Below are 114,571 nucleotides of genomic sequence, written 5' to 3' on the forward strand. Positions count from 1 at the left end.
GCTCGACAGCCTCCGCGACTGTAAGGCGACCAACGTGGCACGCCACCTCGCCGTAGACACCCTGCAAGAGCTTGTCTCAGTTTGACCGACGGGGTGGTCGGGTCTGGGGAGTCGGCCTCCGACTCGGCTCATGGCAGGAGCGCGCAGCGCGGGCGGGGAAACCAGCAGCGTGCCCCACATCGACGTGGTGCAGGGCGCACTATGTCGTGGGTCAGGAGGGAATGATGTTCTCGGCCTGAAGGCCCCTCTGGCCCTGGACGACGTCGAAGCTGACCTTCTGGCCTTCCCTGAGCTCGCGGTAGCCCTGGGCAGCAATGTTGCTGAAGTGAGCGAAGACGTCGTCACCGCCGCCGTCTTGCTCGATGAACCCGAAGCCCTTGTCTGCGTTGAACCACTTCACCGTGCCAGTCGCCATTGCTGTCTCCTTCTCGGGTGCACTCGCAGCCACCTCGTTCGTCGTAGCGGCCATCGGCCATCGGCGGGCTACTGGGCACGGTGGCGGCCTGGGGCCGGGCCCGAGTAGCCCCCGTGACGAAAGGTATGAAACGAGATACCCGGTGCGGTACGTACATCGCCGCGAGCCACCCAAACGGGGTGGCTTGTGCGGTCAGATCAAGCGTGCCCGGACTGGGAACCCATCGCAACGTGGGCGCCCGCGAGCCCGCAGCGGCCGACCGGCCCGCTGACCCCACTCCGCGCATTCCGTCACTCTGCGAGTGGCATTTCGTCGGTTCGCCGTTGTGGCGGGCCGTGTCAGAGTGCTTCCGCGAAGTCGTCCTCTTGGATCACGAGCCGTTCGCGTACGTCCTTCGGAATCAGGAGACGCAGGTGAACCTTCGGGGCTCGCACCTTCGGCACTTTCGTGCGGGTGACCTGGCACCGAATGCCGACTCGGTACAGGTCTGCGGTCATGGCTTCCATGCCGCCTTCCTGCCAGTGTTCGCGGAAGGTCTTACCACCGTCGACGTTGACCCATCGGTCCTTCGCCGTCTCGGGGTCGATGGCCTCCAGCTCGCCGATGAGTTTGTCCAGCGTCGTCTCTGCCTGCTCCTTCGTGAACCGGGTCTTCGTGTACCGGCCTCCCGGTTCGAGCTCCTTCATGTAGAGGGCGATGGACTCTTGAAGGCGCTTGATCTCGCGCCGGACCTCGGCGCCCTCGGCGTACTGGCGAACCTGGACCGGGAAGTCCCCGAGGACTTTGAGTACGTCTTCCACAAGGCGTTCGTAGACCTGCTGGGGGTTGGGTGCGCCGAGTCCGCCGCTCTTGCAGTTGCGGCACCGCAGGTAGTGGTAGGTCCCGCACTTGTTGTTCGTGATGTGCACGGTCATGTTCGTCTTGCAGTCGGCGCACAAGAGGGCACCAAGGAACTGAGTTGCTCCGCCGACACGGCGTGGAGGCTGGTTCTTCTTGCGTTTGTCGAGTGCGGCGCCGAGGGTCTCGAACTCTTCGTCGGTGAAGATCGGGGGAGCAACCGCGGATGTCGAAGGCCATGGACAAGTAGCCGGTGCCGTGTGAACCCAGGGGTCTGAAGAGGGTGGCCGTGGCACTGGCAACCGACACGGTGCCACGGCGGGCGCCTTCCACGGTGATCAGTGTCCCGGCATCGCCGACAACAACGGTGGCGCTCCCGAAGGTGAAATACTCCCGGGCCGCCGTGCCACCGCAGAGCGCGTACGCCCACTCGTCGTCCACGAGTGACATGGGAGATATCCCATGAGAATGATCAACCATGTGCAACATCTTCCTCGACGATCCAACGCCGTTGGCCCACATGCCGGATGTCGCCTGACAGCGGCGCCCCAAGAGGTTTGTGAACACGGCTTGACATGTGTCGTCAAGCCGCGTCTACAGACCCGTCAGTGTGCGAACCCTGTCAACCGGCCTGGAAGATCCGGTTCAGGTGACGATTCAGGATGGCGGCTGCGGTCTCGGGGCTGCGCTGGCCGACGAGGACGCTGGTGCCGAGTCCGGCTGACATGGCAAGGAGGCCTGCCGCTTCGTCTCTCGCATCGGTTCCGGGCCCGGTGAGACCGGCCTCTTGTGCCTGCCGGAGGAGCCCGGTGAGGGTGTCCTCGGCGGCATCGGGGTTCGCGATGAAGGGCTGCGCGGCAAGGGCCTCGTCGGTCACGGCCAGGACGGCGTACGAGGTGTAGAGGAAGTGGAACGTGCGGCTTTCGTCATCGGTCGGCAGTGCCGCCATCAGAAGCGCCTCGATCACGGCGCGTGGGCCCGGACTGCTACCGGCTGCTCGAACCCGGGCGGCGACCCGTTCTCCGAACCTCTCCGTCAGATGGTGCAGCCCGAAGAGCAGCAGCTTCTCCTTGGTCTCGAAGTAGTACTGGACCAGCCGCAGTGACACGCCGGCCTCCGCTGCCACGTCGCGCATCCCCACGGCGTGCAGCCCGCGCCGCCCCGCGACCCTGACGAGTGCCTCGGCGATCTCGGTTCGTCGTTGTGCGTGGTCCACGCGTTTCGGCATCGGTTGCGCCTCTCGTCCGTCAGCGTCGGTTGCTCGGCCGGTTTCATGATACGGCTGTATCAATTTAATGATACGGTCGTACCACGATCGAGTTGTTGCCTCTGGAGGTGGCCTTCCGTGCCCGAGACCACGACCCGCGAACGCGTCCGCCCCGACGTAGGGCGGTATGTGAACGACGCCCTTCGCGAGCGCTACTTCTCCGCGTGCGACGCCGTCTACGCCATGGGCGCGCCGGCCGTCGCGCAGGAGGACGTGGAGACCAGCTTCGGAACGACGCACGTCTACCGGTACGGCCCCGACGACCCGGCCGGCGCCTCCCGCACCCCGGTGGTCCTGGTGCATGGCGCGGGCAGCTGCTCCGCGATGTGGTACCCGAACACCCCGGATCTCAGCACCGAGCGCCCCGTCTACGCGATCGACACACCCGGCGACCCCGGCCGCAGTGTTCACCGTGAACCCGTTCACCAGCCCGAACGTGCCGCCCAGTGGCTGGACGAGACACTCGCCGGACTCGGCCTCGACCGCGTCCACCTGGTTGGTTCCTCCTATGGAGGATGGCTCGTCCTGAATCAGGCACACCGCAGGCCCGCACGCCTGGCCTCGGCCACCCTGCTCGACCCAGGCGGCCTTGAGAAGGTCGGCTTGCGTTTCTTCGTCTGGATTTTCATCAGCCTCTTCGCGACCTTCGCGCCCCAGAGGCTGCGCCCTCGGCTGGCGGCCTGGCTGGAGCAGCCGGTCCTCGTCGTGCCACAGTTGCGCGCGATGATCAGAACAAGCGTCCGCGCCTACCGCATTCGCCGCCCGGCTCCACTGCCCCTGTCCGAAGAGGAACTGTCCACCATCCGCACCCCGCTCTATCTGGTGCTCGGCAAGCGAAGCCTCCTTGTGCATCCGACGCGGCAAGTGGAGCGCGTTCCGCGGCTGATACGAGGCGCCCGGGCCGAGATCGTCTCGAACACCGGTCACGGACCGCAGATCGACCACGCGGACGAGGTCAACCGCCGGATGTTGGATTTCATGGACTCGATCGACTGACGGGTGCGGACCCGGGCGGGGCTCAGCCGCGATCTCCGGTCCAGCGACCGTCTCCCGCCAAAGGGTTGCGAACACCGCTTGACCTGGATCAAGCCGTCGTTCCTATGGATGATGTACCGCTGCGGCTGGGGCACGAAGCCGGGGCAGGAGACCGTCCTTGCCGTCGAGATCACCCGCGACGGCTTCGAGTGGGCGCTGCGCAACGCGTGCCTGTCGAGCCATGTACGCGGGCTGCATCCGGACCGCAGTGCCTGGCAACGCGAGTTGAAGAGTGCGCCGACCCGCGTTCAGTGGGACCCCGAGCGCGATCTGCACCTTCAACCCGTGCCGTGTCGCTCGCTGCAACTCGGGCTGTACGGCGAGGCCGTACGCCGCTACGCCGACGAGTGGACGGTCTCCAGCCCACATCGGCCCGACGGGCAAGAAGCTGCTGCCGCTGACGGTGAAGAACGCGGGTCCGGCGCCGGCTTCGAGCGGGCACGTGCACTGACTCTTCCCTGATGGGGAGGGGGCTCGTCGGCATAGTCGGGTGCGGCTTCCGTCCGGGGGGCGTTCCTGTTCGTCTCCGTCCGGGTTCCGGCTCATCAGGAGATGCGGATACCGATGCCTCTCCGAGCAGCTTCGGTCCGAGGACGAAGAACAGGACCGCCATGGCAGCGACGCCGTGCTGAGCTGCGAACTTTGTCCGTGATCGCCCCCGGGTGGGGGCGGAGTGGCTGCCGAGTCGGGCGACGTCCTCCGGGAGCGGGTGCCCCGACCGTCTGAACGCGGGGCCGGGAGATGCGAGACGAGTCGTATGCGGCCACGATGAACAGGTGAGGGCGATGGCGCCTCATGTCCGGACGCTGGGCGACCCTCGCACGCATCGCGGCAGGAGGACGTCACGATGACTGCGAACACAGGCGCAACCCAGTCGGCTCACCCCGAGCGCCCGGGCAGGTCGGACGGGGTCTGCAGTGAGTTCACCGTCTTCACCAAGATCAAGCCGGGCCATGCAGACGCGCTGCGTGAGGATCTCGCGAGGATTGCCGAGGGGGAGAACCGTGCTGCGCTGCGCGAGATCGGCACCCTGCACGACGCACGCCACGTGCTGTTCGACAATGACACCCAGTTCATGTTCGCGAGCGTCTTCGACGGCTCCTGGGACACCTACATCGACGACTTCGGCAAGACGGTGGTCGGGGCGAACTTCGACAGGATCTTCTCGCACAGCGAAGGGTTCCCTGGCGTCGGCGATCCAGGGGTGAAGGACTGGTTCGTCGCCCATCAGGAGCCCGCGGGCGTCTTCGTCAGCTCGTACCCCGATCTGACCGTCCAGCAGATCTGGAAGGACCACCGCGTGGACGACGCGTTCCAGGAAGTGCTGGACACCCCCGAGTTCCGAGCGGCGCTGGAGAACCCGGCCAACGCGGAGCTGGTGGCCACGCCTGCCTTCCAGAAGCTGTTGGAGGAAGCCTCGACGTAGACCCCGGACACAGCCGACCCTCGGATTCCACCCACCCTCGGTGGACCGCGTCGGCCGGTGCAAGTCGGCCGTTGCAGGGCTGTCCAGGCAGAGACCGATATGGAGGCACAGGCGACCATGAACACAGCGGACAGCAGCGCGGCCGGCGTGAGCGTCGAGATCGACGACGTCCAGAGCGGAGCACTGCGTCCACGGCCCGTGCCCTACGAGGGAAAGTTCGTCTTCCTGCGCGTCGATGACCGCCGTGCCGGGCGCGCCCTGCTGCGTCGGCTGCTCCCGGTGACGTCGGGCGGTCTGCCCGACGTGGACCGGAGCCAGGACGCCTGGGTCGCTGTGGCGATCACCTTTCAGGGGCTGCGGGCCCTGGGGGTGCCTCAGGAGTCGCTGGACAGCTTTCCGCAGGCGTTTCGCGAGGGCATGGCCGCCCGGGCGGAGCTGATCGGGGACGTGGGCGAGAGTGCGCCGGCCCACTGGGAGGCGCCGTTCGGAACAGGTGACGTCCACATCGCGTTGAGCGCCCTCTCCTCCGATACGGGACAGCTCGACAAGGAGCTGGAGCGGGCCCGGGTCGCCTACGAGGACACCCCCGGTGTCCAGGTGATCTGGCAGCAGGACGTCCACCAGCTCCCGACCGGGCGTACCACCTTCGGTTTCCGTGACGGCATCAGCCATCCGAACATCGAGGGTGTCGGGCTGCCGGGCTCCAATCCGCAGGAGGCCCCCATCAAGGCCGGTGAGTTCATCCTCGGCTACCCCGACGAAACCGGCAGCCTGCCGCCCATGCCCACCCCCGATGTGCTGGGACGCAACGGCACCTATGCGGCCGTTCGCAAGATTCACACCAACGTGGCGGCCTGGCGCCGGTACCTGCGCGCGAACAGCTCGGGCGCCGAGGAGGAGGCGCTGCTGGCCGCGAAGATGGTCGGGCGCTGGCCGAGCGGGGCGCCGCTGACGCTGACGCCGGAGCACGACGATCCGGAGCTCGCGGCCGATCCGCACCGCGTCAACAACTTCCTGTACCGGGAGAACGACGACCGGGGCTACCGGTGCCCCGCCGGTGCCCACATCCGGCGCATCAACCCCCGCGATTCCACCATCATCGGCGACGCGCGGATGCACCGCCTCATCCGCCGTGGCACCACCTACGGCCCGCCGCTGCCGGAGGGCGTGCTGGAGGACGACGGCGCCGACCGCGGCCTGGTCGGAGTCTTCCTCGGGGCCCACCTGGAACGCCAGTTCGAGTTCATCAAGTCCGAATGGGTCAACGACGGCAACTTCATCGGCTACCCCGGCGAGAAGGACCCGGTGGCCGGGCACCACGGCGGAACCGGCAGCGTCACCATCCCGGAGAAGCCCGTCCGGCGTCGTCTGCAGAACCTGCCCAGCTTCGTGGTCACCCGCGGCGGTGAGTACTGCTTCGTACCGGGTCTGCGCGCCTTGCGCTGGCTCGCCGAACTTGAGGACTGAGGACGAATTCAAGCCCCTGAGGTGCGATCACGGTCTCCCGGAGGAGAGGTCGAAGTCATGGCAGCACAGTTCGTCCGCTACACACCGGACGTCGAAGACGACGACCCGGACTTCGACCGCAACGTGCAGACGGTGATCGAGAAGACCGAGAGCTACATCGGCGAGTCGGTCACGGCCGGCGGCACCGGACGGGCCCTTCGCGACGCCCATGCCAAGGGCTACGGGCTGGTCCGAGGGGAAGTGGAGATCCTGGCCGGGCTGCCCCCCGAGTACGCCCAGGGAATCTACGCGACTCCGGGAACCCACGACGCCCTCATCCGCTTCTCCAACGGCTCGCCCCACGCCGGGGCCGACGCGACACTGGGTGCGGCCACCGGGCTGGCGCTGAAGATGTTCGGCATCCCCGGCCCGACCCTGCTGGAAGACGAACCGGACACGGGCACGTTCGACTACGCCAACATCAACGGACCGGTCTTCTTCTGCAACACGGTCGAGCACTACCTGTTCATCCAGGAGCTGTTCCTGAACGCGCCGGCCTACTTCTCCCAGGGCCGCCCCGGTGCACATCGTTTCTTCACCGAATTCGTGACCGGAAAGGGAACGCTGGACCAGGACAACTGGGCGTGGGACGAGTTCCTCGCCTTCCTGCGCCTGTCGAAGACGCCTCCGGCGAACCTGTTGCTGTCGAGCTACTGGACGATGGGTGCGGTCCGGCACGGGGACTACATCGCCAAGGTGCGCATCACTCCCGACCCGACGTCCGCCGCCGGGGTGGTCCGGCGCACCCTCGACCCGACCTCGGCGGCGGAGGTCTTCCGGCCGGCCCTGCAAGCAGAGTTGCAGGAGGGGCCCTACGTCTTCGACATCCAGATCCAGCTCTGCACCGACCTGGAGCGCATGCCGGTGGAGGACACCACCGTGGAGTGGCCCGAGCAGCTCTCGCCGTCCTTCACCGTGGCGAAGCTGCGGCTGCCGCAGCAGGACATCTCCGGCCCGGAGAACCTGGAGAAGATGGACGCGCTGTCCTTCACGCCCTGGCGGGTCACCGCCGAGCACGCGCCCCTGGGCAACATCATGCGGGCCCGCAAGGAGGTCTACCGGCGATCCTCCATCGCCCGCCACAACCTCAACCGGCAACCGCGTACAGAGCCCCGCAGCGCCGACGAGGTACTCGGCCGGGCCTGATGACCGGCCGGCCCGATGAAGCGGCTCGGCGGGTGACAGCCCGGGGCAGGAGGTCGGCCAGGGCTGGTGGGGCCGGATGGCGGGGGCGGGGTGTGCCGGCGGGTCCGGATGCCGTTCCGCCGGGTGGGTGACAGACTGAGGTTCCGGACTCGGCTGGCCGTGGCGGAGAGTTCGGGGCGGACCCGACCGTCCCCGCTCCGTGCGGCGCCGCAGCGATCGACCCGTTCGCCGGCGGGTTCCCGCTCAACGGCATGCGGGCCCGTTCCTGCGTCGACACCGCCGCACGCCTCGGGCAGGAGTTCGGCTGCCACGTGGTCCTCGTCCGCGACGCCATCGGCTCCTTCACCTGGGTTTCCTCACCTGGGCTCTTTCAACTGCGAGGAGATGACAGCGACGTTCGACCTCGACGCGCCCCCGTACGCCCACGCCGTGCTCAGCACCGACGAGTTCGTCGGCCCCGTGGACGGTGGGCACGGAGGGGGTTCCCGGTAACGGCCGGCAGGGCCTGCGAAGTGGACGGTGCCGGCGGACGTGGAGGCGGTCATGGCTGGTGGGTCGAACGGAGCGCCCGGAGAACTGGCCGGGCAGACGGTCGTCGTGGTGGGCGGCAGCGCCGGCATCGGTCTGGAGACGGCGCGCCAGGTGCGGGCGGCCGGCGGCGACCTGGTGCTGGTGGCGCGCAACGCCGAGCGCCTGCGGCGGGCCGCGGACGAACTGCACCCGCTGAGCACGGCCGTGCTCGACGCCCAGGACACCGCACACCTGGAGCGCTTCCTCGGGGAGCTGCCCGGACGGGTCGACCACGTGCTGGTGACGGCGGGCAGCCCGTCGTACACCCCGCTCGGCGAACTCGATCCGGCCGACGCCGCCCGGGACTTCGGCGCGCGGATGGCCATGGTGCTGGCGGTGGCGCGGGCGGCCCGGGAGAAGGTCAGGGCCGGGGGAACGCTGCTGTTCATCGGCGGCACCGGCGGCCGGCGGCCCGCGCCCGGGATGGCCGTCGTGGGCGCGGTCACCGCGGCGCTGCCGGCGCTCACCGCCAACCTGGCCCTGGAGGTCGCCCCGGTCCGGGTCAACCTCATCGCCGCCGGGTTCGTGGACACCCCGCTGTCCGCAGCCCTCCTCGGCGACCAACTGGAGGCGCGGCGCGAGGAGTTGCGCAAGACGCTGCCCATCGGCCGGGTGGTCGGCCCGGCGGACGTGGCCGCTCTCGCCGTGCACATCATGGTCAACGACGCTCTCACCGGCGCCACTTACGACATCGACGGCGGTCAGCAACTGCTCGCCCACTGACCGCCCGCCCTCGCCGGCATCCCCCTACGCCCCTACCGGACGGGAGGCGCGAGCCATGGACATGAAACTGGAGGTCGTCGTCGTGCCGGTCACCGACGTCGACCGGGCCAAGGACTTCTACACCACCCTGGGCTGGCGGCTCGACGCGGACGTCGCCGGCGACGGGGACTTCCGGGTGGTGCAGGTCACCCCGCCGGGCTCCCCGGCGTCGGTCATCTTCGGGTCCTCGGTCACCGACCAGGCTCCGGGCTCGGCCCAGGGCCTGCACCTGATCGTCGACGACATCAGGACCGCCCACGACGAGCTGGCCCGGCACGGCGCCCACCCGAGCGACGTGTTCCACGACGCCGGCGGCGTCTTCCACCACGCCGGCGCCGACGCCCGGGTGGCGGGCCCCGACGGCAGCTACGGCTCCTTCCTGTCGTTCAGCGACCCGGACGGCAACGGCTGGCTCCTCCAGGAGGTCACCACCCGGCTCCCGGGACGGCTCGACCCCGCCGCCACCACCTTTTCCTCCGCCGGCGACCTGGCGGACGCCCTGCGCCGGGCCGCGGCCGCACACGGTGAGCACGAGGCACGCACCGGCGGCGAGGACCCTGACTGGCCGGACTGGTACGCGCGGTACCTGGTGAGCGAGCAGGCCGGGACCGAACCGCCCTCCTGAGCCGGCAGCGGCCGTCCCATCCCCTCCGACCTGCTGTGAGGTGCCCCACGGGCCCTTGTCGTCACCCGGAGGGCTTACCTAAATTCGGTTATATGTCCGACAAAGATGCCTCCCGTCCCACCGAGCCGGTCGAGTTCTCCGTCGACCTCACCGGTCACGAGCTGACCCGCCGCGCCCATGTCATGGCGGCGCTCGGCGACGACTGGGACCCCGTCGAGACGGTGCGGGGCGAGGAGGAGGCGTACGACATGCTGTACTCCGGCCTCGACCCGGAACAGCAGCGGCTGTACGACACCCTCCTCGCGGCCGGTGTCCTTCCGCGCCGCGGGGACGGCGGACGTCCCGGCGGCGACGACACCGCCGCCTGATCCGCGCGCCCGGGCACACGGGTGCCGGCTTCCCGCCGTACCCCGCGTTACGGCGCGAACCACCCGCGAGGGGTGAGGACGTCCCCGGCGGCCGGCGCAAGCATGGTCGGTCCGGAAGGGCGGGTGGGCCATGGGTGACGACAGAGCTGACAGAGTCGGCAGTGCCGACCGCATCGCGGAGTTCATCGAGCCGCTGCGCGTGGAGCCCGGCAGCAAGGTACGGCTGGCCGAGGACTTCGACCCCGGTTTCAGAGCCGGCATCAGCAAGAAGAAGGACGGCGTCGAACTGCTCCGCAGCGGTATCGAGCAGCTGGCCGACTACCAGCGGCGGCTGGCCGCCCAGGACACCTACGGGGTGCTGCTGTGCCTGCAGGCCCTGGACGCCGGCGGCAAGGACGGCACGATCCGCCATGTCATGAGCGGAGTGAATCCGCAGGGCGTGCGTGTGGTCGGCTTCAAGGTTCCCTCGAACGAGGAACTCGACCACGACTATCTGTGGCGTTACTCCCGGAACCTGCCGGGCCGCGGTGAGATCGGCATCTTCAACCGCTCCCACTACGAGGAAGTGCTCGTGGTGCGGGTGCACCCGGACAACCTGCGCCGCCAGAAACTGCCTGACGCGGCCCGCGGCCCGGACGTGTGGGAGCGGCGCTACCGCGAGATCAACGACTGGGAGCGCTACCTGACCGACAACGGCTTCAGGATCGTGAAGATCTTCCTGAACCTGTCGAAGGAAGAACAGCGCACCCGTTTTCTCAAACGCATCGACGTACCCGAGCGGAACTGGAAGTTCTCGTCGGCAGACGTGCGTGAGCGGGCCTACTGGGACGACTATCAGCGGGCGTTTTCACAGATGTTGTCCGCCACCAGTACGCAATGGGCGCCCTGGTACGTCGTTCCCGCCGACCACAAGTGGTTCGCCCGGGTGTGCGCAGCCGCCGTCCTGGTGCACACCCTGATGGACATCGACCCGCAGTACCCGCAGGTCAGCGACCAGAAACGGCGCGAACTCGCCGAGGTCAGGGAGGAACTGGAGGCGGAGGCACCCGCGGGCGCCGCCCCGGACCCGTACGAGGCGGGAGAGAAGAGAAACAACGGGAAGAAGACGAAGAACAACAAGACGAAAAACAAGAACAAGACGAAAAACAAGACCAAGAGCAAGAAGGCGCCTTCATGACCGCGCCGTCACTGGCGCCGCCATCGCCGCCATCGTCGGGCAGCTCGGCATCGAGGGTGAGGCGATGCCGGGCGCGGACTTCGCCGCCCTGCCGGAGAGCGAACGGCTCGCCCGGATCGACGGCATCGGCGTCGTCGGCCGGGTCGCACCCGAGCACAAGGTGCTGCTCGCCGAGACGCTGAAGAAGAAGGGCGGCGCCGTCGCCATGACCGGCGACGGCGTCAACGACGCGCCCGCGATCAAGGCGGCCGACGTCGGCATCCCTGTTCGACCCTGACGCGCCATGGACCGGGTCTCCCGGGCGCCGACGAAACCGTGACACGACCGCCATGGAAGCCGTACCGAACCGGCCGCACAATCAGGAAAACCGAACACGAGTGTGCAGTCGAACACCGACGGACGGCGGGGGAGCTGGCGGACATGGAACTGGAACTGGGATACGACCTGCTGGGCGGCCGACTCCGCAGCATCGGGGAGGTCGAACTCACCTACGGCCGGTGGGGCGGCCGGCCCCGCACGCTAGGGCCGCATCCGCTGGAGTACGACCTGCTCGGCAGCAGGCTGCGCCGGATCGGCGACGTCGAGATCGGCTACGGCCGCCTGGGCAGCGTCCCCAGGACGTTCGGGACCTGGGACGTCGACTGCGCCGCCTGGTCCGGGATCCCGCGGCGGATCGGGCCGTACCCGATCGACCACCCCAGGCTCAGCGGCCGGGTGCGCGGGATCGGCCCGCTCTCCGTGGAGTACGACCTGCTGGGCGGGCGGCCCCGCCGCGTCGTCCTGCCCGCCGGCCTGCACGCCCTCCCCGACGACCTCCTGCGCGTGCTCTTCCTGGTCCTGCACCTGCAGACCGAACGCAACAAGAGCTCGTCCTCCGCCGCGTAGCGGAAACCGGCGAGGGCCCGCCGGACGGTTCCGGCGGGCCCTCGGGGTGACGGCGGGTCAGACGGCGGCCGCGTACTTCGGGTTGACGCCGTACTGGTTCTCCTCCGGCTTGCCGTCGGAGGCGAGCCAGACGAGCACGAAGATCCAGCCGACCAGCGGGATGATGCCGACCAGGATCGCCCAGCCCGAGCGGCCGGTGTCGTGCAGCCGGCGGACCGCGACACCGAGGCTCGGCAGCAGGACCGCGAGGTCGTAGATCGCGGCGAGGGCGCTGAAGTGGATGGCCGCGCCGACGGCGATGAGCACGATCGCGATGATCGTGTTGATCAGCGTGAACATCCAGTATTCCTGCCGACGCGCGCGTCCGCTGAACACCACGTACTTCTTCAGTACGTCCACGTACCAGTTCATTACTCGTCCCCCCGGGGATCAAGGCTTGATTGGTTCCACAGCAAATCAAGCCGACGTGGCCGGTTCCAATCAGATTGGCGTGCGCGGGTCAACCGTTATCGTCTCGCCGCCGATCGGTGATCAAGGCCGGCCGATCGCATCCGCGCGGTGCGCGATAACGTCTCTCCGGCCATGGACATGCAGAAACGGCCCCAGCGGCCGCCACAACCACAGCCGCAGCACCCCGAGGGATGCCTGGTCGTCGCGATCAGAATCCCCGTGCGGATCTTCGTCTTCCTGGTCGTGCTGCCGGTACGCCTGCTCTGGGACGCGTTCGCCGCAACCGCACGGTTCCTGTGGCGGTACGTCCTCGCCCCGGTGGGACGCGCGATCGGCCGGATTCTCCACGGGCTCCTCGTCGTACCCCTGATCTGGCTGTACCGCCACCTGCTCACCCCCCTCGGCCACGCCCTCCTGTGGCTCTGCGCGCGGGTGTTCCCTCCGGTCGGCCATGCGCTCGTGTGGTTCTACGCGCGCGTGCTCACCCCGATCGGTCACGCGGTCGTCCGGCTTCTCACGCCCGCCGTGAAGGCCGTGGCCCGGGTGTTCGACATGCTCGGCACCGCCCTGTACTGGACCGCGCGCGTGCTCCTGGTCCTGCCCGCCCTCGCCCTGTGGCGCTGGATCCTCGCCCCGGCCGGCCGTGTCCTCGGCATCGTCCTCAGGGAGATCGGAGAGGCCCTCGGCCACGCCTGGCGGGCCGCCGGGTACGTCGCACATGCCGTCGGACGGGTGCTCGGCACCCTCTTCCGGTGGATCTTCCTGGAGCCCGCGCGGTGGGTGTACCGGACCGTCCTCACCCCGGTCGGACACGTCGTCCGCGACCTTGTCCTGCGCCCCGCTGCCCAGGCCGCTCGCGCGATCGGCCGTGCCGTCCGCCAGGCCCGCGCCGACCTCCGCCGCGCCCTCTTCGGCGAGCCGCAGCGGCCCGCGCCCGTGGACCGCCGGGAACCCAGGGGCCGCGACACACGTACTCTTGATGGATAGCAGCACACAGCCGTACGGCCCACAGCGGTACGGCCCTCGCACAAGAACGCACAAGAACCACGAAGGACTGACGACACTGGGCAAGCGACAGCCCGAAGGCCCGCCGCCCGCACCCGCGGTGCAGCGCATCCGACTGCGCTACACCAAGCGCGGCCGCCTCCGGTTCACCAGCCACCGTGACTTCCAGCGCGCCTTCGAGCGTGCGCTGCGCCGCGCCGAGGTACCGATGGCGTACTCGGCGGGGTTCACACCGCACCCGAAGGTGTCGTACGCCAATGCCGCACCCACCGGCACGGGCAGCGAGGCCGAGTACCTGGAGATCGCGCTCACCGCACACCGCGACCCGGAGCGGCTGCGCGCCCTCCTCGACGAGTCCCTGCCCGCCGGGCTCGACATCGTCGACGCGGTCGAGGCACACACGTCCGGACTGGCCGACCGGCTCACCGCCTCCGTGTGGGAGCTGCGGCTGGCCGGCCAGGACCCGGCGGAGGCCGAGAACGCCGTCGCGGCGTTCAACGCCACCGAGTCCGTCGAGGTCCAACGCACCACCAAGAACGGCGTGCGCACCTTCGACGCCCGCCCCGCCGTCGTGCAACTTGAAACACAGAGTGAAACGGCTGATAGGCCGACCGACCAGCCCTGTGCGATACTGCGGCTGGTTGTTCGGCACGTGACGCCTGCCGTACGACCCGACGACGTCCTGTCCGGTCTCCGCGCCGTGGCCGACCTGGCGCCGCCGGTCCCCGCAGCGGTGACCAGGCTGGCGCAGGGGCTGCTCGATGAAGAGACCGGCACGGTGACCGACCCGCTCGCGCCCGACCGCGAGGCAGCCGAGGCCCTCTCGAAGGCCGAACCGACTGCCGCCGCGACGGTGCCGGCGTAAGGAAGGTCCCGCGAAGGACGGACGTCGTAGCGCCGCCCTCGTACTCGGGAGCCACCTGGGTCGGGCAGCGCACCGACCAGCAGACTTTCGCCAGGCCGTCCGCGACAAGGCGTACGGAACCGGCGAGACAGGACACAGAGAGCTCCTGTGCGGCGCCCGCGCCCCACACGGCGGCACCGCGCATCGCGCGAGCCGTGGACGTCACCGGCGGTCGCTCGAACCGATCGACGCCGGACCAGGCGCGGCGCCCGGGAGCCTGACGGGAGAAACGCCCGCATGCTCGAACCGACCGAGCCCACCGAGGGCTCCGAACTGAACACCCCCAGCGACACCCTGCCGCCGCGCAGGCGTCGCCGTGCCGCGTCCCGCCCCGCGGGACCGCCCGCCGGGACCGAGGCCGTGGCCGAGACCACGGCGCCGGCCATACCGGCCGCCGAGACCTTCGAATCCGCCGCCGAAGCGACGGAAGAGGTCACGGAAGAGATTGCCGAGGCCCCTGAGACGGCCGAGGCCGTCGAGACCCTGGGAGCCGTTGAGGAGGCCGCGCCCGCTCCGCGGACGCGTCGCCGGGCGACCCGCCGGGTGTCCGCACCCGCCGAGGCCGCCGAGGCGGCGGAGACCGTTGTACCTGCCGCCGTCGCAGCAGCAGCCGGGTCCGGTGCTGCCGGTGCCGTGACCGAGCCCGCCGAGAGCACGGCCGCGGCCGAGGCCGCCGCCGACAGTGACGAGGAGGCCGCCCCGCGTCGTACGCGTCGTCGTGCGACCCGCCGCGTCTCCGCGCCGGCCGCGGTGGAGGAGCCGTCCGCCGTGGCGGGGACGGAGCAGGCACAGCAGCCGGAGACCGCCGAGGCGGCCGAGGCCCCTGAGACGGTCGAGGCCACCGACGCCGTCGAGCCCGTGGGAGCCGTTGAGGAGGCCGCGCCCGCTCCGCGGACGCGTCGCCGGGCGACCCGCCGGGTGTCCGCACCCGCCGGTGCCCCGGAGGCCGCCGAGGCGGCCGAAGAGGCCGCGGCCGTCGCAGCCGAGGCCGGTACGGAGACCGCCGCGTCTGCCGAGGCGGTCGAGGCGACTGAGCCCGTCGAGGCGACTGAGCCCGTCGAGGCGACTGAGCCCGCCGAGGCTCCTGAAGAGACCGCGTCCGTTCCCCGTACCCGTCGCCGCGCCACCCGCCGGGTGTCCGCGCCCGCCGGTGCGCCCGAGGCCGCTGCCGCCGGGACGGCCACCGCCGAGGAGCCGCAGGCGGCGGTCGCCGAGACCCCGGCCGCCGAGCCGGCCGAGTCCGCCGAGCAGGCCGAGGCGCCGCGCCGCAGGCGTCGCGTCGTGCGGCAGGCCGCCACCGGGTTCTCCGCGCCCGCCGCCCGGACCGGCGCCGAGGAGGAGGAGCCGCAGCGCCGCCCGGCCCGCCCCGCCGTCGCCGTCTTCCAGGCGCCCGTGTTCACCGAGCCGAAGTTCCAGACCCCGCAGCGCGCCGCCGCCGAGGCGGCCGCGTCGGCGGCAGGCGCCGAGGAACCGGAGGAGTTCGCGGCGGTCACCGCTGCCCCCGTCACCTCTGCCACCTCTGCTTCTTCTCCTGCCACGGCGTTCGCCGCCGAGCCGGCCGAGCAGGCCGAGGCCGGTTCGCGCCGCCGGCGCCGCCGCCGGGGCGCCGCGGAGGAGGCCCCGGTCACCGAGGCCACCGCCGAGGACGAGACCGACGAGCCGGAGGAGTCCGCCGAGGACCTCGCCGACGGCGAGGACGAGGCCGAGGAGTCCGGCTCCCGCCGACGCCGCCGTCGCGGTGGCCGGCGCCGCCGTCGCGGTGACGCCGCCGACGGCGAGGGTGGCGACGACGGCACCGACGAGCTCGCCGCCGAGCAGGCCGAGCAGGACGCCGAGGACACCGCCGAGCAGGAGGAAGAGGACGACGAGGAGGCCCACGACGAGGCCGGCATGTCGTCCTCCAGCAGCCGCCGTCGCCGGCGCCGCCGCCGTCGGGCCGGGGACACCCCCGACAACGAGCCCGGCGAGGGCGACCCGGAGCGCACGGTCGTCAAGGTCCGTGAACCCCGCAAGCCCTCCGAGCCGTCCGACGAGGTCCAGTCCATCAAGGGCTCGACCCGCCTGGAGGCCAAGAAGCAGCGCCGCCGCGAGGGCCGCGAGCAGGGTCGCCGACGCGTCCCGATCATCACCGAGGCCGAGTTCCTCGCCCGCCGCGAGGCCGTCGAACGCGTGATGGTCGTACGCCAGCACGGCGACCGCACCCAGATCGGCGTCCTGGAGGACGGCGTGCTCGTCGAGCACTACGTCAACAAGGAGCAGGCCACCTCGTACGTCGGCAACGTCTACCTGGGCAAGGTCCAGAACGTGCTGCCGTCGATGGAGGCCGCCTTCATCGACATCGGCAAGGGCCGCAACGCCGTCCTCTACGCCGGCGAGGTCAACTTCGAGGCACTCGGCATGGCCAACGGGCCGCGCCGTATCGAGGCCGCCCTCAAGTCCGGCCAGTCCGTGCTCGTCCAGGTGACGAAGGACCCGATCGGCCACAAGGGCGCCCGTCTGACCAGCCAGGTCTCCCTGCCCGGCCGTTACCTCGTGTACGTCCCCGAGGGCTCGATGACCGGCATCAGCCGCAAGCTGCCCGACACCGAGCGCGCACGCCTGAAGACCATCCTCAAGAAGATCGTCCCCGAGGACGCGGGCGTCATCGTGCGCACCGCCGCCGAGGGCGCCAGCGAGGACGAACTGCACCGCGACGTCGAACGGCTCCAGGCGCAGTGGGAGGACATCCAGAAGAAGTCGAAGAACGGCAACGCCCCGACGCTGCTGTACGGCGAGCCCGACATGACCGTCCGGGTCGTCCGCGACATCTTCAACGAGGACTTCTCCAAGGTCGTCGTCAGCGGTGACGAGGCCTGGGAGACCGTCCACGGCTACGTCTCGCACGTCGCGCCCGACCTCGCGGGACGGCTGTCGAAGTGGACCTCCGAGGTCGACGTCTTCGCCACCTACCGGATCGACGAGCAGCTGTCCAAGGCACTGGACCGCAAGGTCTGGCTGCCGAGCGGCGGTTCGCTGGTCATCGACCGGACCGAGGCGATGGTCGTCGTCGACGTCAACACCGGCAAGTTCACCGGCCAGGGCGGCAACCTCGAAGAGACCGTCACCCGCAACAACCTGGAGGCGGCCGAGGAGATCGTCCGCCAGCTGCGGCTGCGCGACCTCGGCGGCATCATCGTCATCGACTTCATCGACATGGTCCTGGAGTCCAACCGGGACCTGGTGCTGCGGCGCCTGCTCGAATGCCTCGGGCGGGACCGTACGAAGCACCAGGTGGCCGAGGTGACCTCGCTGGGGCTCGTCCAGATGACCCGCAAGCGCGTCGGACAGGGCCTCCTGGAGTCCTTCTCCGAGACCTGCGTGCACTGCAACGGCCGTGGCGTCATCGTCCACATGGAGCAGCCCAGCTCCGGTGGCGGCGGTGGCGGCGGCAAGCGCAAGAAGCGCGGGCGCGGCGGCGACGGACACGAGCACGACCACGACGTGCACGAGACGCACGAGGTCGTGGCCGACGGGGCCGTCGAGCACGCCGAGGCCGTCCACGCGGTCGAGACGGCGGCGGAGGTCGCGGCCGAGGCCGCCGGGCCCGTCGCACTGCCCGCGCCCGACTTCGCGCCGGACGAGGAGCTGTACAGCAGCGTCGCCGAGGCGGAGGCCGCGGCCGGCCGCGGCCGTACCCGCCGCCGGGCGAGCCGCCGGGCCTCGGCTCCGGCCGGCGCGCCCAAGGGCCGTACGGCACGCACCGAGACCGCGCAGGACGTACCGGCCGCCGTCGAGGCGGAGCGTCCGGTGCTGCCGGAGCCGGCCGCCACGGCGCACGCCGAGCCGGTCGCCGCGGAGGACCTGGTCGTCGAGGCCGCTCAGGCCCCGGCCGCCGAGGAGACCGCTCCCAAGGGCCGTACGCGTCGGCGCGCCACCCGGAAGGTGTCGGCGCCCGCCGGCTCCCCGGCCGGTGCCGAGGCGACCGTGGTGACGGTCGTCGCCGAGAGCGCCCCGGTGACGGAGACCGTCGCGGAGGCGGTGACGGAGACGGTCGCCGAGACGGCGCCGGAACCGGTCGCGGAGCCCGAGGCGGCCGCGGCCGCCGAGAGCGCCGCTCCGGCCCGCCCGCGCCGCCGTGCGGTGCGCAAGGCCACCGCGCCGACCGCGTCCGAGGAAGCGGCCGTCGTGGTCGTACCGTCGGCGGAGACGCCGGCGGCGGCCGAGGAGGCTCCCACCGAGGCTGCCGAGGAGGGCGTCGAGGAGGCCGTGCCGGCCAAGAAGACGGCCCGCAAGACGGCCGCCAAGAAGACCGCGGCGAAGAAGACGGCCGCGAAGAAGACGACGGCCAAGAAGACGGCGGCGAAGAAGACGACGGCCAAGAAGGCGGCCAAGACCGCCAAGACGGCCGCCGCCAAGTCGACGGCGAAGAAGACCACCACGGTCGCCACCGCCTCCGACGAGGACTGACGGCCCCCGTCCCACGCCCCAGCCATCGGCTCCCGGTCCCACGACCGGGAGCCGATCGCATGTGCGCCGGGTCGACGCCGGATCGACGGACCGCTCCAGCGCCTGCGCCAGCGCCTGCTCCAGCGCCCCGTGCCCCTCGTGGCCGACGAGTCCGTCGGCACCACCGCGGCCGATCAGCGCAGTACCAGCGCGGCCGATCACCGCGGCACCCGCGTGCGGCGGCCCAAGCTCGCCCCCCCACCCGCCGTCGGGCGCACAGGGAACGCTCGGTAAATTGAGGGGAAAGGTTACGCGCACGCTTGTCAACGAGTAACTTCGCCGGGAACCCGAACAGCGGAATTACGACGAAAGGCCGCTCCAGTGAACCGTCATGAACTGCTGCGTGGACTGCACCGTGTCTACCGCCCGCGCAACTATCTGGAGATCGGCGTCAATGACGGCCGCAGTCTGGCGCTCTCGCGCGTGGCGTCCGTGGCGATCGACCCGGCCTTCAAGGTGGTGACGTCGATCAGCTGCGATGTTCACCTGGTCCAGTCGACCAGTGACGACTTCTTCGCCCGCAAGGACCCGCTGGTGCACCTGCGGCGAGGCCGCAACCCCTTCCGCGCCCTCGCCCGCCGCGACCCGCTCGGGGTGCTCGGAGGCGATCCCACGCTGGAATTGTCGTTCATCGACGGCATGCACCTCTTCGAGTACGCGTTGCGCGACTTCATGAACGTCGAACGCCACTCACGCTGGTCGAGCGTGATCGTCCTCGACGACATGCTGCCCCGCGACGTGGACGAGGCGGCGCGCGACCGGCACACCAAGTACTGGACCGGCGACGTCTACAAACTCGTGACGGTCCTGCGCAGGTACCGCCCCGACCTGGTCGTCCTCGAGGTCGACACCGCCCCGACCGGTGTCGCCGTGGTCTTCGGGGCCGATCCGCAGAACACGGTGCTCAAGGAGGCGTACGACGACATCCTCAAGGAGTACGTCACCCCGGATCCGCAGGCGGTCCCCGACGAGGTGCTGGTGCGCAAGCACGCCGCGCGGCCGGAGGCGCTGCTGGCGGCGGACTTCTGGCCCGCCCTGATCAGGGCCCGGAACCTGCGTCGTCCGCGCGCGGGCTTCGAGCGGCTGCGGGGGCAGATCGCGGCGCTGGGCGGCTGAGCCGCAGGAGGACAAGGACGAGGGGGCCCCGCGGAAGATCCGCGAGGCCCCCTCGTCATACCGGTCTCAGGCGCGCAGCTCCGCCAGGTAGGCCTGGCAGGCCTCGTAGGACGGCAGCAGGCCCTGGGCTTCGGCCTCGGCCAGGGACGGCGCCGCGGCGTCCTTCTCGGACAGCACCGGGGTCAGCCCCGACGGCCACTCGATGCCCAGCGCGGGGTCGAGCGGGTGGATGCCGTGCTCGCGCTGCGGGGCGTACCCCTCGGAGCACAGGTACACCACGGTGGCGTCGTCGGTCAGCGCCATGAAGGCGTGCCCGAGCCCCTCGGAAAGGTAGACCGAGTGGTGGTCCACGTCGTCCAGCCGCACGGCTTCCCACTGCCTGTACGTGGGTGAGCCCGTACGGATGTCGACGATGACGTCCAGCACGGCGCCACGTACGCACTTGACGTACTTGGCCTGGCTGGGCGGTACGTCGGCGAAGTGGATGCCGCGCAGGGTGCCGCGGCTGGAGACCGAACAGTTGGCCTGTGCCAGATTCAGGTGATGGCCCGTGGCCCCGGCGAAGTCCGATCCCTTGAACCACTCGTGGAAGCTCCCGCGGGCGTCCGGAAAGACCTTCGGTTCGTGGATCCAGGCGCCGGCGATGCCGAGCTCCCGCATGTCGTTCACATCCTTCTCGTGGTGCGTGTCCGTGGTGGGTCCGGCGGATCAGCCGGTCAGCCGCGCCGCCAGGCCGCGCAGCTTCTTGCGGGCCGGCGCGGGCAGCCTGCGCACGACCGGACCGCCGACGGCGCGCAGCCGCCGCCGCAGGGCCGCCTTGCGGCGCTTGGACACCGTCGTGCGGACGAGCTCGGCATCCACCACGGGCAGGGCCTCGTCGAGCCGCAGCCGCCCGTTGCTCCTGACGGTCACGGTGCACAGCGGCAGGGCCGCGTCCTTCTCGCCGTCCAGCCGGGCCGCCAGGCTCCAGCGGCCGGCGGGAACCGACGCCGCGCGCGCGGGAACGGCGATGTGGGCGCGGCCGGCCACGTTGCGGATCTCGGCGGACACCACGTGCGTACCGCCGCCGTCCCCGGAGCTGAGGACCAGCTCGGTCTTGGCCGGCGCGGTCTTCGGACGGGTGAACACGTCCAGCCGCAGCTCCGGACGGTTGCCCGGCATCCGCTGCACGGGGCGGTTCTCCAGGTACGGCGCCAGCCTCTTGCTGCGGCGGGCGACGTCCAGGGTGAGGTTGCCGTGCGGGTCGGTGAAGTACGGGATGACCGGACGGGCGGGGGAGCCGAGCAGCGCGGGACGCAGCTCCGTCTCCACACCGGCGACGCGGTCGGCGCCGAGCCGGGCCTTGCGGACCAGACCGAGGCCCCGGACGCTGACCCAGATGTCCCAGAAGCCCTTGGAGACCGGGCCGCGCCCCTTCACGCCCTGGGGGCTGACCACGCCGCTGCCGCGCAGGACGACCTCGCAGACGCCGTCGCCGAGGTCCTCGACCTGCGAGGTGAACTCGGCCGCGCACGGCCACTCGACGGCCGTCTCGCGGTTGCGCAGCGACATCTCGGCCTTGAACTGGTCCATCTCGTCCGTGACGTCGACCAGCTCGTCGGCCCCCAGCACGTCCTGGACCAGCTCGGGGTGCAGGTAGAAGCGGCCGTCGCGGCGCAGCAGGCGGACCGGTTCGGCGTCGTCGCCGTGCACCAGCCGGGCGCTGAGGGTGACGGCAAGCTTGCCGTCGGGCCGCCACTCGGCCTCCTCCAGCCGGGTCGCGCCCTTGACGGAGAGCCCGAAGCGGGCGAACCGCAACAGGCCGTCGCCGTCGTCACGGCGCAGCAGCGTCGAGCGGACCCGGGTGAGGGCGCCGAGCCCGTCGCGCACGCCCTCGCCCATGAACTCCTCGGCCAGCGGCCGCACGGCCTCCAGCATCTCGCCGAGGTAGGCCTCGTCGTACTTGAGGACGTTCGGCTCGCTGAGCCGGCCGAGCATCTCCACCCGGTAGAAACGGCGCAGCAGCAGGTCGCGGAAGTCGCCGGGCTCGGTGTTCGCCATGACGACGTCGAGCACCTCACGGAGATTCCCGTAGTAACCCGACGGGACGATGCGCGCGGAACCCGCGTTCTTGCCGTCGTCGCGCTTCGAGTAGTAGTAGCAGGTGTAGCTGCCGAGGATGGAGACGACCTTGGCGGGGAAGTACGCCTCCATCATGTACAGCTGGTCCTCCAGGCGCCGCTTGCCCTCGGGATAGGCGATCTTGTTCTCGCGCAGGAACTCCGTGCGGAACATCTTGTGCGGCGTGAGGCTGTCGTACAGCGGCGCGTCGTGGATGGTGCACTTCTCCCGGTCCGCCTTGAAGACGCCGTGCGGTACGCCCCGGAAGTTGCTGGCCACCTTGCCGATGACGATGTCGGATCCGTTGCGGTGCCCCATCTCGTACAGTCGGCGCAGAGCGTCGGAGGCCAGGTAGTCGTCCTGGTCGACGAACTGGACGTACTCGCCCTTCGCCTCGCCCACGCCGATGTTCCTCGGCTTGCCGGGCCAGCCGGAGTTCGGTATGTGAATCACCCGGAAATGCGGGTGCTTCTCGGCGAGGGCGTCCAGTTCCGCGGGACTCTCGTCGGTCGAACCGTCGTCGACGAACAGGACCTCGAACTCGTTTGCGGGAAGCGTCTGCCTCAACAGGGAGTCGATGCAGGGTTGGATGTACTTTCCCGGGTTGTAGACCGGGATGATGACGCTCACCTTGATCGACATCTCTGTTACCTGGCTCCAGTTTTGGGATGCTGACTGCGACATTAATGATCCGTGTACAGCCGGTGGCCAACTGATGCACGAGTGGAGGTCACAGGGTAACCGCAGCCGCTTCTCAGGAGCGACCGGGTCGGCGGTGGCGTCGGTGGTGGAGATCGGCACGGGCCCGGTTTGACCGCCTCCGCGCGGCCCCGTAACCTTGACCGTCGGCGTGTCCATGGATATGAGGACGTGCCACATCCCCGTAAACCTCTTCCTCCGGAGCGCACCCTGTTCCGGAGAGGCCGCCCGCGTTCGCCGGGCGGCTGGACTGCGGGGGTGCCGTTCCCGAGCGAGAGAGTGAGATCCGCGTGTACGCCATCGTGCGCAGCGGTGGTCGCCAGCACAAGGTTGCTGTCGGCGACATCGTTGAGGTTGACAAGATTTCCACCGCCAAGGTTGGCGACACGGTCGAGCTCTCGACCCTGCTCGTTGTCGACGGCGACGCTGTGACCAGCGACCCGTGGGTCCTGGCCGGCATCAAGGTCCAGGCCGAGGTCGTGGACCACCACAAGGGCGTCAAGATCGACATCCTTCGCTACAAGAACAAGACCGGCTACCGCCGTCGTCAGGGCCACCGCCAGCAGTACACGGCGATCAAGGTCACTGAGATCCCCGCGGCTGCGAAGTAAGGGACTGAGGAGAGATGGCACACAAGAAGGGCGCATCGTCCACCCGTAACGGTCGTGACTCCAACGCTCAGCGCCTCGGCGTGAAGCGCTTCGGCGGTCAGGTCGTCAACGCGGGCGAGATCCTGGTCCGCCAGCGTGGCACCCACTTCCACCCGGGTGCGGGCGTCGGCCGTGGCGGCGACGACACGCTGTTCGCGCTGCAGGCCGGTTCGGTGCAGTTCGGCACCCACCGTGGCCGCAAGGTCGTGAACATCGTCCCGGTCGCCTGAGCCTGATTTCAGGGCCCAGACCGAACGTTTCGCGAGGCGGACCTCACTTCCCGATCGGGAAGGCGGGTCCGCCTTTCGCGTGTTGACATAGGTATTACCCCGTAAGTATCTGGAGGCACTGCACCATGACCACCTTCGTGGACCGCGTCGAGCTGCACATCGCCGCGGGTAACGGAGGCCACGGCTGCGCCTCCGTACACCGGGAGAAGTTCAAGCCGCTCGGCGGCCCCGACGGCGGCAACGGCGGCCGCGGCGGCGACGTCATCCTGACCGTCGACCAGTCCGTGACGACTCTTCTCGACTACCACCACTCCCCGCACCGCAAGGCCACCAACGGCAAGCCCGGCGAGGGCGGCAACCGGGCCGGCAAGGACGGCCAGGACCTGATCCTGCCCGTGCCCGACGGCACGGTGGTGCTGGACGAGGCCGGCAACGTCCTCGCCGACCTCGTCGGCCACGGCACCTCCTACGTCGCCGCCCAGGGCGGCCGCGGCGGCCTCGGCAACGCGGCCCTCGCCAGCGCTCGCCGCAAGGCGCCCGGCTTCGCGCTGCTCGGCGTGCCCGGGGACCTCGGGGACATCGTCCTGGAGCTGAAGACCGTCGCGGACGTGGCCCTGGTCGGCTACCCGAGCGCCGGCAAGTCCTCGCTGATCTCCGTCCTCTCGGCCGCCAAGCCGAAGATCGCCGACTACCCGTTCACCACCCTGGTCCCCAACCTCGGTGTGGTGACCGCCGGTTCCACCGTCTACACCATCGCCGACGTGCCGGGACTCATCCCCGGCGCCAGCCAGGGCCGGGGCCTCGGCCTGGAGTTCCTGCGCCATGTCGAGCGGTGCAGCGTCCTCGTCCACGTCCTCGACACCGCGACCCTGGAGTCCGAGCGCGACCCCGTCTCCGACCTCGACGTCATCGAGGAGGAGCTCAAGCAGTACGGCGGCCTCGGCGACCGGCCCCGGATCGTCGTCCTCAACAAGATCGACGTCCCCGACGGCAAGGACCTCGCCGAGATGGTCCGCCCCGACCTGGAGGCCCGCGGCTACCGCGTCTTCGAGGTGTCCGCGGTCGCCCACCTGGGCCTGCGCGAGCTGACGTTCGCGCTCGGCGAGCTGGTCGGCCAGGCCCGCGCGGCCAAGCCCAAGGAGGAGGCGACCCGGATCGTCATCCGGCCCAAGGCCGTGGACGACGCCGGCTTCACCGTCATCCAGGAGGAGGACGGCCTCTTCCGGGTGCGCGGCGAGAAGCCCGAACGCTGGGTCCGCCAGACCGACTTCAACAACGACGAGGCCGTCGGCTACCTCGCCGACCGCCTCAACCGGCTCGGCGTGGAGCAGGAGCTGATGAAGGCGGGTGCCCGCGGGGGTGACGGCGTCGCCATCGGCCCCGAGGACAACGCCGTCGTCTTCGACTGGGAGCCGTCCATGATGTCCGGCGCCGAGATGCTCGGCCGGCGTGGCGAGGACCACCGCTTCGAGGAACAGCGGCCCGCCGTGCAGCGCCGCCGCGACCGGGAGGCGGAACGGGACGAGTCCCTGCGGGAGTACGGCGACTTCGACCCGTTCGAGTAGGACCCGGGCCCCCGGCCTCAAGGGGGGCGGCTTCCTGCGTCGTCGGCACCGTCGGCACCGTCAGACGAACCGGGCGTACAGGCCGTGGCATGTGCGAACCGGGCGCGCCGAAAGTCAAGTCTGTGTAACAGGAGCCTGGGACTCATCTGTGTCCCAGGCTCCTCTCAGGTGAACCTAAGGTGAACGTCTTACCTTTCGTTAACCATGGAGACGGACTGTACGAGAGGCGAAGCCCCGGTGAACAACGCCACTACAGGCCCCGCAGGCCCCACCGGTCCCCTTGCCGCCCTGCCCGCCGGCACCCGCCTGCTGCACATCGGCCCGCACAAAACGGGCACCACGGCCATCCAGGGCGCCCTGTTCGCCGTGAAGGACCGGCTGCCCGAACACGGTGTGGTGTTCCCGGCGACCACCCGGCACCCGATGGAGGCCGCCCTCGCCGCCTGCGCCCGGCCCGCGATGATGGGCGACACCGTGCCCACCGAGAAGCACTGGACACGGCTGCTTCAGCAGGTCGAGGCCACCGGCACCCGCACCTCGGTGATCAGCAGCGAGTTCTTCGCCGACGCCCCCGACGACGAGACCGTCGCCCGCATCGTCGAGCAGCTCGGCGGCGAACGCGTCCACGTCCTCGTCACCCTCCGCCCGCTCGCCAGGATCATGCCCTCCCAGTGGCAGCAGTACGTGCAGAACGGACTGCGCATGGGCTACGAGGACTGGCTGGACCACATGCTCCGCAAAGCCCCCTACGAGAAGCCCAACCCCAGCTTCTGGCGCCGGCACCGGCACGACCGGCTCGTCGAACGCTGGGTCCGCGCGGTCGGCGCGGACCGGATCACCGTCGTCGTGGTCGACGACCGGGACCGCGGCGGCCTGATGCGCACCTTCGAAGCCCTCCTCGGACTTCCCGAGAATCTCCTCCAGCCCGTCCCGGACACGGCGAACCGCTCCCTCACCCTCGCCGAGACCGAAATGCTGCGAAAGCTCAACGCGGAATTCCGCGGCAATGGACTCCCCGACGAGCTGTATTCCAAGCTCGTCCGCAACGGCGCCGTCATGCATATGAAGAACTCGTGCAGCCCCACCGCCGCCGACGTGAAGATCTCCACCCCCGTCTGGGCCGTCGAGGCCGCCGGCCGCATCGGCGCCGAGATGGTGGAACGCATCGGCGCCATGGGCGTCCGCGTCGTCGGCGACCCGGCCCGGCTCTACGCCCTGCCCGCCATCCCCGCGCAGCCGGGACCGCCCGCCGCCGAGGCCCGCATCGCCCCCGAGGTCGCCGCCCAGGCCCTCTACGGCGCGCTCGCCGCGGCGGCCGCGGCCCCGGTACGCCACACCGCCGAGGCGAAGTCCCGCACCGTGCACCAGACGTCGTCGAAGGAACTGGTGCGGATCCTGGGGCACCGATGTCTGAAGAAGCTGCGACGCCGGTGAGGTGGTGCCGGGAGGCCGAGCCGCGAGGACGGCTTAGCGCGGCTAAGTCGTCCCCGAGGCACGGCGTAGTGCTGCTGAGACGTGCACCGGGTCACGCACAGCAATCGGAATGACCTGTGTAGTTACTCACAGCAAATTCGCGGAACTCTTCCAGTGGTCCGGCGGGCGGCGCCCATCACCAGCGACGCAAGGTGAATGAAAGGTTGCGGGCACATATGCAGTGGACGGCGCTCACCTTGCACAGCGGTTACCGGAAGTGGGACCATTTCCAGGTTCCCTGATGCCCCAAGGTAGGTCACCTGTGTCCCAGCACATAGCCAAGCCCCGAACCACCGCAGTGATCCTGGCCGGTGGCACCGGTCAGCGGGTGGGTCTGTCGATCCCCAAGCAACTGCTGAAGATCGCCGGCAAGGCCGTCATCGAGCACACCCTGGCCACCTTCGACAAGGCCGACTCGATCGACGACATCATCGTGCTGATGGCACCGGGCTACGTCGCGGACGTCGAGAAGATCGTCGCCAAGGCCGGGTTCGCGAAGGTCAAGAAGATCATCGAGGGCGGCAACACGCGGAACGAGACCACCGAGCGCGCCATCGAGGCGCTCGGCGAGGGCCTGGCCGAGGGCGAGGACCTCAACGTCCTCTTCCACGACGCCGTACGCCCCCTGCTGTCACGGCGCGTCATCGACGACTGCGTGACCGCGCTGGAGCGCTACGAGGCCGTCGACGTCGCCATCCCGTCCGCCGACACCATCATCGTCACGCGGACCCACGGCGGGGACGGCGAGTTCATCACCGAGATCCCGGACCGCTCCCGGCTGCGCCGCGGCCAGACCCCGCAGGCGTTCAAGCTGTCCACGATCAAGCGGGCCTACGAGGTCGCCGACGGCGACCCCAACTTCCAGGCCACCGACGACTGCTCCGTCGTCCTCAAGTACCTGCCGGACGTGCCGATCCACGTCGTCGCCGGCGACGAGTACAACATGAAGGTCACCCAGCCCGTCGACGTCTTCATCGCCGACAAGCTCTTCCAGCTCGCATCCACCGCCGCCCCCGAGCAGAACGGCGAGGACGCCTACCGCGAGCTCCTCACCGGCAAGACCGTGGTGATCTTCGGCGGCTCGTACGGCATCGGCAAGGACATCGCCGAACTCGCCGAGTCCTACGGCGCGAACGTCTACGCGCTGGGCCGCTCCACCACCGGTACCCACGTGGAGAACCCGGAGGAGGTCGACGACGCGCTCTCCAAGGCGTACGCCGAGACCGGCCGGATCGACTACGTCGTCAACACCGCGGGCGTGCTGCGCATCGGCAAGCTCGCCGAGACCGACAACGCCACCATCGAGGAGGCGCTGAAGGTCAACTACCTGGCCCCGGTGCAGATCGCCCGCTCCAGCTACAAGTATCTCGCCGAGACCCAGGGCCAGCTGCTGCTCTACACCTCCAGCAGCTACACCCGCGGCCGCGCCGAGTACAGCCTCTACTCCTCGACCAAGGCCGCCATGGTGAACCTCACCCAGGCCCTGTCCGACGAGTGGGCCGGCGACGGCGTCCGCGTCAACTGCATCAACCCCGAGCGCACCGCCACCCCGATGCGCACCAAGGCGTTCGGCCAGGAGCCGACGGGCTCGCTGCTCTCCTCCGAAGCCGTCGCCCGCACCTCCCTCGACGTGCTGCTCTCCGAACTCACCGGCCATGTCATCGACGTCCGCCAGCAGGACCCGACGGCGGCCGCCGGGCAGGCCTCCGGCTTCGACCAGGCCCTGGCCAGCGTCCTGGACCGACAGGACGGCGTGGCATAATCGACAGCCATTAGTCATCTGTAATTCAGGCCTCTGTGGTTGCGCGTTCGCGGAGCAATCGCAGGGGCCTGAACCCGTAGAACCCGGATCGACCACCTCCCAGATTGTCCGCAAGGTCGAATTCAGGCCTTTTTGTCAGCAAAAGGTTCTCCGTGATATCCACCGCTATTCGCGTCGCCCGAGTGGGCAGCGCGGCCGAGCTGGCCGCGGCGGCACTCATGATGCTGGGCTTCCCGGTCCTCATGGTCGCTGCGCTCGTCCCGAGCGTCTACGCCTTCGCGGCCGCGGCCGCCGTCACGTACCTGGCGGACCACTACCTGCACCGCAAGGGCAGCTACCTCGTCAACCGCCTGAGCAAGGTCCGGGCCGGCCTGTCGATCCGCTTCCTGATCCGGCAGCTGCTGCTGATCCTGCTGCTGGCCAGGATGGACCTCTCGAACGGCCTGGTCTTCTACGGCGCGATCGCCTGCTTCATCGCCTTCTACGGCCTGCAGGCCCCGCACGGCGCGCTGGTCACCCTGATCCGCAACCGCCGCCGGATGCCGGTCGCCACCCGCAACGTCGACCTGAAGTCCCGCATCCGCATCCCGGACGCCCCGCCGCGTGGCCTGCTCGACCGCTCCGCCGAGAAGATGCTCCACCTCGACCTCGCGGCCGTCGTCGGCCTGCTGGTCTCGGCGGCGACGGACAGCGCGGTCGCCGGTTTCGTCGGCATCGGCGTCACCCTCGCCCTGGGCTGCCTGTACGTACTGGTGCTGATGCCGTACGTGCGCGGCCGCAAGACCCCGCCGGACGCCGACACCGTACTGGCGGCCGTCGACGACTGGCTCGCCGAGTACCGGCCCGGGACCGTGCTGTACTTCTCCGGCTCCAAGGACTCCGCCTACCAGCTCAACATGTGGCTGGAGACGATGGAACAGCTGGAGTCCCGTCCGCTGATCCTGCTGCGCGAGCGGGTCATCATGCAGAACCTCGCGCCGACCACCGTCCCCGTCGTCTGCGTGCCCGGCGGCGTGCACCTGATGAACATGGACCTCTCCACGGTCCGCGTCGCCCTCTACGCGGCCAACGTCGGCAAGAACATCCACCTGCTGCGCGTCCCCACGATGAAGCACGTCTTCATCGGCCACGGCGACAGCGACAAGCTGGCCAGCGTCAACCCGTTCAGCAAGGTGTACGACGAGGTGTGGACCGCGGGCCGCGCGGGCCGCGACCGCTACGCCATCGCCGACGTCGGCGTCCGCGACGACGACATCGTCGAGGTCGGCCGCCCCCAGCTGGCCCCCATCCAGAGCCGGCAGGGCGTCCCCGACGGCCGTATCCCCACCGTGCTCTACGCGCCCACCTGGGAGGGCTGGGACGACAACCCCGGCAACACCTCCCTCGTTCTCGCCGGCGAGAACATCGTGAAGAAGCTGGTCAAGGCCGACCCGCCGGTCCGCGTCCTCTACAAGCCGCACCCCTTCACCGGCACCGTCAGCGCCGAGGCCGGCGCCGCCCACCGGCGCGTCACCGCCCTCGTCCAGAAGGCCGCCACCGCCCGCGCCGCCGATGCCCGCTTCACCGCCGACCCGGCCGCCCAGGCGGCGGCGCAGGCCGAACTGACCCGCATCGAGACCCGCCTGACCGAACTGGCCGGCACCGGCGACGACAAGCGCGACGAGGCCGAGGCCAGCCGCGACGACGTCGTCGACCTGACGAAGCACGAGGAGATCGCCCGGCTGCGCGCCGCCTGGAACGACTCCTACTGGCAGGCCCTGCCGTCGTACCAGCACGCCGTCATCACGGGTGCCGAACCCCGCCTGTACGACTGCTTCAACGTCTCCGACGCGATGGTCTCCGACATCTCCAGCGTGGTCTCCGACTTCATCGCGAGCGGCAAGCCGTACGCCGTCACCGACTCGGCCGGCGTCGGCGTGGAGGAGTTCAAGCGGGCGAACACCGCCGTGCGCGCCGCCGTGATCCTCTCCAACAGCGCCAAGGAACTCGGCGGCCTGCTGGACGCCGTACGCGACCCGTCGGACGATCCGCTGGCCGTGGACCGGGACGAACTCAAGCACTACCTGCTCGGGCCGGACGAGCCGACCTCCATCGAGCAGTTCAACGACGCGGTGGCCGCGCTCGCCCACAAGGCCGAGACCCGCAACCTGGGCCAGGAGGCCCGGATCGCGGCCGGCGACCCCGAGGCGGCCGAACTCGCCGAGGCGCTGCCCGGGGGAAAGCCGCGGACGACCGCAGGCGAGGCGGAGGGCGCTACCGCCGGCTGACCTCCGCCACGACAGCGAACGGGCTCGGTCACGGGGGAGAAGTCCCCTGGGACCGAGCCCGTCCGGCGTTCTCGCTCTCGTGCCGCGTTCTCTTACCTCTGCTTAGGAATGCGCGGATGTCTTCTTACCCATGCTTCGCCGTTCACGTTGAGCAGCTCTTACCGCGCGCCCGTACTGTCCGGTGTAACCCGCTGTACACCACCCGGCAGCCCGTTCGTCATGTGAATTGGGCCACTGAGCGTGCCTTCCAGGGCAACCTGTCGCACCGATCGGACATCTAAGACGTTGCGATCGAGGTGACGCAGGGGGAACGCACCATTGACTAGGGGGAAACGTGACCGTCGTTGCGCAGCCTGATGTGACCGTGATCATCGGGGCGTACGAAGCGATGCCGTACCTGGTCGAGTGCCTGGCCTCCGTCGAGCGCCAGACCCTCGACGCGGCCCGCATGGAGGTCATCGCCGTCGACGACGGATCGACCGACGGTACGGGGGAGTACCTGGAGGAGTTCGCGGCCCGCGCCGCCCTGCCGGTGACCGTGATCCGCCAGGAGAACTCCGGTGGCCCCAGCGGCCCGCGCAACGTCGGCCTCACCAAGGCCGCCGGCCGCTACGTGTTCTTCCTGGACGCCGACGACCGGCTCGGTGACGAGGCCCTGGAGCGCATGGTCGCCATGGCCGACAAGAACGGCACCGACGTCGTCGTCGGCAAGGTCGAGGGAATCAACCGCAAACCCCCGCAGTCGATGTGGGGGAGGACGCTCGACCGTACCGACGTCTTCTCCTCCAACGTCAAGTTCACGCTCAGCGCCCAGAAACTCTTCCGCCGAGCCCTGCTGGAACGCCACGGCATGCGGTTCGACGAGTCCCTGTGGACGGGCGAGGACGCGCTGTTCACCATGGAGGCCTATCTGCGCGCCGACGGCGTCTCGGTCGTCGCCGATTACCCCTGCTACTACCTCGTCGGCCGCGAGGACGGCAAACACGTCACCAAGAGCGGCGGCTACACCCTCCGCTTCGACTCCGCGCGCGCCCTGATCAACCTGATCGCCGAGATGGTCCCGGCGGGTCCGCGGCGCGACAGCCTCATGGTCCGGCCGTTCAAGGTCACGCTGCTTCCGCAGTTCGGCCCCCGGTTCCTCAAGGACACCGACGAGGTGCGGCAGCACAAACTGGAGCTCGCCGAGCCGCTGCTGGACGCCCACTGGAACCCCGGGGTGGCCCGCCGCCTCAAGGTCCACGAGCGGCTCCAGCTGCACCTGGTCGCCGCCCGGCGCACCGAACTCCTCCCGGACGTCCTCGAGTTCGTACGGGCCGGGAAGCAGCCTGCCGCGGTCCTGGAGAACCGCGGCACCAGCGTCTACCTCGGCTACCCGCACTTCCGTTCCGAGGCGGCCGGCGTCCCCGACTGGATCTACCTCGCCGAACCCCGCGAGGCCCGCGCCGTCGAGGGTTACCGCGAGGAGGCCGCCAACACCTTCCTGCGGCGCGCGCTGCGCAAGCTGCGGCGGTCGCTGCCCGCCCGGGACGTGAAGCCCGCGGCCGCCTGACCCGGCCCCCGGCCCCGCGCGCCTATCCGCCCGACCCCAGCGCCCGCCGGATCGGCCTGCCGACGGCCCGCCTGGCGCGCCGGTAGACCGAGGCCGACTGCTGCGTGGCGGTCGCCTTCGCGGCGCGGGCCCCGGCACGCGCCAGTTCCCGCTCCAGCCGGGCGTTGTCCAGCGACAGTTCGTCGATACGGCTGTGCAGCCAGCCGAAACGCGAGGTGAGCGAGTCGACGTCCGCGTCGTTCCAGGGGCGGATCCCCGCAGGGAACGCCAGCGTCCGCATCTGCTCCTCGAAGGCGGCCCCGCCGTCGCCGTGCGTGAAGGTGTTCTCCAGCCCGTTCTTGTCGAGGAACCCGGTGAACCGCTCGAAACGCTCCCGGTGGCCGCCGACCAGTCCGCCGAAGTCGGCCTCCGCGTACAGCTTCGCCGGGTCCGCCGACTCGGGATCCTTCACCGCCCGGTCCAGCCGCCGGTGCGGAATCCCGAAGTAACGGCACAGTTCCAGCGTCCGCGAGTCACCGCACAGCACGGTGGCCGGCGTACCGGCCAGCAGCGCCGCGATGTTGCCGTGGATGCGCGATCCGAAGGAGAAGTCGAACGAGCGCAGATCGTCGATCCAGGTGACCGGGTCGACATAGACCCGCACCTTGTCCTCGTGGAACATCGGATGGTCCGGATGGGTCGGCATCCCGGTCAACGCGGCGTTGGGATCCGACAGATCGCGCCAGTGCAGCTGCCGTGCGTCACTGAGGTTCTGGCCGACGAAACGCAGATTCGGATAGCGCTCGTGGGTGCGCGTGATGATCCGGCCCAGGCCCTGCGTGCGTACGGCACTGTGCGAGCCGTTGATCGCGATCCGCGACTGGGGCGTCAACTCCAGTGCCTTCTTGTGCACCGGGAGCCGCTCGCCGTACATGAACAGCGAAGGACAGCCGATGACCTCGACGTCCTTGAAGCCCATGTCCTTCAGGTACTGCTCGGTGAACTCGCCCCGTACGCCGATAGACGCGCTGCGCTCCAGCACCGCCGCGCAGAACGCGCGCACGGTCGGCTCCATCCGCTTCAGCCGCTCCGGGTTGTAGCTCACCCCGGTCTGCGCGCCGACGCCGAGCACGACCACCGGGATGTGCAGCTTCGAGATCAGCCGCGTCATCCGCTTCAGCGCGCTCTCGAAGGACGGCCGGAAGGCGTTGGCGAGCGGTACGACGAAGGCGTCGTACTCCTCGTTGATGCGTGCGGCGGCGGAGACGTCGGAGGGCATGCCGTTCGAGACGACCTCGGTTCCCGGCGTCTCGAGGATCTTGTGGGCGGCATCGCTGAAGATCAGGTTGCCCGAATTGGTGGCGATGACGTCCCGGTGCAGGGCCTCCTCGACGGTGACGACGTCGTAGGGACTCTTTCCCGACCTGAGGAGGATGCGCTTCACGCGGCGATCTTTAGATGACACAAACTTCAAGTTAACTTTGAGTTCGTTTCGATTTCTATAGACAGTCAACACAACCTTTTTGCCGTGCGCGCCACGTGAACGAAGCGTCACGTGCTGTTCTGTCCGTCGCCGGTCCGTCGCCGGTCCGTCTCCGGTCCATCGCCTGTCCGGAGGCTGGACGGTCGGGCCGGGCGCGGGTCCCCTTCGCGTAGATTGCTGCCAGGCGCAAGGAAGTGGGGACAGGACGTGGCAAGGGCTAGGCAGGCCGTCGGCGAGGCCCGCAGGATCGTCGTCAAGGTGGGTTCCTCCTCGCTGACCACCGCCTCCGGCGGCCTGGACGCCGACCGTGTCGACGCGCTCGTCGACGCCCTCGCCAAGAGCCGCAGCGGCGGGGAGAGGGAGATCGTCCTCGTCTCCTCCGGCGCCATCGCCGCCGGACTCGCCCCGCTCGGCCTGCGCCGCCGCCCACGGGACCTGGCCCGCCAGCAGGCCGCCGCCAGCGTCGGCCAGGGCCTGCTCGTCGCCCGCTACACCGCCTCCTTCGCCCGCTACGCCGTCCGCGTCGGACAGGTCCTGCTCACCTCCGACGACATGAGCCGCCGCGCCCACCACCGCAACGCCTCCCGCACCCTCGACAAGCTGCTCGCGATGGGTGCGCTGCCGGTCGTCAACGAGAACGACACCGTCGCCACCGACGAGATCCGCTTCGGCGACAACGACCGCCTCGCCGCACTCGTCGCCCACCTCGTCCACGCCGACCTGCTGGTCCTCCTCTCCGACGTCGACGGCGTCTACGACGGCGACCCCGGCAAACCCGGCACCTCGCGGATAGCGGAGGTGACGGGGCCCGAGGACCTCGCGGGTGTCGAGATCGGCAGCGCCGGGAAGGCGGGCGTCGGCACCGGCGGGATGGTCACCAAGGTGGAGGCCGCCCGGATCGCCGCCGCGGCGGGCATCCCGGTGGTCCTCGCGAGCGCCGTGCACGCCGCCGACGCGCTCTCGGGCAGTGACACCGGCACCTACTTCCACCCCACCGGCAAACGGTCCGCAGACCGCCTCCTGTGGCTCCAGCACGCCTCCACCCCGCAGGGCTCGCTCACCCTCGACGACGGCGCCGTCCGCGCGATCGTCGAAGGCCGCAAGTCGCTGCTGCCGGCCGGGATCGCCGCGGTGGAGGGCGAGTTCGGCGCCGGAGACCCGGTCGAGCTGCGCGACACCGAGGGTCGCGCGGTGGCCCGCGGGCTCGTCAGTTTCGACGCCAAGGAGATTCCCCAGCTGATCGGGCGTTCGACCAGGGAGCTGGCTCGCGAGCTGGGCCCGGCGTACGAACGTGAGGTCGTACACAGGGACGACCTGGTGATCCTGCACCCGTAAAACGGGGCGTAACGACGGACCCCGGTGGGGGACGTTCCGTAAAACCGCCACACGAACCCTTGCGGCCTGCTCAACTTTGTCTCAGGACCGCGTTCCGCACGAGCACAGCTGAAGGAGGCCGTCGTGAGACGAGTGCGCCCTGGGGCTGCGGCCTCCCGCGGTGCTCTGACGAGCGTCGCGGCCGGGGACACCTACGAGGAGCCGAAGGACCTGCCCCGCCTGTGGCACGTCACCCTCAGCGTCTGCGGTGCCGAGGTCCCCCTGCCGGAACTGCGCCGCGGACTCGAACAGCTGGCCCACGACCACCCCTTCCTCCTCACCAGCCGCTACGCCTGCGACCACGCCGAGATCCGCTACTGGGAAGAGGCCCGCGACCTCCACGACGCGGCCGCCGTCGCCCTGCGCCTGTGGGGCGAGCACCGCCAGACCGCCGGTCTGCCGGCCTGGGAGATCGTCGGTCTCGAGGTCATCGACCGCGCCACCTATCACCAGCGCGTCGCCGAGGGCTACGGCCCGCCGCCCGCGACACCGGTCGGCATCCACCCCTTCTGACCCGTCTGAACCCGCTGACCCTTCCGGCGCGGCCTCTGCCGACGGCCGGTATTCACCCGTTTTGATCCACGTCTCGCGGTGTGGGATGACGCGTGGACGGCCGGCCGGGGCGCACTACCCTTCCCTCATGACCACGCTCTCGCCGTACGACTCCATGTCCCCGGTCACCCGGGCCGCCTACCGCGCCAAGGCCGCCGCCGCCGACCTCGCGCCGCTCCCGCGGGCCGTGAAGGACGACGCGCTGCTCGCCGTAGCGGACGCCCTGGAGGTCCGTACCAGCGAGATCGTCGAGGCCAACGCCAAGGACATCGCCAAGGCCCGCGAGAACGGCACCAGCGAGGCGATCGTCGACCGCCTCACTCTCACCCCGGAGCGGGTCCGCGCCATCGCCTCCGACGTCCGCGACGTGGCGAAGCTGCCCGACCCGGTCGGCGAGGTCGTCCGCGGCTCCACTCTCCCCAACGGGATCGACCTGCGCCAGGTCCGCGTCCCGCTCGGCGTCGTCGGCATCATCTACGAGGCCCGCCCGAACGTCACCGTCGACGCCGCCGCCCTCTGCCTGAAGTCCGGCAACGCGGTCCTGCTGCGTGGTTCCGCCTCCGCCCACGCGTCCAACACCGCCCTCGTCCGCGTCCTGCGCGACGCCGTCGGCGGTGCCGGGCTGCCCGCCGACGCCGTCCAGCTGGTGCCCGGTGAGGGCCGCGAGTCCGTCCACGAGCTGATGCGCGCCCGCGGCCTCGTCGACGTCCTCATCCCGCGCGGCGGCGCCTCCCTCATCCAGACCGTCGTCATGGAGTCCAAGGTCCCGGTCATCGAGACCGGCACCGGCAACTGCCACGTCTACGTCGACGCCCACGCCGACATCGACATGGCCGTCGACATCCTGATCAACTCCAAGGCGCAGCGGGTCAGCGTCTGCAACGCAGCCGAGACCCTCCTCGTCCACCAGGACATCGCCGCCGAGTTCCTGCCGCGCGCCCTGGACGCCCTCGCCGAGGCCGGCGTCACCGTGCACGCCGACGAACGCGTCCTCGCCTACGCCGAGGACTCCAAGGCGACCGTCGTCGAGGCGGTCCCGGAGGACTGGGAGACCGAGTACCTGTCGTACGACATCGCCGCCGCCGTCGTCGACTCCCTCGACCGGGCCGTCGAGCACATCCGGCTGTGGACCTCCGGGCACACCGAGGCCATCGTCACCACCTCGCAGCAGGCCGCCCGCCGCTTCACCCAACTGGTCGACTCGACCACGGTCGCCGTGAACGCCTCCACCCGTTTCACCGACGGCGGCCAGTTCGGCTTCGGCGCCGAGATCGGCATCTCCACCCAGAAGCTGCACGCCCGCGGCCCCATGGGCCTGCCGGAGCTGACCAGCACCAAGTACATCGTCACCGGCGACGGCCACATCCGCCGCTGACATCCGTACGGCCCAACCGCGCACTCCGTACGGCGTGCGGGTGCGCGGCAGGGCGTACGCGACACCGGGTCGGCGTGAGAGGCGTCTCAGCGGGCCTATGAATTTCCATACGGTCTGCCCAAATTGACCCCCCAGGTCTACTCTGGATCCGTGCCGGAGGACGTGGGGGGCACGCCGTTCCCTGACGGCTGGGAGCCCGACGACGACCATGACCACGGAAAGTCGGACGAAGAGTTCGACTCCGTGGTCTTCGACGAGGCCTTCGTGAAGGCGGCCGTGGTTCACGAGCCGACCGCCGTCGAACGCCTCCTTGCCGCCGCCCAGGCCAGAGCCGAGGCCTCCGAGGCCGAGGCCCGCCGCGCCCACACCAGAGGCGAGCGCTACGACGACGGCTACGGCCCCGACGGCCCCGAGTTCGGGCACGCCGGCGAACTCGACGACCTGGACGACACCGACGTACTCGAGGACCGGTACGGCGCCGCCGGGACCTACGGCAAACACGTCCGCTGGCACCGTCCGGTCGCCTGGGTGCTCGCCCTCGTCATGGGCATCGGCATGGTCGCGCTCGCCTTCGCCGCGGTCTACCGCAGCGCCTCCTCGGGCGGCAGCCGCGACCAGGTGCCCAGGCCCCCCTCCACCGGCCAGGAACAGGGCACCGCGGCGGCACCCTCCGTGTCCGCCGACTACTCCCAGTCCGCCAAGCCGGCGGTCTCCGTGGTCCCGCGCACCCCCTGACCGTCCGCGGCCGCCCTGGTGGCAGTCCTGGTGAGAACCTGTCAGAAGTTGTCGCGTAGCAGGGCGTTTACCTGAGGCTCCCGAGACCTACTCTGAGAGTATGGGCGGGCCAGGAGACCCACCTGAGGGGACACCCGAGGGCGGCCCCGTGGGTGGCGAGGACGAGTACCGATCCGTCGTCTTCGACGAATCGTTCGTCCGCGCTGCCCGCCTCCAGGAGTCCTCCGCACGCGAACGCATGACCGACCACGCGCCCGCCGTACGCCGCCGCCCGCCCCTGCGCCGCGGCCTCACCCGGCAGGCCCTGATCCTCGTCGTGCTGATCCTCGTAGCCTTCGGCACCGCGATCTACATGGGCGTCCGCCACCCCTACGGCACCGACGAGGCCCAGCCGCCCGTCGAACCTCTGCGGATGACCGTCATCCCGCTCTCCCCGCAGGCCAGGGTGCCCGGCGCCGCCGACGCCGAGACGCTGTTCGCGCACAGCCCGGCCGCGCAGTACGAGGTCGGCGCCGAGGGGATACCGCTGCCGGCCGCCCGGAGCACCGCGCACTTCTCCGACAGCCAGGTCGTCACCGCCCTGACCACGGCCAAGGACTACCTCGTCCGGTCCTCGCTCTACCCCGAGGTCCTCGACAGCAGCGAGGTGCGGCCCGCGCGGGCGCTGCTCGACCCCGGTCAGCTCGACCAGTTCGACCAGAGCGTCGACCACCCCGCGGCGGACGGCCGGCACGCCCCCACCGGATGGCTGGTCCGCTTCGACCCCACCCGCACTGAACTCGCCGACCCGAGGATCCGCGTCCAGGGCAACCTGACGGCCACCGAGACCGACCCGGCCACCCTGGAGGTCACCGCCGACCACACCTTCGTCTACGCGCTGCGGCCCACCGGCGCCCGGGCCGGCGCCCAGGCCTCCCTGTTCACCGTGCGCCGCCAGCTGACCTTCCGCTTCGACCGCGACGACCTACGCCTGCACCAGACCCAGCTGGTCGTGTCCTACGTCCAGGCGGGCCCCCTGTCCTGCGCCGATGACGCCGCCGACCACCTGCACCCCCTGCTGGCCGGCCAGACGGCCAAGGCGGGCGGCCCCGCGGGCACGAACCCGTTCGCCACGGACAGCGCCACCGCCCTGTGCGGGACGCTGGCCACCGCGGCCGAACCGAAGGTCTGAGCGAGCGGCCGAGCCGAGGGTCCGAGCGAGCGGCCGAGCCGGAAATTCGACGACAGGGCAGACCCCCGCCGACGAGGTGGCGGGCCCCCGGCTCTACGCCTCGCCGCCCTCCGGGGGAGTGTCCCGGGGCGGTGCGTCCTTCGGCGGGGGCGCGCTCGTGAACCCGTCGAAGCCGCGCTTCACCCGGCCACCCAGGCCCCCGGCCCCGCCCGCGATGTCCGTGACCAGCTTCATCAGTGGGTCCTTGGAGGCCTTCACGTCACTGGCGTAGCTCGCCGCGGACTCCTTGAACGAGTCGCCGACCGAGGTGTCCCTGTCCTCGGTGCGCCGCGGGTAGTGACCGTCCATGATCCGCTGGTAGTCACGGGACTCGGCCCACTTCTTCAGCTCGGCCGCGCGGACCGTGGTGAAGGGGTGCGAGCGCGGCAGCACGTTCAGGATCTTCAGGACCGAGTCGCGCAGGTCGCCGCCCGCCTCGTACTCCTCGGCCTGCTGCAGGAACGCGTCCACGTTCATCTCGTGCAGGTGGTTGCCGCCCGCGATCTTCATCAGCCCGCGCATCGAGGCCCGCAGATCCTGGCCCACCAGCAGCCCGGCCCGGTCGGCGGACAGCTCCGACTTGCGGAACCACTCCCGCAGGGCCGTCACGATCGCCAGGATCGCCAGGTTGCCCAGCGGGATCCAGGCGACCTTGAGCGCGAGGTTGGTCAGGAACAGCAGGATCGTCCGGTACACCGAGTGCCCGGACAGCGCGTGTCCCACCTCGTGGCCGACGACCGCCCGCATCTCCTCCTCGTCGAGGAGTTCCACCAGACCCGTGGTCACCACGATGATCGGCTCGTCCAGGCCGATGCACATCGCGTTCGGCTGCGGATCCTGCGTCACGTACATCGGCGGGACCTTCTCCAGGTCCAGGATGTGACAGGCGTCCCGCAGCATGTCGTTCAGGTGGGTGAACTGCTGGTCGGACACCCGGACGGAGTCGGACAGGAACAGCAGCCTGAGGCTCCGCTCCGGAAGCAGCCCGCTGAGCGCCTTGAAGACCGTGTCGAAGCCGCTGAGCTTGCGCAGCGCCACCAGCGCCGAACGGTCCGCCGGATGCTCGTACGCACGCGAGGAGATCTCCGGGAACCGCCTGCGCTGCCTGCTCGGCACGTGCTCGTGCCCGTTCTGCTCGTGGCCGTCGTCGGACATGTCATCCCCCATGTGCGTGAGTGTCTGCCGTGCCCCCGGGGCAGGGCCCAGCCTAGGCGGAGATACCGTGGGCGGGCAGTACAGCCGAAGGAGTCCTCATGGAGCACCACCCCCCGGCCGCCTGGCTCACCCAGGCCGCGAGCGCCGCCCAGCAACAGGGCTCGGGCGACCTGCTCCGGGTCGTCATCGTCGTCATGTTCGTCGGCTGCGCACTGACCGCCTGGTTCCTGCTGCGCGGGTACAAACAGAAGGACGACTGAGCCGCCGGGTTCGTTCCCCGATGGAGGAGTCGGCGTGATCGCCGCCGGGGCACCCGCATACGATGAGCCGACATCTTTATCCCGTCCACACGCGATAGGTCCTGCCGCAGATGATGAATCTCCACAGCGCCGCTGCCCAGTTGGTCACCCTCGCCGCAGAGGGCGAGGAGCACGGCGGCAACCACAACAGCCTCAACCCGGCCGTCACCGGCGGCAGCGCCTTCGTCATCCTGCTGCTTCTGCTGTGGATCACCACCCGCTTCAACCGCGACCGCTGAGCCGGACACCGAGCCCGGCACCGGTCCTCCGGGCGGGGCCCGCGGGCCGGGCCGGTAGGGTCTGCACGCATGGGAGAGCAGGACATGCCTACCGGTCCGGCAACTGACGAGGCCGACGACATGGCGACACGGCCGCGGTACACGCCGGCGGGCCCCGCGCACACCGGCAAACGCCGCCTCGGTGTCATGGGCGGAACGTTCGACCCGATCCACCACGGGCACCTCGTGGCGGCCAGCGAGGTCGCCGCCCAGTTCCATCTCGACGAGGTGGTCTTCGTGCCCACCGGGCAGCCGTGGCAGAAGACCTCGCGCGCCGTCTCGCCGGCCGAGGACCGCTACCTGATGACGGTCATCGCGACCGCGGAGAACCCGCAGTTCTCCGTCAGCCGTATCGACATCGACCGCGGCGGCCCCACCTACACCGTCGACACCCTGCGCGACCTGCGCGCCCTCAACCCCGACACCGACCTGTTCTTCATCACCGGCGCCGACGCGCTCGGCCAGATCCTCACCTGGCGGGACTCGGAAGAACTCTTCTCCCTGGCCCACTTCATCGGCTGCACCCGGCCAGGCCACCAGCTGACCGACCGCGGTCTTCCGGAGGGCGGCGTCTCGCTGGTAGAGGTTCCCGCGCTCGCCATCTCCTCCACAGACTGCCGTGCGAGAGTCGCCAAGGGCGACCCCATCTGGTACATGGTGCCGGACGGAGTCGTGCGCTACATCGACAAGCGCGAGCTGTACCGCGGCGAGTGAGCCGAGAGGGGCACCGGTGAACGACCGATACGACGCGGGCTACGGAAGCGACCAGTACGAACTCGTCGGCTACGACGAGTACGGGCAGCCGGTGTACCGCCAGATCCCGGCACAACAGCAGCAGACGTACGACCCCTACGCGGGCCAGGGGCAGGGGCAGGGCTACGGCTACGACCCGTACGCCGGCGGCGCTGGAGGGCAGCAGGCCGCGCCCTCGTACGACACCGGGCAGCAAGCCCCCGTCCACGACACCGGCCGGCAGCCGGCCATGCCCGCGTACGACCCGTACGGCACCGGCGGCCACGCCGCCTACGACCCCTACGGGCAGGCGGCCACCAGCGGCCGGCAGCCCCGGGTCGCCGAGCAGACCGCGCACATCCCGCAGCAGGCCGGACCGGCCGACCACGCCGCCGTTCCCCGGCAGGACGACGACGAACGGGACTACCACACCGGCCAGTTCGCGTTCGTCGAACAGCCCGACGGTGACTCCGAGGACGTCATCGACTGGCTGAACTTCACCGAGAACCGCACCGAGCGCCGCGAGGAGGCCAAGCGCCGCGCCCGCAGCCGGATGATCGCCCTGGTCGTCGTCCTCGCCCTGGTCGCCGTCGGCGGCGTCGGCTACCTCTGGTACGCCGGAAAGATCCCCGGCCTGTCCTCCTCCGCCGCCAAGGGCGGCACGACGACCTCGGCGGCCGCCCAGAAACGCGACGTGGTCGTCGTCCACCTGCACAACACCGGTGGCGGCGGCACCTCGACCGTGCTGCTCGTCGACAACACCACCATCAAGCAGGGCAGCACCGTCCTGCTGCCCAACTCCCTCGCCCTCAGCGACGACGACGGCACCACCACGACCCTCGCCAAGTCCGTCGACGACGACGGCTCCTCCGGCACCCGTGACCAGCTCGACACCGTCCTGGGCACCAGCATCGAGGGCACCTGGCGCCTCGACACCCCCTACCTGCAGAACCTCGTCGATCTCGTCGGCAACATCGACATCGACACCAACGCCGACGTCCCCGCCCCGGACGCCAAGAAGAAGGGCGAGGAACCCCTGGTCAACCAGGGCAAGGGCCAGACCCTCGGGGGCAAGGCCGCCGTCGCCTATGCCACCTACCGCGCCTCGGGCGAGGCCCAGAACGCCCAGCTGGAGCGGTTCGGGCAGGTCATGCAGGGCGTGCTGCGCAAGCTGTCCTCGGACGCCTCCGCCGCGACGACCACCGTGCAGACCCTCGCCCAGATCCTCGACCCGTCCCTCACCGACAAGGACCTCGGCACCTTCCTCGCCAAGCTCGCCGACCTCGCCAAGGACGGCGACTACAAGACCGCCCTGCTGCCGGTCCAGAGCGACGGCACCCTCAGCGCCGAGACAAGCTCCAGCGTCGTCAAGGACATCCTCGGCGGCACCGCCAAGAGCCCGTCGGCGGGATCCGCGGTGCGCGTCTCCGTCCAGAACGCCACTGGCGTCAAGGACGACACCGAGAAGGCCCGCGTGGTCCTCGTCAACGGCGGCTACACCTTCCTGGAAGGTGGCACGGCCTCCGGCACCCAGGCCACCTCCAAGGTGCTGTACTCCGACGCCGCCGACAAGGAGAACGCCACCGAGGTCGCCAAGACCCTCGGCCTCGGCACCGGCGCCGTCCGGAAGGGCACCGTCGGCTCCGGCGCGGACGTCTCGGTCGTCCTCGGCCAGGACTACAAGCCGTCCTCCTCCTGAGGCGGCCCGCCGCACCCCACGTGACCCGGTAATCACGTGGGGTGCGCCCGGCGGTCCGTGAGACCCTTGAGGGCAAACGACCGCCGACGGAAAGCCACGCAGTGACCGCAACCGACCGTTCCATCGAGCTCATCACCGCCGCCGCCCAGGCGGCCGCCGACAAGCTCGCCCACGACGTCATCGCATATGACGTCAGCGACGTCCTCTCGATCACGGACGCCTTCCTGCTGGCCTCCGCGCCCAACGACCGCCAGGTCAAGTCGATCGTCGACGAGATCGAGGAACGCCTCCAGAAAGAACTCGGTGTCAAGCCGGTGCGCCGCGAGGGCGACCGCGAGTCCCGCTGGATCCTGCTCGACTACGTCGACATCGTCGTCCACGTCCAGCACAGCGAGGAGCGCGTCTTCTACGCCCTGGAACGGCTGTGGAAGGACTGCCCCGAGATCGAGCTGCCCGCCGACGCCAAGGCCACCCGCGGCAAGGCGGCGGAGCACGCCAAAATGCAGGCCGCCGAGGACGCCGGCGAGCCGGGCGGGGACTGGTGATGAGCGCCACGGGCGAGGTGACCGACAACAGGGGCCGCGGCCGCCGCATCATCCTGTGGCGGCACGGCCAGACCGCCTGGAACGTGGAGCGCCGCTTCCAGGGCTCCACCGACGTCGAGCTCACCGAGACCGGCATCGGCCAGGCCCGCCGCGCGGCCCGCCTGCTCGCCTCCCTCGGCCCGGACACGATCGTCTCCTCCGACCTGCGGCGGGCCGCCAACACGGCCGCCCAGCTCGCCGCTCTCACCGGCCTCGACGTGATCCGCGACGAGGGACTGCGGGAGACCTACGCGGGCGTGTGGCAGGGACTCACCCACGAGGAGATCATCGCCCGCCACGGCGACGAGTACGCCGCCTGGAAGCGCGGCGAGCCGGTCCGCCGCGGCGGCGGCGAACTGGAGACCGAGGTCGCCGACCGGGCCGCTCCCGTCGTGCTCCGGCACGCCGAGAAGCTCCCCGAGGACGGCACCCTCGTGGTCGTCAGCCACGGCGGCACCATCCGCACCACCATCGGCCGCCTCCTCGGCCTGGAGTCCCAGCACTGGGAGAGCCTCGGCGGTCTCACCAACTGCTGCTGGTCCGTGCTCGGCGAAGGCGCCCGCGGCTGGCGGCTCCTGGAACACAACGCCGGCACCCTCCCGGAGCCCGTCCTCGGCGACGACGACTGAGGATCCGCCGGCCGCCCGCCCTCGCCGGGACCCGGATTTCACTTTCCGGCAGGTCGCAGGCTAAAGTTCTTCTTGTTCACCCCGCCGAGCGGAAAGACGGGAAGAACGCACGGGGCTATAGCTCAGTTGGTAGAGCGCCTGCATGGCATGCAGGAGGTCAGGAGTTCAATTCTCCTTAGCTCCACAGATTGACACTCCGCACACTGTCGAGTTGTCAAAGATCGGTGATGAGAATCCCGTCCTCTTCAGAGGGCGGGATTTCTTGTGTTCCACTCCCGGAGGATCTCGGTGGCCTCTTCCTCCGTCACCGGCCACAGCCGCTGCCTGCGCTCCCGCAGCAACGCCACCCGCTCCCGCGTCCGTTCGTCCTCCGGCGTGTAGACCACGATCCGCGCCTCCGGCATCCCGTCGATCGACAGCGACTGCGACGTCATCCGCAGCTTGCCCACCGCCTCATGACGGAACGTCTTCACCCGCGGCCCCGGCTGCGCCACCGCCCCGCTCGCCCACAACCGGGCGAAGTGCGGACTGGCCTGGGACAGCGCCCGTATGAAGTCCTCCCAGGCCGGCTCGCCGACATGTCTGCCGTAGGAGGAACGCAGGGTCGCCACCATCACCGGCAGTTCACGCTGCAGGTGCACCACCGGGCTGGTCTCCTCCGGGACCGTGAACAGCGTCCACAGCACGTTCGGCACGCCGATCCGCACCGTCTCCGGCACCAGGAACAGGTCCCGGTAGGCGGCGTTGGCGGCCAGCACGTCGTAGCGCGAGGTGTACACCACCGCCATCAGCGGGTCGAGCGCGTCGATGATGCCCTGCACCTCCACGCCGACCGACCGGGACAGCCCCTCCGGCACCGGGGCGAACGGCACCTCCGCCAGCCGGTACAGATGCTCCCGCTCCGGCAGGTCCAGCATCAGGGTCCGCGCCACCGCGTCCAGCACCTGCGCCGACGCGTTGATCGGCCGGCCCTGCTCCAGCCACGTGTACCAGGTCACGCCCACACCCGAGAGCTGGGCGACCTCCTCCCGGCGCAGCCCGGGCGTGCGCCGCCGCAGTCCCGGCGGCATCCCGACGTCCGCCGGCTGCACCCGGGCCCGCCTGCTGCGCAGGAACGCGGCCAGCTCCGGCCTGCGGCGGTGTGCTGTCGTCGCCATCGTCCCGTCCCCCGTCGTCACGTCATCCATCGTGGGCGCAGTCCCCGCCGGCTGCCAGGTGCTGCCAGTACCAGCATCGGCGGGCTCTCGGCACCCGTACTGGCCCGCCGCCACGCTCGGTCGCATGACGACGACATCCCGGACGGGACCAGGTCCCGCACCCGCTCCGACCCCTGCGAAAAGTGAAGCACCCGGCACTGACAACCGGCCCCGGCTGCTCCTCGCGGTCGTCCTCGCGGCCCTGTTCATGGCCGTGCTGGACGTCTTCATCGTGAACGTCGCGGCCCCCACCATGGGTTCCGAACTCCACGCCTCCGGCGCCGACTTGCAGCTGGTCGTGGCCGGCTACGCCATCACCTACTCGGTGCTGCTGATCACCGGTGCCCGGCTCGGCGACCGGCTCGGCCACGGCCGGGTCCACCTCGCCGGCCTCGCCCTGTTCACCACGGCGTCGCTCGCCTGCGGCCTGGCCCAGGGGGCCACCGAGCTGATCGTGTTCCGGCTGGTGCAGGGCGCCGGATCGGCGGTGATGATCCCGCAGGTCCTCAGCATCATCCAGCGTGCCTTCACCGGCGAGGCCCGCATACGGGCGCTCGGCGCCTACTCCGCGGTCCTCGCGGTCGGCGCCGCCGCCGGCCAGATCATCGGCGGCGTCCTGGTCAGCGCCGACCTGTTCGGCACCGGCTGGCGGCCGGTGTTCCTCGTCAACGTGCCGGTCGGCGCCGTACTCCTCGTCCTCGGCCGGCGGGTCCTGCCGCCCGGCGCCGGATCCGCTCCCGAACGGGCACGCGGCCTGGACCTGCCCGGCCTGGTCCTGCTGGGGGCCGCCGTGTCGCTGCTCACGGTCCCGCTGGTGCTCGGCCAGGAGGAGGACTGGCCGCTGTGGTCCTGGCTGTCCCTGGCCGCCGCCGTGCTCCTGTTCGCGCTGTTCTGCGGGTACGAGGCGAGGCTGGCCCGGCGCGGCGGCGCCCCGATCGTCGCACCCCGGGTGCTGCGCCACCCCGGCATGGGCCTGGCCGTCCTGCGCATCATGGCCGTCATGGCCGTCAACGCCGGATTCCTCTTCACCCTCACCCTGCACGTCCAGAGCGGCCTCGGCTACAGCGCGCTGCGCGCCGGTCTCACCTTCGCCCCGACCGCCGTCGTCTTCGGGGTGGTCGCCCTCACCTGGCGCAGGTGGCCGGCCGCCTGGCAGCGGGCGCTGACCCCGGCCGGCTTCGTGCTCACGGCCCTGGGCGTGGCCGGTGTCGGGCTGGCCTTCCACGGGGGCGGCGACGGGGGCGCGCAGCTTTATGTGGCGTACGCCGGTGTGGGCGCGGGGCTCGCGCTCGCGTTCAGCCCGACGCTCACCGGTGCGCTTGCAACCGTGCGCCCCGAGGACGCCGCGGACGCCAGCGGACTCCTCGCGACCGTCACCCAGCTCGGCCAGCTCGTCGGCGTCGCCGCGTTCGGCACACTGTTCTTGAACCGGCTTGAGTCAGTTGGGGGCACGCAGGCGTATACCTCTGCGGAGGCGCTGTCAGCCTGCGGATGGGCGCTCGCCGCGACGGCGGCCGCGGGCGCCGTGTCCGGACTGGTACTGAGGCGTCGCTGACCGTATTGGTCCGGCCGTGGCAGAATCAAACGGCCGGAAGGGGGCGCGGCCCGACGGGAGGAGTAGCGATGCCTGCGAGCATCCTTGAGGAGGGCGGCCACCTCCTCGGTGCGGCGTTGATACGGGACACGATCACCCGGCTGCTCTGCCCTTCCTGCGGTTCCGCGCATGTCGCCCAAGTGCTCGGCGACAACGGCGGGATCTCCTACGTGTGCACGGCCTGCGGCCACAGCTGGAGCTGATCGATGGGTGCACACAGGCGGAAGTGCGACTGGTGTGGGAGTGGTACCCCCATCGTCCGCGACATGGAGCCGATCAACCCCGACTACCAGTACTGGTGCGAGGAATGCGCGCGGGCGCTGATCATAAAGGGCGACCCGATCGAGACCTACCGTGAACTGGAGGGCGAGCCGATCTACGGTCGGCTCCTCGAGGAGCACTGCACGCTCAAGCGGTTCTATTCGTTCGTCACGGCCTGACCGGGGCCCGGCCTCGGCAACGATGTCCGGGCGAGCGCGAGGAACAGCACCCCGGTGACCGTGTAGAGCGCGGACAGCGTCAAGGCGACGGCGTTCTGGTGCAGTTCGGGCCGCCCGTGCCCGTGTGGCACCCACCACAGGGCGTACGAGCAGAAGACCAGCAGGGTGCCCGCGGCCACCGTTCGGTGCCCGCGGGTCCACAGCAGCAGCACCACCGGCACGCACCACACCCAGTGGTGCGACCAGGACACCGGGCTGATCAGCAGCGCGGTCACCGCGCACACGGCCACCGCCCAGGCCCGCCGGCCGCGCAACTCCGCCGTCACCGCCACCGCGAGCCCCAGGACGGCCGTCAGGGCCGCCGCGGCGGCCCACAGGGCTCCTGGGTCGGGAGTGTGCAGCAGACGCGCCAGAACGCCGCGCAGGGCCTGATTCGCGGTCTCCTCGGCCTGCCCCACCCGTCCCGTCCGGAACACCATCCCGGTCCAGAACCGCCACGAGTCGTAGGGCAGGACGGCCGCCGCCAGCAGGGTCGCCCCCGCGAAGACGGCGGCCGCCCCGCGCGCGTGCCGCAGCCACGGGCCGCCGTCCCGTCCGGCGAGGTGCGCGGCCAGGCCGCTGACGAGCAGGAACACCGCGAACAGGGCGGGGGTCAGCTTGACCGCCGCCGCGAGCCCGACCCCCACCCCCGCCCAGCGGTCCGGACGTTCGGCGGGACGACGTGACAGATCCCACAGCACCAGCACGGCCAGCAGCAGATTGACCTGCCCGTAGCGCACGGTCGTCCACACCGGCTCACACCACACCGCTGCCGCCGTGGCCCACAGGACGTGCTCCACGCGTGTGTGTCCGACGAGCCGCATCGACAGCCCGACGAACACCAGCAGCAGGACCAGGTTCCCGGCCGTCGCCAGGGTGCGCATGCTCGTGACGTCCAGCAGCGTCAGCGGGATGAACAGCAGCGCCGCGAACGGAGGGTAGGTGGACGGCAGATGGGCCGCCGTCGTACGCAGCGCGTAGAGATCGCCGCCCGCGCGGACGGTCGCCCCCTCCGCCCGGTAGACCATCAGGTCGATCATCGAGACGTGTGCGGCCCGCTGGGCGACCCAGAACGCCGTGAACGACAGGAGACACGCCCCCAGGGCCACCGGCACCCGGCGCCGGGCCTCGGAGAACGCGATCACGGTCACAAAGTCCGACACTAGCCTCCGTATCCGTACAGAACGGAAACGATTTGGTGGTGCACCCCGTCGACCGTGTAATGTTGGCGTCGCCGCCAGGGAAACCGGGCGGACCAAAACGCGGGGCTATAGCTCAGTTGGTAGAGCGCCTGCATGGCATGCAGGAGGTCAGGAGTTCAATTCTCCTTAGCTCCACAGAAGTCGAAGGCGGATCATCCGAACGGATGGTCCGCCTTCCTCGTTGTCCCGGTCGTCGTTGTCCCGAAAGCACGCGGAAACCTTGTCCGCGGGAACTCCTCCGCGGACTCCTCTCGCACGCGTGGGGCGGGCCACCCGATCAGGGTGACCCGCCCCACGCGTGCGTGAAGGTGCGATCAGCGGCCCAGTGCCCGGCGGCCGCGGCCCTGCGAGAGAACCGGCAGGTTCTTGGCCGGCGCCTGCGAGCGCGTGTCCTCCTCCAGGCGCAGGGCGAGCGCCGGGCAGCGGCGCACCGCGCGCAGCGCCTTGGCCTCCGCGAACCTGGGCACCTTCGCCTGCGCGACCGTCGGGAAACCGTCCGCGCCCAGTTCGAAGACCTCCGGGAGGATGTCCGCGCACAGACCGTGGCCCCGGCACAGCGTCCAGTCGACGTAGATCTTCTGCCGGCTGCCGCCGCCGTTGTCCTCGGGCTCTCCGCCGCCCGGGATGCCCGTAGGCATCTTGCCGTCCTCGAAGAGCGGCAGAACGCCCTCCACGGGCCGTCCGCAGCCGTTTCCGAGAACGTGCGCGGCGAGGTCGTCGGTGAAGGCCTTGATCGTCGACTCGAGGAACATCGCGGAGCCGTCCGGGTGCGAGCACGCCCCGCGCCGCTTCACGTTCTTCGCGACCTGCTTGAGCGCCTCCAGGGCGGCCGGTCCGCCGCCGTTGAGGATGTCCTCCATGCCGCGCGCGGCCGCCGGCAGACCCAGGTAGCAGGGACCGCACTGTCCCGCGCTCTCCTCCGCCAGCCACTGGGCGACCCGCAGCGACTCGCCCAGCGGACAGGTCTCCTGCGTGATCGGCAGGATGGCCCCGGCACCCAGCGCACCGCCCACCGCGTCGAGCGAGTTGCGGGAGACGATCGCCTCGTTGACCGTGGCCGCGTCGATCCACTTCCCGTGGTAGCCGCCGGTCAGCACACCCTGCGGCACCGGCGGGGCGCCGGCCAGCTGCAGGACGTAACGCAGCGGCACACCCGTGGGGACCTCGATCACCATGGGGCGGGCGACCGCGCCGGAGACCGTCAGCATGACCGTGCCCGGCTCGTCGTACAGGCCGGTGTTGCCGTAGCGCTCCGGGCCGATACGGGCGGCGATCGCCAGCTGCGCGAACGTCTCCGCGTTCGACAGCAGCGTGGGCGCGCCGCCGACGCCGTTCTGCGAGGCACTGGTCTTGCGGCCGGGGGGGATCGCGGGGCCGCCGTCGATCGAGCGGACCAGCGACGCGGCGGCGCCGGTGACCATGCGGACCGGGTTGCGCTGGACGAACGCCTTCAACGCCGAACGCCGGCCGTTGCTCAGGCCGCGCTCGGCGAGCGCCTGCTCCATGGAGCGCTGTGTGGACTCCCGGGTGACCCCCACCACGAGCGTGCGGGCACCCAGCGCCTCGGCGCACAGCAGCGCGCCGTCCAGGATCAGATGCGGGGCACGGTTGATCAGCACCGTGTCCTTGCGGCAGGCCGGCTCGTCCTCACTGCCGTTGACGACGACGACCGGCCGTACGCCGCGCTTGATAGCGGCCTCGGCGACCGAGCGCAGCTTCTTGTGGAAGGGGAAGCCCGCGCCGCCGCGGCCCTTCAGGTTGATGCGTTCGGAGAGCTGCGCGAGCTGCTCCCCGCCCAAGGGCTCGAGCGGCCCGTGCACCTTGAGGTGCATGGGCAGATCGAGTCTTTCGACAAGGTCGAAGCCCGACGTGAGTTGCGGAAGGCCGACCACGCGGACTTCTGGGACGTCGGGCAGGGCCTCGTTCACCTATAGCCTCCGGAAGGCGTGTTCCAAGGTTCGCCCGAACCCGGGGCGTCGAAGGAGGCACCGGGCGGTGGTTCGTTGGCGGGACCGCTGTTGTACGTGTCATTCGAGTTGTACGTCCCGTACCGGGCATTCGTCTCACCCGTGTCGTACACATCACGTCCGCCCGTGCCGCCGGCGCCCGGATTGCCATAGGCCGGGATGTTGTATCCGGTGTCCTGCATCGGGTCGTACGCCGACCGGGGGGCCTCGCCGACCGGCGGCGGCGACGGGATGGGCCAGCTGCCCGAGGTGCTGGACGGCCCGTCCATGCGCTCCATGCGCGCCGTCTGGCCGGCCGCGAACGGCGACTGGGGCTGGCCGGGCGTGGCCGTCGCCCGGTAGGCGGCGGCGAAGCCGGACGCCGGATCGGGGCCGGGTGCGGCGGCCGCCCCGGACGGGAACAGCGGGTTCGACTGCGAGGCCGCGGCGTCGGCGCGCGACGGCCTCGGCTCGCGCTCACGCATGGCCTCGTAGCCCGGCAGCCCGGACTCGCCCACCCGGGCGCGGCTGGCGTCCAGATCGTCCAGCTCCGGCCGCTCCGAACTGCCGAGGACGGAGACGAGACGGTCGGCGACCCTCCGCTTGAACGGGCGCGGGGCGGCGCGCAGCGCCAGCGCCGCCATCACGCCGACCAGGCACAGGTCGTACGAGATCATGAAGAACGGCTTCGCCGCGCGGCCCGCGTACAGGCCGTGGATCAGCGCGGCGCACCAGGCCGGGTAGGCCAGCATGTGCATGGCCCGCCAGCGGGCCGCGACGACGGCCGGGGCGGCGAAGTTGCTGCGCAGGGCGCCGGTGACGCCTACGAAGATCATCAGCAGTCCGGCCAGCGAACCGAGTCCGATCAGGCCGGCGCTTCCGGTGATGCCGAGCGAGAACGGAATGATCGCGGCGATCACCACGGTGTGATCCAGTGCGATCTTCGTGACGATGTGCACCAGCAGGAACGCGATCGAGGCGACCGCGGTCGTCCGGTGCACCGCCTGGCCGACGATGCGCTGGCGGGTGTTGAGGAAGATGCGGTCCTGTGCGATCAGACCCCAGATCACCGAGCAGCTCAGCGAGACGAGCGAGAGCACGCCCGCGCCGAAGTTCAGGAACGATTGGAACTGGCTGCCTCCGGTCAGCACAACCACGGGTATGAGCAACAGGACGACAGCGGACGCCACCCCCCAGGCCGAACGGCCTGGCTTGGGAAGCGTGCTGTTACTACGACGAGGGTTCATGGGGGCAACTCCGAGCAGTTCGGGAAAGCGGTCCCGGTGCCGCAGCCTAAGTGGCGCCATACCGATCAGTACGAGGTTTGAGTTATTGCGTTGTTATCAAAGAGCGATGCAGCCCTTGCGATGTCCCTTAGCGGGCGTTACGCGAAGTAATTTTTGAACCTGGTTCAACTCTCGTCCCGATGGTCGCCTCAGACACACGTGTCAACCATTGATACGCAAGCGCGTCGCAGCTTGCTCAAGCGCTGCGGTACCCTGACGCCATGCGTGCCGTACGCCTTCTGCTTAGCGGGCCGCGCTGATCAGTCCCGACCGCCGGACGAACGGCTGGTCGGCATCGGCGCGGCGTCCCCTCCTGTGTGAGGGGATTTTTCGTTTCTAGAACGTTCGCAGTCGCTGGCAGAGACGACCGATGGAGCTTTGAGGATCATGAGCGAGACGAACCCCGCTGCCGCCGCCACGTCGGCGGAGGCCGCGCCGCACCGCTACACGGCCGCCCTGGCGGCCGAGATCGAGGCACGCTGGCAGGACTTCTGGGACGCCGACGGCACCTACGCGGCGCCGAACCCCACCGGTGACCTGGCCGGCGACCCCGGGGTGGTCGCCCGGCCCAAGAAGTTCATCATGGACATGTTCCCGTACCCGTCCGGTGCGGGCCTGCACGTCGGTCATCCCCTGGGCTACATCGCCACCGACGTCTTCGCCCGCTTCCAGCGGATGAACGGCCACAACGTCCTGCACACCCTGGGCTTCGACGCCTTCGGCCTGCCCGCCGAGCAGTACGCCGTGCAGACCGGCACGCACCCGCGCGTGTCCACCGAGGCCAACATCGAGAACATGAAGGTCCAGCTGCGCCGGCTGGGCCTGGGCCACGACAAGCGCCGGTCGTTCGCCACGATCGACCCGGACTACTACAAGTGGACCCAGTGGATCTTCCTGCAGATCTTCAACTCCTGGTACGACGACGAGGCGGACAAGGCCCGCCCGATCTCCGAGCTGATCGCCCAGTTCGAGTCCGGTGACCGTGCCGTACCGGGCCACACGCGCGCGTGGAACGAGCTGACCGCGACCGAGCGTGGCGACGTCCTGGGCGAGTTCCGCCTGGCCTACGCCTCCGAGGCGCCGGTCAACTGGTGCCCCGGCCTGGGCACCGTGCTGGCCAACGAGGAGGTCACCGCCGACGGCCGCTCCGAGCGCGGCAACTTCCCCGTCTTCAAGGCCAAGCTGCGCCAGTGGAACATGCGCATCACCGCCTACGCCGACCGGCTGCTGGACGACCTGAACGAGCTGGACTGGCCCGAGGCCATCAAGCTGCAGCAGCGCAACTGGATCGGCCGCAGCGAGGGCGCCCGCGTCGACTTCCCGATCGACGGCGAGAAGATCACCGTCTTCACCACGCGCCCGGACACCCTGTTCGGCGCGACCTACATGGTGCTGGCACCCGAGCACCCGCTGGTCGACCGGTTCGTCCCGGACGCCTGGCCCGAGGCCACCCACGGCGTGTGGACCGGCGGCCACGCCACCCCCGCCGACGCCGTCGCCGCGTACCGCGCGCAGGCCGGCGCCAAGTCCGACGTGGAGCGGCAGGCCGAGGCCAAGGACAAGACCGGTGTGTTCACCGGCGCGTACGCGACCAACCCGGTCAACGGCGACAAGATCCCGGTGTTCATCGCCGACTACGTACTGATGGGCTACGGCACCGGCGCGATCATGGCCGTACCGGCGGGCGACCAGCGCGACTTCGAGTTCGCGCGGGCCTTCGAGCTGCCGATCGTCTGCATCGTCGAGCCGACCGACGGCCGCGGCACCGACACGTCGACGTGGGAGGACGCCTTCGGCTCGTACGACGCGAAGATCATCAACTCGTCCAACGACGACATCAGGCTGGACGGCCTGCCGGTCGCCGAGGCCAAGGCCCGCATCACCGAGTGGCTGGCCCGCAAGGGCATCGGCGAGGGCACCGTCAACTTCCGGCTGCGCGACTGGCTGTTCAGCCGCCAGCGCTACTGGGGCGAGCCCTTCCCGATCGTCTACGACGAGGACGGCGTCGCCCACGCGCTGCCCGACTCGATGCTGCCGCTGGAACTGCCCGAGGTCGAGGACTACTCGCCGCGCACCTTCGACCCGGAGGACGCCGACACCCAGCCCGAGACGCCGCTGTCGCGCAACGAGGACTGGGTCAACGTCACCCTGGACCTGGGCGACGGACCGAAGAAGTACCGCCGCGAGACCAACACCATGCCCAACTGGGCCGGTTCCTGCTGGTACGAACTGCGCTACCTGGACCCGCACAACAGCGAGCAGCTGGTCGACCCGCAGATCGAGCAGTACTGGATGGGCCCGCGCGAGGGCATGCCGCACGGCGGTGTCGACCTGTACGTCGGCGGCGCCGAGCACGCCGTGCTGCACCTGCTGTACGCCCGGTTCTGGTCGAAGGTCCTGTACGACCTGGGGCACGTCTCGTCCGCCGAGCCGTTCCACAAGCTGTTCAACCAGGGCATGATCCAGGCCTACGTCTACCGCGACGGCCGAGGCTTCCCGGTGCCCGCCGCCGAGGTCGAGGAACTGGGCGGCGAGTACTACTACCAGCGCGAGAAGGTCACCCGCCTGCTGGGCAAGATGGGCAAGTCCCTGAAGAACGCGGTGACTCCGGACGAGATCTGCGCCGAGTACGGCGCCGACACCCTGCGCCTGTACGAGATGGCGATGGGTCCACTGGACGTGTCCCGGCCGTGGGACACGCGCGCGGTGGTCGGCCAGTTCCGGCTGCTGCAGCGGCTGTGGCGCAACATCGTCGACGAGGCCACCGGCGAGGTCACCGTGACCGACGCCGAGGCGGACGAGGAGACGCTGCGCGCCCTGCACAAGGCGATCGACGGCGTACGCCAGGACCTGGAGGGGCTGCGCTTCAACACGGCCATCGCCAAGGTCACCGAGCTGAACAACCACCTGACGAAGGCGGGCGGCGCGGTGCCCCGTCCGGTCGCCGAGCCGCTGGTGCTGATGATCGCGCCGCTGGCCCCGCACATCGCCGAGGAGCTGTGGCGCAAGCTGGGCCACACCGACTCGGTCGTGCACCGGGACTTCCCGGTGGCCGACCCGAACTACGTCGTCGACGAGACCGTGACCTGCGTCGTGCAGATCAAGGGCAAGGTCAAGGCCCGCCTGGAGGTGCCGCCGGCCATCTCCGAGGAGGAACTGGAGAGGGCGGCGCTGGCCGACGAGCTGGTCGTGAGGGCGCTGGGCGGCGCCGGGATCCGCAAGGTGATCGTCCGCGCGCCGAAGCTGGTGAACATCGTCACGGCGTGACATCGCCGGCCATCTCCGGGTGGTCCCTTACGGGCAGGTTCGGGGTTCTTCCGGAACTCCGGGCCTGCCCTTTGCGTTTACCGTTGAGGAGCACGGCCACCCACACCGTGCCCGGAGACGGCCGGGGTGGTGGGCAGCGAGGAGGAGCACCGTGGAGACCGTGATCGCCGTATTCGCCGTGCTCTTCCTGCTCTTCGTCGCCGGTGGGGCGTACGTCACCTTCAAGGCGGTCGGCGCCGCCAAGCGTGGCGTGGACCGCACGATCACCCAGGCCCGGCGCACGGTCGAGGAACACACGCTGCGCGCCAAGTCCATGGTCCAGATCGGTCCGGCGGGCGAGATCGCCCAGCTCCGGCTCGCCCTGCGCACCTCGATGCGGGCCACCCAGGACGCGTTGCACGCGGGCGTCGCCGAGGACGAGTCGCTGAAGGAGTCCCTCGGCCTCTTCCAGCGGCTCAGCGCGCACGGGTACGAACTGGACGGCGAACTCAGACGCCTGGAGGCCGAACCGGACCGGGCCACGCTCGCCACCCGCCTGCCCGAGCTGCGCCGCCGCACCGAGCGCATCACCGAGTCCGCGGACGCGCTGCGCTGGGCGGCCCGCGACCGGGCCCGCCGCTTCGCCGACGACGACCTGGACACCTTGAGCACCCAGATCGGCGTCGAGGCGGACGCCCTGCGGCACTGGACCCGGCCGGACCCGGCCGCGCAGACGCCGCCGTGGCCCGAGGCCGCCGCCGGCCCCGACGACCGCCAGACCTGGCCCGGGCAACCCCGGTCCGCCGCGGCCGAGGAGCCGGTGCAGCCCGCGATCACCCCGCCCGGCCGGCCTCGTGTGTACCCCTGGCAGAAGAAGCCCCGGCCGGAGAGCACCACTTGATCCGGCCGGTCCCGGTCCGGGCGGCCGGGGGCGGGCTGCCGCACCCGGGCTACGCCAGGTAACCTCCAGCTCATGTCCCGCCATGTCGCGATCGTCACCGATTCAACGGCCTACCTGCCGCCGCGGACGGTGGAGCGCCACGGCATCACCGCGGTACCCCTGACCGTGGTCCTCGGCGACCGGGCGTTCGAAGAGGGCACCGAGATCTCGACCCGTTCGCTGGCCCAGGCTTTGCAGAAGCGGCGCCCCGTCACCACGTCCCGGCCCAGCCCGGAGGTGTTCGCCGAAACCTACCGGAGGGTAGCCGAGACCGGGGTCACCGGAATCGTCTCGCTCCACCTCTCCGCCGAACTGTCGGGCACCTACGACGCGGCCGTCGTCGCCGCCCGGGAGGCACCCGTCCCGGTGCGCGTGGTGGACACCGGGATGGTCGCGATGGCCCTCGGCTTCTGTGCGCTGGCGGCGGCCGAGGCCGCCGAGGCGGGCGGCACCGTCGACGAGGCCGTCACGGCGGCGGAGAAGCGGGCCGCCGGCACCTCCGCGTACTTCTACGTCGACACCCTCGACTATCTGCGCCGCGGCGGCCGCATCGGCACCGCCCAGGCCCTGCTCGGCTCGGCGCTCGCCGTGAAACCCCTGCTCCAGCTGGACGGCGGCCGGATCGAGCTCCTGGAGAAGGTACGGACGGCGTCCCGGGCCATCGCCCGCCTCGAGGAACTCGCCGCCGAGCGTGCGGGCGGCGCCGAGGTGGACATCGCCGTGCACCATCTCGCCGCCCCCGACCGGGCCTCGGCCCTCGCCGACCGGCTGCGGGCGCGGGTGCCGGGGCTGGCCGACCTGCATGTCAGCGAGGTCGGCGCGGTCATCGGGGCGCACACCGGTCCCGGGCTGCTCGGGGCGGTCGTCTCACTGCGGTGACCTGGGGATCCGCGGGCGCGAGCCTCGCCACCATCACTCGTGCGGGTGGCGGAGTTATCCACAACTCGGGCGCCGTCCACGGAAACTGAGCAAGATCATCGCGGTTCGGCGGGAAGCCCGATCCTCGTCCCATGGCACTTCGATCACGCTCACACGAGACACACGCGACCAGTGGCCCGGGCCGGGGCCCCACCTCCGACGGCCGCACCCGGCACCGGCGGTCCCCGGTCCGGGCCCGCATCCGCCACCGCCCCGCACCGGCGGACGAACTGCGCCGCCGGGCGGAACTCCTCTTCGGCGAACGGGCCGTCGCCCGGCCGGGACCGGGGCAAGGACCGCCCAGCGCGGAAACGGTGACCGGCACCGGCGCGGCGACCGGACTGACCGCGGCCACGACCGCGGTACGTACGGCCACGGCCGGAGTGCGTACCGCCGCGGCGGCGTTGTCCACGGCGGCGGCCGTGATGTCGTCGGCCCGCGCGCTGGCCGGCGAGGCCACGGCGCGCCGCGAGCCGGCGCTGCCCGGGCTGCGGTCCCGGGTCGGGCTCGCGGTACGGGAGCGGATGCCGGTGTGGCTCCAGACGCGCTGCGGGCTGGAACGCCGGGGCGCGGTTGCCCTGGGAGTGGTCCTCGTCGTGGCCGCGGCACTGGCCGTGCAGCACTTCTGGACGGGCCGGACCGAGTCCGTGAGCGCGCCGGAGGTGGTGCGCGCGGAGGCGCCGTACGAGAAGGGCGAGGAACGGGCCCCGGACGCCGGAGCCGCCGCCGTCGGAGCCGGTTCCGCCGCGGCGCCCGGTGCGCCCGACGGTTCCGGCGCGACCCCCGGAACCGGCAGGCCCGGTGGGGAGATTGTGGTGGATGTCACCGGGAAGGTCCGAGATCCGGGGGTTCACACGCTGCCCGCCGGCTCCCGGGTGACCGACGCGCTGCGGGCGGCGGGCGGGGTGCGGCCCGGTACGGACACCGACGGACTCAACCGCGCCCGCTTCCTGACGGACGGCGAACAGATCGTCGTCGGGGGCCCCGCTCCGCCGGCCGCACCGGGCCCGGCCGTGGGCGGTGCCGCGACGGGAGCGGGCCCGGCCGCCCCGGTCTCCCTGAACACCGCGACCCTCGAGCAGCTCGACGCCCTGCCCGGAGTCGGCCCGGTCCTGGCCCAGCACATCCTCGACTTCCGCACCCAGCATGCCGGTTTCCGGTCGGTCGACGAACTCCGCCAGGTCAAGGGCATCGGCGACCGCCGCTACTCCGACCTGCGGGACCTGGTACGGCCATGAGCCGCGCAACCGACGGAGCGGCACCTGGTTCCACGGCCGTGGACCGGTCGGCGCACGCCGGCCCGGGGCGGCGGGGCGGCTCCGCGCACGCCCGGCAGGACGCGCGGGCCGACCTGCGGCTGGTGCCGCCCGCACTGGCCGTGTGGGCGACGGCGGCCCTGGCACTGGACGCGCCGCCGGGGTGGACGGCCGCGGTCGCCGTCGTCTGCCTGGTCGCCGGGGTGATCCTGCTGCGGCTCGGCCGGGCCCGCCCCCGACCTGCCACGGGGACCGTCGATGCCACGCCCGCCCGGCCGACGGCCTGGCGGCGGGCCTCGGCCGGCGCGCTGCTCCTCTGCGTCGCCGGGGCGGCCGCCTCCGCGGGACTGCACGGGGCGGACGTACACCGCGGACCGGTTCCCGGTCTGGCCCGCGCATACGCCACTGTGACCGCCGAGGTGGAGCTCACGGGCGACCCCTGGGCCGCCAGGCCGCGTGTGCGGGGGGACCACGCCACTCCGGCCGCCGTACTGGTGCGCGGCGAGGTGCGCCGGGTGGAGAAGGGCGACGGGACGACGGTGACGACGCGCTCACCGGTGCTGGTGGCCGTGGACACGGGGGTACCGGCGCCCGGTGGTGGCGGCCGGGCGCGGTGGCTCGGGCTGCTGCCCTCCACACGGCTGAGGGTGAGCGGGCGGCTGGCGCCGGCCACGGCCGGCGGGGACCGGGTCGCGGCGCTGCTGCGGGTACGGGAGCGCCCCGACCCGGCGGTGGTGGGGGAGCCGAGCGGGCCGCAGCGGCTGGCCGGACGGCTGCGGGCCGGGTTGCGGGAGGCGACCGACGGGCTGCCCGAGGACGCGCGGGCACTGCTGCCCGGGCTGGTCGTCGGGGACACCTCACGGATCACCCCGGAACTGGACGAGGCGTTCGAGGCGACCGACCTCGCGCACACCCTCGCGGTGTCGGGCAGCAACCTCACCATCCTGCTCGCCCTGCTCATCGGACCGCCGGGACTGGCCCAGCAGACCGAGCGGCGAGGTCTCGCTCCGCGCCTCGGGCTGTCGCTGCGGGCGACCGCGCTGTTCTCGTCGGCGCTCACCCTCGCCTTCGTCGTCGTGTGCCGGCCGGACCCCAGCGTGCTGCGGGCCGCGGCCTGTGGCGCGGTCGCCCTGCTCGCCCTGGCGACCGGCCGGCGCAGGTCCCTGGTCCCGGCCTTGGCCACGGCGGTTCTGCTGCTGGTGCTGTACGACCCGTGGCTGGCCCACAGTTACGGCTTCCTGCTGTCGGTGCTGGCCACCGGTTCGCTGCTGATGCTGGCGCCCGGCTGGAGCGAGGCGCTGCGGCGGCGCGGGATGCCGGAGCGGCTGGCCGAGGGGCTGGCGGCGGCCGCGGCCGCCCAGGCGGTGTGCGGGCCGGTGGTCGCGGTGCTGTCGGCACGGGTGAGCCTGGTGGCGGTGCCCTGCAACCTGCTGGCGGAGCTCGCGGTCGCGCCGGCCACGGTCCTGGGGTTCGGGGCGCTCGCGGCGGCTCCGGTGGCGATGCCGGCGGCCAAGGTGCTGGCGTGGTGCGCGAGTTGGCCGGCCGGGTGGATCGCGGGCATCGCCCGGACCGGGGCCGGGCTGCCGGGTGCGGGCGTGGACTGGCCGGGGAGCTGGGCGGGGGCGCTGCTGCTGGCCGGGGTGACGGTGGTCGTCGTACTGCTGGGACGGCGGTTGCTGCGGCATCCGTGGTGGTGCGGGGTGCTGGGGGTGCTGCTCGTACTGCTGGTGCTACGCCCGGCGCCGCTGACCCGGGTGGTCACGGGCTGGCCGCCGCCCGGCTGGCGGCTGGCGATGTGCGACGTCGGGCAGGGTGACGCGACCGTGCTCGCGGCGGGCGCGGGCACGGGGGTGGTCGTGGACGCCGGACCCGATCCGACGCTGGTCGACCACTGCCTGCGGGAACTCGGCATCACCCGGATCCCGCTCGTCGTTCTCACCCACTTCCACGCGGACCACGTCGCGGGGCTGCCCGGGGTGTTGCGCGGCCGTGAGGTGGCGCAGATCGAGACGACCGGATTCGAGGAGCCCGCGGACCAGGCCGAGTTCGTCAGAAGAGAGGCCGCCGAGCATCGCGTCCCGGTCACGCGGGCGGTCGCCGGGGAGCGGCGCAGGACCGGGCCGCTGGACTGGCAGGTGCTGTGGCCGCCCCCGGACCCGGCACCGGAACCGGACGGACCGAACGACGCCAGTGTCGCCCTGCTGGTCCGCTCGGCCGGACTGCGGATGCTGCTGCTCGGAGACCTCGAACCCCCGGCCCAGCAGGAGCTGCTGAGATCACCGGCCGCCGCCGCACTGAGCCACGTGGACGTGCTGAAAGTGGCCCACCACGGGTCCGCGTACCAGGATCCGCAGCTGCTGCGGCTGGCGGCGCCACGGGTCGCGCTCATCTCCTGCGGGGTGGACAACCCGTACGGTCATCCGGCACCGGGCACGGTGGCCGAGCTGCGGGCCGTGGGGGCGGTGGTACTGCGGACCGACCGGGACGGGGCGCTCGCGGTGACCGGCGGCGGAACGGGCGGGGAGGCGGGCGAATTGCGCGTGGCGCGAGACTGAGGGCATGAACTCGGTGAACCCCGCTCGGATCGACGCCTACCTCAGCCGGCTCGGAGCCGCCCGCCCGGCCCGGCCCACCGCGGACGCCCTGCGCGATCTGCACCTGCGGCACTTGCGGACCGTGCCCTTCGAGAACCTGTCGATCCACCTCGGCGAGGAGATCGTGCTGGCCGAGGAGCGGCTGCTGGAGAAGGTGGTGGGCGCGGGCCGGGGCGGGTTCTGCTACGAACTCAACGGCGCCTTCTCGGTGTTGCTGACCGCGCTCGGTTTCGGGGTGACACCGCTGGCGGGGCGGGTGTACGGGGCGGAGGGGCGGCTCGGGATCCCGTACGACCATCTCGCGCTGCGGGTGCGGACGGTGGACGGGGGCGAGTGGCTCGCCGACGTGGGATTCGGGGCGCACAGCCACTACCCGCTGGCGTTCGCGGAGCGGGGCGAGCAGGCCGATCCCGGCGGGACGTTCCGGATCGCGGAGGCCGGGCCGGACGCGGCGGGGGCGACAGGAGGGAGCGAGGACCGCGCGGTGGGCGGGGACCTGGACGTGCTGCGCGACGGGCAGCCGCAGTACCGGCTGGAGGTCCGGCCGCGGGTGCTCGGGGACTTCACGGCCGGGGCGTGGTGGCACTGCACCTCGCCGTCGTCGCACTTCACGCAGTCGCTGGTCTGTTCCCGGGTCACCGACGAAGGCGGGCGGATCACGCTCAGCGGGCGGACGCTGACGGAGACGGCGGCCGACGGGAGGCGTGAGGTACGGGAGTTGGAGCACGACGAGGAGGTGCTCGGGGTCTACCGGGAGCGGTTCGGGATCGGGCTGGACTGTGTACCGACTGTGCGAAATCCGGGGAAAGTCAACCGGAATGGCTAATTCGGGTGCCGTGGGAGAACGTGTTTCTACTGGCGCGTAGCGTGCTACTCGTGCGTAGTTCCGGCGCATGCGCCGGATTCCCGCGATGTGGGCCCGTGTTGCCCCGAAAGCCGCATCAGTGATCGAATGCTTCTTCGGTAACGGATGGTGGCGAGGCGTACAGGGGTGGCGAGGATGTTCGGCCGCTTGATGGGAAACCGAACGAACCGGGTGCAGCGGGCGAGCCCCCTCGCGGCGGTGCAGACCCCGCCCGACGCCGGGGTGCTGAGCTGCCGGGTGCTCGACCCGGTCAACCAACCGGTGCCGAACGCCGAGTTCGCGGTCAGCGACATCATGGGGCGCACGGTGGTCAGCGGGGGCACGGACCCCTACGGGTCGTTCGTGACGACCGTGCCGGCCGGGGAGTACCGGCTGGCGGTGTCCGCCGAGGGGTTCACGCCGTACCGGGCCACCGCGCAGGTCGGCGAGAACTGCCTCGCCTCGCTCGGTGACGTGACCCTCCAGGTCGCCCAGCCGCCGGAGCTCCCGGCACCGGGGGACTGGGAGATCGAGCCGACGCATTCCTCGATCGGCTTCACCGCCCGGCACATCGGACTGGCGCGGATCCACGGGCGGTTCAACTCGTTCGCGGGCGCGGTGCGGATCGCCGAGCGGATGGAGCGCTCCGCCATGCACGTCGTGATCGACGCCGCGACCATCGACACGGGCGTCCGGATGCGCGACGACCATCTGCGGTCGGCGGACTTCCTGGACGTGCAGCGTTTCCCGACACTCGAGTTCTACAGCGACCGGTTCGTGCACAGGGGCGGCACCAGGTGGGCCGTCACCGGGGCGCTGTCCCTGCATGGCGTGACGCGCACGATCACCCTCGACACCGAGTACCTCGGGCTCGGCAACGGCATGGAGGGCGAGGTGCGGGCCGCCTGCCGCGCCACCACCGAACTCCACCGGGACGACTTCACCGTGAGCTGGCAGAGCATGCTGGCGCGCGGGATTGCGGTGGTCGGGCCGAGCATCCGCGTCGACCTGGACGTCCAGATCGTCCCGAAGGGCTGAGCCGGCCGCTCCGGCCCGCTCCTGCTCGTCGTGGTGCGTTCCGGTTCGTCCGGTTCATCCGGGTTGCCCGGCTCGTTGCGGTGGCCGGCGGTGCCCGAGAATGGGGCCGTGAGCGATGTGAGACATGTCCTGGTGCTGCCCGACCGGGACGCGGCGGAGGAGGCCTCCGAGGCCCTCGGGGAGCGGTTCGGGGTCGATGAGGAGCCACGGCTGGTGCGGGACGCGCTGGCGGGGGAGGACGACGCCGAGGACGCGCAGTGGCTGGTGCTTCTGAGGGACGAGCAGGGGCGGCTGGACCCGGCGGAGCTGAACGAGTTCGCGGGCGAGTGGGACGGCTGGCGGGAGGAGCCGTAGGAGTGCGGGCGGCCGGGGGCGGGCCGGCCGGGGGCGTGGCAGGCGCGGCCGGCCCCGATGTCAGTGGGCCGTGGGATGCTTGTCGCGATGGCCAAGAAGACTGCTGATGACGACCCGCTTGCCCCGGTGACACTGGCCGTGGGGCAGGAGGAGCTGTTGCTCGACCGTGCCGTGCAGCAGGTGGTGGCCGCTGCCCGGGCCGCCGACGCCGACACGGACGTACGGGACCTGAACCCCGACCAGTTGCAGCCCGGCACCCTGGCCGAGCTGACCAGCCCGTCGCTCTTCGCGGAGCGCAAGGTCGTGGTCGTGCGCAACGCACAGGACCTGTCCGCCGACACCGTCAAGGACGTGAAGGCGTACCTCGGGTCGCCCGCCGAGGAGATCACCCTCGTGCTGCTGCACGCGGGCGGGGTCAAGGGCAAGGGCCTCCTCGACGCGGCGCGCAAGGCGGGGGCGCGGGAGGTCGCCTGCCCGAAGATGACCAAGCCGGCGGACCGGCTCGCGTTCGTACGCAGCGAGTTCCGGGCGCTCGGGCGGTCCGCCACGCCCGAGGCCTGTCAGGCGCTCGTCGACGCCATCGGCAGCGATCTGCGGGAGCTGGCGTCCGCCGTGACCCAGCTCGCCGCGGACGTCGAGGGCACCATCGACGAGGCCGTCGTCGGGCGGTACTACACCGGGCGGGCCGAGGCGTCGAGCTTCACCGTGGCCGACCGGGCCGTGGAGGGGCGCACCGCGGAGGCGCTGGAGGCGCTGCGCTGGTCACTGGCGACCGGGGTGGCCCCGGTGATGATCACGAGCGCGCTCGCGCAGGGCGTCCGGGCGATCGGGAAGCTCGCGGGGGCGCGGGGCGGGCAGCGGCCCGCCGATCTCGCGCGGGAGCTCGGGATGCCGCCCTGGAAGATCGACCGGGTACGGCAGCAGATGCGGGGGTGGACCCCGGACGGGGTCGCGGTGGCGCTGCGGGCCGTCGCCGAGGCGGACGCCGGCGTGAAGGGCGGCGGGGACGACCCCGAGTACGCCCTGGAGAAGGCCGTGGTGACGATCGCGCGGGCGGCGCGGTCACGCGGCCGGGGGTAGCACGTAATAAGAGGGGACGCGGGAGGCACCGGGGCATATCGAAAAGCCCCGGCGTCCGCCCTGGGGAAGGGCGAGGTGCCGGGGCCTTCGGTTCAAGCTGTCGATCGACGCCCGCGTGGCGAACGCAGGTCGCGCGTCGATCCTCGGGTGCCGGCCGGGGGCGGATGAGAGAGGGCCCGCCCGGGTCCTTCCGGCGTCAAATCAAGTGTTCAGCCCTTGAGGGAAGCAACCTTGGAAGCAAGCGCCGACTTCTTGTTGGCGGCCTGGTTCTTGTGGATGACGCCCTTCGAGACGGCCTTGTCGAGCGCACGCGCGGCAGCGCGCTGCAGCTCGGTGGCCTTCTCGGCGTCACCCGCAGCAGCGGCCTCACGGGCCTTGCGGACCGCGGTCTTCAGGGAGGACTTGACGGCCTTGTTGCGCAGCCGAGCCTTCTCGTTGGTCTTGATCCGCTTGATCTGGGACTTGATGTTCGCCACGAATGAGCCTTTTCAGGTTCTGGTCCGGGGCCGCGAAGGTCCCGTACCGATGATTTCTTGAAGACGTGCCTCGCGCTGAGAGGGCATGAGACACAGCTGCCCACAGTACCAGCGGGCAGGAGAATGGCCCAAACCGGTCCCCGGTCCCTCTCCATGGGACCATGGAGACTACGTATTGATCCGACCCGAGGCATAAGGCGCCTCAAGAGACAGGACCCTGCGTGCCCGCGACCCCTAACAATGTGCCCGAGCCGAGCCGTACCGCCCCGGCTCTGATCCGCAATTTCTGCATCATCGCGCACATCGACCACGGCAAGTCCACGCTCGCCGACCGGATGCTCCAGCTGACCGGCGTGGTCGAGCAGCGGCAGATGCGTGCTCAGTACCTCGACCGGATGGACATCGAGCGCGAGCGCGGCATCACGATCAAGTCCCAGGCGGTGCGTCTGCCCTGGGCCCCGACCGAGGGCCCGGACCAGGGCAGCACGCACATCCTCAACATGATCGACACCCCGGGGCACGTCGACTTCACCTACGAGGTCTCGCGGTCGCTGGCGGCCTGCGAGGGGACCGTCCTCCTCGTCGACGCCGCCCAGGGCATCGAGGCGCAGACCCTCGCCAACCTCTACCTGGCGATGGAGAACGACCTCACGATCATCCCCGTGCTCAACAAGATCGACCTGCCGGCCGCGCAGCCGGAGAAGTTCGCCGAGGAACTGGCGAACCTGGTCGGCTGCGAGCCGGACGACGTGCTGCGGGTCTCCGCCAAGACCGGCCTCGGCGTGGACGCGCTGCTGAACAAGGTCGTCAAGGAGATCCCGGCGCCGGTCGGCGTCGCCGACGCGCCGGCCCGTGCCATGATCTTCGACTCGGTCTACGACTCCTACCGCGGTGTCGTGACGTACGTCCGTGTCATCGACGGCCAGCTCAACAAGCGTGAGCGGATCAAGATGATGTCGACGGGCGCCACCCACGAACTGCTGGAGATCGGCACCAACTCGCCGGAGATGCTGTCCGCGGACGGACTCGGCGTCGGCGAGGTGGGTTATCTGATCACGGGTGTGAAGGACGTCCGGCAGTCCAAGGTCGGTGACACCGTCACCAGCCAGGCCAAGGGCGCCACCGAGGCGCTCGGCGGCTACAAGGACCCGAAGCCGATGGTCTTCTCCGGTCTGTATCCCCTGGACGGCTCCGACTACCCCGAGCTGCGCGAGGCCCTGGACAAGCTCCAGCTGAACGACGCCGCGCTCGTCTACGAGCCGGAGACCTCCGCCGCCCTCGGCTTCGGTTTCCGGGTCGGTTTCCTCGGTCTGCTGCACCTGGACGTGATCCGTGAGCGGCTGGAGCGCGAGTTCGGGCTCGACCTGATCGCCACCGCGCCGAACGTGGTCTACCGCGTGGTCATGGAGGACCGGACCGAGTTCACGGTCACCAACCCGAGCGAGTTCCCCGAGGGGAAGATCAACGAGGTGTACGAGCCCGTCGTACGGGCCACGATCCTCGCGCCGACCGAGTTCATCGGCTCGATCATGGAGCTGTGCCAGACCCGGCGCGGCACCCTGCTGGGGATGGACTACCTGTCCGAGGACCGGGTCGAGATCCGGTACACGCTTCCCCTCGCGGAGATCGTCTTCGACTTCTTCGACCAGCTGAAGTCGAAGACCCGCGGTTACGCCTCGCTGGACTACGAGCCCACCGGCGAGCAGACCTCCAGCCTGGTCAAGGTCGACATCCTGCTGCACGGCGACAAGGTCGACGCGTTCTCGGCGATCACGCACAAGGACGCGGCCTACGCGTACGGCGTGCGGCTCGTCGCCAAGCTGCGCGAGCTCATTCCGCGGCAGGCCTTCGAGGTGCCCATCCAGGCCGCCATCGGCTCCCGGGTCATCGCCCGCGAGACCATCCGCGCCATCCGCAAGGACGTCCTCGCCAAGTGCTACGGCGGTGACATCTCCCGTAAGCGCAAGCTGCTGGAGAAGCAGAAGGAAGGCAAGAAGCGGATGAAGATGGTGGGTTCCGTGGAGGTTCCGCAGGAGGCCTTCATCGCGGTGCTCTCCAGCGATGACAGCGCGGGGTCGGCCAAGAGCAAGAAGTAACCGCGGGTAACAATCGGTCGCGGCCGCAAATCGGGTACAACGGGGGTTCGTCGTACGAAAGTGCGACGGACCCCTACGCGCGCGTAGCGTCGCTCTGCGTCGAACATGCGGCGAAACAGACAGGCCGATGCCCCTTACGCACAGGCCGGTCGCGGCTTACTCTGATCCCTGCTCGATAGTTACTCGCGAGTTAAACAACCAGCACTGACCCCCACCGTGAGTAAACCCCAGCCGCACTGAGCCAGCCGCACCGTCGCGGGCCCCGGAGGATGTCGTGACCGACACACAGACACTGATCGAGAACCGACCGCCGTCCGTGGCGGCCCTCTTCCTGGATCGCGTGGCGGCCACACCGGACGCCGAGGCCTACCGCTACCCGGTGCCCGCCGCCTCCGGTCAGGGCCCGGACGACTGGAAGTCGCTCAGCTGGGCGCAGGCGGCCGAGCGGGTCTACGCGATCGCGGCCGGTCTCATCGAACTCGGCATCGAGCCCGAGCAGCGGGTCGCCCTCGCCGCCTCCACCCGCGTCGAGTGGATCCTCGCCGACCTCGGCATCCTGTGCGCCGGCGCCGCCACCACGACCGTCTACCCGCAGACCAACGCCGAGGAGTCGGCGTTCATCCTCTCCGACTCCGAGAGCCGGGTGCTGATCGCGGAGGACGCGGCCCAGGTCGCCAAGGCCGTCGAGAAGCGCGCCGAACTGCCCGACCTCGTCCAGGTCGTCGTCATCGACCCGGCCGGCGTCGAGACCGGCGACTGGGTGATCACCCTCGCCGAACTGGAGCAGCGCGGCGCCAGGTACCTGGAGAAGCACCCCGAGCTGATCAAGGAGCGGGTCGGTGCGATCACCAAGGACCAGCTCGCCACCCTCATCTACACCTCCGGCACCACCGGCCGTCCCAAGGGCGTACGGCTGCCGCAGGACAACTGGTCGTACATGGCGAAGGCGATCGCCGCGACCGGCCTGATCAGCGGCGAGGACGTCCAGTACCTGTGGCTGCCGCTCGCCCACGTCTTCGGCAAGGTGCTCACCTCCGGGCAGATCGAGGTCGGTCACGTCACCGCCGTCGACGGCCGCGTCGACAAGATCATCGAGAATCTGCCGGTCGTGCAGCCGACGTACATGGCCGCCGTGCCGCGCATCTTCGAGAAGGTCTACAACGGCGTCGCCGCGAAGGCCCGCGCGGGCGGCGCCGCCAAGTACAAGATCTTCCAGTGGGCGGCCGACGTCGCCCGCGAGTACGCCAAGGTCACCCAGGACAACTTCCGCCGCACCGGAGCCGCGACCGCGCCCTTCGGGCTCGCCGCCAAGCACAAGGTCGCCGACGGCCTCGTCTACTCCAAGCTGCGCGAGGCCTTCGGCGGGCGGCTGCGGGCCTGCGTCTCCGGGTCGGCCGCGCTGGCGCCCGAGATCGGCTACTTCTTCGCCGGCGCCGGCGTGCACATCCTGGAGGGCTACGGCCTCACCGAGTCCTCCGCCGCGTCCTTCGTGAACCCCGGCGAGGCCTACCGCACCGGTACGGTCGGCAAGCCGCTGCCCGGCTGCGAGGTGCGGATCGCCGACGACGGGGAGATCCTGCTCCGCGGCCCCGGCATCATGCAGGGCTACCACGGGCTGCCGGAGAAGACGGCGGAGGTGCTGGAGGCCGACGGCTGGTTCCACACCGGTGACATCGGCGAGCTGTCCCCCGACGGCTATCTGCGGATCACCGACCGCAAGAAGGACCTCATCAAGACGTCCGGCGGCAAGTACATCGCGCCCGCCGAGGTCGAGGGACAGTTCAAGGCGGTCTGCCCCTACGTCTCCAACATCCTCGTGCACGGCGCCGACCGGAACTTCTGCACCGCCCTGATCGCCCTCGACGAGGTCTCGATCCTGGAGTGGGCCAAGGAGAACGGCCTGGACGGCAAGTCCTACGCCGAGGTGGTGGCCGCGCCGGTGACCGTCGAGATGGTCGACGGGTACGTCAAGCAGCTCAACGAGGGGCTGCAGCGGTGGCAGACCGTCAAGAAGTTCCGCCTGCTGCCCCGGGACCTCGATGTGGAGCACGGGGAGATCACGCCGAGCCTGAAGCTGAAGCGGCCGGTCGTGGAGCGGGAGTACAAGCACCTCATCGACGAGATGTACGCGGGGACGCGCGAAGCGTAGGGGAGGGCGGGGGGCTGCGCGGCGGCTGCGGGTTCGTCGTGGCTTGTCGCGCAGTTCCTCCCCCAGCCCTCGGCCGGGGGTACCCCCAGCGCCCCTATCGGTTGGACCGCTCAGCCCTGCTCAACAGTCGCCGCAGCTCCCTGGCTTCTTTTCTCAGCGTTGCTATGTCGAGAGGTTCTTCGGACAAGCGGTCTTCCAGCACAGCCAACCGCTTGCCCAACTCGCCGAAATCAGCCTGTTCCCGTGCCAGCAGCTCCTGCAGTTGCTGGTTCTTCCGGTGGAGTTCCAGGAAGACGTTGACCTTCGCCCGCAGCACCCACGGGTCGAACGGCTTCGTCAGGTAGTCCGCCGCGCCCGTGGCGTAGCCGCGGAACGTGTATCCCGCGTCCTCGTCCGCTCCTGTCAGGAAGATGATCGGGACGTCTTTCGTCTGGTCGAGGCGTTTGATGTTCGCGGCTGTCTCGAAGCCGTCCATGCCGGGCATGCGGATGTCGAGGAGAACGACGGCGAAGCGGCGGCGGAGCAGGGCCTTCATCGCCTCCTCGCCGGAGCGGGCCCGTACGATCGGCTCGTTCAGCGACCCCAGAACGGCTTCCAGCGCGATCAGGTTGTCCTCCATGTCGTCGACCAGGAGGATGCCGGCACGGTCGTCAGCGGTCATGGCTCCGTCCGTTCGTCGTCGGTGGTCTCGCCGTCCTGTGTGCTGTCGGGGTCCAGGAGTGCGCAGACGACGGTGAGCAGCCGGTCGACGTCGACCGGTTTGGGTACGTAGTCGTTGGCGCCGCGGGCGATGGACTTCTCCCGGTCGCCCGGCATCGCCTTCGCGGTGAGGGCGACGATCGGCAGGCCGGTCCAGCGGGGGGCGCGGCGGATGGCCGCTATGGTCTCGTGGCCGTCCATCTCCGGCATCATGATGTCCATCAGGACGAGTTCCACGTCGGGGTTGCGTTCCAGGGTCTCGATGCCCTCCCGGCCGTTCTCCGCGTACAGCACCGGCATGCCGACCCGGCCGAGGACGTGCGTGAGGGCGAAGACGTTGCGGATGTCGTCGTCGATGATCAGGACGCGGCGGCCGGGGAGTACGCGGCCCGCGCGGCCCGTCTGCCATGCCTCCAGCCGGGTCGGGGCCGGCCAGGAGTCGTCGGGGTCGGGAGCGGCGGCCGGTGCCGGGCCGAGGGCCGGCGCGGCGTGGTTCTGCGGGGTCGGCCCGGGCGCCGTGTGGCCGGGGCTGACGACCGGGACGTACAGCGTGAACGTCGAGCCCGTGCCCGGTTCGCTCGCGGCGACGATCCGGCCGCCCAGCAGGCCGGCGATCTCCCGGCTGATGGAGAGGCCGAGGCCGGTGCCGCCGTACTTGCGGTTCGTGGTGCCGTCGGCCTGCTGGAACGCCTCGAAGATGACCGGGAGTTTCTCGGCGGCGATCCCGATGCCGGTGTCCGACACCTCGAAGGCGATCACCTCGTCGCTGTCGTGGACGTAGTGGTGCTCGGGGTCCTTCACCCGGCGCACCCGCAGCTCCACACGGCCCTTGGCGGTGAACTTGATCGCGTTGGAGAGCAGGTTGCGCAGGATCTGCTGGAGGCGTTGTTCGTCCGAGTACATCTCGCGCGGCACGTCCTCGCCGACGGTCACCTCGAAGGCCAGGCCGCGGTCCAGGGTCAGCGGGCGGAAGGTCGCGTGGACGTAGTCGAGGAGTTTGATCAGGGGGAGGCGTTTGGGGCGTACGTCCATCCGGCCGGCCTCGATCTTCGACAGGTCCAGGATGTCGTTGATGAGCTGGAGCAGGTCCGAGCCGGAGCGGTGGATCGTCGTCGCGAACTGGACCTCCTGGTCGGAGAGACGGCCGTCCGGGTTGTCGGACAGCAGCCGGGCCAGAATCAGCAGAGAGTTCAGCGGAGTGCGCAGTTCGTGGGACATGTTCGCCAGGAACTCCGACTTGTACTGCGAAGAGGTCGCCAGGAGGGCGGCTTTCTCCTCCAGTTCCGCGTTCGAGCGCTGTAGTTCCGCCTGTTGTTTCTGAAGTTCGTCCGAGCGTTCCTGGAGCTGCATCGCCAGCCGTTGTGACTCGCCGAGCAGGGACTCCGTGCGGGAGTTGGCGATGATCGTGTTGATCGCCACGCCGATGGTGTTGACGAACTGGTCGAAGAACGCGAGGTGGACGTCGGAGAAGCGGGAGAAGGAGGCCAGTTCGATGATGCCGAGGAGTTTGTCCTCGAAGAGGATCGGGATGATGACGATCGTGGTGGGCGCGGCCTCCCCGAGACCACTGTTGATCTTGATGTAGTCCGGCGGGGTCTCCTCGACGAGGATCCGCTTCTTCTCGCGGGCCGCCTGGCGGACCAGGCCGTGCACGGGGAGGCCGCCGGTCTCGACCGTCGCGCCCTGTGCGGAGCCGTAGCCGGCGATGAACGCGAGGCCCTTGGCCGGTACGGCCGTGCGCACGGCGGCGCCGTCCTCGTCCGGATCGGCCAGGAAGAACGCGCCGTACTGGGCGTTCACCAGCGGGGTCAGCTCGCGCACGATGAGGTCGGCGACCTCCATCAGGTCCCGGTGGCCCTGCATGAGTGCGGCGAGGCGGGCCAGGTTGGACTCCAGCCAGTCCTTCGCGCGGGTCGTCTCGCGCAGGTTGGCCACCATCAGGTTGATGTTGTCCTTGAGTTCGGCGACCTCGCCGCGGGTCTCGACCGTGATCGAGCGGGACATGTCGCCCTGTGCCACGGCGGAGGCCACCTCGGCGATCGCGCGGACCTGGGTGGTGAGGTTGAGCGCGAGTTCGTTCACGTTGGTCGTCAGGCGCTTCCAGGTGCCGTAGACGCCCTCCACGCGGGCCTGGCCGCCCAGCCGGCCGTCGGAGCCCACCTCGCGGGCCACCCGGGTCACCTCGGAGGAGAACGAGGAGAGGGTGTCGACCATCGTGTTGATGGTGGTCTTCAGTTCGAGGATCTCGCCGCGCGCGTCCACGTCGATCTTCCGCGACAGGTCGCCCTGGGCGACGGCCGTCGCCACCTGGGCGATGTTGCGCACCTGTGAGGTGAGGTTGTCGGCCATGTAGTTGACGTTGTCGGTCAGGTCCCGCCAGACCCCGGAGACGCCGAGGACCTGGGCGCGGCCGCCCAGCCGGCCGTCGGTGCCGACCTCGCGGGCGACGCGGGTCACCTCGTCGGCGAAGGCCCGCAGTTGTTCCACCATCGTGTTGACGGTGTCCTTGAGTTCGAGGATCTCGCCGCGTGCGTCGACGGTGATCTTCTTGGAGAGGTCGCCGTTGGCGACGGCCGTCGTCACCTGGGCGATGTTGCGGACCTGGGACGTCAGGTTCAGTGCCATGAAGTTGACGTTGTCCGTCAGTTCCTTCCAGACGCCCGAGACGCCTCTGACCTGCGCCTGGCCGCCGAGGTTTCCTTCGGTGCCGACTTCGCGGGCGACGCGGGTGACTTCGTCGGCGAACGCGGAGAGCTGGTCGACCATCGTGTTGATGGTTGATTTCAGTTCGAGGATCTCGCCTTTCGCCTCCACCGTGATCTTCTTGCCGAGGTCGCCCTGGGCGACGGCCGTGGAGACAAGGGCGATGTTGCGGACCTGGGACGTCAGGTTGTCGGCCATGAAGTTGACGTTGTCCGTCAGGTCTTTCCAGACGCCGGACACGCCTCTGACCTGCGCTCGGCCGCCGAGGTTTCCTTCGGTGCCGACTTCGCGGGCGACGCGGGTGACTTCGTCGGCGAACGCGGAGAGCTGGTCGACCATCGTGTTGATGGTTGATTTCAGTTCGAGAATCTCGCCCTGCGCGTCGACCATGATCTTCTGCGAGAGGTCGCCGTTGGCGACGGCCGTCGTCACCTGGGCGATGTTGCGGACCTGGGAGGTCAGGTTCGACGCCATGAAGTTGACGTTGTCCGTCAGGTCCTTCCAGACGCCCGACACGCCCCGTACCTGCGCGCGGCCGCCCAGCCGGCCCTCCGTGCCGACTTCGCGGGCGACGCGGGTGACTTCGCCGGCGAACGCGGACAGCTGGTCGACCATCGTGTTGACGGTGAGCTTCAGTTCCAGCAGCTCACCGGTGGCCTCGACGGTCACCGTGCGGGTCAGGTCGCCGCGTGCCACCGCCGTCGTCACCAGGGCGATGTCACGGACCTGCGCGGTCAGCCGGGACGCCATGGTGTTGACGGCCTCGGTGACGTCCCGCCAGCTGCCGGACAGCCCCTGCACCTTGGCGCGGCCGCCGAGCCGCCCCTCGGTGCCGACCTCGCGCGCGACCCGGGTCACCTGGCCGGTGAACAGGGACAGCTGGTCGACCATCGTGTTCACCGCGCGCGCGAGTCGGCGCAGGTCGCCGCGGAGCTGGCGGCTGCCGTCGTGCAGGTCGACCCGCTGGGTCAGGTCGCCGCCGGCCACCGCGTCCAGCACGCGCGTGGCGTTCGCCGCCGGCGCGACCAGGGCGTCGAGGACCTGGTTGACGTCGTTGACGCGCGACGTCCAGGCGCCCTGGCCGGGGCTCGCCGACAGCCGTTCGTCCAGCCGGCCGTGGCGCACCAGCTCCCGTTTCACGCGTCGTAGGTCGGTGTTGAAGTGAATGCCGCGGTCCATGATCTGGTTGAAGACCGCGGTGAGTTCGGCGACGATCCCCTCCCCGGTGGTCCCGTCGGTCCCGGTCTCCGGGACTTTCGTGAAGTCGCCGTCGCGGGCGGCGGTCATCGCGGCGAGCAGAGGGCGCAGTGCGGATGCTCGGAGTTGTTCCGGTTTCTGTCCGTCTTCGAGCACACGCGTAGCACTGTTCTCACTCATGGCGGCCCACTTCGGTAACTCGGTGCTTATGGGCGCAGCCAGTCTGTCACTCTGTCCGCATCGATCGGGATGTATTCGTCCGAACTGCTCGGGGAGCTGGACATGGGGGCCATACCCACGCAACGGGAGACCGTCTCCCGGGTCCGTGAGGCGCCTGCGCACGACGCGGCGCCCGCGTACGACACCGCGGGCCCGCGTGCGCAGGGGCGCGCGACCCTGCCCGGAAGCCCCCTCGCGCCCGGTTCCGCCCGCGCCCTGCTGCGCGCCTCCTTCGACGAGTGGGCCGAGTGCGGCCTCCTCCGCCCGGAGCAGCAGCGGGTCGCCGAGGACGCCATGGTCGTCGTCAGCGAACTCGTCACCAACGCCGTCGTGCACGCCGGCACGGACGTCGAGGTCGACTGGTGGCTGGAGGAGCAGGAGGAGACGGCGCTCGTCGTCGAGGTCACCGACCACCACCCCTCCCGCGCGCCCCGCGACCACCCGGGGGAGACGCCGTACGAGACACCGGAGTTCGGGCGCGGGCTGCGCCTGGTCGCCTCGCTCGCCGAGTCCTGGGGGGTGACGTACCGCACCGGCGCCAAGTCGGTGTGGGCGCGGCTGACCGGCCGCGGCGGCACGCTCCCCGACGAGCGGCAGCTGAAGGTCGCCGAGATCCTCGCCCCCGAGCCGCCCGCGCCCCCGCACGAGCACGCGGCCGCGGCGGAGCGCGGAGACTGCTCCCACCGCCCCGAACGCGACCGGGACTGGGTCAACCGGGGCGCGCTGTCCTTCCTCGCCGAGGCCTCCGACCTGCTCGCCGGCCAGCTCGACGAGAACCTGGTGGCCGCGCTCACCGGCCAGCTGATCGTGCCGCGGCTCGCCGACTGGTGCGCGGTGTGGCTGGAGGACGAGGCGACCGGGCGCGGGGGCGGCTGGGGCGACCCGGCCGGCGCCGGGGGCCCGCGGCTGGCCCGGGTCTGGCACGGCAGCGAGAACCGCATCGAGGAACTGCGCCGCGCCCTGGAGAAGGACCCGCCGTGCGCGCAGAGCGGCTTACGGTCCGGGCCCGAGCCGTACCCCTGGCCCGGCGCGGCGCTCGGCCCGCAGGGCACCCACGGCTCGGCGCTCGCCTACCGGCTGATCGCGGGCGGCCGCCCGCTCGGCACGCTCGTCATCGGCCGCTCCGGTCCGGACGGCATCCCCGACGAGATCACCGGCCTCGTGGAGGACTTCGGCCGCCGGGTCGCCCTCGCCATCGGCGCGGCCCGCCAGTACGCCCGCCAGGCCACCATCAGCGCCGTCCTGCAGCGCGGACTGCTGCCCGGCGCGGTCGCCGAGATCCCGGGCGTGCGCAGCGCGCTCGTCTACGAACCCTGCGACAAGGGCGGCCCCAGCGGCGACTTCTACGACCTCTTCCCGGCCGGCGACGGCCGCTGGTGCTTCGCCGTCGGCGACGTCCAGGGCAAGGGCCCCGAGGCCGCCGTGGTGATCGGCCTCGCCCGGCCCTGGCTGCGGCTCCTCGCCCGTGAGGGCTACCGGGTCGCCGACGTCCTCGACCGCCTCAACCAGCTCCTCCTCGACGACGCCACCGAGGCCGCCGACGCCGCCGCCCGTGCCCTGGTCGCCGCCGGCGGCCGCGCCATGCCGCCCGGCGACGGCCCGCAGACCCGTTTCCTCTCCCTGCTCTACGGCGAACTCACCCCCCTCGACGGCGGCGGCATCCGCTGCACCCTCGCCTCCGCCGGGCACCCGCTGCCGCTGCTCCTCGGCCCCGACGGCGAGGTCCGCACCGCCGCCCGCCCGCAGACCCTGCTCGGTGTCGTCGAGGACGAGACGTACACCAGCGAGACCATCGAGCTCGCCCCCGGCGACAGCCTGCTGTGCGTGACCGACGGGGTCACGGAGCGGCGCTCCGGCAGCCGCCAGTTCGACGACGGCGACGGGCTCGCGCAGGCGCTGGCCGGCTGCGCGGGGCTGAACGCCGACCTGATCGCCGAACGCATCAGACGGCTCGTCCACGAGTTCGGCGGCGGACAGCCGGAGGACGACCTGGCGCTGCTCGTCCTCCAGGCGGAGTAACCGGCGTCGTACGGGACAATGGAGGACATGCCTTCCGCACTCCCCGACGGCGAGCCCGTCCCCGACGACGGCGCGCTCCCCGCGTCCGCGCTCGCCGGTGCCGCCGCCCGCCCCCTCGGGTTCTACCTGCACGTCCCCTACTGCGCGACCCGCTGCGGCTACTGCGACTTCAACACCTACACGGCGACCGAGCTGCGCGGCACCGGCGGGGTCCTCGCCTCCCGCGACAACTACGCGGACACCTTGATCGATGAAGTCAGGCTGGCCAGGAAGGTCCTCGGCGACGACCCGCGCGAGGTGCGCACGGTGTTCGTGGGCGGCGGTACGCCGACGCTGCTGGCCGCCGCCGATCTGGTCCGGATGCTGGGCGCGATCCGCGACGAGTTCGGGCTCGCGGCCGACGCGGAGATCACGACCGAGGCAAACCCGGAGTCCGTCGACCCGGCCTACCTGGCGGCCCTGCGGGAGGGCGGCTTCAACCGGATCTCCTTCGGCATGCAGAGCGCACGGCAGCACGTGCTGCGGGTCCTCGACCGCACCCACACCCCCGGACGCCCCGAGGCATGCGTCGCGGAGGCCCGCGCGGCCGGCTTCGAGCACGTCAACCTCGACCTGATCTACGGCACCCCGGGCGAGTCCGACGCCGACTGGCGGGCCTCCCTGGACGCGGCGATCGGCGCCGGGCCCGACCACGTGTCGGCGTACGCGCTGATCGTCGAGGAGGGCACCCAGCTGGCCCGCCGGATCCGCCGGGGCGAGGTCCCGATGACCGACGACGACGTCCATGCCGACCGCTACCTGATCGCCGACTCGGTGCTGGCGGGGGCGGGCTTCGACTGGTACGAGGTGTCCAACTGGGCCACCTCGGAAGCGGGCCGCTGCCTGCACAACGAGCTGTACTGGCGGGGCGCCGACTGGTGGGGCGCCGGGCCGGGGGCGCACTCGCACGTGGGGGGCGTGCGGTGGTGGAACGTGAAGCACCCGGGGGCGTACGCGGCGGCGCTGGCGTCCGGGCGGTCGCCGGGCGCCGGGCGCGAGGTCCTGACGGACGAGGACCGGCGGGTGGAGCGGATCCTGCTGGAGCTGCGGCTGCGGGAGGGGGTGCCGCTGGAGCTGCTGAAGGAGGAGGGGCTGACGGCTTCGCGGCGGGCGCTGGGGGAGGGCCTGCTGGAGGACGGCCCGTACGAGGAGGGGCGGGCGGTGCTGACGCTGCGGGGGCGATTGCTGGCGGATGCGGTGGTCAGGGATCTGGTGGACTGATCACTCGGGCGAGTGAATCGGTGCGGAACGCCGGTTCGGTCCGTAATCTGCTTCGTAGGCTGCTGCCGTAGTTGACGGCGGCAGAAACCGGAGGGCCACGGAGATGACCGCTGTGGACGAGCGCGGGATGACCAAGTTCTTCGAGAGGTTCGAGCCTCCCGAGGGCATCAAGGTTGAGCTCCTCCGGGGGGAAATCGTGATGATGGCCGCTCCCGATCTGGTGCACAACCGGATCGTGACGGAAGTGCAGGACCAGATCCCGCGCAAGCGCTGGGAACGTCTCCAGACGACGGATCTGGACATCATTGATGAGGCCAGTGAGCCCATTCCGGACCTAGTGGTGCTGGAACGGGGGGTGGCTCCGGCCTCAGGCAATCTGGTGCCGTCCCAATTGGTCACCTTGGTGGTCGAAGTGGTCTCGAAGACGAGCGTCGACCGGGACTACGGGATCAAGCGGTCCATCTATGCGGCAGGCAAAATCCCTGCTTACCTGATCATCGATCCGATCATGGCGCATTGCGTCTTGCTGTCCGACCCCGTGGGTGAAGGAGACCAAGCCGACTACCGAGGTCAGTGGATTACGAAGTTCGGCGATCCGGTGCTGCTCGAATTGCTCGGCGCCGAGCTGGACACGAGCGAATTCGGGACCCTCACCGGGGTCAGGCGTCACCGGCTCCCGTGACAAAGTCGATCAGCTCCTCCACCCGCCCCAGCAGCTCCGGCTCCAGGTCCTTGTAAGAGCCCACCCGCGCCAGGATCGCCTGCCACACCGCGCCCGTGTTCTCCGACGGCCAGCCCAGCGCGCGGCACACCCCCGTCTTCCAGTCCTGCCCGTGCGGGACGCGCGGCCACGCCTCGATGCCCAGGGACGACGGCTTCACCGCCTCCCAGATGTCGATGTACGGGTGGCCGACGACCAGGGCGTGGTCGCTGGTGACCGACTGGGCGATGCGCCACTCCTTGGTGCCGGGGAGCAGGTGGTCGACGAGGACGCCGAGGCGGGCGTCGGGGCCGGGGGCGAACTCGGCGACGATCGCGGGGAGGTCGTCGACGCCCTCCAGGTACTCCACCACCACACCCTCGATGCGCAGGTCGTCGCCCCAGACCTTCTCGACCAGTTCCGCGTCGTGGCGGCCCTCCACGTAGATGCGGCCCGCGCGGGCGACACGCGCGCGTGCGCCGGGGACGGCGACCGAGCCGGAGGCGGTACGGGAGGGGCGTACCGGTCCCCCGGACGCGGGGCGTACGAGGGTGACGACCCGGCCCTCCAGGAGGAAGCCGCGCGGCTCCAGCGGGAAGACGCGGTGCTTGCCGAAGCGGTCCTCCAGAGTGACCGTGCCCGCCTCGCAGCGGATCACCGCGCCGCAGAAACCGGTACCCGGCTCCTCCACCACCAGACCGGGTTCGGCGGCCACCTCGGGCACCGGCTTCGGCCTCTTCCACGGCGGGGTCAGGTCGGCGGAGTACTGGCGCATTCGGATGACGATAGGAGAAGCCGAACCGGCGCGCCTACGACACGCCGAAACGGGCCGCCAGGGCGTCGCGCTGGGCCCGCACGAACGCCGCGTCCACCACCGCTCCGTGACCGGGTACGTACAGGGCGCGGTCGCCGCCCAGGGAGAGGAGGCGGTCAAGGGCGGCAGGCCACTGCGACGGTACGGCGTCGGGGCCGGCCTGCGGGTCGCCGGACTCCTCCACCAGGTCGCCGCAGAACACCACCTCCGGGTCGCCGGGGACCAGGACCGCGAGATCGTGGGGAGTGTGGCCGGGGCCCACGTTGGCCAGCAGGGCCTGGCGGCCGTCGCCGAGGTCGAGGGTCCACTCGCCGGAGACCAGGTGGCGGGGGAGGGGAAGGGCGTCCGTCGCCTCCTCGGCCTCCGGGGACGGCAGGCCGTTGCGGATCGCGTCCAGGCGGAGTTCCTCGCGGTCGTGGGCGAGGACGGCCTCCGCGCCCACCGCCGCGTACAGGTCCGCGCCCGCGAAGGCGGCCGCGCCGAAGACATGGTCGAAATGGGGATGGGTGAGCGCGAGATGGGTCACACGGCGGTCGGCCAGCGCCTGCGCCTCCGTACGCAACCGTGCGCCCTCCGCCAGGCTCGACCCGGCGTCCACCATCAGGGCCGTGCCCGCGCCCAGGACCAGACCCGCCGTGCAGTCCCAGCCCGGCAGCCGGCACCGGCCGACCCCTTCGGCCACCCGCTCCCAGCCCAGCTCTTCCCAAGTCACCGTCATGCCGCGACGCTAGCCGTAGAACGCCATGGGTCCTGACCGACCTTGCCCAGTCAGTACCCCACGGCCGTACACTGGGCCGGGGATGCTGGCACTCGCGTTCGCAGAGTGCCAGACGAAAGGCCCGAAGGGACCGAAAGGCCGCGGGGACGACTTTCTGGAGGTGTGGCGCCGGATGCTGAGTGAACGCAGGCTTCAGGTATTGCGCGCCATCGTCCAGGACTACGTCGGCACCGAGGAACCGGTCGGTTCGAAGGCGCTGACCGAACGGCACAACCTCGGGGTCTCCCCGGCGACCGTGCGCAACGACATGGCCGCCCTGGAGGACGAGGGGTTCATCGCCCAGCCGCACACCAGCGCGGGGCGGATCCCCACCGACAAGGGGTACCGGCTGTTCGTCGACAAGCTGGCCGGCGTCAAACCGATGAGCGCGCCCGAGCGGCGGGCCATCCAGAACTTCCTCGACGGCGCCGTCGACCTCGACGACGTGGTGGCGCGGACCGTCCGGCTGCTGGCCCAGCTGACCCGGCAGGTGGCGGTCGTGCAGTATCCGTCGCTGACGCGGTCCACCGTGCGGCATGTGGAACTGCTCTCCCTCGCGCCGGCCCGGCTGATGCTGGTCCTGATCACCGACACCGGACGGGTCGAGCAGCGGATGGTCGACTGCCCGGCGCCCTTCGGGGAAACGTCTCTGGCGGACCTGCGCGCGCGGCTGAACAGCCGGGTCGCGGGACGCCGGTTCTCGGACGTGCCCCGGCTGGTTGAGGACCTGCCGGAAGCCTTCGAGGCCGAGGACCGCGGCACGGTCTCGGCGGTGCTCTCCACCCTGCTGGAGACGCTCGTCGAGGAGAACGAGGAGCGGCTGATGATCGGCGGCACCGCCAATCTCACCCGTTTCGGACATGACTTTCCCCTCATGATCCGACCCGTCCTGGAGGCTCTGGAGGAGCACGTCGTGCTGCTCAAGCTCCTTGGCGAGGCCGGTGATTCGGGCATGACCGTACGCATCGGTCACGAGAACGCCTACGAGGGACTCAACTCCACGTCCGTGGTGTCGGTCGGCTACGGTTCGGGCGGCGAGGCAGTCGCCAAACTCGGCGTGGTCGGACCGACCCGCATGGATTACCCGGGAACGATGGGAGCGGTACGAGCGGTGGCACGGTACGTCGGACAGATCCTGGCGGAGTCGTAAGTGGCCACGGACTACTACGCCGTTCTCGGCGTGCGCCGCGACGCGTCGCAGGAAGAGATCAAGAAGGCCTTCCGTCGGCTCGCGCGCGAGCTGCACCCGGACGTCAACCCGGACCCGAAGACCCAGGAGCGGTTCAAGGAGATCAACGCCGCCTACGAGGTGCTCTCCGACCCGCAGAAGAAGCAGGTCTACGACCTCGGCGGGGATCCGCTCTCGCAGAGCGGCGGCGCGGGCGCGGGCGGCTTCGGGGCCGGTGGGTTCGGGAACTTCTCGGACATCATGGACGCGTTCTTCGGTACGGCGTCCCAGCGCGGGCCGAGATCGCGTACGCGGCGCGGCCAGGACGCGATGATCCGGATCGAGGTCGAGCTCGACGAGGCGGCCTTCGGCACGACCAAGGACATCCAGGTCGACACGGCGATCGTCTGCAACACCTGCAACGGTGAGGGCGCGGCGCCGGGCACCTCCGCCCAGACGTGTGACATGTGCCGGGGCCGTGGTGAGGTCTCGCAGGTGACGCGGTCCTTCCTCGGCCAGGTCATGACCTCGCGGCCCTGCCCGCAGTGCCAGGGGTTCGGAACCGTCGTGCCGACGCCGTGCCCCGAGTGCGCGGGCGACGGGCGGGTGCGGTCGCGGCGGACGCTGACCGTGAAGATCCCGGCCGGTGTCGACAACGGCACGCGGATCCAGCTCGCCGGTGAGGGTGAGGTCGGGCCGGGTGGCGGTCCTGCCGGTGACCTGTACGTCGAGATCCACGAGCTGCCGCACTCCACGTTCCAGCGGCGCGGGGACGATCTGCACTGCACGGTGACGATCCCGATGACGGCGGCGTCGCTCGGTACGAAGGTGCCGCTGGAGACGCTGGACGGTCTTGAGGAGGTCGACATCCGGCCGGGCACGCAGTCCGGGCAGTCGATTCCGCTGCACGGGCGCGGGGTCACGCATCTGCGGGGTGGCGGCCGGGGTGACCTGATCGTGCACGTCGAGGTCACGACGCCGACGAAGCTGGACCCCGAGCAGGAGCGGGTGCTGCGGGAGCTGGCGAAGCTGCGCGGGGAGGAGCGGCCGCAGGGGCAGTTCCAGCCCGGTCAGCAAGGGCTGTTCAGCCGGCTCAAGGACGCGTTCAACGGGCGTTGACGGGGTGCCGTGAAGGGGCTCCGCCCCTTCGACCCCGCCAGGGGGCTCCGCCCCCTGGACCCCCGTGACCTATGCCCACCCACCACCCGACTCGGTTCATCGAGGGGCGAGGTCGCCCCTCGGCTCGGTCGATCGAGAGGTGGGGTCGCCCCTCGGCTCGGTTCATCGAGAGGTGTGGCCGCCCCTCGGCTCGGTTGATCGAGGGGTGAGGTCGCCCCCCGGCTCGGTTGATCGAGAGGTGGGGTCGCCCCCCGGCTCGGCTCTTCGAGCAGTGCGGTCGGGGCCCCGGGCAGGGAGATTTCTGGCATGTGCCAATGGGGCGGCCCGATTCGGTCTTGTTCGGAGGACGTGACAACATGCCGTCATGTCCTCCGCACTGACCGATCTCTTCCCTCTTCCGATCGTGCAGGCCCCCATGGCAGGCGGGGTCTCCGTCCCGCAGCTTGCCGCCGCCGTGTCCGAGGCGGGCGGGCTGGGGTTCCTTGCCGCCGGGTACAAGACCGCCGACGGGATGTATCAGGAGATCAAGCAGCTGCGGGGACTGACCGGCCGTCCCTTCGGTGTGAACGTCTTCATGCCGCAGCCCGAACATGCCGAGTCCGGCGCCGTGGAGGTCTACGCGCATCAGCTGGCCGGTGAGGCCGCCTGGTACGAGACCGAGCTCGGCGACCCGGACAGCGGCCGGGACGACGGGTACGAGGCCAAGCTGGCCGTGCTGCTGGACAACCCGGTGGCCGCCGTCTCCTTCCACTTCGGTGTGCCGACGCGGGAGGTGCTGGACTCCCTGCGGCGGGCCGGGACGTTCACGCTGGTCACTGCCACCACCGCCGAGGAGGCCCGCGCCGTCGAGCGGGCCGGGGCGGACGCGGTGATCGCCCAGGGCGTGGAGGCCGGGGGACACCAGGGCACCCACCGGGACGTGCCGGAGAACGACGGGTCCGGGATCGGGCTGCTGTCGCTGGTCGCCCAGGTACGCGAGACCGTGGGGATCCCGGTCGTCGCCGCGGGCGGGATCATGCGCGGCGGCCAGATCGCGGCCGCACTGGCGGCGGGAGCGAGCGCCGCCCAGCTGGGGACGGCCTTCCTGGCCACCCCGGAGTCCGGCGCCGCCGCCCTGCACAAGCAGGCGCTCACCGACCCGCTGTTCACGCGGACCGCGCTGACCCGGGCGTTCTCCGGGCGGCCCGCCCGCGGCCTGGTCAACCGGTTCATGCGCGAGCACGGCCCGTACGCGCCCGCCGCCTACCCGGAGGTCCACCACCTCACCTCCCCGCTGCGCAAGGCCGCCGCCCGGGCCGGGGACGCGCAGGGCATGGCTCTGTGGGCCGGGCAGGGGCACCGGATGGCCCGCGAGCTGCCCGCCGGGCAGCTGGTGGAGACCCTCGCGGCGGAACTCGCCGCCGCGTCGACAGCGTTGTCCACCAAGGAGGCCGAGGCGGAGACCAGGGCGAAGACCACGGCGGAGGGGGACGGGCGATGACCGCTCCCGTGTTCGTGCTCGATCCGCTGGTCGTGCCCGGTTCCCCGGGTGGCGAGGTCGTTCTGGACGGGCCCGAGGGGCGGCACGCCGTCTCCGTGAAGCGGCTGCAGCCCGGTGAGGACGTCATCCTCACCGACGGGCGCGGGCGCTGGACGGAGGGCGTCGTGCGGGCCGCCGAGGGCAAGGACCGGCTGATCGTGCACATGACGTCGATCTCGGAGGAGCCGGAGCCGTCTCCCCGCATCACCGTCGTCCAGGCCCTTCCCAAGGGCGACCGCGGCGAGGTCGCCGTGGAGACCATGACCGAGGTCGGCGTCGACGTGATCGTGCCCTGGCAGGCCGCCCGCTGCATCACCCAGTGGAAGGGCGAGCGGGGTCTCAAGTCGCTGGCGAAGTGGCGGGGCACCGCCCGCGAGGCCGGCAAGCAGTCCCGCCGGGTGCGGTTCCCGGAGGTCGCGGACGCGGCGACGACCAAGCAGGTCGCGGCACTTCTGGCCGAGGCCGACCTCGCCGCCGTCCTCCACTCCGACTTCGAGCACGGCAGCGAGCCGCTCGCCGCGGCCGAACTGCCCGCCGCGGGCGAGATCGTGCTGGTCGTCGGGCCCGAAGGGGGCGTCGCCCGGGACGAGGTGGCGCTGTTCGAGGAGGCGGGTGCGAGGACCTACACCCTGGGGCCTACCGTGATGCGCACATCGACCGCCGGAACGGCGGCCGCGGCCCTGCTCCTCGGCCGCACCGGCCGGTGGTCCTGACCCGCACCCTGGGGGACACGCCGTGGAACTCGCCCAAGTCCGGCTCCTGGTCACCGACTTCGCCGCCTGCTACCGCTTCTACGCCGAGGTGCTCGGGCTGAAGCCGCAGTCGGGGGCGAGCGAGGGACCGTACGAGAAGTTCAGCCCGCACGCCGGATCGGCGGGGATCGCCCTGCAGGACCGGGCGATGATGGCCGCGATACTGGGCGAGCTGGGGGACGCGGTGACCGGGCACCGTTCGCTGGTGGTGCTGCGCGTCGACGACCTCGACACCTACTGCGAGCAGATCGTCGGACGGGGGGCGGTCCTTCTGCACGGGCCGGCGGCGATGACGGACCGCATGCGGGTCGCCCATCTCAAGGACCCCGAGGGCAATCTGGTGGAACTGCAGGAGTGGCTGCTGTTGCGCACCTGAGGGACAGCGCACCGGCACGGGTGACCTCTCCGAACACGTGAGTGGCCGTAAGCCCCCTACCGCCACCGGCGGGACGGTGGCAGGCTGCCCTCCATGGGGGTATTGAGGCGGATTTGGGGCCGGCCGCGCGGGACCAGGGTGGCGGCCGTGACAGGGCTCGCGGTGATCGCCGTGGGTGGTGCGGTGGCGTGTCAGCCGAGCGACCTGAACACCGCGACGGTCGCCTACACCACCGACCGGACCGCCACCGCCGAGCTGAAACGCCAGCACGTCGACGTCGACTGGCTCACCTGCACCGGCAACTACGGCTCGTCGGGCTCGTCGAGTTCGTCGGCGAGGACCACGAACGGCACGAGGACGCCGTCGGCCACCTCGACCACCGTCGTCTCCGTCGACTGCCAGGGCCGGACCAAGGACGGCCGGAGCATCACCGTCACCGGCCGGGTCACGAAGGCCGTCAGCGGGGCCTGTGTGCGCGGCGAACTCGTCGCCGAGGTCGGCGGCAAGGAGTGGTTCCGGGTGAACGGGCTGGGCAACTGCGACGCCACGCCCGGGCCGGCGTACAGCACCTACCGGCCGCCCACCTACGGGCAGCAGCCGGGCCCCACCGTGACCGTCACGAAGACGATCTGGTGCCAGGGCGACCCCACGTGCTGGCCGGTGCAGGGCAAGTGATCGAAATCGGCCACCGGGAACGCGCCGCGATGCATAGGCTGAGCGAGTGACTCAGGGTGCAGCGACAGGACCGCGGTCCTACCTCCGATTTCCGCATGTCCACGGCGATCTGGTCGCCTTCACCGCCGAGGACGACGTATGGCTCGCGCCCCTGGACGGCGGCCGGGCCTGGCGGGTCAGCGCCGACAACGTCCCCGTGACGCTGCCGCGCATCTCGCCCGACGGGACCACGGTCGCCTGGACCTCCACCCGCGACGGCGCCCCCGAGATCCACCTCGCCCCCGTCGACGGCGGCTCGTCCACCCGCCTGACCCACTGGGGGAGTTCCCGTACCCAGGTGCGCGGCTGGACCGCCGACGGGCAGGTCCTCGCGATCTCCACCTACGGCCAGGCCAGCCTCCGGCGCAGCTGGGCCCACACCGTCCCGCTGGACGGCGGCCCGTCCACCGTCCTGCCGTACGGCCCGGTCGGCCATGTCGCCCTCGGCCCGCACACCGTGCTGCTGTCCGCGCCGATGGGGCGGGAGGCGGCCTGGTGGAAGCGGTACCGGGGCGGTACGGCCGGCAAACTGTGGATAGATCGCGAGGGGGACGGCGAGTTCGTACGGCTGCACGCGGAGCTGGACGGGAACCTGGAGTACCCCGTGTGGGCCGGGACGGGGGTCCCCCCGCTCGAGCGAGGCCGAGAGTGGGGGAGGATCGCGTTCCTCTCCGACCACGAGGGCACCGGCGCGCTGTACTCCTCCCTCGCCGACGGTTCCGACCTGCGCCGGCACACCCCCCTCGACGGTTTCTACGCCCGGCACGCCTCCGGTGACGGCACCCGGGTCGTCTACGCCTCGGCCGGTGAACTCTGGCTCCTGGACGACCTGGAGGGCGCCGAGCCGCGCCGCCTGGACATACGGCTCGGCGGGTCCCGGGTGGACCGGCAGCCGTACCCGGTCAAGGCGGCCCGCTGGTTCAGCTCCGCCTCGCCCGACCACACCGCGCGCGGCAGCGCCGTCCTGGTGCGCGGCGGCGTGCACTGGGTGACCCACCGGTCCGGTCCGGCGCGGGCCCTTGCGGCTCAGCCCGGGGTGCGGGCCCGGCTGCCCGTCACCTTCCGCGCGGACGCGGAGGAGTGGGTGGTGTGGGTGACGGACGCCGAGGGCGACGACGCCCTGGAGTTCGCCCCTGCCACCGGACTCGTGCCCGGCGCCACCCCGCGCCGGATCGCCGCCGGACAGCTCGGCCGGGTCCTGGACCTCGCCGTCGCCCCCGACGGCGGCCGGGTCGCCGTCGCCGCCCACGACGGACGGCTGCTCCTCGTCGAACGCGAGACGGGCGAGGTCCGCGAGGTCGACCGCAGCGAGGACGGCGACGTCTCCGGACTCGCCTTCTCCCCCGACTCCGGCTGGCTGGCCTGGTCCCACCCCGGCGTCGGCGGGCTCTGCCAGCTCCGCATCGCCCACACCACCGACCTCACCGTTACCGAGGCCACCCCGCTGCGGTTCCGGGACTACGACCCCGCCTTCACCCGCGACGGCAAGCACCTCGCGTTCCTCTCCACCCGCTCCTTCGACCCGGTCTACGACGAGCACGTCTTCGACCTGGCGTTCGTGGTCGGCGACCGCCCGCACCTGATCACCCTGGCGGCCACCACGCCCTCGCCGTTCGGCCCGCAGCGGCACGGCCGCCCCTTCGAGACCCCCGACAAGGACGAGACCCCGGACGCCGAGGGCACCCCCGCCACCCGCATCGACCTGGAGGGCCTCGCCGACCGGATCGTGCCCTTCCCCGTCGAGGCCGGCCGCTACTCCACGCTCCGCGCCGCCAAGGACGGCGTCCTCTGGCTGCGCCACCCGGTGCGCGGTGTGCTCGGCGCCTCCCGCGCCCACCCCGAGGACCCGGCGCCCAAGACCGAGCTGGAGCGCTACGACCTCGCCCAGCAGCGCATCGAGTACCTCGCCTCCGACGCCGACCACTTCGAGGTCAGCGGCGACGGCAAACGCGTCCTGCTCTGGGCCGACGGCAAGCTCAAGGTCGTACCCAGCGATCGCCGCGCCTCGAACGACGACGACAGCGACACCAACGTCACCGTCGACCTGTCCCGGGTCCGGCAGACCGTCGACCCGGCCGCCGAGTGGCGGCAGATGTTCGACGAGACCGGCCGCATCATGCGCGACCAGTTCTGGCGGCCCGACCTCGGCGGTGTCGACTGGGACGGTGTCCTCGACCGCTACCGCCCGCTGGTCGACCGGGTCGCCACCCACGACGACCTCGTCGACCTGCTCTGGGAGGTCCAGGGCGAACTCGGCACCTCGCACGCCTACGTCACCCCGCGCGGCGGCCACGGCGGCGGCGCCCGGCAGGGCCTGCTCGGCGCCGACATCTCCCGCCACGCCGACGGCAGCTGGCGCATCGACCGGATCCTGCCCGCCGAGACCTCCGACCCCGGCGCCCGCTCCCCCCTCGCCGCACCCGGCGCCGCGGTACACCCCGGCGACGCGATCGTGGCCGTCGCCGGGCGCCCCGTCGACCCGGTGACCGGCCCCGGCCCGCTCCTCGTCGGCACGGCGGGCAAGGCCGTCGAACTGACCGTGTCCCCGGCCGGCGGCGGCGAGTTGCGGCACCCGGTGGTCGTCCCGGTCGCCGACGAGGAACCGCTCCGCTACCACGCGTGGGTGGCCGACCGAAGGGCCCACGTCCACGAGCTGTCCGGCGGCCGCCTCGGCTACCTCCACGTCCCCGACATGCAGGCGCCCGGCTGGGCCCAGATCCACCGCGACCTGAGCGTGGAGATGGCCCGCGAGGGCATCGTCGTGGACGTCCGCGAGAACCGCGGCGGGCACACCTCCCAGCTGGTCGTGGAGAAGCTGGCCCGGCGGATCGTCGGCTGGGACCTGCCGCGCGGCATGCGGCCGTTCAGCTACCCGAGGGACGCGCCCCGGGGACCGGTCGTGGTCGTCGCGAACGAGTTCTCCGGCTCGGACGGCGACATCGTCAACGCGGCGATCAAGGCGCTGGGCATCGGCCCGGTGGTCGGCACCCGCACCTGGGGCGGCGTGATCGGCATCGACAGCCGCTACCGCCTGGTCGACGACACACTGGTCACCCAGCCGAAGTACGCGTTCTGGCTGGAGGGCTACGGCTGGGGCGTCGAGAACCACGGCGTCGACCCCGACGTGGAGGTCGTGCAGCGTCCGCAGGACTGGGGCGCGGGCCGGGACCCCCAGCTCGACGAGGCGGTACGGATGGCCCTGGAGGCGTTGGAGACGGCTCCTGCGAAGACTCCGCCGACGTTGCCGAGGTAGGGAAGGGCGCCTGGTCCCACCTGAAGGGGCGCTGGGGGTATCCCCGGCCGAAGGCTGGGGGAGGAACTGCGCGCTCGGCCCCCACCGGGCGCGCACCCGACGACGATACGATGCCCGCGGAACTGATCACCGGTCGAGGAGAAAACGTGGCAGGGGAACCCCAGGACGACTGCCTGTTCTGCAAGATCGTCGCAGGCCATGTCCCCGCGACGATCGTCCGCGAGACGGACACCACCGTCGCCTTCCGGGACATCAACCCCCAGGCGCCCACCCACGTCCTGGTGATCCCCAAGGTCCACTACAGGAACGCGGCCGAGCTCGCCGCGGGCGAACCCGCCATCGCCGCCGACATACTGCGTGAGGCGCAGGCCGTCGCCGACGAGGACAAGCTGGAGAGCTACCGCGTCGTCTTCAACACCGGCAGCGGTGCCGGCCAGACCGTCTGGCACGCGCACGCCCACGTCATCGGCGGCCGCGGCCTGCAGTGGCCGCCCGGATAACTCGCCATGTCCGTACGTGAACTGGTGGTCCTCGGCACCGCCAGCCAGGTCCCCACCCGGCACCGCAACCACAACGGCTACCTGCTGCGCTGGGACGGCGAGGGCATCCTCTTCGACCCCGGCGAGGGCACCCAGCGGCAGATGCTGCGGGCCGGCGTCGCCGCCCACGACCTGAACCGGATCTGCGTCACCCACTTCCACGGCGACCACTCCCTCGGCCTCGCCGGAGTCATCCAGCGCATCAACCTCGACCAGGTCCCGCACCCGGTCACCGCGCACTACCCGAGGTCCGGGCAGCGCTTCTTCGACCGGCTCCGGTACGCCACCGCCTACCGCGAGACCGTCGGCATCACCGAGGCCCCGGTCGACGCGGACGGCGACCTCGCGGTCACCCGTGCCTACACGCTCCAGGCCCGCAGGCTCTCCCACCCCGTCGAGTCCTACGGCTACCGGCTCACCGAGCCCGACGGCCGCCGCATGCTGCCCGAACGGCTCGCCGCGCACGGCATCACCGGCCCCGACGTCGGCCGGATCCAGCGCGAGGGCGTCCTCGGGGACCTCACACTCGACGAGGTCAGCGAGGTACGGCGCGGCCAGCGGTTCGCGTTCGTCATGGACACCCGCCTGTGCGACGGGGTGCACGCCCTTGCAGAGGGCTGCGACCTGCTCGTCATCGAGTCGACCTTCCTCGACGAGGACGCCCGGCTCGCTGCGGACCACGGCCACCTGACCGCCGGACAGGCGGCGGCCGTCGCGCGCGACGCGGGCGTACGGCACCTCGTGCTGACCCACTTCAGCCAGCGCTACTCCGAACCCGAGAACCCCGAGAGCTTCGAACGGCAGGCACGGGCCGCCGGCTACGAGGGCGAGCTGACCGTCGCCCACGACCTGCTCCGAGTGCCGGTCCCGAAGCGCAGGTGAAGCGGCCGTACCATGCTCTGATGCCCCTCCCCAAAGCAGAACTGCACCTCCACATCGAAGGCACCCTGGAGCCCGAGCTGGCGTTCCTGCTGGCCGCGCGCAACGGTGTCGAACTCCCTTACGCGGACACCGACGCGCTGCGCAAGGCGTACCAGTTCGAGGACCTGCAGTCCTTCCTGAACCTCTACTACGAGCTCATGGCCGTCCTGCGCACCGAGCAGGACTTCGACGACCTCGCCGACGCGTACCTCTCGCGGGCCGCCGCGCAGGGCGTGCGGCACGCCGAGATCTTCTTCGACCCGCAGGCGCACCTCGCGCGGGGCGTGGACATGGGGACGGTCGTCGAGGGCCTGTGGCGGGCGCTCGGCCGCAGCGCCGAGAACCACGGGATCTCCACCCGCCTGATCATGTGCTTCCTGCGGGACGAGTCCGCCGAGTCGGCGATGGCGACGCTGGAGGCGGCGAAGCCCTACCTCGACCGGATCACCGGTATCGGGCTCGACTCCGCCGAGGTCGGGCATCCGCCGGTCAAGTTCCGCGAGGTGTACGAGGCGGCGGCCGCGCTGGGGCTGCGGCGGGTGGCCCATGCCGGTGAGGAGGGACCGCCGGAGTACATCACCGAGGCGCTGGACGTGCTCGGCGTCGAACGCGTCGACCACGGGCTGCGGTGCATGGAGGACCCGCGGCTGGTGGAGCGTCTGGTGCGGGAGCGGATCCCGCTGACGCTGTGCCCGCTGTCGAACGTCCGGCTGCGCGCGGTCGACGTGCTCGCCGAACACCCGCTTCCGGCCATGATCGACGCCGGGCTGCTGTGCACGGTCAACTCCGACGACCCGGCCTACTTCGGCGGCTACGTCGCCGACAACTACCACGCCGTGCGCGACGCCCTGGGCCTGTCCAGGGAGCAGATGCGGGAACTGGCCCGCAACTCGTTCCTCGCGTCCTTCCTGGAGGACGACGAGGAGCTGCGGGCGCGGTACCTCGCCGAGGTGGACGCGTTCGAGTTCGGTTAGGCCGCGACGTCCAGCCGTACCGGCGTCCCGTCGGCGAGCGCCGGGCCGGTCGCGACGGTGGTGGTCCTGCGCCGCAGCGCCACCGCCGTCAGCGGTACCGCGACCGCCAGCAGGCCCACCGCGAGGACCGTCCCCATCGCCGGGAAACCGGCCCGCGCCGCCAGCAGACTGCCGGTCAGCGGGCCGACGGCCGTCCCCAGCGACGACGCCGACCCGACCAGCACCGCCCAGCGGCCCCGCGGGTCGAGGGCGGCGGCGAGCCCGATGACGTACGACAGGACCACCGGGTAGAGCAGGTTCCAGGCGATCTCGCCGGAGGCGAACGTCGTCAGGTCGGTCGCGGACGCGCTGAGCGCGATACAGCCCGCGATCAGCACGGTGCCGAGACCGATGGGCAGGGCCTGGCCGAGCCGCGGGCCGAGGGCGCCCGCGCCGACCACGCCGAGCAGGCCGGTGCCGAGCGCCACCGCGAACACCGCGCCGACGGTCGCCTCGCCGAGATGGGCCTGCGTCAGGCCGATCCGGCCGCTGACGCCCCACAGCGAGTTCTGCGCGGCCGACCAGCACGGCATCGCGGCGGCCAGCAGCAGGCCCGAACGGAGGTGGGGCAGCCGGGAGTTGGCGGCGGTGCGGGGGAGGGCCGGGGCACTGCGGGGGGACAGGCGGGCGGTGAGCGGCCAGACCGCGAGTGCCGTGAGCGCGAGCGCGGCGAGGGGCTGGGCGTGGCCGGGGCCGAGGTGCGGGACCGTCAGATAGACGGCACCCGCGAGGGCGGACACGCCGAGCAGGCCGAGGGTGGTGGTGCGGTGGGGGTCTCGTTGCGCGGCGATGCCGGTGGCGGCGACGGCGGTGACCGTGCCGGAGCCGAAGCCGCCGACGACCGCGCCGGCGACGACCGCGGGGACGGCGGTGGTCAGGGCCGCCCCGCCGTAGCCGAGGACCGCGAGCAGGAGGCCGAGGCGGGCGAGCGTGCGGGGGCCGACGCGGTCGACCCGGGACGCGAGGAGGAAGCCGGCCGTCGCCGAACTCAGCAGCAGGGCACTGCCGACGGCGCCTGCCCGGGTGGCGGAGAGGGGGAGCCCCGATGCGAGCCGGCCGACGGTGGTCGGGAGGAGGTACGGGGCGAGGTACCCGGCCGTGAAGAGGGCGACGAGGGGCCCGGGGGTGGTGCGGGGGGCGGACACGGGCGTTCCCAGGGCATGCGAAAGGAGCGGCTCAAGAAAGGGGTTGGGCGCAGGCCGTCGAGGGACAGGAACGCGCGGAGAATTTGTATCAAGGGAGGGGGACTGGAAAAAGGGCGGGGGGTGTGATGTGGGGCACGGTTGGGTTTCGGGTGCGGGGGAGGGGGTAGATGCGCCGCGCGCCGTGGGGGTTCGGTGGGGTGGCGGGTGCGGGTGAGTGGGGGCTGGTCGCGCAGTTCCTCCCCCAGCCTTCGGCCGGGGGTACCCCCAGCGCCCCTTGGTTGGCTGTTCAGCCGCTTGTCGATACAGCTCCGCGTCCCTCGGTTGGCTGTTCGGTCGCCTGTCGACACAGTTTCGTGCCCTCGAACGCGCCGCTTCTCAGCGCCAGTTGACCGTGCCGCCCGTTGTCGCTGATTCGATTCTCGTGCGGATTTCCTGCATCACGGCCACGATCTGGTCCTCGTGCTCCGGTGTCAGGCGGGCCACCGGTACCGAGCAGCTGATCGCGTCCTGGGGCGGGGTGTCGTAGCGCAGGGCGAAGCCGTAGCCGGTGATGCCCAGGACGCCTTCCTCGCGGTCGATCGAGTAGCCGCGGGCGCGGACCTCGGCCAGGTCGGCGGAGAGGGCCTCCGGGGTGGTGTGGGTGTGGGGGGTGAGGGGCTGGTAGGGGCCCTCGGGGAGGCCGGCGTCCGGGCGTTCCGCCAGCAGCGCCTTGCCGAGGGCGCCCGCGTGGGCCGGGAGGCGACGGCCCACCCTGCTGATCGTGCGCAGGTACTCGTGGGACTCCCGGGTCGCCAGGTACGCCACGTCCGGGCCGTCCAGGCGGGCCAGGTGGATCGTCTCGCCGAGCACCTCGGAGGCCTCGTCGAGGTAGGGGCGGACGAGGCGGACGCGCGGGTCGGAGTCCAGGTAGCTCGTGCCGGTCAGCAGGGTGCGGAGGCCGATGCCGTAGAGGGAGCCGGTGGTGTCGGTGCGCACCCAGCCCCTGGCGATCAGTGTCTGGAGCAGGGCGTACATCGAGCTGCGCGGGACGCCCAGGTCGTCCGCCAGTTCCTGGAGGCGGGCCGGGCGGTCACCGCGGGCGGCGAGGAGCTCCAGCAGCTCCACGGTGCGCGCCGCGGACTTCACCTCGCGGACCCCTGCTGTCTCGGACATGTGCAGATCGTATGGGGGCGGGGGTGGTGTGCGCCGTTGACGGGGTGCGTTCGCATATCTAGTCTCAGTCTCTATACGTGGATGTCATCTACATGGGGAGATGAGGAGATGGGTACGGTGGCCGGACGGCCGGAGCATGTGGTGCGGAGGCTGCGGGACGGGATGACGGGCGGGGTGCTGTCGTTCCCGCTCACCTCGTTCCGCGCCGACGGGTCCCTCGACGTGGACGGGTTCCGGGCGTACGTCGCCGGGCAGCTGGCCGCCGGGCCCGGTGCCCTCTTCCCGGCCTGCGGGACCGGGGAGTTCTTCTCGCTGGACGAGGAGGAGTACCGGCAGGTCGTGACGGCGGCGGTCGAGGAAGCCGGTGGGAGGGTGCCCGTGGTCGCCGGGGTGGGGTACGGCTGGGCGCAGGCCGTCCGGTTCGCGCGCATCGCGGAGGACGCCGGGGCGGATGCCCTGCTGGTGCTGCCGCACTACCTCGTCGCCGCCCCGCAGGAGGGACTGGTCGCGCAGGTCGAGGCGATCGCGGGCCGGACCGGGCTGCCGCTCGTCGTCTACCAGCGCGGCCAGGTCACCTACACGGCCGACTCGGTGGCGCGGATCGCCCGCATCCCCGGCGTCATCGGCCTCAAGGACGGGCACAGCGACCTCGACCGGCTCCAGCGGCTCACCCTCGCCGCCCCGGACGGCTTCCTCTTCTTCAACGGCGCCGCCACCGCCGAGATCCAGGCCCGCGCCTACGCCACGGTCGGCGTCCCCGCCTACTCCTCCGCCGTGCACGCCTTCGCCCCCGAGATCGCCGACGCCTTCTTCGCCGCCCTCCGCGACGGCGACCGGGGCACCGCCGACAAGCTGCTGCGCGAGTTCTACGTGCCGTTCGTCGAACTGCGCGACCGGGTGCCCGGATACTCGGTCTCGCTGGTGAAGGCGGCGGCCCGGCTGCGCGGCCGGCCGGTGGGTCCCGTGCGCGCCCCGCTCACCGACCCGTCCGCCGCCGACCTGGCCGACCTGGAGGCTCTGCTCGGCACCGGCCTCGACCTCGTGGGGGCGTCCCGGTGAATCCCACGATCGCCGACGTCCGCCTCACCCCGATCCTGGTCGCCGACCCGCCGCTGCTGAACACGCAGGGCGTGCACCAGCCGTACACGCCCCGGCTGATCGTGGAGGTGGAGACCGCGGACGGGGTGGTCGGGGTCGGGGAGACCTACGGCGACACCAAGTACCTGGAGCTGGCCCGGCCGTTCGCGGAGAAACTGCGCGGGCGGCAGGTCGCAGACCTGAACGGGCTGTTCGGCGTGGCCGACGAGGTCGCCGTGGACGCGGCCCGGGTGGGCGGCCAGGTCGACGTCGGCGGGCTGCGGGGCGTCCAGACCGCCGAGAAGCTGCGGCTGTCCGTCGTCTCCGGGTTCGAGGTCGCCTGCCTGGACGCCCTCGGCAGGACGCTCGGGCTGCCGGTGCACGCACTGCTCGGCGGGAAGGTGCGCGACGCGGTCGAGTACAGCGCGTACCTCTTCTACAAGTGGGCCGCGCACCCGGAGGGCGTGCCCGCGGAACCCGACGACTGGGGAGCCGCGCTCGACCCGGCCGGGGTGGTGGCGCAGGCCCGCCGCTTCGCCGAGCGGTACGGGTTCACCTCCTTCAAGCTCAAGGGCGGGGTCTTCCCGCCGGAGGAGGAGATCGCGGCCGTACGCGCGCTGGCCGAGGCGTTCCCCGGGCACCCGCTGCGGCTGGACCCGAACGGCGCCTGGTCCGTGGCGACCTCGCTGAAGGTCGCGAGGGAACTCGGCGACGTCCTCGAGTACCTGGAGGACCCGGCGCTCGGCACCCCGGCGATGGCGGAGGTGGCGGCGGGCACGGACGTCCCGCTCGCGACCAACATGTGCGTGACGACCTTCGGCGAGATCGCGGAGGCGTTCACGCGCGGGGCCGTGCAGGTCGTCCTCTCCGACCACCACTACTGGGGCGGGCTGCGCAACACCCGGCAACTGGCCGCCGTCTGCCGGACCTTCGGCGTCGGCGTCTCCATGCACTCCAACACCCACCTCGGCATCAGCCTCGCCGCGATGACCCACGTGGCCGCGACCGTCCCGGACCTCCACCACGCCTGCGACTCCCACTACCCCTGGCAGTCCGAGGACGTCCTCACCGAACGCCTCGTCTTCGACGGCGGCCGGGTCACCGTCTCCGACGCCCCGGGACTGGGCGTCGAACTGGACCGGGAGAAGGTACGACGGCTGCACCGGCGGTGGCTCGACGACGACGGCACGCTCCGCGACCGCGACGACGCGGCGGCGATGCGGGCGGCCGACCAGGGCTGGACGACCCCGGCCGTGCCCCGCTGGTAGCGCCGCCCGATCGGGCGGTCGTACGGCGAGAGCGGCCGCCGCTCCCGTGACATGGTGCAGACTGGCCGGATCCGCATCACGTCAGGGAGCGCACCGTGACCGCGTCCAACGCGTTCGCCGGAGAGGAACCGGAGTACCTCGACGACGACAGGGGAGCAACAACACCGCACTGCGCCGCGCAGGTCGACCCGCTGGCCGCCCTGCGCACGCCGGACGATCCGCCCTGGGACGTCTACCTCACCGGCACCGTCTTCCTCGACATCGTCTTCACCGGCCTCGACAGCGCCCCGGTGCGCGGCACCGAGTCCTGGGCCCGGGGCATGGGCTCCAGCCCCGGCGGCGTCGCCAACATGGCCACCGCGCTCGCCCGCCTCGGCCTGAAGACCTCCCTCGCGGCCGCCTTCGGCGACGACCACTACGGCGAGTACTGCTGGGACGCGCTCGCCCAGGGCGAGGGCATCGACCTCTCCCCGTCCCGGACCGTGCGCGGCTGGCACTCGCCGGTCACCGTCTCCATGGCGTACGAGGGGGAGCGGACCATGGTCTCGCACGGGCACGAGCCGCCCGCCGACACCCTGTTCCGCCAGCAGAACGCACCCGGCCACCCCGCCCGTGCGCGCGCCGCCGTCGCCTCCCTCACGCCCGGCAAACGCAACCCCTGGATCGCCAGGGCGGCCGCCGAGGGGACCCGGATCTTCGCCGACGTCGGCTGGGACGACACGGGCGCGTGGGACCTCGCGGGCCTGGCCGACCTGGAGCACTGCGAGGCGTTCCTGCCCAACGCGGAGGAGGCCCGGCGGTACACCGGCGCGGACTGCCCGCGGGCCGCGGCGCACGCCCTCACCGAGTACGTGCCCCTCGCCGTGGTGACCCTCGGGTCGGAGGGGGCGTACGCGGTCGACGGGCGGACCGGGGAGTCCGCGGAGGTCCCGGCGATCGCCGTGGAGGCCCTCGACCCGACCGGCGCGGGGGACGTCTTCGTCGCGGGCTTCGTCACCGGCACGCTCGCCGACTGGCCGCTCGCCGACCGCCTCGCCTTCGCGGGGCTCACGGCAGCCCTGTCCGTCCAGGAGTTCGGCGGCTCCCTGTCCGCTCCCGGGTGGTCGGAGATCGGGGCGTGGTGGCGCAAGGTGCAGTCCGTGGCGGGGCAGGATCCGGCGGCGCTGCGACGGTACGCGTTCCTGGAGGGCCTGGTACCGGAGGAGGACCAGGTGAGGCCGTGGCCGCTGCGGAGGGCGGTACCGACGATCGGGTTCGGACGCGCGGGGTGACTGCCGACGGTGCGGGTGCGTGGGGGCCGGCGCCGGGGGGTTTCACTCGCCCGCGTTGGCGGGGTGCCGCCCGCGCCCACCCGTGCCGCCCCAGCGGCACGACTGCCCGCGGCTGGGTAGCTGAAAAAGGGCGGCTGCGCGATCAGCCCCCGCCGGGCCGCGCCCGACGACGAGACCGGCACACCCCGGCCTACTCTCCCCGCACCCTGGCAGCCTGCTGACGCACCAGCGCCCGCCCCGCCTCCGACACCCCGGACAACGCACCGGCGAACAGTTCCTCCACCCCGCCCCCGTCGGCCCCCACACCCCCGCTGCTCACCGCATACCCCTCCCGCACCGCGACCCGCAGCACACCCTCCGTGTCCACCGCCGCGGCGACGATCGTCGGGACCTCCCCGCCCGCGGGGTCGGCCACCTTCGCGTACGCCCCCGTCACCGGCTCCCGCCAGCGCAGCGCCAGCAGCACCGGGGACTTGGCCTGCACCTCGGCGAGGTCCACCTCGTACACCCCGTCCGCCGTGAGCACGTCGGCCCGCGCGTCCAGCACGATCGCCGCCGGCAGCAGGTCCCGCAGGCTGGACCCGGCGACGTTCCCGCCGACCGTCGCCGCCCGGCGTACCGCCCCCGTTCCGACGCCCTTCGCGGCCTGCCGCAGCACCTCCGGAACCCGGTCGTCCACCTGACCCAGCAGCACCGCGCCGCCGAGCACCCCGTTCCCCATCGCCGTCGCCTCCGGTACCTTCCGCAGGGACACCGCCTGTTCCGGGAAGCCGTCCCGCTGCCACGCGGCCCATATCAGGGTCGCTCCGCCGACGGGGATCGCCCCCTCGGCCAGACAGTCGCGGGCCTCGGACACCGACGTGGGCAGACGCAGCAGCACGGCTACCTGCTTTCTGTACGGACAGGTGGCCTGGAGCGGACGCGGCCCCCCGACCACGTGATGGCAGTGACGGCACGGATTCTGCCCCGGCGTGCAGGAGCGCATGCAGGGCTCACGGCCGCAGCGGGGGCGCCTTCCGCTGTGAAAAGGCCTACGGCGTTGTCAGTCCCGCGTCGTACGCTAGATATCGCGAGGCCGCCCTCAGCTACGCGGCCGTGACGAGGAGGAACCGCAGGCCTTAAGCGCCGGCCCATGACTCAGACACCCACAGCTCACACTCCCGCGCAGCAGCAGGCCCGAGCTCAGTTCGAGGTTCCCGCCCAGCACCCCATGGTCACCGTGCTGGGATCCGGCGATTCCCTGCTGCGCGTGATCGAGAAGGCCTTCCCGGCGGCCGACATCCATGTCCGGGGCAATGAGATCAGCGCGGTCGGCGATGCCCGTGAAGTCGCCCTCATACAGCGCCTGTTCGACGAGATGATGCTGGTGCTCCGCACCGGGCAGCCGATGACGGAGGACGCAGTGGAACGCTCGATCGCCATGCTGCGGGCGAGCGAGAACGGGGAGGGACCGGAGGAGACCCCGGCCCAGGTTCTGACGCAGAACATCCTGTCCTCGCGCGGCCGCACCATCCGCCCCAAGACCCTCAACCAGAAGCGGTACGTCGACGCGATCGACAAGCACACGATCGTCTTCGGCATCGGGCCCGCGGGTACCGGCAAGACCTACCTGGCCATGGCCAAGGCGGTGCAGGCCCTGCAGTCCAAGCAGGTCAACCGCATCATCCTGACCCGGCCGGCGGTCGAGGCGGGCGAGCGGCTCGGCTTCCTGCCGGGCACGCTCTACGAGAAGATCGACCCGTACCTGCGGCCGCTGTACGACGCGCTGCACGACATGCTCGACCCGGACTCGATCCCGCGGCTGATGGCGGCCGGGACCATCGAGGTCGCGCCGCTGGCGTACATGCGAGGCCGTACGCTCAACGACGCCTTCATCATCCTCGACGAGGCGCAGAACACCTCGCCCGAGCAGATGAAGATGTTCCTCACCCGGCTCGGCTTCGAGTCGAAGATCGTGATCACCGGTGACGTGACGCAGGTCGACCTGCCCAACGGCACCAAGTCCGGTCTGCGCCAGGTGCAGGACATCCTGGACGGCGTGGACGACGTGCACTTCTCCCGGCTGACGTCCCACGATGTCGTACGGCACAAGCTGGTGGGCCGTATCGTCGACGCGTACGAGAAGTACGACAGCACGCACGGCACCGAGAACGGCACGCACAAGGGCGGCCGCTCGAAGTCCGCGCACAAGGGGAAGTAGACAAGCACAGCGCCATGTCGATCGACGTCAACAACGAGTCCGGAACCGAGGTCGACGAGCAGGCGATCCTCGACATCGCCCGCTACGCGCTCGCACGGATGCGCATCCACCCGCTCTCCGAGCTCTCGGTGATCGTCGTGGACGCCGACGCCATGGAGCAGCTGCACATCCAGTGGATGGACCTGCCGGGTCCGACGGATGTCATGTCGTTCCCGATGGACGAGCTTCGGCCGCCGTCGAAGGACGAGGACGAGCCGCCGCAGGGGCTGCTCGGCGACATCGTGCTCTGCCCGGAGGTAGCCGCCAAGCAGGGGGCCGAGGCCGAGACCCAGCACTCCATGGACGAGGAGCTCCAGCTGCTCACCGTCCATGGCGTGCTGCACCTGCTCGGCTACGACCACGAGGAGCCCGACGAGAAGGCCGAGATGTTCGGCCTGCAGGCGGCCATCGTGGACGGCTGGCGTGCGGAGCAGGGCCTGACCGGGCCCTCGCCGGCGCCGACGGTCTCCTAGCCGGGCGGGTCGTCCTCGTATGAGTCCGCAGATCGTCCTCGGCGCGGTCGTGCTGGTCGTCGTCGGCTGGCTGGCCGCCTGCGCCGAGGCCGGTATCGCCCGCGTCTCCAGCTTCCGGGCCGAGGAGGCGGTGAAGTCCGGGCGGCGCGGCAGCGCCAAGCTCGCCCAGGTCGCCGCCGACCCGACCCGCTACCTCAACGTGGCGCTGCTGGTCCGCGTCGCCTGCGAGATGGCGGCCGCCGCGCTCGTCACCTACGCCTGCCTCCAGGAGATCCCCACCACCTGGCAGGCGCTGCTCGCCGCGATCGGCGTGATGGTGCTCGTGTCGTACGTCGCCGTCGGCGTCTCCCCGCGCACCATCGGCCGCCAGCACCCGCTGAACACGGCGACGGCCGCCGCGTACGTGCTGCTGCCGCTGGCCCGCATCATGGGCCCGATCCCGTATCTCCTCATCCTCATCGGCAACGCGCTCACCCCCGGCAAGGGCTTCCGGCGCGGCCCGTTCGCCTCCGAGGCCGAACTGCGGGCCCTGGTCGACCTCGCCGAGAAGGAGTCGCTGATCGAGGACGACGAGCGCCGCATGGTGCACTCGGTCTTCGAACTCGGCGACACCCTCGTGCGGGAGGTCATGGTCCCGCGCACCGACCTCGTCGTCATCGAGCGGTACAAGACCATCCGCCAGGCCCTCACCCTCGCGCTCCGCTCCGGCTTCTCCCGGATCCCCGTCACCGGGGAGAGCGAGGACGACATCGTCGGGATGGTGTACCTGAAGGACCTGGTCCGCAAGACGCACATCAGCCGGGAGTCCGAGTCCGACCTGGTCTCCACCGCGATGCGGCCCGCGTTCTTCGTGCCCGACACCAAGAACGCCGGCGACCTGCTGCGCGAGATGCAGAAGGAACGCAACCACGTCGCCGTCGTCATCGACGAGTACGGCGGCACGGCCGGGATCGTCACCATCGAGGACATCCTGGAGGAGATCGTCGGCGAGATCACCGACGAGTACGACCGTGAACTCCCGCCCGTCACCGACCTCGGCGACGACCGCTACCGGGTCACCGCCCGCCTCGACATCACGGACCTCGGCGAGCTGTACGGCTTGGAGGAGTACGACGACGAGGACGTGGAGACGGTCGGCGGCCTGCTCGCGAAAGCCCTCGGCAGGGTGCCGATCGCCGGTGCCTCCGCCCAGGTCGAACTCCCCGACGGCCGCAGGCTGGCCCTCACCGCCGAGTCGGCCGCCGGCCGCCGGAACAAGATCGTGACGGTACTGGTGGAGCCGGTGCCGGTACGCGACACCGCGGAGGACGACCCCGAGTGACCCCGGACCAGCTCCGTGCCTTCTGCCTCTCCTTCAACGCGGCCGAGGAGGACTTCCCGTTCAACCCGGACATCTCCGTCTTCAAGGTGCTCGGCAAGATGTTCGCGCTGAGCTGGATCGACGCGAAGCCCCTCAAGGTCAACCTCAAGTGCGCCCCCGAGGACGCGGTGCGGCTCCGCACCGACCACGAGGGGCTGATCGCGCCGGGGTATCACATGAACAAGCGGCACTGGAACACCGTGACCGTGGACGGCGACCTCCCCGACCGGCTCGTGAAAGAGCTGATCGAGGACTCGTACGACCTCGTCGTCGCCGGCCTGCCGAGGGCGGAGCGGCTGCGGCTGGACCGGCCGTAGTCGCGGTAGCCCGCGGGGCGGGGGCCCGGGAGCGGCGGGGACGCCGGGTCTGCCGCGGCCGTACGGAGTCAGATCGTCCAGACCCTCGGCTGACTCCGTCCGGCGGTGGGGGAGGAGCGGGGGCCGGTCCGGGTTGTTCGTATGCTCGGGGCATGACCGACAGCAACGCGCTTGGCGCCGAGGACCGCAAGATCGTCACCCTGGCCCGCTCGGCCCGGGCCCGCAACGGGGTGCCCGAGGGGGCGGCCGTACGGGACTCGACGGGCCGTACGTATGTGGCGGGGACCGTGGAGCTGGCCTCGCTGAAGCTGAGCGCGCTGCGGACGGCGGTGGCGATGGCGGTGGCGTCGGGGGCGGAGTCGCTGGAGGCGGCGGCGGTGGTGTCGGGGGCCGACGGGGTTTCGGCGGAGGACCTGGCCGCGGTGCGGGATCTTGGGGGGCCGGGGACGCCGGTGCTGCTGGCGGGGGCGGACGGGGAGGTTCGGCTCACTGCCTCTGCCTAGTCCTTCGCCCACCAGCCCACCAGCCCACCCGACTCGCTCCGCTGAGAAGCGAGCCCTTCTCTGACTCCGTCGGGGGAGGGGTGGGGTGGGTTGACTCGGGGTGGCGGGCATGAGTGGGCGGGTGCGGCGCCGTCGTGGTTGCTCGCGCACCGTCGCCCCCTTCCCGCAGTCGGCCAAATTTCAACCTTGTCGGTCTGCGTCTCTCGCGTATCAATGGGACCGTAAGTTCCGACGGACCGTCAGATTCGGCCCCGCGGTGTGTCCGCACCCACCCGGACCGGGGTCGCCATCCCCACATGGCATTCCCACGCAACGGGAAGGGAGCCCGATCCCCATGAAACGAACAGCCACCGGTGCGGCACTCGCGGCGGGGGCCCTCGCCGCCACGGCGCTGGCCTTCGCGCCCTCGGCCGCCGCCGTCACCCCGACCACCGCCACCGTCACCGCCAGCTGCGGCATCTTCGGCGGCGGTGCGGCCACGCTCACCGCGACACAGAGCGGTACCTCGTCCACCATCACCCTCACCTCCAGCGCGATCACCGCCCCGCTCGCCCTGTCGGCGAACTCGATCACCTCCACGCTCACCCTGGCCAACTCCACCGGCAGCGCCCGTGTCTTCAGCGGGACCGTGAACCCGGCCATGGCCACCGGCGCCCCGGTCACCGTCGGCCCGCTCCCCGGCACCGTGGCCTCCGGCGACAGCCTCGACTTCTACGGCGGCTCGCTGAAGATGGTCATCTTCGGCATCACCGTCACCTGTACGTCGAGCGCCGCCCAGTCGCCCGGACCGTTCGTCATGGACTGAGCCCGCTGACGGGTTCGTTCCGGATGCCGCAGAAGCTGATGAACCGTCAGGTTTCTGCGGCATCTCCATTGACTTCTCACGCGGCCTCCACATCAATGGCCCCCTGTCGGCGCAGAGGAGCCGCTGCGCCCGCATCCCTCAGGAGGGGGCTTCCATGGGTTCACCCCCAAGATCACGAAGATCCCGACGGTGGCGCTGGATCTCACTGTTCGGGGCGACCGCGCTCGCGGTCACGGCGGGTGGCGCGCTGGCCTGCCCGGCCGGTGCCGCCGGGACGAACGTCGACTTCGCCACGCACTGCATCCCGCCCGCCGTCGCGGGCCTCCCGCCGATCGACGGCACCACCACCGCCAACATCTCGGTGGACAACACCAGCCCCAAGGTCGGCGACACGGTCACCGTGACCTACACCGTGGTCACGCCCGCCGCCAACAACCCCACCGCCCTCGCCCTGCCGGCCGACATCATGACGCCGACCGGGAAGGTGACGCTGGGCGGGGCGCAGACCGGGGACGTCACGGTCACCGGGCCGAAGAAGAACGATCCGGTGCCGGGGTACGGGGTCTTCCCGTCGTTCTCCATGACCGGGACGTTCACCGTCACCTCGCCGGGCGCCATCACGCTCTCGCCCAGTGACTACAACATCCACACCAGCTACATCCTGGAGCTGGACACCCCGTGCACGGTCACCAACCCGCCCGCCCCGGTGTCGGAGACCGTCACGGCCACCTCGACCACCCCGGTCAACACCCGTGCCATCAGCCTCGGCAAGGCCTCCGGCAATCCCGGTGACAGCGTGACCGTCAGCGGGCAGAACTTCACGCCGGGCGCGACCGTGACACTCGCCGGGCGGTCCGGCGGCAGCCAGACCGCCGACACCGCCACGGCGACCGCGGGCTCCGACGGTTCCTTCAGCGCACCCATCGTCGTCAACGACAAGACGACGACCGGGATCGTGGCGTACGAGGGGAGCGCATGGAGCGATGACCTGGGGGCCGGACCGGCCGCCTACACCGTCAACGACACCACGCCGGTGCCGCCCGGCAGCCAGAAGCTGACGACCACCGTCAAGGCGGGGACCCTGTCCATGTCCCAGGCCGGGGACTCCGTCGCGCTGTCGGCGGTGGACTTCGGGCAGGGCGGGGCGTCCACGGGCAACCTGCAGACCGTCACCGTCAAGGACTTCCGTGGCGGGCCGGCCGGCTGGTCGCTCACCGGCAAGGTCACCGACTTCACCGGTCCCGGCGCCAAGATAGACGCCGGGAAGCTGAGCTGGACGCCGGGCTGCGCGACCAAGGCGGGCAGCCCCAGCACCTGTGCGGCCGGTTCGGCGGGCACCGTCGGCAGCTCCGGAGCGACCCTCGCGTCGACGCCGGACGCCACGCTCACCGGCGGTGAGTTCACGGTCGACGCCGGACTCTCCCTGGACGTACCGGCGTTCACGCCTCCGGGGTCGTACTCCGGAGTCCTGACCCTGACGCTCACCTGAGCCGACTCCCTTGTGGCGACCGGGCTTTCATGTCACGAGAGACCCGGTCGCCACCCGTCCCGCTTCCGACCGGGGGTCCGCACCCATGCGTCGCGTCAAGCCGTATGTCCTCCTCCTGAGCCTGATCCTCGGCGTCCTCTGCACGGCGGGTCCCGCGCGCGCCGCCGACAACGGAAGCTGGTCCGTCTATCCGGTCGCCTCGAAGATCGCGGCGCGGCCGTACTTCTACCTCTCCCTCGACCCCGGGCAGACGATCACCGACAAGGTGGCCGTGGCCAACAAGACCGGCAGGCCGCTCACCTTCCGGCTGTACGCGGCCGACGCCTACAACACCGCCCGGGATGGCGGCTTCGCCGTCCGGACGGTGAAGGAGAAGATGCGGGGGGTGGGGGCCTGGGCGAAGCTCGGGAAGGCGCGGGTCACCGTCCCGCCGCACAGGACGGTCACCGTTCCGTTCACGCTGCACGTGCCGCAGGGAGCCGAGCCCGGCGACCATCCCGGTGCGATCGTCGCGCTGGACGAGAAGGTCGATCCGGGGGCCGGCTCCCTGGCGCTCGGCGTGCAGCGGGCCGTCGGCGCCCGCGTCTACCTGCGGGTGAGCGGGCCGACGCTGCCGGCCCTCGCCGTCGAGAACGTGCACATCAGCCACCACCAGCCGCTCGTGCCCGGCCTCGGCGCCAGCACGGCGACGATCTCCTACACCCTGCACAACACCGGGAACGTCACCCTGGATCCCAAGGTGCGGCTGCGGGCTGAGGGCCTGTTCGGCCGTACACTGCTCAGCCGCGATCTCACCGGGGTCCCCTCCGAACTGCTGCCGGGGGAGCGGGTCAAGCTCACCGCGCGCTGGCGGGACGCGCCCCAACTCGACTGGGGCAACGTGACGTTGACGGCCAGCGCGACCGGCACCAGGGAGTCGGCGAGCGCGTCGTTCCTCGCGCTGCCGTGGCTGGTGGTGGCGGTGGTCTTCGCTGCCGGGGTGGCGGCCGGTGCGCTGTTCGCCCGGGCGCGCCGGGGCCGCAGGAGCAGGGGGAAGCCGTTCCCCCGGTCACTCAGAGGGCGTCGGGGCCGCGCTCGCCCGTCCGCACCCGTACGACCGTCTCCACCGGCACCGCCCACACCTTCCCGTCCCCGATCTTCCCCGTCTGCGCGGCCTTGACGATCGCCTCGATCGCGGGCTCGGCGTCGGCGTCCTCGACGACGACCTCGATCCGGACCTTGGGGACCAGGTCGACGCGGTACTCGGCGCCCCGGTACACCTCGGTGTGGCCGTGCTGCCTGCCGTAGCCGCTGGCCTCGGTCACGGTCAGGCCGTGCACGCCGAGCTCCTGGAGCGCGGTCTTCACCGCGTCGAGGCGGTAGGGCTTCACGATCGCGGTGATGAGCTTCATGGCTGGCTGTTGACCTTCTGGGCGGTGGGGACGACGGAGTGGGCGACCGGGGCGCCGTGGCCCAGGACCCCGTGATCGTAAGCGGTCTCGGCGTGCACCGTAAGGTCCAGGCCGGTGTGCTCCTGGTCCTCGGCCGCCCGGAAGCCCATCGCCTTGTCGAGCACCTTGCCGATGCCGTACGTCACGGCGAACGCGTACGCCGCGACGGCCACGACCGCCACCGCCTGCTTGCCGAGCTGGACGGCCCCGCCGCCGTAGAAGAGGCCCTCGGCGCCGCCGGTCATGGCCTTCTCGGCGAACAGGCCGATCAGCAGGGTACCGATGATCCCGCCGACCAGGTGGACGCCGACGACGTCCAGCGAGTCGTCGTAGTCCAGCTTGAACTTCCAGCTCACCGCGTACGAGCAGACCACGCCCGCGGCGAGGCCGACGACCAGCGCGCCGAGCAGGGAGACCGAGCCGCAGGACGGGGTGATGGCGACCAGGCCGGCGACCGCGCCGGAGGCCGCGCCCAGGGTGGTGGGGTGGCCGTCGCGCTTCTGCTCGACGAAGAGCCAGCCGAGCAGGCCGGTGCAGCCGGCGGCGAGGGTGTTCAGGAAGACGGCGGCGGCCAGGCCGTTGGCGCCGAGCGCGCTGCCCGCGTTGAAGCCGAACCAGCCGAACCAGAGCAGACCGGCGCCGAGGACGACCATCGGGAGGTTGTGCGGCCGCATCGCGTCCTTCTTGAAGCCGAGCCGCGGGCCGAGGACCAGGCAGAGGGCGAGACCGGAGGCGCCGGAGGTGATCTCGACGGGCAGGCCGCCGGCGAAGTCGAGGGCGCCGAGGCGGTGCGCGATCCAGCCACCCGGGCCCCACACCCAGTGCGCGACGGGAACGTATACGAGCAGCGCCCAGACGGGGACGAAGACCAGCCAGGCCCCGAATTTCGCCCGGTCCGCGATCGCGCCGCTGATCAGCGCGGCCGTGACGATCGCGAAGGTGAGCTGGAAGGTGGCGAAGAGCAGGGTGGGGACGGTGCCCTGGACGCTGTCGGGACCGAGGCCGCTCATGCCCGCGTGGGCGAGGTCGCCGAGGAGCCCGGCCCCGAGGTCGTCCCCGAAGGCGAGCGAGTAGCCGCCCGCCAGCCACACCACCGTCACCAGGGCGATCGACACGAAGCTCATCATCAGCATGTTGAGGACGCTCTTCGTGCGGACCATGCCGCCGTAGAACAGGGCCAGGCCCGGGGTCATCAGCAGGACCAGGGCGGTCGCGGCGAGCAGCCAGGCGGTGTCACCGGTGTCGGCGTGCGCGGCGGAGAGGAACACGGGCGTCTCCAACGTCGGTCGGGGCTCGTCAGAGGGTCACCGCTCCCCGTTTCCGGTTGCGTACAGTCGTGTTTCCGTGACGTTTCGTTGCGTCGGGGTTACCGAAATCTCACGGTGCGGCGGCGCCTCGACGATCAGGGAGAATGGGGGGCATGAGCGTTCGCAGCCAGTCAACCGAGCCGTCGGAACCGTCGGAGGCCGTCCACCGGGCGGGCTTCGCCTGTTTCGTGGGCCGCCCCAACGCGGGCAAGTCCACCCTCACGAACGCTCTGGTCGGGCAGAAGGTGGCGATCACCGCGAACCAGCCGCAGACGACGCGGCACACGGTACGGGGGATCGTGCACCGGGAGGACGCCCAGCTGATCCTGGTCGACACCCCGGGCCTCCACAAGCCGCGCACGCTGCTCGGCGAGCGTCTCAACGACGTCGTCCGCACGACGTGGGCCGAGGTGGACGTGATCGGTTTCTGTCTCCCGGCGAACGAGAAGATCGGTCCGGGTGACCGTTTCATCGCCAAGGAACTGGCCGGGATCCGCAAGACCCCGAAGGTCGCGATCGTCACCAAGACCGACCTGGTCGACTCCAAGACCCTCGCCGAGCAGCTGATCGCCATCGACCAGCTCGGCAAGGAGCTGGGCTTCGAGTGGGCCGAGATCGTGCCGGTCTCGGCGGTCGGCGACAAGCAGGTGAACCTGCTGGCCGACCTCCTCGTCCCGCTGCTCCCCGAGGGCCCGGCGCTCTACCCCGAGGGCGACCTCACCGACGAGCCCGAGCAGGTCATGATCGCCGAGCTGATCCGCGAGGCGGCCCTGGAGGGCGTCCGCGACGAGCTGCCGCACTCCATCGCCGTCGTCGTCGAGGAGATGCTCCCGCGCGAGGACCGCCCCGCGGACAAGCCCCTCCTGGACATCCACGCCAACCTCTTCATCGAGCGCCCCAGCCAGAAGGGCATCATCATCGGCCCCAAGGGCAAGCGCCTGAAGGAGGTCGGCATCAAGAGCCGCAAGCAGATCGAGGCGCTGCTGGGCACGCCGGTCTTCCTGGACCTCCACGTGAAGGTCGCGAAGGACTGGCAGCGGGACCCGAAGCAGCTGCGGCGGCTGGGGTTCTAGGGTCCTGCGGAGAACCGCGGTGCCACAGGGCGGTCGTCGGTGCCGGAAGGGGCCCCTGCGTCGCAATGGACTGCTCCCCCGCGTACAACCTTCCGGACGGTCGTCGGTCTGAAAAGGCACACACCTACGCGAACTACCGGGGGGTAGTCATGCGACGCATACAACGCATAGGTACTGCACTGGCCGCGATGACGCTGGCGGGCGGTGGCCTGCTGGCCGGCACGGTGCCGGCGGTGGCCGCGCCGACGGCCGTGGACTGCGCCGTGACGTGGGGAAGCCTGGACAAGAGCGGTGACCCCGCCGCCTCCAGGCGGCTGACCGACGTGCGGGCCGGGCAGCACGAGTGCTACGACCGGCTGGTCTTCGACGCCCAGGGCACGTCGGCCGCCCCGGTCGGCTACCACGTCCACTATGTCGACGTCCTGCACCAGGACCCGTCCGACGTCGTCGTTCCGATCAAGGGCGGCGCCATTCTGGAGATCTCGCTGTTCGCCCCGCGTTACGACCCGGCGACCGGACAGCCCTACCCGGCGCTTCCGTCCGTCGACGTCACCGGGTACCGGACCTTCCGGGAGTTCAAGATCACGGGCGGTTCCGAGGGGTACACCCAGGCGGGCCTGGGCGTCCGCGCCCGCCTGCCGTTCCGGGTCTTCCAGACGGCCAACCATCTCGTAGTGGACGTGGCTCACACCTGGTGACCCCGTACGGCCGTGCTCATGTCCTGCAGCCCCACCACCCGGAGCAGTTGCAGGCGTTCGTACGACTCCGTGCCCGGGCGGGCCGTGTGGATGACGAGGTGCTGGTGGGTGTCGGTGTTGATGAGGACCTCGCAGTCCAGTTCGAGTAGGCCGACCGTGGGGTGCAGGAAGCGTTTGGTGGTCGCGCGGCGCACCGCCACCTCGTGGGCGGCCCAGAGTCGGGCGAACTCCTCGCTGCCGGCGCGCAGTTCGGCGACGAGGGCGGCGGGGACCGGGTCGGCGGGGCGGGCGGCGGCCACCGCCCGGAGGTTGGCGACGTGTTCGCGGGCGCGGGCCGGGCGGTCCTCGGGCGGGAACACGTCGTGGGCCGACGGGTCCAGGAAGTAGCGGCGGAGCAGGTTGCGTTCGCGTGCCGGGCGGGCCAGGACGTCGCCGCTCAGCGCCCGCGACAGCGCGTTCTGGGCGAGGACCTCGCCGCAGTCGGTCGTCACCAGCGCCGGGGTGTCGTGCAGCCGGTCCAGGACCAGCAGCAGCCCCGGGCCGACATGGGTGCCGGTCGCCTCCCGGGGCGGGGGCTCCTCACCGGCCAGGTGGAACAAGTGGTCCCGTTCGTCCGCCGTCAGGCGCAGGGCGCGGGCCAGCGCCGTCAGCATCTGGCGGGACGGGCGCGGGCCCCGGGACTGTTCGAGGCGCGTGTAGTAGTCGGCGGACATGCCGGCCAGCGACGCCACCTCCTCGCGCCGCAGCCCCGGGGTGCGCCGCCGGGCGCCGGGGGGCAGGCCCACGTCGGAGGGGTCCAGGCGGGCGCGGGCGCGACGCAGGAAGTCGGCGAGTTCGGGGCGGTTCACCTCTCCAGGGTGACCTGCGGCGCCCGGCTTATCCAGGGACCGCCGGTCCCCCGATCGGGAGGTCTCTCCCGGTGGCGGAGGACCGGGGCGAGGGTGGTGGGACCAGAGCGAAGGAGCAGGCCATGATCACTCTTGTCACCGGAACGACCGGGCAGGTCGGGCGGCGGCTCGTGCCGCGGCTGATCACACAGGCCGAAGGGGACGAGCGGGTAAGGGTGCTGGTGCGGGACGCGGCCCGCGGGGAGCCGTTCGCCGCCCTGGGTGCCGAGGTCGCCGTCGGTGACCTGCGGGACGAGGAGGCGCTCGGCAAGGCCGTCGCCGGGGCGGACGCGGTCGTGAACGTCGCCGCCGCCTTCCGCGGGGTGCCGGACGAGGAGGCCTGGGCGGTCAACCGGGACGCGGCGGTGGCCCTCGGGCGGGCCGCGCTGAGCGCCGGTGTACGACGGTTCGTGCAGGTCAGCACCGGGAACGTGTACGGATCCGGGCGCGGCCGCCCGCTCACCGAGGACGACGAGAGCCGGCCCGGCGGCGCGATGTGGGGCGCGTACCCCGAGTCCAAGGCGGCCGCCGAGCGGGAGCTGCTCGCCCTGGCGGGCGGCATGGAGGTGCGGATCGGGCGGCTGCCGTTCGTCTACGGCGAAGGGGACCCGCACATCGCGAACGCGCTGCCCTGGGCCGCGCGCTGGGCCCCCGCGCAGCGGCTCCAGATGGCCCACCACGCGGACGTCGGGCAGGGGCTGATGCGGCTGCTGTACGCCCCCGCGGTGAACGGCCCGGTCTACAACATTGCCGACGACGCGCCCGTCACGACCGTGGAGCTGTACCGGCTGGCCGGCGTCGAGCCGCCCGAGGACCTGTCCACCGGTACCGACCGCGACCCCTGGCACGGGATCATGTCGAACCGGAAGATCCGCCGGGATCTCGGTTTCCGGCCGATCTACCCGAGCGCCTGGACGGCCCGGGACGCCGGAGCCCTGTAGGCCGGGCCGAGCGCTCCGCCGGAACGTCGGCCGACTGCGGCGCCGTCGTGGCTGGTCGCGCCCGCGCGGCGGCAGCCGCATATCCGATACGGCCCCGCGCCCCTGCGGGGCGCTGCCGTCGCCGGACCCGATCAGTCGACCCCTCTGATCCGCCCCACCAGCCACGCCCCCGCCAGCCCGATCACCGCCGCCACCAGGTACAGGACGCGGTAGCCGCCGAGGTAGGTGACGATCGGCGCGGCGAGGGCGGGGGCCGCGACCTGCGGCAGGGCGTTGGCGACGTTGATGACGCCGAGGTCCTTGCCGCGGTCGAGGGCTTTCGGCAGGACGTCGGTCATCAGCGCGAAGTCCACGGAGGTGAACACCCCGAAGCCGACGCCCAGCACCGCCGAGGCCACGATCGCCCCGGGCCAGGTCTGCCACACCGACAGCAGCGCCGTCGCCACCGCCATCAGCATCCCGGACCAGATCACGAACGGCTTGCGGCGGCCCACCCGGTCCGACCAGACCCCGCCGACCACGACCGTCGCCACCAGCGTCAGCCCGTTGACGGCCGTCAGGATCAGCACGCCCTGGTCGGGGTCGGAGTAGTGGAGGCGGTCGCGGAGGTAGTAGAGCAGGTACAGCAGCACCAGCGCGTTGCTCAGGTTGATCAGGAAGCGGGTCAGCCAGGCCCAGCCCAGGTCGGGATGGCGGCGCGGGCTCAGCCAGAAGCCCGCCAGGAAGCCCCGCCACGACCACCCCGGCCGGTCCTCCGGCGCCAGCCGCAGGTCCGGGTAGCGCAGCACGTACGGCAGGACGCCCAGCGCCGTGAACACCGCGCACGCCACATAGCCCGCCCCGACGCCCCCGGCGGCCGTCGCAAGGCCGGTGCCGCCGACCACGCCGAGGATCTGCGCGGCCCCCAGCCAGCCGCCCACCGAACCCCGCTGGAGCCGCGGCACCCGGTCCGGCACCGCCGCCGTGACCGCCGCGAACGCCGCGTTCAGGGTGAGCTGGACCAGGCACCAGCCCAGCATCATCGTCCCCATGCCGCCGGCGCCCGCGAGGACCAGCAGGGACAGCGCCCCGCCCGCCGTGCCGGCGACGATCCACGGCGTACGGCGGCCCCAGCGGGACGTCGTACGGTCCGACAGCGCGCCGAAGACCGGGTTCGCGGCCAGCGACACCAGCGCGCCGACGCCGGTCACCCACGCCAGCATCGTCTCCTTCGACATTCCGGAGCCGGGCGCGAAGTCCTTGGCCTGGGAGGCGAGCAGGATCTGCAGCGGGCCGTACCAGCCGACCCAGATCGCCCCGTTGGCGAGGGAGAGCGCCGACGTCCAGCCCCGGCCGACCCGCTCGACCGGCTCCGCCAGCGCGGCGGCGGGTTCCCGGAGCGTCGTCATCTCTGCGCCCGCAGGACGTCCCGGTACCAGGCGTACGACGACTTCGGCGTCCGCTCCTGCGTCGCGTAGTCGACGTGGACCAGGCCGAAGCGGCGCGCGTACCCCTCGGCCCACTCGAAGTTGTCGAGGAGCGACCAGACGAAGTAGCCGCGCACGTCCACGCCGGCCTCGACCGCCCTGTGCAGCGCCCGGACGTGGCCGTCCAGGTAGGCGATCCGGGCCTGGTCGTCGAGGCCCTCGTAGGAGCAGCCGTTCTCGGTGATGACGACCGGCGGGAGGCGGTCGCCGTAGCGGTCGCGGAAGCCGGTGAGGAGTTCGGTGAGGCCCTCGGGGACGACCGGCCAGCCGAAGTCCGTCACCGGGACGTCCTCGATGTCCTGGACGGAGAAGGGGAGTTCGGCGGGGAGGGTGAGCCCGCCGAACTCGATCTCGGTGCCCTGCGGGGCGCCGACCTTGGTCGGGGCGTAGTAGTTGATCCCGTACCAGTCGAGCGGTTCGGCGATCACCTTCAGGTCGGCGGCGACGTCGCCGGGCATCAGGTCGCCCATGCCGTCCGGGTACTCGCCGAGCAGGATCGGCTCGGCGAACAGGCGGTTGAGGAGGAGGTCGTAGAAGGCGGCCGCCTCCAGGTCCGGCTGTTCCTGCGAGGCCGGCCAGGTCGGGCCGTGCGAGTTGGCGATGCCGATGTCGGCGGCGCCGGCCGCGCGCAGCGCCCGTACCGCCAGACCGTGCGCGAGGAGCTGGTGGTGGGCGACCGGGAGGGCGTCGAACATCAGCTGCCGGCCGGGCGCGTGGGCGCCGAGGGCGTAGCCGAACAGGGTCTGTTCGGCGGGCTCGTTGAGGGTGATCCACTTCTTGACCCGGTCGCCGAGGCGGTCGGCGACGGTGGAGACGTAGTCGGCGAAGTGCGCCGCCGTGTCGCGGTCCAGCCAGCCGCCCTTCTCTTGAAGAGCCGTCGGCAGGTCCCAGTGGAAGAGGGTCGGGACCGGGCGGATGCCCGCCGCGCACAGCTCGTCCACCAGGCGGTCGTAGAAGTCCAGGCCGCCCGCCGAGCGGACCCGCGGCCAGGAGATCGAGAAGCGGTACGCGTCCACGCCGAGGCCGGCCAGGAGCGCCACGTCCTCGCCGTGGCGGTGGTAGTGGTCGCAGGCCACCGCCGCCGTCGAGCCGTCCTTGATCCGGCCCGGTTCCGCCTCGAACGCGTCCCACACGGACGGCTCCCGCAGGTCGGCCGCGCCCTCGATCTGATGCGCCGAGGTCGAGACGCCCCAGAGGAAGCCGTCGGGGAACCGAGGGAAGGGGGGAATCGGATGGACCGCGTCTGTCGCCATGGCCGGGATCATCCTTACCCCCGGTAACATAAGTCAACGCCCGGGCGTGAACTACCCGTTACGGGCCCCGGTCACGCCCCTTCCTTCAACACCCGTGAGATCAGTTCGCGTTGCTCCTCGGACAGCCGCGGGTCGGCCGCGTACACCGTCCGTCCGTCCACCGTGATCTCGTAGGCGAACCCGTCCGGCACGCCGGGCGGCGGAGCGCCCCGGCCGGCCGCGAGCGCGCGCTCGGCCAGGGCCTGCCACTCATGGGCGTCGGACCGGCCCGAGGTGTCCACCTCGGCCCGGCGCTCGATGCCCGCGAACCCGCCCGTGCGCCTCACCTGAATACGCATGGGTCCCTGTGTAGTACGGAACCGGGCGCCGCGCACCCCCGCCCCCGCACGGTCAGGAGGCCTGCACCCCCACCTGGGCCCAGGCCTTGAGGGCCGCCTCGCTCTCCTCGCCCGCCTGGTAGCGGGCCTTGGCCGCGGCGACCGTGAGCTTCGCGAAGTCCGTGAACGTGGCGTCCGACCGCACTTCGCCGCCGGTGAGGACGTCGTACCAGATCTGCCCGGCCCGCTCCCAGGCGTTGCCGCCGAGGGCGGTGGCGAGCAGGTAGAAGGCGTGGTTGGGGATGCCGGAGTTGATGTGCACGCCGCCGTTGTCCCGGCTGGTCTTCACGTAGTGCTGCATGGTCGCCGGCTGCGGGTCCTTGCCGAGGCGCGGGTCGTCGTACGCCGTGCCCGGGGCCTTCATCGAGCGCAGCGCCACGCCGTGCACGCCCGGGGCGAGCAGGCCCTCGCCGATCAGCCAGTCGGCCTGGTCGGCGTTCTGGCCGAGGGAGTACTGCTTGATGAGCGAGCCGAAGACGTCGGAGACCGACTCGTTGAGGGCGCCGGACTGGCCGTAGTACTCCAGGTTGGCGGTGTACTGGGTGACGCCGTGCGTGAGCTCGTGGCCGATGACGTCGACGGAGGTGGTGAAGTCGACGAAGATCTCGCCGTCGCCGTCCCCGAACACCATCTGGTCGCCGTTCCAGAAGGCGTTGTCGTAGTTGACGTCGTAGTGGACGCTCGCGTTCAGCGGCAGCCCGCTGCCGTCGATGGAGTCGCGCTCGTACGCCTTCAGGTACAGGTCGAAGGTGGCGCCGAGGCCGGCGTAGGCACGGTTGACGGTGGCGTCCTGGCCGGGCTCGGTCCCCTCCGCGCGGACCTCGGTGCCGGGGAGGTCGGTGCGGTGCTCGGCGTCGTAGATCGTGCGGTGGGGTTGCGCGGTCGCGGGCGCCGGGCCGGCGACGGCGGCGGCCGCGGTGCGGACCGCGGTCACCCGGCGGCGGGTGCGCTGGGCCGAGTCGTGCTGGAGGGTGCGCAGCGCGGAGTCGGCGAGTGCCTGGTCCTCGTGGGTGGCGAGGTGGTCGAGGATGTGCGGCGGCACGATCGTGCAGAAGACGGGCGTGCGGCGGATGACGGGCTCAGAGCCCCCGTTGGTCGTCATGCACCGCACCTTCGCACTGAGTCACTCTGATGTCACTACCTGCAACCGCGATTGGTGAAATACGGTGACAATTGGCCACCCTCCGTGAGGGGGAGTGGTATGGCGCACGTTTTGTCCTGTTTCTTCCCGTGGTCCCGCATGCTG

100 protein-coding genes, 2 tRNA genes and 2 pseudogenes (1 of these 104 cut by a window edge) are annotated in these 114,571 nt (G+C 71.2%); 77 read left to right on the forward strand and 27 right to left on the reverse strand.

The annotated features are described in order from the left end of the window. Positions 1–85 carry the end of an alpha/beta hydrolase gene (locus ABT137_RS00760; protein ID WP_351700235.1) on the forward strand. Its footprint begins 887 nt before the window's first position, so the window shows 85 of its 972 coding nt (coding positions 888–972); its start codon lies off the left edge, out of view; its stop codon occupies positions 83–85. A gap of 126 nt (positions 86–211) precedes the next feature. Here the strand turns inward: ABT137_RS00760 and ABT137_RS00765 are convergent, their stop codons facing one another. From ABT137_RS00765 to ABT137_RS00775, 3 genes and pseudogenes are all read right to left on the reverse strand, one after another. Continuing rightward, positions 212–415, reverse strand: a complete 204-nt coding sequence (locus tag ABT137_RS00765) for a cold-shock protein (protein WP_351700238.1) — start codon at positions 413–415, stop codon at positions 212–214. Between the two features lie 338 nt (positions 416–753). Then, positions 754–1,473: pseudogene (locus tag ABT137_RS00770) on the reverse strand (recombinase zinc ribbon domain-containing protein); the annotation flags it as partial. 401 nt (positions 1,474–1,874) lie between these two features. After that, complete coding sequence (locus ABT137_RS00775; RefSeq protein ID WP_351700241.1) at positions 1,875–2,480, reverse strand: TetR/AcrR family transcriptional regulator; 606 nt, start codon at positions 2,478–2,480, stop codon at positions 1,875–1,877. A gap of 117 nt (positions 2,481–2,597) precedes the next feature. Here ABT137_RS00775 and ABT137_RS00780 point away from each other — a divergent pair, with 117 nt between their 5' ends. The 11 genes and pseudogenes from ABT137_RS00780 (at position 2,598) to ABT137_RS00830 (ending at position 12,019) form a co-directional block, all read left to right on the forward strand. Continuing rightward, on the forward strand, positions 2,598–3,515 hold the full coding sequence (locus ABT137_RS00780) for an alpha/beta fold hydrolase (RefSeq protein ID WP_351700244.1): 918 nt from the start codon (positions 2,598–2,600) through the stop codon (positions 3,513–3,515). A 78-nt stretch (positions 3,516–3,593) separates the two neighbouring features. Then, positions 3,594–4,016, forward strand: a complete 423-nt coding sequence (locus ABT137_RS00785) for a DUF4291 family protein (protein WP_502984446.1) — start codon at positions 3,594–3,596, stop codon at positions 4,014–4,016. A gap of 385 nt (positions 4,017–4,401) precedes the next feature. Continuing rightward, positions 4,402–4,980, forward strand: a complete 579-nt coding sequence (locus tag ABT137_RS00790) for a hypothetical protein (RefSeq protein WP_351700247.1) — start codon at positions 4,402–4,404, stop codon at positions 4,978–4,980. A 117-nt stretch (positions 4,981–5,097) separates the two neighbouring features. Further along, complete coding sequence (locus tag ABT137_RS00795) at positions 5,098–6,447, forward strand: Dyp-type peroxidase (RefSeq protein ID WP_351700250.1); 1,350 nt, start codon at positions 5,098–5,100, stop codon at positions 6,445–6,447. Positions 6,448–6,504: 57 nt separating this feature from the next. Beyond that, positions 6,505–7,632 (forward strand): catalase family protein, encoded by a 1,128-nt coding sequence (locus ABT137_RS00800; protein WP_351700253.1) that lies wholly within the window; start codon positions 6,505–6,507, stop codon positions 7,630–7,632. 543 nt (positions 7,633–8,175) lie between these two features. After that, entirely contained in the window at positions 8,176–8,925 is a 750-nt protein-coding gene (locus ABT137_RS00805) for an SDR family oxidoreductase (protein WP_351700256.1), read from the forward strand. A 55-nt stretch (positions 8,926–8,980) separates the two neighbouring features. Beyond that, the gene (locus ABT137_RS00810; protein ID WP_351700259.1) at positions 8,981–9,589 is read left to right on the forward strand and encodes a VOC family protein; all 609 of its coding nucleotides are present in this window, start codon (positions 8,981–8,983) and stop codon (positions 9,587–9,589) included. Positions 9,590–9,681: 92 nt separating this feature from the next. Next, a complete protein-coding gene (locus tag ABT137_RS00815) occupies positions 9,682–9,957 on the forward strand; it encodes a DUF6400 family protein (protein ID WP_351700262.1) in 276 nt (91 codons plus the stop codon). Positions 9,958–10,087: 130 nt separating this feature from the next. Continuing rightward, on the forward strand, positions 10,088–11,134 hold the full coding sequence (locus ABT137_RS00820; RefSeq protein ID WP_351700265.1) for a polyphosphate kinase 2 family protein: 1,047 nt from the start codon (positions 10,088–10,090) through the stop codon (positions 11,132–11,134). 4 nt (positions 11,135–11,138) lie between these two features. After that, positions 11,139–11,396 (forward strand): annotated as a pseudogene (locus ABT137_RS00825) (HAD family hydrolase); the annotation flags it as partial. Positions 11,397–11,554: 158 nt separating this feature from the next. Then, complete coding sequence (locus ABT137_RS00830) at positions 11,555–12,019, forward strand: hypothetical protein (protein ID WP_351700268.1); 465 nt, start codon at positions 11,555–11,557, stop codon at positions 12,017–12,019. A gap of 57 nt (positions 12,020–12,076) precedes the next feature. Here ABT137_RS00830 and ABT137_RS00835 read toward each other — a convergent pair whose 3' ends face one another. After that, a complete protein-coding gene (locus tag ABT137_RS00835) occupies positions 12,077–12,430 on the reverse strand; it encodes a DUF805 domain-containing protein (RefSeq protein WP_351700270.1) in 354 nt (117 codons plus the stop codon). 171 nt (positions 12,431–12,601) lie between these two features. Here ABT137_RS00835 and ABT137_RS00840 point away from each other — a divergent pair, with 171 nt between their 5' ends. From ABT137_RS00840 to ABT137_RS00855, 4 genes are all read left to right on the forward strand, one after another. Continuing rightward, positions 12,602–13,456, forward strand: coding sequence for a hypothetical protein (locus tag ABT137_RS00840; RefSeq protein ID WP_351700273.1), 855 nt, complete (start codon positions 12,602–12,604; stop codon positions 13,454–13,456). 118 nt (positions 13,457–13,574) lie between these two features. Beyond that, the gene (locus ABT137_RS00845; RefSeq protein ID WP_351700276.1) at positions 13,575–14,339 is read left to right on the forward strand and encodes a TIGR03936 family radical SAM-associated protein; all 765 of its coding nucleotides are present in this window, start codon (positions 13,575–13,577) and stop codon (positions 14,337–14,339) included. 276 nt (positions 14,340–14,615) lie between these two features. Then, the gene (locus tag ABT137_RS00850; protein ID WP_351700279.1) at positions 14,616–18,824 is read left to right on the forward strand and encodes an Rne/Rng family ribonuclease; all 4,209 of its coding nucleotides are present in this window, start codon (positions 14,616–14,618) and stop codon (positions 18,822–18,824) included. A gap of 360 nt (positions 18,825–19,184) precedes the next feature. After that, positions 19,185–19,979 (forward strand): class I SAM-dependent methyltransferase, encoded by a 795-nt coding sequence (locus tag ABT137_RS00855; RefSeq protein WP_351700282.1) that lies wholly within the window; start codon positions 19,185–19,187, stop codon positions 19,977–19,979. 66 nt (positions 19,980–20,045) lie between these two features. On the opposite strand, the gene rfbC is transcribed toward ABT137_RS00855, so the two are convergent. Next, a complete protein-coding gene (gene rfbC / locus ABT137_RS00860; RefSeq protein WP_351700285.1) occupies positions 20,046–20,639 on the reverse strand; it encodes a dTDP-4-dehydrorhamnose 3,5-epimerase in 594 nt (197 codons plus the stop codon). Between the two features lie 48 nt (positions 20,640–20,687). Continuing rightward, entirely contained in the window at positions 20,688–22,721 is a 2,034-nt protein-coding gene (locus ABT137_RS00865) for a glycosyltransferase family 2 protein (RefSeq protein ID WP_351700288.1), read from the reverse strand. A 347-nt stretch (positions 22,722–23,068) separates the two neighbouring features. Between ABT137_RS00865 and rplU the strand changes: the two genes are divergently transcribed. The 7 genes from rplU to ABT137_RS00900 all read left to right on the forward strand — a co-directional run bounded on the left by rplU (position 23,069) and on the right by ABT137_RS00900 (position 32,274). Beyond that, positions 23,069–23,389 (forward strand): 50S ribosomal protein L21, encoded by a 321-nt coding sequence (rplU, locus tag ABT137_RS00870; protein ID WP_007381993.1) that lies wholly within the window; start codon positions 23,069–23,071, stop codon positions 23,387–23,389. Positions 23,390–23,403: 14 nt separating this feature from the next. After that, positions 23,404–23,658, forward strand: coding sequence for a 50S ribosomal protein L27 (gene rpmA / locus ABT137_RS00875; RefSeq protein WP_010041940.1), 255 nt, complete (start codon positions 23,404–23,406; stop codon positions 23,656–23,658). A 125-nt stretch (positions 23,659–23,783) separates the two neighbouring features. Next, complete coding sequence (gene obgE, locus ABT137_RS00880) at positions 23,784–25,223, forward strand: GTPase ObgE (RefSeq protein WP_351700291.1); 1,440 nt, start codon at positions 23,784–23,786, stop codon at positions 25,221–25,223. Between the two features lie 204 nt (positions 25,224–25,427). Continuing rightward, complete coding sequence (locus ABT137_RS00885) at positions 25,428–26,657, forward strand: hypothetical protein (RefSeq protein WP_351700294.1); 1,230 nt, start codon at positions 25,428–25,430, stop codon at positions 26,655–26,657. Positions 26,658–26,958: 301 nt separating this feature from the next. Beyond that, positions 26,959–28,458 (forward strand): D-ribitol-5-phosphate cytidylyltransferase, encoded by a 1,500-nt coding sequence (locus tag ABT137_RS00890; RefSeq protein WP_351700296.1) that lies wholly within the window; start codon positions 26,959–26,961, stop codon positions 28,456–28,458. A gap of 152 nt (positions 28,459–28,610) precedes the next feature. Next, positions 28,611–30,725: a CDP-glycerol glycerophosphotransferase family protein gene (locus ABT137_RS00895; RefSeq protein ID WP_351700299.1), complete on the forward strand. Its 2,115-nt coding sequence runs from the start codon at positions 28,611–28,613 to the stop codon at positions 30,723–30,725. A 388-nt stretch (positions 30,726–31,113) separates the two neighbouring features. Continuing rightward, positions 31,114–32,274 (forward strand): glycosyltransferase family 2 protein, encoded by a 1,161-nt coding sequence (locus tag ABT137_RS00900; RefSeq protein WP_351701113.1) that lies wholly within the window; start codon positions 31,114–31,116, stop codon positions 32,272–32,274. A 22-nt stretch (positions 32,275–32,296) separates the two neighbouring features. Here ABT137_RS00900 and ABT137_RS00905 read toward each other — a convergent pair whose 3' ends face one another. Further along, positions 32,297–33,697 (reverse strand): polysaccharide pyruvyl transferase family protein, encoded by a 1,401-nt coding sequence (locus ABT137_RS00905; protein WP_351700302.1) that lies wholly within the window; start codon positions 33,695–33,697, stop codon positions 32,297–32,299. Positions 33,698–33,943: 246 nt separating this feature from the next. On the opposite strand from ABT137_RS00905, the gene proB reads away from it, so the two are divergent. The 5 genes from proB to ABT137_RS00930 all read left to right on the forward strand — a co-directional run bounded on the left by proB (position 33,944) and on the right by ABT137_RS00930 (position 38,943). Continuing rightward, positions 33,944–35,071: a glutamate 5-kinase gene (proB, locus tag ABT137_RS00910; RefSeq protein ID WP_351700305.1), complete on the forward strand. Its 1,128-nt coding sequence runs from the start codon at positions 33,944–33,946 to the stop codon at positions 35,069–35,071. Between the two features lie 123 nt (positions 35,072–35,194). Then, entirely contained in the window at positions 35,195–35,623 is a 429-nt protein-coding gene (locus ABT137_RS00915) for a DUF8830 family protein (protein ID WP_293995677.1), read from the forward strand. Between the two features lie 127 nt (positions 35,624–35,750). Continuing rightward, on the forward strand, positions 35,751–37,037 hold the full coding sequence (locus ABT137_RS00920; RefSeq protein ID WP_351700308.1) for a glutamate-5-semialdehyde dehydrogenase: 1,287 nt from the start codon (positions 35,751–35,753) through the stop codon (positions 37,035–37,037). A 150-nt stretch (positions 37,038–37,187) separates the two neighbouring features. Beyond that, positions 37,188–37,772 (forward strand): SCO2584 family spore wall biosynthesis protein, encoded by a 585-nt coding sequence (locus ABT137_RS00925; protein WP_351700311.1) that lies wholly within the window; start codon positions 37,188–37,190, stop codon positions 37,770–37,772. 100 nt (positions 37,773–37,872) lie between these two features. Beyond that, positions 37,873–38,943 carry an SCO2583 family membrane protein gene (locus ABT137_RS00930; protein WP_351700313.1) on the forward strand — a complete coding sequence of 357 codons (1,071 nt, stop codon included), beginning with the start codon at positions 37,873–37,875 and terminating at the stop codon, positions 38,941–38,943. A 93-nt stretch (positions 38,944–39,036) separates the two neighbouring features. Here ABT137_RS00930 and ABT137_RS00935 read toward each other — a convergent pair whose 3' ends face one another. After that, entirely contained in the window at positions 39,037–40,137 is a 1,101-nt protein-coding gene (locus ABT137_RS00935; protein WP_351701116.1) for a M48 family metallopeptidase, read from the reverse strand. A gap of 98 nt (positions 40,138–40,235) precedes the next feature. Here ABT137_RS00935 and ABT137_RS00940 point away from each other — a divergent pair, with 98 nt between their 5' ends. From ABT137_RS00940 to ABT137_RS00970, 7 genes are all read left to right on the forward strand, one after another. Then, a complete protein-coding gene (locus ABT137_RS00940) occupies positions 40,236–40,397 on the forward strand; it encodes a hypothetical protein (RefSeq protein ID WP_351700315.1) in 162 nt (53 codons plus the stop codon). A 110-nt stretch (positions 40,398–40,507) separates the two neighbouring features. Further along, a complete protein-coding gene (locus ABT137_RS00945) occupies positions 40,508–40,675 on the forward strand; it encodes a hypothetical protein (protein WP_167450157.1) in 168 nt (55 codons plus the stop codon). A gap of 69 nt (positions 40,676–40,744) precedes the next feature. Next, positions 40,745–41,428 (forward strand): nicotinate-nucleotide adenylyltransferase, encoded by a 684-nt coding sequence (gene nadD / locus ABT137_RS00950; protein ID WP_351700318.1) that lies wholly within the window; start codon positions 40,745–40,747, stop codon positions 41,426–41,428. 16 nt (positions 41,429–41,444) lie between these two features. Then, complete coding sequence (locus ABT137_RS00955; RefSeq protein ID WP_351700321.1) at positions 41,445–43,145, forward strand: LCP family protein; 1,701 nt, start codon at positions 41,445–41,447, stop codon at positions 43,143–43,145. 101 nt (positions 43,146–43,246) lie between these two features. Then, positions 43,247–43,690 (forward strand): ribosome silencing factor, encoded by a 444-nt coding sequence (gene rsfS / locus ABT137_RS00960; protein ID WP_351700324.1) that lies wholly within the window; start codon positions 43,247–43,249, stop codon positions 43,688–43,690. After that, a complete protein-coding gene (locus ABT137_RS00965; protein WP_351700327.1) occupies positions 43,690–44,358 on the forward strand; it encodes a histidine phosphatase family protein in 669 nt (222 codons plus the stop codon). Before rsfS ends, ABT137_RS00965 begins: the two co-directional genes overlap by 1 nt. 111 nt (positions 44,359–44,469) lie before the next feature. Further along, positions 44,470–44,542 (forward strand) — tRNA-Ala (locus ABT137_RS00970). Between the two features lie 61 nt (positions 44,543–44,603). On the opposite strand, the gene ABT137_RS00975 is transcribed toward ABT137_RS00970, so the two are convergent. Further along, on the reverse strand, positions 44,604–45,545 hold the full coding sequence (locus ABT137_RS00975) for a helix-turn-helix transcriptional regulator (protein ID WP_351700330.1): 942 nt from the start codon (positions 45,543–45,545) through the stop codon (positions 44,604–44,606). Positions 45,546–45,639: 94 nt separating this feature from the next. Here ABT137_RS00975 and ABT137_RS00980 point away from each other — a divergent pair, with 94 nt between their 5' ends. The 3 genes from ABT137_RS00980 (at position 45,640) to ABT137_RS00990 (ending at position 47,588) form a co-directional block, all read left to right on the forward strand. Beyond that, on the forward strand, positions 45,640–47,109 hold the full coding sequence (locus ABT137_RS00980; RefSeq protein ID WP_351700332.1) for an MFS transporter: 1,470 nt from the start codon (positions 45,640–45,642) through the stop codon (positions 47,107–47,109). A 68-nt stretch (positions 47,110–47,177) separates the two neighbouring features. Further along, complete coding sequence (locus tag ABT137_RS00985) at positions 47,178–47,351, forward strand: hypothetical protein (protein ID WP_107408581.1); 174 nt, start codon at positions 47,178–47,180, stop codon at positions 47,349–47,351. Positions 47,352–47,354: 3 nt separating this feature from the next. Then, positions 47,355–47,588: a hypothetical protein gene (locus tag ABT137_RS00990; protein WP_006136074.1), complete on the forward strand. Its 234-nt coding sequence runs from the start codon at positions 47,355–47,357 to the stop codon at positions 47,586–47,588. Here the strand turns inward: ABT137_RS00990 and ABT137_RS00995 are convergent. Beyond that, positions 47,567–48,778 carry a glycosyltransferase 87 family protein gene (locus ABT137_RS00995; RefSeq protein WP_351700335.1) on the reverse strand — a complete coding sequence of 404 codons (1,212 nt, stop codon included), beginning with the start codon at positions 48,776–48,778 and terminating at the stop codon, positions 47,567–47,569. The two genes, ABT137_RS00990 and ABT137_RS00995, sit on opposite strands and share 22 nt — an antisense overlap. A gap of 113 nt (positions 48,779–48,891) precedes the next feature. Here ABT137_RS00995 and ABT137_RS01000 point away from each other — a divergent pair. Continuing rightward, a tRNA-Ala gene (locus ABT137_RS01000) sits at positions 48,892–48,964 on the forward strand. Positions 48,965–49,143: 179 nt separating this feature from the next. On the opposite strand, the gene ABT137_RS01005 is transcribed toward ABT137_RS01000, so the two are convergent. Then, entirely contained in the window at positions 49,144–50,757 is a 1,614-nt protein-coding gene (locus ABT137_RS01005) for an NADH-ubiquinone oxidoreductase-F iron-sulfur binding region domain-containing protein (RefSeq protein WP_351700338.1), read from the reverse strand. Further along, positions 50,754–52,022 (reverse strand): cytochrome b/b6 domain-containing protein, encoded by a 1,269-nt coding sequence (locus ABT137_RS01010; RefSeq protein ID WP_351700341.1) that lies wholly within the window; start codon positions 52,020–52,022, stop codon positions 50,754–50,756. Before ABT137_RS01010 ends, ABT137_RS01005 begins: the two co-directional genes overlap by 4 nt. Before the next feature lie 426 nt (positions 52,023–52,448). Here ABT137_RS01010 and leuS point away from each other — a divergent pair, with 426 nt between their 5' ends. From leuS to holA, 9 genes are all read left to right on the forward strand, one after another. Beyond that, positions 52,449–55,328 carry a leucine--tRNA ligase gene (gene leuS, locus ABT137_RS01015; RefSeq protein WP_351700344.1) on the forward strand — a complete coding sequence of 960 codons (2,880 nt, stop codon included), beginning with the start codon at positions 52,449–52,451 and terminating at the stop codon, positions 55,326–55,328. Between the two features lie 151 nt (positions 55,329–55,479). Continuing rightward, positions 55,480–56,208 carry a hypothetical protein gene (locus ABT137_RS01020; RefSeq protein ID WP_351700347.1) on the forward strand — a complete coding sequence of 243 codons (729 nt, stop codon included), beginning with the start codon at positions 55,480–55,482 and terminating at the stop codon, positions 56,206–56,208. Positions 56,209–56,280: 72 nt separating this feature from the next. Continuing rightward, positions 56,281–57,126 (forward strand): DegV family protein, encoded by an 846-nt coding sequence (locus tag ABT137_RS01025; protein WP_351700350.1) that lies wholly within the window; start codon positions 56,281–56,283, stop codon positions 57,124–57,126. 131 nt (positions 57,127–57,257) lie between these two features. Beyond that, positions 57,258–58,403, forward strand: a complete 1,146-nt coding sequence (locus tag ABT137_RS01030) for a ComEA family DNA-binding protein (protein ID WP_351700353.1) — start codon at positions 57,258–57,260, stop codon at positions 58,401–58,403. Beyond that, a complete protein-coding gene (locus ABT137_RS01035) occupies positions 58,400–60,976 on the forward strand; it encodes a ComEC/Rec2 family competence protein (protein WP_351700356.1) in 2,577 nt (858 codons plus the stop codon). Before ABT137_RS01030 ends, ABT137_RS01035 begins: the two co-directional genes overlap by 4 nt. 13 nt (positions 60,977–60,989) lie before the next feature. Next, a complete protein-coding gene (locus ABT137_RS01040; RefSeq protein WP_351701119.1) occupies positions 60,990–61,841 on the forward strand; it encodes an arylamine N-acetyltransferase family protein in 852 nt (283 codons plus the stop codon). 174 nt (positions 61,842–62,015) lie between these two features. Beyond that, entirely contained in the window at positions 62,016–62,897 is an 882-nt protein-coding gene (locus ABT137_RS01045) for a YceI family protein (protein WP_351700359.1), read from the forward strand. Positions 62,898–63,005: 108 nt separating this feature from the next. Next, positions 63,006–63,251, forward strand: a complete 246-nt coding sequence (locus tag ABT137_RS01050; protein WP_351700362.1) for a hypothetical protein — start codon at positions 63,006–63,008, stop codon at positions 63,249–63,251. Between the two features lie 87 nt (positions 63,252–63,338). Next, positions 63,339–64,331, forward strand: a complete 993-nt coding sequence (gene holA, locus ABT137_RS01055; protein ID WP_351700365.1) for a DNA polymerase III subunit delta — start codon at positions 63,339–63,341, stop codon at positions 64,329–64,331. Between the two features lie 209 nt (positions 64,332–64,540). Here holA and rpsT read toward each other — a convergent pair whose 3' ends face one another. Then, on the reverse strand, positions 64,541–64,807 hold the full coding sequence (rpsT, locus tag ABT137_RS01060) for a 30S ribosomal protein S20 (RefSeq protein ID WP_351700368.1): 267 nt from the start codon (positions 64,805–64,807) through the stop codon (positions 64,541–64,543). A 221-nt stretch (positions 64,808–65,028) separates the two neighbouring features. On the opposite strand from rpsT, the gene lepA reads away from it, so the two are divergent. Continuing rightward, complete coding sequence (lepA, locus tag ABT137_RS01065) at positions 65,029–66,903, forward strand: translation elongation factor 4 (RefSeq protein WP_351700371.1); 1,875 nt, start codon at positions 65,029–65,031, stop codon at positions 66,901–66,903. Between the two features lie 274 nt (positions 66,904–67,177). Further along, positions 67,178–69,052 carry an AMP-dependent synthetase/ligase gene (locus ABT137_RS01070; RefSeq protein ID WP_351700374.1) on the forward strand — a complete coding sequence of 625 codons (1,875 nt, stop codon included), beginning with the start codon at positions 67,178–67,180 and terminating at the stop codon, positions 69,050–69,052. A gap of 94 nt (positions 69,053–69,146) precedes the next feature. Here the strand turns inward: ABT137_RS01070 and ABT137_RS01075 are convergent, their stop codons facing one another. Then, positions 69,147–69,713, reverse strand: a complete 567-nt coding sequence (locus ABT137_RS01075) for a response regulator (RefSeq protein WP_351700377.1) — start codon at positions 69,711–69,713, stop codon at positions 69,147–69,149. Further along, positions 69,710–73,831, reverse strand: a complete 4,122-nt coding sequence (locus ABT137_RS01080) for a HAMP domain-containing hybrid sensor histidine kinase/response regulator (protein WP_351700380.1) — start codon at positions 73,829–73,831, stop codon at positions 69,710–69,712. Before ABT137_RS01080 ends, ABT137_RS01075 begins: the two co-directional genes overlap by 4 nt. 102 nt (positions 73,832–73,933) lie before the next feature. On the opposite strand from ABT137_RS01080, the gene ABT137_RS01085 reads away from it, so the two are divergent. From ABT137_RS01085 to ABT137_RS01095, 3 genes are all read left to right on the forward strand, one after another. Next, complete coding sequence (locus tag ABT137_RS01085; RefSeq protein WP_351700383.1) at positions 73,934–75,889, forward strand: SpoIIE family protein phosphatase; 1,956 nt, start codon at positions 73,934–73,936, stop codon at positions 75,887–75,889. A gap of 27 nt (positions 75,890–75,916) precedes the next feature. Continuing rightward, complete coding sequence (gene hemW / locus ABT137_RS01090; RefSeq protein WP_351700386.1) at positions 75,917–77,149, forward strand: radical SAM family heme chaperone HemW; 1,233 nt, start codon at positions 75,917–75,919, stop codon at positions 77,147–77,149. 103 nt (positions 77,150–77,252) lie between these two features. After that, the gene (locus tag ABT137_RS01095) at positions 77,253–77,831 is read left to right on the forward strand and encodes a Uma2 family endonuclease (protein WP_351700389.1); all 579 of its coding nucleotides are present in this window, start codon (positions 77,253–77,255) and stop codon (positions 77,829–77,831) included. Here the strand turns inward: ABT137_RS01095 and ABT137_RS01100 are convergent. Both ABT137_RS01100 and ABT137_RS01105 read right to left on the reverse strand, forming a co-directional pair. Continuing rightward, positions 77,809–78,624: a DUF3097 domain-containing protein gene (locus ABT137_RS01100; protein ID WP_351700392.1), complete on the reverse strand. Its 816-nt coding sequence runs from the start codon at positions 78,622–78,624 to the stop codon at positions 77,809–77,811. The two genes, ABT137_RS01095 and ABT137_RS01100, sit on opposite strands and share 23 nt — an antisense overlap. A 34-nt stretch (positions 78,625–78,658) precedes the next feature. Continuing rightward, the gene (locus tag ABT137_RS01105) at positions 78,659–79,381 is read right to left on the reverse strand and encodes an MBL fold metallo-hydrolase (RefSeq protein WP_351700395.1); all 723 of its coding nucleotides are present in this window, start codon (positions 79,379–79,381) and stop codon (positions 78,659–78,661) included. Between the two features lie 172 nt (positions 79,382–79,553). On the opposite strand from ABT137_RS01105, the gene hrcA reads away from it, so the two are divergent. The 10 genes from hrcA (at position 79,554) to ABT137_RS01155 (ending at position 90,755) form a co-directional block, all read left to right on the forward strand. Further along, on the forward strand, positions 79,554–80,570 hold the full coding sequence (gene hrcA, locus ABT137_RS01110; RefSeq protein ID WP_351700398.1) for a heat-inducible transcriptional repressor HrcA: 1,017 nt from the start codon (positions 79,554–79,556) through the stop codon (positions 80,568–80,570). After that, the gene (gene dnaJ, locus ABT137_RS01115) at positions 80,571–81,707 is read left to right on the forward strand and encodes a molecular chaperone DnaJ (protein WP_351700401.1); all 1,137 of its coding nucleotides are present in this window, start codon (positions 80,571–80,573) and stop codon (positions 81,705–81,707) included. 364 nt (positions 81,708–82,071) lie between these two features. Then, the gene (locus tag ABT137_RS01120; RefSeq protein ID WP_351700404.1) at positions 82,072–83,187 is read left to right on the forward strand and encodes a nitronate monooxygenase; all 1,116 of its coding nucleotides are present in this window, start codon (positions 82,072–82,074) and stop codon (positions 83,185–83,187) included. Then, positions 83,184–83,939, forward strand: coding sequence for a 16S rRNA (uracil(1498)-N(3))-methyltransferase (locus ABT137_RS01125; protein ID WP_351700407.1), 756 nt, complete (start codon positions 83,184–83,186; stop codon positions 83,937–83,939). The genes ABT137_RS01120 and ABT137_RS01125 overlap by 4 nt, the downstream gene beginning before the upstream one ends. Before the next feature lie 22 nt (positions 83,940–83,961). After that, positions 83,962–84,354 carry a VOC family protein gene (locus tag ABT137_RS01130; protein ID WP_351700410.1) on the forward strand — a complete coding sequence of 131 codons (393 nt, stop codon included), beginning with the start codon at positions 83,962–83,964 and terminating at the stop codon, positions 84,352–84,354. A gap of 93 nt (positions 84,355–84,447) precedes the next feature. Further along, the gene (locus tag ABT137_RS01135) at positions 84,448–85,029 is read left to right on the forward strand and encodes a hypothetical protein (RefSeq protein WP_502984447.1); all 582 of its coding nucleotides are present in this window, start codon (positions 84,448–84,450) and stop codon (positions 85,027–85,029) included. A gap of 46 nt (positions 85,030–85,075) precedes the next feature. Next, positions 85,076–88,321: a S41 family peptidase gene (locus ABT137_RS01140; RefSeq protein WP_351700416.1), complete on the forward strand. Its 3,246-nt coding sequence runs from the start codon at positions 85,076–85,078 to the stop codon at positions 88,319–88,321. A 146-nt stretch (positions 88,322–88,467) separates the two neighbouring features. Continuing rightward, complete coding sequence (locus tag ABT137_RS01145) at positions 88,468–88,821, forward strand: histidine triad nucleotide-binding protein (protein WP_351700419.1); 354 nt, start codon at positions 88,468–88,470, stop codon at positions 88,819–88,821. Positions 88,822–88,827: 6 nt separating this feature from the next. Further along, positions 88,828–89,742 (forward strand): ribonuclease Z, encoded by a 915-nt coding sequence (locus ABT137_RS01150; RefSeq protein WP_351700422.1) that lies wholly within the window; start codon positions 88,828–88,830, stop codon positions 89,740–89,742. A 20-nt stretch (positions 89,743–89,762) separates the two neighbouring features. Further along, positions 89,763–90,755: an adenosine deaminase gene (locus ABT137_RS01155; RefSeq protein ID WP_351700425.1), complete on the forward strand. Its 993-nt coding sequence runs from the start codon at positions 89,763–89,765 to the stop codon at positions 90,753–90,755. Here the strand turns inward: ABT137_RS01155 and ABT137_RS01160 are convergent. Then, positions 90,752–91,939 (reverse strand): MFS transporter, encoded by a 1,188-nt coding sequence (locus tag ABT137_RS01160; protein ID WP_351700428.1) that lies wholly within the window; start codon positions 91,937–91,939, stop codon positions 90,752–90,754. The two genes, ABT137_RS01155 and ABT137_RS01160, sit on opposite strands and share 4 nt — an antisense overlap. A 375-nt stretch (positions 91,940–92,314) precedes the next feature. Further along, positions 92,315–93,091, reverse strand: coding sequence for an IclR family transcriptional regulator (locus tag ABT137_RS01165; RefSeq protein ID WP_351700431.1), 777 nt, complete (start codon positions 93,089–93,091; stop codon positions 92,315–92,317). A gap of 108 nt (positions 93,092–93,199) precedes the next feature. Here ABT137_RS01165 and ABT137_RS01170 point away from each other — a divergent pair, with 108 nt between their 5' ends. The 3 genes from ABT137_RS01170 to ABT137_RS01180 all read left to right on the forward strand — a co-directional run bounded on the left by ABT137_RS01170 (position 93,200) and on the right by ABT137_RS01180 (position 96,707). Continuing rightward, positions 93,200–94,150 carry a 5-dehydro-4-deoxyglucarate dehydratase gene (locus ABT137_RS01170; RefSeq protein WP_351700434.1) on the forward strand — a complete coding sequence of 317 codons (951 nt, stop codon included), beginning with the start codon at positions 93,200–93,202 and terminating at the stop codon, positions 94,148–94,150. Further along, positions 94,147–95,436: a glucarate dehydratase family protein gene (locus ABT137_RS01175; protein WP_351700436.1), complete on the forward strand. Its 1,290-nt coding sequence runs from the start codon at positions 94,147–94,149 to the stop codon at positions 95,434–95,436. Before ABT137_RS01170 ends, ABT137_RS01175 begins: the two co-directional genes overlap by 4 nt. 95 nt (positions 95,437–95,531) lie before the next feature. Then, positions 95,532–96,707, forward strand: coding sequence for a carbohydrate kinase family protein (locus ABT137_RS01180; RefSeq protein ID WP_351700439.1), 1,176 nt, complete (start codon positions 95,532–95,534; stop codon positions 96,705–96,707). Between the two features lie 190 nt (positions 96,708–96,897). On the opposite strand, the gene ABT137_RS01185 is transcribed toward ABT137_RS01180, so the two are convergent. Beyond that, positions 96,898–97,587 (reverse strand): FAD binding domain-containing protein, encoded by a 690-nt coding sequence (locus ABT137_RS01185; RefSeq protein ID WP_351700442.1) that lies wholly within the window; start codon positions 97,585–97,587, stop codon positions 96,898–96,900. 252 nt (positions 97,588–97,839) lie between these two features. Between ABT137_RS01185 and ABT137_RS01190 the strand changes: the two genes are divergently transcribed. From ABT137_RS01190 to ABT137_RS01225, 8 genes are all read left to right on the forward strand, one after another. Beyond that, positions 97,840–98,907, forward strand: a complete 1,068-nt coding sequence (locus ABT137_RS01190; protein ID WP_351700445.1) for a PhoH family protein — start codon at positions 97,840–97,842, stop codon at positions 98,905–98,907. A gap of 14 nt (positions 98,908–98,921) precedes the next feature. Further along, positions 98,922–99,419: an rRNA maturation RNase YbeY gene (gene ybeY, locus ABT137_RS01195; RefSeq protein ID WP_234539372.1), complete on the forward strand. Its 498-nt coding sequence runs from the start codon at positions 98,922–98,924 to the stop codon at positions 99,417–99,419. A gap of 19 nt (positions 99,420–99,438) precedes the next feature. Continuing rightward, entirely contained in the window at positions 99,439–100,740 is a 1,302-nt protein-coding gene (locus ABT137_RS01200; protein ID WP_351700448.1) for a hemolysin family protein, read from the forward strand. After that, positions 100,737–101,096, forward strand: coding sequence for an MmcQ/YjbR family DNA-binding protein (locus ABT137_RS01205; protein ID WP_351700451.1), 360 nt, complete (start codon positions 100,737–100,739; stop codon positions 101,094–101,096). Before ABT137_RS01200 ends, ABT137_RS01205 begins: the two co-directional genes overlap by 4 nt. A 152-nt stretch (positions 101,097–101,248) precedes the next feature. Further along, positions 101,249–101,599, forward strand: a complete 351-nt coding sequence (locus ABT137_RS01210; protein ID WP_351700454.1) for a cytidine deaminase-like protein — start codon at positions 101,249–101,251, stop codon at positions 101,597–101,599. Positions 101,600–101,933: 334 nt separating this feature from the next. After that, positions 101,934–102,404: a hypothetical protein gene (locus tag ABT137_RS01215; RefSeq protein ID WP_351700457.1), complete on the forward strand. Its 471-nt coding sequence runs from the start codon at positions 101,934–101,936 to the stop codon at positions 102,402–102,404. A gap of 154 nt (positions 102,405–102,558) precedes the next feature. After that, a complete protein-coding gene (locus ABT137_RS01220) occupies positions 102,559–103,893 on the forward strand; it encodes a WxL domain-containing protein (RefSeq protein ID WP_351700460.1) in 1,335 nt (444 codons plus the stop codon). An 85-nt stretch (positions 103,894–103,978) separates the two neighbouring features. Then, positions 103,979–105,052: a CLIPPER-2 domain-containing protein gene (locus tag ABT137_RS01225; RefSeq protein ID WP_351700463.1), complete on the forward strand. Its 1,074-nt coding sequence runs from the start codon at positions 103,979–103,981 to the stop codon at positions 105,050–105,052. Here the strand turns inward: ABT137_RS01225 and ABT137_RS01230 are convergent. Together ABT137_RS01230 and ABT137_RS01235 are read right to left on the reverse strand one after the other, a co-directional pair. Beyond that, positions 104,946–105,284: a P-II family nitrogen regulator gene (locus ABT137_RS01230; RefSeq protein ID WP_351700466.1), complete on the reverse strand. Its 339-nt coding sequence runs from the start codon at positions 105,282–105,284 to the stop codon at positions 104,946–104,948. The two genes, ABT137_RS01225 and ABT137_RS01230, sit on opposite strands and share 107 nt — an antisense overlap. Beyond that, positions 105,281–106,591, reverse strand: coding sequence for an ammonium transporter (locus tag ABT137_RS01235; protein ID WP_351700469.1), 1,311 nt, complete (start codon positions 106,589–106,591; stop codon positions 105,281–105,283). The genes ABT137_RS01230 and ABT137_RS01235 overlap by 4 nt, the downstream gene beginning before the upstream one ends. 152 nt (positions 106,592–106,743) lie before the next feature. On the opposite strand from ABT137_RS01235, the gene era reads away from it, so the two are divergent. Both era and ABT137_RS01245 read left to right on the forward strand, forming a co-directional pair. Then, on the forward strand, positions 106,744–107,703 hold the full coding sequence (era, locus tag ABT137_RS01240) for a GTPase Era (protein WP_351700472.1): 960 nt from the start codon (positions 106,744–106,746) through the stop codon (positions 107,701–107,703). Between the two features lie 158 nt (positions 107,704–107,861). Next, positions 107,862–108,401 carry an AMIN-like domain-containing (lipo)protein gene (locus ABT137_RS01245; RefSeq protein ID WP_502984455.1) on the forward strand — a complete coding sequence of 180 codons (540 nt, stop codon included), beginning with the start codon at positions 107,862–107,864 and terminating at the stop codon, positions 108,399–108,401. On the opposite strand, the gene ABT137_RS01250 is transcribed toward ABT137_RS01245, so the two are convergent. After that, positions 108,389–109,249, reverse strand: a complete 861-nt coding sequence (locus ABT137_RS01250; RefSeq protein ID WP_351700478.1) for a helix-turn-helix transcriptional regulator — start codon at positions 109,247–109,249, stop codon at positions 108,389–108,391. The genes ABT137_RS01245 and ABT137_RS01250 overlap by 13 nt on opposite strands. 122 nt (positions 109,250–109,371) lie before the next feature. Here ABT137_RS01250 and ABT137_RS01255 point away from each other — a divergent pair, with 122 nt between their 5' ends. Then, on the forward strand, positions 109,372–110,229 hold the full coding sequence (locus ABT137_RS01255) for an NAD-dependent epimerase/dehydratase family protein (protein WP_351700481.1): 858 nt from the start codon (positions 109,372–109,374) through the stop codon (positions 110,227–110,229). 131 nt (positions 110,230–110,360) lie between these two features. Here ABT137_RS01255 and ABT137_RS01260 read toward each other — a convergent pair whose 3' ends face one another. Genes ABT137_RS01260 through ABT137_RS01275 form a run of 4 tightly spaced genes read right to left on the reverse strand, consistent with a single transcriptional unit; the run spans position 110,361 to position 114,427 of the window. Further along, on the reverse strand, positions 110,361–111,617 hold the full coding sequence (locus tag ABT137_RS01260) for an MFS transporter (RefSeq protein WP_351700484.1): 1,257 nt from the start codon (positions 111,615–111,617) through the stop codon (positions 110,361–110,363). Further along, entirely contained in the window at positions 111,614–112,960 is a 1,347-nt protein-coding gene (locus tag ABT137_RS01265; RefSeq protein ID WP_502984448.1) for a GH1 family beta-glucosidase, read from the reverse strand. Before ABT137_RS01265 ends, ABT137_RS01260 begins: the two co-directional genes overlap by 4 nt. Before the next feature lie 59 nt (positions 112,961–113,019). Continuing rightward, positions 113,020–113,286 carry a protealysin inhibitor emfourin gene (locus ABT137_RS01270; RefSeq protein WP_351700490.1) on the reverse strand — a complete coding sequence of 89 codons (267 nt, stop codon included), beginning with the start codon at positions 113,284–113,286 and terminating at the stop codon, positions 113,020–113,022. 52 nt (positions 113,287–113,338) lie between these two features. Continuing rightward, positions 113,339–114,427, reverse strand: coding sequence for a M4 family metallopeptidase (locus ABT137_RS01275; protein WP_351700493.1), 1,089 nt, complete (start codon positions 114,425–114,427; stop codon positions 113,339–113,341). Between the last annotated feature and the right edge of the window lie 144 nt (positions 114,428–114,571).

It is taken from the genome of Streptomyces sp. NPDC001980 (genome assembly GCF_040296885.1).
Classification (GTDB): domain Bacteria; phylum Actinomycetota; class Actinomycetes; order Streptomycetales; family Streptomycetaceae; genus Streptomyces.

Excerpts from the sequence above, each read along its gene's own strand:
- ABT137_RS01045 (WP_351700359.1), top strand. The coding sequence starts at position 62,016 with ATGTTCGGCCGCTTGATGGGAAACCGAACGAACCGGGTGCAGCGGGCG.
- ABT137_RS01025 (WP_351700350.1), top strand. The coding sequence starts at position 56,281 with ATGTCCCGCCATGTCGCGATCGTCACCGATTCAACGGCCTACCTGCCG.
- ABT137_RS00765 (WP_351700238.1), bottom strand. The coding sequence starts at position 415 with ATGGCGACTGGCACGGTGAAGTGGTTCAACGCAGACAAGGGCTTCGGG.
- ABT137_RS00965 (WP_351700327.1), top strand. The coding sequence starts at position 43,690 with ATGAGCGCCACGGGCGAGGTGACCGACAACAGGGGCCGCGGCCGCCGC.
- ABT137_RS01200 (WP_351700448.1), top strand. The coding sequence starts at position 99,439 with ATGAGTCCGCAGATCGTCCTCGGCGCGGTCGTGCTGGTCGTCGTCGGC.
- ABT137_RS00935 (WP_351701116.1), bottom strand. The coding sequence starts at position 40,137 with ATGTCCGACGACGGCCACGAGCAGAACGGGCACGAGCACGTGCCGAGC.
- nadD (WP_351700318.1), top strand. The coding sequence starts at position 40,745 with ATGGGAGAGCAGGACATGCCTACCGGTCCGGCAACTGACGAGGCCGAC.
- ABT137_RS00795 (WP_351700250.1), top strand. The coding sequence starts at position 5,098 with ATGAACACAGCGGACAGCAGCGCGGCCGGCGTGAGCGTCGAGATCGAC.
- ABT137_RS00830 (WP_351700268.1), top strand. The coding sequence starts at position 11,555 with ATGGAACTGGAACTGGGATACGACCTGCTGGGCGGCCGACTCCGCAGC.
- ABT137_RS00900 (WP_351701113.1), top strand. The coding sequence starts at position 31,114 with ATGCCGTACCTGGTCGAGTGCCTGGCCTCCGTCGAGCGCCAGACCCTC.
- ABT137_RS01270 (WP_351700490.1), bottom strand. The coding sequence starts at position 113,286 with ATGCGTATTCAGGTGAGGCGCACGGGCGGGTTCGCGGGCATCGAGCGC.
- ABT137_RS00840 (WP_351700273.1), top strand. The coding sequence starts at position 12,602 with ATGGACATGCAGAAACGGCCCCAGCGGCCGCCACAACCACAGCCGCAG.
- hrcA (WP_351700398.1), top strand. The coding sequence starts at position 79,554 with ATGCTGAGTGAACGCAGGCTTCAGGTATTGCGCGCCATCGTCCAGGAC.
- ABT137_RS01075 (WP_351700377.1), bottom strand. The coding sequence starts at position 69,713 with ATGACCGCTGACGACCGTGCCGGCATCCTCCTGGTCGACGACATGGAG.
- ABT137_RS01125 (WP_351700407.1), top strand. The coding sequence starts at position 83,184 with ATGACCGCTCCCGTGTTCGTGCTCGATCCGCTGGTCGTGCCCGGTTCC.
- ABT137_RS01150 (WP_351700422.1), top strand. The coding sequence starts at position 88,828 with ATGTCCGTACGTGAACTGGTGGTCCTCGGCACCGCCAGCCAGGTCCCC.
- ABT137_RS01225 (WP_351700463.1), top strand. The coding sequence starts at position 103,979 with ATGCGTCGCGTCAAGCCGTATGTCCTCCTCCTGAGCCTGATCCTCGGC.
- ABT137_RS01010 (WP_351700341.1), bottom strand. The coding sequence starts at position 52,022 with ATGAACCCTCGTCGTAGTAACAGCACGCTTCCCAAGCCAGGCCGTTCG.
- ABT137_RS01275 (WP_351700493.1), bottom strand. The coding sequence starts at position 114,427 with ATGACGACCAACGGGGGCTCTGAGCCCGTCATCCGCCGCACGCCCGTC.
- ABT137_RS01260 (WP_351700484.1), bottom strand. The coding sequence starts at position 111,617 with ATGACGACGCTCCGGGAACCCGCCGCCGCGCTGGCGGAGCCGGTCGAG.
- ABT137_RS00810 (WP_351700259.1), top strand. The coding sequence starts at position 8,981 with ATGGACATGAAACTGGAGGTCGTCGTCGTGCCGGTCACCGACGTCGAC.
- obgE (WP_351700291.1), top strand. The coding sequence starts at position 23,784 with ATGACCACCTTCGTGGACCGCGTCGAGCTGCACATCGCCGCGGGTAAC.
- ABT137_RS00975 (WP_351700330.1), bottom strand. The coding sequence starts at position 45,545 with ATGGATGACGTGACGACGGGGGACGGGACGATGGCGACGACAGCACAC.
- era (WP_351700472.1), top strand. The coding sequence starts at position 106,744 with ATGAGCGTTCGCAGCCAGTCAACCGAGCCGTCGGAACCGTCGGAGGCC.
- ABT137_RS01265 (WP_502984448.1), bottom strand. The coding sequence starts at position 112,960 with ATGATCCCGGCCATGGCGACAGACGCGGTCCATCCGATTCCCCCCTTC.
- ABT137_RS00790 (WP_351700247.1), top strand. The coding sequence starts at position 4,402 with ATGACTGCGAACACAGGCGCAACCCAGTCGGCTCACCCCGAGCGCCCG.
- ABT137_RS01035 (WP_351700356.1), top strand. The coding sequence starts at position 58,400 with ATGAGCCGCGCAACCGACGGAGCGGCACCTGGTTCCACGGCCGTGGAC.
- ABT137_RS01120 (WP_351700404.1), top strand. The coding sequence starts at position 82,072 with ATGTCCTCCGCACTGACCGATCTCTTCCCTCTTCCGATCGTGCAGGCC.
- ABT137_RS00835 (WP_351700270.1), bottom strand. The coding sequence starts at position 12,430 with ATGAACTGGTACGTGGACGTACTGAAGAAGTACGTGGTGTTCAGCGGA.
- ABT137_RS00930 (WP_351700313.1), top strand. The coding sequence starts at position 37,873 with ATGGGCGGGCCAGGAGACCCACCTGAGGGGACACCCGAGGGCGGCCCC.
- ABT137_RS01215 (WP_351700457.1), top strand. The coding sequence starts at position 101,934 with ATGAAACGAACAGCCACCGGTGCGGCACTCGCGGCGGGGGCCCTCGCC.
- holA (WP_351700365.1), top strand. The coding sequence starts at position 63,339 with ATGGCCAAGAAGACTGCTGATGACGACCCGCTTGCCCCGGTGACACTG.
- ABT137_RS01165 (WP_351700431.1), bottom strand. The coding sequence starts at position 93,091 with ATGTCCGAGACAGCAGGGGTCCGCGAGGTGAAGTCCGCGGCGCGCACC.
- ABT137_RS00820 (WP_351700265.1), top strand. The coding sequence starts at position 10,088 with ATGGGTGACGACAGAGCTGACAGAGTCGGCAGTGCCGACCGCATCGCG.
- ABT137_RS00775 (WP_351700241.1), bottom strand. The coding sequence starts at position 2,480 with ATGCCGAAACGCGTGGACCACGCACAACGACGAACCGAGATCGCCGAG.
- ABT137_RS01230 (WP_351700466.1), bottom strand. The coding sequence starts at position 105,284 with ATGAAGCTCATCACCGCGATCGTGAAGCCCTACCGCCTCGACGCGGTG.
- ABT137_RS00850 (WP_351700279.1), top strand. The coding sequence starts at position 14,616 with ATGCTCGAACCGACCGAGCCCACCGAGGGCTCCGAACTGAACACCCCC.
- hemW (WP_351700386.1), top strand. The coding sequence starts at position 75,917 with ATGCCTTCCGCACTCCCCGACGGCGAGCCCGTCCCCGACGACGGCGCG.
- ABT137_RS01095 (WP_351700389.1), top strand. The coding sequence starts at position 77,253 with ATGACCGCTGTGGACGAGCGCGGGATGACCAAGTTCTTCGAGAGGTTC.
- ABT137_RS00980 (WP_351700332.1), top strand. The coding sequence starts at position 45,640 with ATGACGACGACATCCCGGACGGGACCAGGTCCCGCACCCGCTCCGACC.
- ABT137_RS00885 (WP_351700294.1), top strand. The coding sequence starts at position 25,428 with ATGGAGACGGACTGTACGAGAGGCGAAGCCCCGGTGAACAACGCCACT.
- ABT137_RS01105 (WP_351700395.1), bottom strand. The coding sequence starts at position 79,381 with ATGACGGTGACTTGGGAAGAGCTGGGCTGGGAGCGGGTGGCCGAAGGG.
- ABT137_RS01255 (WP_351700481.1), top strand. The coding sequence starts at position 109,372 with ATGATCACTCTTGTCACCGGAACGACCGGGCAGGTCGGGCGGCGGCTC.
- ABT137_RS01030 (WP_351700353.1), top strand. The coding sequence starts at position 57,258 with ATGGCACTTCGATCACGCTCACACGAGACACACGCGACCAGTGGCCCG.
- ABT137_RS01220 (WP_351700460.1), top strand. The coding sequence starts at position 102,559 with ATGGGTTCACCCCCAAGATCACGAAGATCCCGACGGTGGCGCTGGATC.
- ABT137_RS00800 (WP_351700253.1), top strand. The coding sequence starts at position 6,505 with ATGGCAGCACAGTTCGTCCGCTACACACCGGACGTCGAAGACGACGAC.
- ABT137_RS01100 (WP_351700392.1), bottom strand. The coding sequence starts at position 78,624 with ATGCGCCAGTACTCCGCCGACCTGACCCCGCCGTGGAAGAGGCCGAAG.
- ABT137_RS00920 (WP_351700308.1), top strand. The coding sequence starts at position 35,751 with ATGACCACGCTCTCGCCGTACGACTCCATGTCCCCGGTCACCCGGGCC.
- ybeY (WP_234539372.1), top strand. The coding sequence starts at position 98,922 with ATGTCGATCGACGTCAACAACGAGTCCGGAACCGAGGTCGACGAGCAG.
- rfbC (WP_351700285.1), bottom strand. The coding sequence starts at position 20,639 with ATGCGGGAGCTCGGCATCGCCGGCGCCTGGATCCACGAACCGAAGGTC.
- ABT137_RS00945 (WP_167450157.1), top strand. The coding sequence starts at position 40,508 with ATGATGAATCTCCACAGCGCCGCTGCCCAGTTGGTCACCCTCGCCGCA.
- leuS (WP_351700344.1), top strand. The coding sequence starts at position 52,449 with ATGAGCGAGACGAACCCCGCTGCCGCCGCCACGTCGGCGGAGGCCGCG.
- ABT137_RS00865 (WP_351700288.1), bottom strand. The coding sequence starts at position 22,721 with ATGTCGATCAAGGTGAGCGTCATCATCCCGGTCTACAACCCGGGAAAG.
- ABT137_RS00815 (WP_351700262.1), top strand. The coding sequence starts at position 9,682 with ATGTCCGACAAAGATGCCTCCCGTCCCACCGAGCCGGTCGAGTTCTCC.
- ABT137_RS01080 (WP_351700380.1), bottom strand. The coding sequence starts at position 73,831 with ATGAGTGAGAACAGTGCTACGCGTGTGCTCGAAGACGGACAGAAACCG.
- rpmA (WP_010041940.1), top strand. The coding sequence starts at position 23,404 with ATGGCACACAAGAAGGGCGCATCGTCCACCCGTAACGGTCGTGACTCC.
- ABT137_RS01085 (WP_351700383.1), top strand. The coding sequence starts at position 73,934 with ATGGGGGCCATACCCACGCAACGGGAGACCGTCTCCCGGGTCCGTGAG.
- ABT137_RS00990 (WP_006136074.1), top strand. The coding sequence starts at position 47,355 with ATGGGTGCACACAGGCGGAAGTGCGACTGGTGTGGGAGTGGTACCCCC.
- ABT137_RS01135 (WP_502984447.1), top strand. The coding sequence starts at position 84,448 with ATGGGGGTATTGAGGCGGATTTGGGGCCGGCCGCGCGGGACCAGGGTG.
- ABT137_RS00985 (WP_107408581.1), top strand. The coding sequence starts at position 47,178 with ATGCCTGCGAGCATCCTTGAGGAGGGCGGCCACCTCCTCGGTGCGGCG.
- ABT137_RS01170 (WP_351700434.1), top strand. The coding sequence starts at position 93,200 with ATGGGTACGGTGGCCGGACGGCCGGAGCATGTGGTGCGGAGGCTGCGG.
- ABT137_RS00805 (WP_351700256.1), top strand. The coding sequence starts at position 8,176 with ATGGCTGGTGGGTCGAACGGAGCGCCCGGAGAACTGGCCGGGCAGACG.
- ABT137_RS00940 (WP_351700315.1), top strand. The coding sequence starts at position 40,236 with ATGGAGCACCACCCCCCGGCCGCCTGGCTCACCCAGGCCGCGAGCGCC.
- ABT137_RS01155 (WP_351700425.1), top strand. The coding sequence starts at position 89,763 with ATGCCCCTCCCCAAAGCAGAACTGCACCTCCACATCGAAGGCACCCTG.
- ABT137_RS01210 (WP_351700454.1), top strand. The coding sequence starts at position 101,249 with ATGACCGACAGCAACGCGCTTGGCGCCGAGGACCGCAAGATCGTCACC.
- ABT137_RS01190 (WP_351700445.1), top strand. The coding sequence starts at position 97,840 with ATGACTCAGACACCCACAGCTCACACTCCCGCGCAGCAGCAGGCCCGA.